Origin of the sequence: Psychrobacter sp. CLB018, from assembly GCF_041222815.1 — a bacterium.
Classification (GTDB): Bacteria; Pseudomonadota; Gammaproteobacteria; order Pseudomonadales; family Moraxellaceae; genus Psychrobacter; species Psychrobacter faecalis.
In genome coordinates this window covers 1038086-1153428 of record NZ_CP166085.1, presented here as the reverse complement: position 1 = coordinate 1153428, position 115343 = coordinate 1038086, and the positions used below count along the sequence as shown (strand labels likewise).

Sequence of the window (115343 nt, the reverse complement as noted above, 5' to 3'; positions counted from 1 at the left end):
ATATTAAAAAGTTTCTAAAAAGTCTCTAACCATGGGCGTAGATCAAGCTCATGCGTCCAGCTGTCTCTTGGTTGACAATGCAATTGCCAATACTGCTCAGCGATATGCTCAGGATTTAAAATGCCGTCTTGGTCTTTAAGTGCATAGCGCTCAGGAAAGTTGTCACGAATAAAGGCGGTATCAATGGCACCATCAATAATAGGATGAGCCACATGTATACCTTTTGGCCCTAACTCTCGAGCCATGCTTTGCGCCAAAGCCCGTAAAGCAAATTTAGCACCAGCAAAAGCAGAAAAACCTTTACTACCTCGCAAAGAAGCCGTCGCGCCAGTGAAAATAATCGTACCCTTTCCACGGGGAAGCATTGCTTTTGCTGCCTCTCTACCTGTGAGAAATCCAGATAGCGCTGCCATTTCCCATACTTTTCGGTAGACTCTTTCTGTGGTGTCTACAATGGAAAAATGGACGTTCGCACCAATGTTAAATACCACAACTTCAATCGGTCCAATGTCTTGTTCAATATGGGCGAAAAGCTCAACCATCTCTTGCTCTACACGCGCATCACAACCAAATGGCTTTGCTATGCCACCGGCGGCTTCAATATCACTGACTAGCGAGCTAAGTTTGTCGACACTCCTTCTGGTCACGCATACGGTAAAACCCTCTCTTGCAAAACGTCTCGCAACAGCGCTGCCGGTGGCATCGCCTGCGCCAATTACAACCGCTACGGGTGCTCTAGACATATCTATTTCCTTATAGGTTCCTTTTTAGAACTAACAAAAACATAGCTTTCTTTTCAGAGTCTGTCAAGCTAATCTATTACTCATACATGTAGGAGGTAACATATGCGCTGGGATGAACTTGATAAACAGCCTTGCTCAGTAGCTCGCACTTTGGCAGTCATTGGTGATCGTTGGACGCTAATGATTTTACGTGACTGTTTTTTAGGCGTCAGACGTTTTGATATATTTGAGCAACGCTTAGGTATAACACGTCATGTCTTGTCTGACCGGCTTCGTAAGCTCGTTGAATATGACGTTCTAAAAAAAGTAGCCTATCAACAGCAACCACTGCGTGAGGAATACCGGTTGACAGAGCGTGGTTTAGATTTGCACCCAATCGTTTTAGCATTGGTTAGCTGGGGAGACAAACACATGGCTGATGAACGTGGTGCGCCGTTGCTACATAGGCATAAAGAATGTGGCCAAATAATGCATCCCGTAACGGTATGTTCAGAATGCCATGAACCAATTAATGCACGGAATATTGAGGTTGAAGTAGGACCTGATTGGATAGGTGAAGATGAGCGTAGTATCTAGAGAGATTGCTATGCTAAAAACACTTATATCGAGAAAACGGCTATAAACAATAAAAGTAATTATATAGGATTCGGGATATTCTCGAAAAGATTGAATATTAATGTTACTCATACAAGAAAATCAACCACTGTTCGCCCTCGTTTCTCTGCTTTTTATGGCTGTCGGAATTTTATTAGTTTTACAATACGTGATGATTCGTTATGGACAGCGGTTTTTAAATCAAATAATTCGCTACTGGGTAATGATAAAGCGTTATCTTGGAAAACACACACGCATCATTCGATTTAAGAATAGGCATCCTAAGCTGTATGTAATACTGTCACAACGGTTCGATATACGGCATTTTTACGGTTTACCATTTACGCTTTTATTGGTAGTAATGAGTTATATACTGGCGTTATTCGTTGGACTGGTTGAAAACGTGGCAACATTGAAACCTATTGTTGCCACAGACTACTTTGTATCACAGCAGATGAGTTTACTGCGTGACTCTGACGTTATTAATTTTTTCATTCAAATAACCAGCTTTGCTTCTACTCCTATGACCGTTTTGGTGATGCTGCTTACTATCATAATATGCTGGGTGCTTCGGCAACGCCATGTCCTTATAGGACTACTGGTTGCTACTTCAGGTAGCGCCGCATTTACTTTCTTAACCAAGTTTTTATTTAAACGTGAGCGACCTGCTGATATTTTATTGTTTGAGCACACCCATTCGTTTCCAAGTGGTCATGCTACGATTACTATTGCTTTATACGGGTTCATCACCTACCTACTGATTCGATTTAACCAAAATTTTGCTCAAAGAATTCACATAATTATATTTTCTATCTTTTTTATGTTATTGGTTGGGTTAAGTAGAATTGTGCTGAATGAACACTATTTGAGTGATGTGTTAGGCGGTTATTTGGTGGGCGCATTGTGGTTGATGGTCGGCATCAGTGTGACAGAGTGGTTAAGCGCAAAAAAGCAAATCATATGGCAAGTCGAGTGGTCGATTTCTCATGTATACATGATCTGGCTGAGTGGGGCTGGAATATTTATCAGTACACTGATTTATGCTGAAATTTATCAATTTCCTCTATTATCATCGCTTTAACTGGAGTACCCAAATCGCCATACTTGATTACTTGTACCTTCTTTTACCCTCTGTGACAATACGTAGGCTTTATAGCTGTTAATATCATCGACTACGACAGCTATGCATAATTTTTTAATAAATTTAATCTTATAGGCGTTTATATGAAAAACATGACCAAAGTGATGATGGCAGGTGTTTTAGCAGTAGGTACATTAGCTGCTGGCTGCCAAACTACTCCTAGCGTGACAGCTCCAGTAGAACAGACAATTACATCAAATATCCTACAAGCCTATCATTGGCAGTTGGTTGATGCCAAAGATGCAAATAACAATAAAGTTCCTCAGCTATTCTTTGATGCAAAGAACCCATTGGTTCTAAATTTTATGAATGAAAACGGCAACAATTTTGTCGCTCTCATGAATACCTGTAATAACCTAGCTGCTGGATACAGTGTTGTGAATGGTAACGTACAACTAGGCGGTATAAGAAGCACTCGAAAAGGGTGTCCTGAGCCGTTAGCCAGTTTTGATACAGCAGCCGCAGCAACGGTACAAGGCAAATATAGCATCAGCAAGACCGGTAACAACTTGCCTGTTCTGACTATTACTAATGCGAAGCAAGTGGCTAAATTTAAAGCCATTTCTAAGCAGTAATAATAGAAAGTATACCTGTTAATAACTGTAGACTGACAACTAAAAATAACTGGTTTTTCTTTCTTAGAGGTATAATACTGCCCCGTCAAAGATCTATTGATGGGGCAAGCTAAAACATGGTAAAGATGAGATCATTCGTTCCTTTAAGACTCGCTCAATTACTGTTGTCCTACCACTATCATGCGGTCCGCATCGTGTTTTACAATACAGTTTAAGTCCGAGCCATAATTTAGAACTGACCGATGAACAAGGTCAGCGCCATCTTGTCAGCACTGGCTCAAGAATGACCGCCAATAATGGTAATTTTTTGCTGGATATGGCAGTTAGAGGCCATGGCATCGTCTTACTTCCTACCTTTATTGCTTACTAAAAGCTAAAAGACAGAGAATTGACCCCATTATTGCAGCAATTTCAATTACCCTTATTAAACGCTTATGCGGTCTATCCAAAAAACAAATTTCTATCAAAGCGGTGCCGAAAGCTTATTGAGCTGATTACCGAGCGCTTTGGTGAGTATCCTTATTGGGATGAAGACTGAACCGCCCCGAACATATCTGAGGTTGATTTACTTAAGTAAGGCAGCATTGCCTAACAGCGTAAGATTATAATAATAAAGCGATAATGCTAGAGCCAGTCATTTTATCGGTATATCTAACAAAATCATTGCATCGATTGAGATTAATCGTTAAGCGCTTTGCTAACCTTTTACTATTACTATTACTATTATCAACAGGATCTAGGGCGTATCCCTAATTCAGTTTACAATGAATCATAGTACAAGCTAGATACAGCATAGACTTATAATTACGAGCCAATTTTTCGTATCGAGTCGCAATACTACGGAAGTGCTTTAGCCTTGCAAACGTGTTTTCAACCAAGTGTCGTAGCTTATATAAATAATGATCAAAAGCTAGATCTGGTTGTTTAGCATTTTTTCTCTTAGGTATGATAGGGCTTATGTTGTCTTGCTTGAGCCTCGTTCTAATGGTTTCAGAATCATAAGCTTTATCAGCAATGAAGTAGGTCGCATCCGTTAACCTCTCTATGATGTCATCTACCGCTTGGCTGTCGTGGACGTCACCCTCAGTGATTTTAAAATCAATCGGGTTTCCATGCGAATCGACGGTGAGATGAATCTTGGTGGTGGTTCCACCTCAAGATTTCCCAGTGTCTCGAAGCTCTCCTCGTCTGACGCCGCTTGAATGTTGATGACAGCGGATGTAGCTTCCGTCTGCGAATACCCGTTCTTCATCAATACTTGCTCGTAGGTCAAAAAAAATAGTTCCCATAACCCCTTTTTTGACAACCTGTTAAAGCGGTTGTAGGCAGTTCTCCATGGACATAGCCCACTCGGTATATCACGCCATAGGGCACCTGTACGAAGTTTCCACAGTATGGGTTCCATGACTTGTCTGTCGTTTTTTCAAGTATGACAGCCATGAGTCTTCATGGTGCTTTGGAGTTGTTCCCATGTATTATCATTGAGTACTGTTCTTGCCATATCCTAGAGAGCCATGTTTGAAATAGTCTCTATATTTTAAGGCTTTTGAACCTACTTTTCTAGATTAGGGACACGCCCTAGTGACTTGGCATACCATAGAGATTTGCGATTAGCTCAACAGTGCGCAATTGGGCGCGTCGCGAATAGCCCTGTACCACCATCATGACCTCATCGACCTCTGTCTGCTCCTGAAGATCCTCCAAACCTTTTGCTACCTCGGCAGCAGTGCCATGAAGGGTTTGATCAGTATACTGTTCAATAATCTGGTGCTCTTGTAAATTGCCTTGAAAAGCCGCGACTTCATCAGGGGGCAGTAAAGCAAAAGGTTTACGCTGGAACATTCTCAACATTGCCATGGCAGACGACGTTGACTGGCGACGTGCTTCTACAGGATCTTCGTCCGCAATCGCACCTATACTAACCAAACTGTATGGCTTGGCTAGGAATTGTGATGGACGGAAATTCTCTCGGTAAATGCGCATGGCATTTAAAACATCAGCACTGCCAAACTGCAAGGCAAACGCATAAGGTCTGCCAAGCTGTGCTGCCAGTTGCGCTGAATAAGTCGATGACCCCAAGATCCAGACATCAGCTGTGGTCTGTGATGGTGGTACTCGATTTTGCTCAGCCTGCCATGGGCCTGGCACCGCATGAACCTCACTATAAGGATGGCCTTTTGGAAAACTATTCTCTAAAAAGCCCAACAACTCTGTGACTTGCTGAGGAAACTCATCGTTCGCCGCATGGTGACGACGCAAAGCTGACGCCGTTGCGCCGTCCGTACCGGGCGCCCGTCCCAAACCAAGATCAATCCGTCCTGGCGCCATCGCATCAAGCATGCCAAATTGCTCAGCGACCACCAGAGGCACATGATTCGGTAGCATGATACCGCCTGCACCAAGCCTAATGCGCTCGGTTTCACCAGTAAGCCGAGCCACCATCATCTGTGGAGAAGGAACTGCGGCGCCCGGCATAGCATGATGTTCAGACATCCAAAACCGCTGAAAGCCCCTTTTATCCGCCAGTTTTGCAAGCGCGATCATCTCTTTAAAGGTGTCCTCTACTGTGTGGCCAACGCCGGTGAAGGCATTGTCGAGAACCGAGAGAACGAAAGGTGCGTTGCCAGAATTATTTGGCATATTCATAAACTGTCTCAGCTATGCAGTGTTTATTATATGTGGCAACACACTTTGAGCATTGCCACACAGGGAAGCTTCTAAAAATTGACTTCTAAAGAACTAGAATTTATAGGTTTGACCATCATTAGGAACAAGCGCACGCTGTTTGTTTAAGTGTTTTTCTTCGATAAAACGGCACAGCTCTGCCTTCGTGAGCGTGGCATGATTAACCGTATCCATATGTACGCTCACGATCTGAGCATTAGGAGAGAATTTATACGCACGATATACATCGTCTTTACCCATGATGATAGAATCATCGACAAAGGTAGTCAGCTGTGCATAGCCTGTGTTGAGGATGACCGCATCAGGCTTGTAGCGAGTAAGTGCGTCTTCTACTTCCTTATGCCAAATGGTATCTCCTACTACATAGACCGTCTTATAGTTTGGCTTTTGGAACACAATTCCCATCGTTTTGCCAAGTAACTGAGCAAGCGCTGGAACTTTATACATCGCATCAGTGCCATGCTGTCCGATGGTTTTATTGATTTTAGTGCCTTTAAACACCACACCTTGCTCTGTCAATACTCTGACATCCGTAAAGCCATCTTTACGTACGATTGCTGCATCGGCTTCATCTTGGGTAAAAATTGGCATGTCACGAGGCACTAAGTTACGTGCAGCATCATCCCAATGATCAGCATGTAAATGGGTCAAAATAATAGCATCCGCCTTAAGCACCTCTTCAACGGATATAGGCAAATCGACCATTGGATAGCGTATTTGGCTATTTACTGTGCCTTCAAACCCTGGATAAGCGTTTTTAGCCGCGAGCATCGGATCGACTAAAAACGTGGTACCGTCATAATCAAGCTTGATCGTGGCATTACGGATTTGCTGAAATTCCACCGTATTAGTCGCCGTCTGTTTTACCGCGTTAGAATTGGTCGCTGGACTGGCAAAGGTGGTACATGCGGTTAACAAAATGAAACCACTTAATAGTGTGGTGCCGGTCAGCGATTTCGTTATATTCATAATGGTTACCTTATTGATGAGTCTATGTTATGAGTTAATAATGGTTTGCTTAAAAACTTATGACTAACGCGCAATCCAAGTTTGGGTGTCAATCACTTCGCCATATAGGAATTCAATCGCTGCCATAATGGTGGCATGAGCCTGAGCTGCGGGTACGGTCGTGCCATTAAATTCAAGATCAAGCGTGGCACAGGCATCATGGATGGTGGTCGTTGTATAGCCAAAGTCAACCGCAGCACGAACGGTTGCATCAATACACATATGGCTCATGGCGCCAATCACGGTAACGTCTTTGATGTTTTCTTTATCAAGCAGATCTTTAAGAGAGGTCTCACGAAACGAATTGGGGTAATGCTTAGTGATGACGGCTTCGCCCTCTATAGGCTTTACTTTCTCATTGATTTCTACACCATCAGTACCAGGCGTAAAGATTGGTGCTTCATTTGATGGCATCTCATGACGGATATGAATGACGGTATGGCCTTTTTCTCTAGCAGACGCAATAACCAACGCCGCATTGGCAGCGGCTTCGTTAATACCTACGAGTGATAAGTTACCTTGCGGAAAATACTCATTTTGAATATCTACAACGATCAGTGCTTTTGTGCTCATGATGATTCCTTTTTTTATCAAAGTGACTGTATAGGCGTACATTATATAAGCGCTGTGACACACTAACGAGTGGCTACATCGACACACAAGAGGTTAATAACGACATATGAATCAAAAAGACGCTATTGAAATTGGGTTAGTTGTTTATGAGAAGGCTCAAATGGCGGCCGTCCTTGGCTTGACTGATTTACTAGTCATTGCCAGTAAGATCGCCGCCAAACATCGAGATACAACCGATCTGCCTTTACAAGTGAGTCACTGGGAAATTAAAGATGCTGATCTGCGACCTACCTGCACTTTTTCGAGCAATTCTGATAGTGCAGGAAGGTTAACAGCTATCATCATTCCACCCACGTTAGAGACGCCAATTGCAAAGCAAGCAGCGGCACCATGGCTGGAATGGCTAAGAGATCAGCATTCCACAGGTGTGATACTGTCATCCGTCTGCGCCGGTGCTTTTTTACTGGGCGAGACGGGACTCCTATCCAAACGCAAAGCAACGACGCATTGGGGTTATGTAGAAGAGTTTGAACAGCGCTTCCCCGATGTCGATCTTGATGTGGATCGCATTATTATCGAAGACGGTGATATTGTGACCGCTGGTGGCGCGATGGCTTGGACGGACTTGGGGCTTAGGATGGTGGATCGCTTTCTTGGCTCACAAGTGATGAATGAGACCGCTCGTGCGTTGTTAATTGATCCCTCAAGGCGTGAACAATGTTATTACAGTGCATTTTCTCCAATACTCACCCATGGTGACGCAGCCATATTAAAAGTGCAGCATTGGCTACAAAGAACCAATGCACAAGATATTGACTTATCCACCCTCGCCAATTACGCGCAGCTAGAAGAGCGTACTTTTCTGCGGCGTTTTCATAAGGCAACGGGCATGACATCCACAGAATACTGTCAGCGATTACGCATCGGCAATGCCAAAGATTTTCTACAGTTCTCGTCGTCTCCTGTTGAGCAAATAGCGTGGAAAGTTGGTTATAGTGATGCCAGTGCATTTCGTAAAATATTTAAGCGCATTGTTGGTTTGACCCCTAGCGAATATCGGCGCAGATTTACTCTGGATGAAGAGTGATAGGTTTAGGCGATTTCTGGATTAAAGGTAGGTGCATTGACTGCTTGTAGGCAGGAGATAGGTTTAATAAAACGGTCCCAATGTAGTTGCGACCGCCTTATCCTTTAATGATAATTAATCGGAAGATCTTGTTTTAAAACGCAGTAAACGCAATGCATTCAGCGTCACCAGTACTGTAGCACCAGTATCCGCTAGCACAGCAATCCAAAGCCCTGTCACGCCGAGCACAGTGGTTATCAGAAATATGCCCTTTAACCCAAGTGCAAATATGACATTTTGATGGATATTTCTCATGGTGGCGCGGGATAAGGCAATAAGGTTAGCAACGTCTATCACGCGGCTTTTTAATAGGGCAATATCAGCCGTTTCGATAGCCACATCCGTGCCACTGCCCATCGCAATGCCAATGTCTGCCGCTGCCAAAGCGGGTGCATCATTGATACCATCACCAATCATCGCTATTTTACTATTGCTTTGCATCTCACTGAGTAGACGTAGCTTGTCTTCAGGTAACAGCTCAGCTTTCCACTCTATATCTAACTGACTGGCAAGCGCTTTTGCCGTACGACTGTTGTCACCTGTGAGCATGACGGAGCGCACGTTCATCTTGTTAAGCTGGGCAATGGCCTGCTTTGCATCCTCTCGTAACTCATCACGTAGAGCGACCAATCCGAGCGCCTCCCTCGTTTGCTCATCAAACAAAATAGAAACCGTTTTACCATCATTTTGTAGCATCTCAATTTGAATCTGCTGCTCAGCTGGCAACATCACTTTCTCAGCGACGTAGACTGGTGAGCCGATGGCCAAAGAGCGTCCAGCAACCGTTGCATGAACCGCTTTACCTGCGGTCGCAAAGGCGTTGGAGGATCCAGGTATGACTACCTTAGCGGCTTTGGCATGATCCACAATAGCGATAGCAAGCGGATGACTGGAGGTAGCATCGACACTTGCAAACAGTGACAGTAGTTTATCGCGACCCTCAGCATCGCCATGTACTGTTTTAAAATCAATGATATCGGTTACTCGAGGTTTGCCCTCGGTCAAAGTACCCGTTTTATCAAAAGCGACAGTGTTGACCTGACCCACCAACTCCATGACATTACCTCCTTTGATAAGCAGTCCATGGCGCGTGCCGACAGCCAAACCTGAGGCAATAGCGGCAGGTGTTGACAGCACAAGAGCACAAGGACAGGCGATCAGTAATAGCGCTAAACCACGGTATAGCCATACTCCCCATTCTGCTCCCATCAGTAGAGGTGGGATAATAATCACTAAAGCCGCAATCGCCATAACGATAGGCGTATAGTAGCGGCTAAAGGTTTCAATAAAGCGTGCAGTCGGTGCTTTGGACGCTTGTGCCCGCTCCACAAGCTCAATAATACGAGCAATTGTATTATCTGCCGCTGTTTTTTCTACGCGTATTTGTAGTACCACATCAACGTTGATAGATCCAGCAAAGACCTCATCGCCTATGGTTTTGGCAACAGGAACAGATTCTCCCGTCACAGGTGACTCATCAAGGCTAGACGTACCTTGAACAATCACGCCATCAGCAGAGACTCTATCACCAGGACGCACAAGCACCTTATCATTCACTTGTAGTGAAGTCGCTGCCACCTGACGTTGTTGTCCTTGCGCGTCCAGTAAAATAGCTGTCTTTGGTACAAGCGACGATAATGCTCTGATTCCTGCGCGCGCACGATTAGCTGCGACACTCTCTAATAGCTCCCCAACCGAGAATAAAAAGACCACGGCAGCCGCTTCTTCAGCTTCACCTATGATAAGCGCGCCAATAGCCGCAACAGACATGAGCATTTCAATTGAAAAAGGCGATCCTGCTAACGCCAGTGCAGAAGCTTTGCGAGCAAATGGTAGGACACCGATAGCCACAGCGGCAATAAAAGCCCATGCGCCATATTCAGGGAAAATTAAAGACAATACATATGCGGCACCCATCAAAAGCCCCGTACCAATGACCTGTTTGCCTTTTATGGTTTGCCACCAGCGCTGATTGTCCACCGCTGATTGATTACCATCATTGCCCCTCTCATTTTGTTGACCCGTTAACGCTGACACACCAAACCCTAGGCTTTTAATGGTTTTCTCGATATCTTTAACGCCAGTATTCGTATCAGGCGCCAAGGTTAGCTCTAGCTTTTGAGTCGCAAAGTTTAACTGAACCTCAGAGACACCAGGTATTCGCATTAACGCCCGCTCGATTTTACCAACACAACTGGCACAGTCCATACCTTCAATATGATATTGCATAATCACTTCTCCTCTTGTTAAAGGCAGTATGAACCCTATAGTAACTTTAGGGTCAAGACTTTTAACGATAAAGAGGTTTGATTTTTTATCAGCAAACCTTATAGTTACTTTATTGTTTAGATAATAGAAAATACTATTTAAGGAGATACACATGCTAATCAAAATTGGTGAGCTTGCCACGCGCACCGGTGCGACGGTCGAAACCATTCGCTATTATGAGAAAGAGAGGTTATTACCAAAACCTGCGCGTAGCCAAGGCAACTATCGTTTGTATAATGAAGCGCATTTTGAGCGTCTACAATTTATCCTGCACTGCCGTACGCTCGATATGACTTTGGATGAAGTACGAACCCTGCTTCAATATAGAGATAAACCTGATGAAAACTGCGGTGAGGTCAATGTGCTATTGGATGAGCATATCGATGCGGTAGAGACACGTATGGAAGAGCTGATACAATTAAAGCAACATCTACTAGCGTTGCGGCAAAAATGCGCAAGTGAAGCGCTAGCTGAATCCTGCGGAATATTGCATGCGCTTGCCGATAACTCGTGTCATAGATAAAGTATTCATTTTGATAACACTGTCCACTTTTTATCATTAAAAGTAGACCTATAACCAAAGGCGCGGGGCAAACGCATCACTAAGATGCAGTTGCCCATGTCAGATTTTTTTCAACTGGTCAATATTTTCAGATGTGATTCAGCCCATCGTCCTTTCTGTCAAACAGATAGGCTGCGCGTTTATAAGGCTGATTCATTGCGCTTGTGCAGGGAAACCGCCTTTTGCTAAAGCAGCTGTCATCTGCTCAATACTGGCGATGGTTTCGATACTGACCACTTTGGCTGCTAAATCAATCTTAACCTTGGCCTTTGAGTCGATATTCTGAATAGCTGCTGTCACACCACGGGCACAACCGCCACAGTTCATATTTGCAATCAATAGTTTCATACCCTTTCTCCAAATAAGTTTTATTTCATCACTAAGCTTAAGCCTTGTCATAATGGTAAGGTCAAACACATTTTTGAAAAAATATACTTGACCTTACCATGATGTCAACCTATATGCTGTTGATAATAGATTGAACATGATAGAGGCTGTTATGAATTCAGAAAATAGTAAGTCTTATCTTTATAGTGAGACATTGCCCATTGAGGGTATGACTTGTGCTTCATGTGTGGGACGAGTAGAAAAAGCATTAAAAAAAGTTGAAGGTGTTGAAAATGCTGAGGTGAATCTTGCGACTGAAAAAGCCATGATTTCCTCATCTCAACCTTTAGACCTTATCGCAGTAACCAAAGCCGTAGAACGAGCCGGTTATAAGATCTTGGCATCTCAGCCGATTGAGCTGTCGATAGAAGGTATGACTTGTGCTTCCTGTGTTGGACGGGTAGAAAAAGCATTAAAAAAAGTTGAGGGCGTACAACAAGCAAACGTCAACCTTGCTACTGAACGCGCATGGGTACAAGGCAACGCTCAAGTACAGAGCAGCGATTTGATTCAAGCCGTTAAAAAAGCGGGATACACAGCTAAGCAGATTGAGCAAAGTGTGAGTGTTCAACAGGATAAAAAAGCCACGGAACAGCAACAGCTGAAACGAGATTTAATGATCTCTTTAATTTTAGCCATGCCTGTTTTTATTCTAGAAATGGGATCACATATGATTCCAGCTTTTCATATGTGGGTCATGGACAATATCGGCACGCAACAAAGCTGGCTGATTCAATTTGTTTTGACTACACTGGTACTCATCTTTCCAGGCCGACGTTTTTATCAAAAAGGTATTCCGGCATTATGGCGTTTTGCCCCAGATATGAACTCATTGGTGGCGGTTGGAACACTGGCGGCTTATAGCTTTTCTCTCATTGCAACATTTATTCCACAAGTTCTACCCGAGGGCACCGTGAATGTGTATTATGAAGCGGCCGCTGTGATTGTGAGCTTAATTTTATTAGGGCGTTATTTTGAGGCAAAAGCCAAAGGACGTACCTCTCAAGCCATTCAACACTTAGTTGGTATGCAAGCAAAAACAGCGCGTGTTCACCATAACGGACAAGTGGTGGAAGTAACGATTGCAGAAGTGACCACAGAAACGATCGTTGAGATTCGTCCCGGTGAGCGTGTTCCTGTTGATGGTGAAGTTATTGAAGGTCAAAGCTATATTGATGAATCCATGATTACAGGTGAACCCATTCCTGTCAAAAAACAAGTGGGCGATCAAGTGGTAGGAGGGACGGTCAATCAAAATGGAACTTTGAATTTTCGGGCAACGGCTATCGGAGAATCTTCGGTATTGGCACAAATCATTCGCATGGTTGAACAGGCTCAAGGATCTAAATTACCGATTCAGGCATTGGTTGATAAAGTCACGATGTGGTTTGTCCCCATGGTCATGCTCTTAGCCGCTCTGACTTTTATAGTCTGGTTTATTTTTGGTCCTGAACCTGCTTTGACATTTAGTCTTGTCAACGCCGTTGCCGTCTTAATTATTGCTTGTCCCTGTGCAATGGGATTGGCAACCCCTACGTCTATTATGGTCGGTACAGGTCGCGGTGCAGAAATGGGCGTGTTATTTCGTAAAGGTGAAGCGTTGCAAGCTCTACAGGAAGTTAAGGTCATTGCAGTCGATAAAACCGGCACCTTGACCGAAGGTAAACCAACTTTAACGGATTTTCATGTCCAACAAGGGTTTCAACATGAGCAAGTCTTGCGTATTGTGGCATCGGTTGAGGCAAAATCTGAACATCCCATTGCCGTAGCCATTGTTCAGGCTGCAGAACAACAAAATATCAGCTTATTACCGATTACCAACTTTGAGTCTGTGACGGGATTTGGAATTAAAGCGGAAGTGGCAGGTCAAACCATTCATATTGGTGCTGATCGTTATATGAAGCAATTAGAGCTTGATGTTACACCTTTTGAAAACGAGGCTGCACGCTTAGGACAAGAAGGTAAAACCCCACTTTATGTCGCGATTGACCAAAAGCTAGCCGCCATTATTGCCGTTGCAGACCCTATTAAAGATACCACTTATGCCGCTATTGCAGGTTTACATCAATTGGGCTTAAAAGTGGCAATGATTACAGGCGACAATCGGCATACCGCCCAAGCAATTGCAGCAAAATTACATATTGATCAAGTGATCGCAGAAGTGTTGCCTGATGGAAAAGTAGATGCGATACGTCAACTGCAACAACAGTATGGTCGCGTGGCTTTTGTTGGCGATGGTATTAATGATGCGCCTGCGCTAGCCCAAGCTGATGTCGGTCTAGCGATTGGGACAGGGACAGATGTGGCGATTGAAGCCGCAGACGTTGTGTTGATGTCAGGTAGTCTACAAGGTGTCCCTAATGCGATTGCTTTAAGTAAAGCAACTATCAAAAATATTCGACAAAATCTATTTTGGGCATTTTTCTATAACATTGCTTTAATTCCAATTGCCGCAGGGGTTTTATATCCAGCGTTTGGAATTTTGTTGTCACCTATTTTTGCTGCAGGAGCAATGGCCCTATCCTCTGTTTTTGTGCTAGGTAATGCCTTTCGCTTAAAGTATTTTCAGGTGCCAATGATTAAAGCATAGATTGTATTAAGATAGGGTTAAAGTCGCGATTCAAAGTAGTCATTTGGCTTTAACTCTTTTTATATCAGGAGGAAAGTTATGAATATCGGTCAAGCGTCAGAGCAATCAGGAATCTCTCCCAAAATGATCCGCTATTATGAACAGATCGGGTTGCTTGATGCCGCAAAGCGCTCGAATTCAGGTTATCGAATGTACTCTAAACAAGATATAAAAGGCTTATGCTTTTTAAAACAGGCTCGCGATTTAGGTTTTTCGTCCAAACAGATGAAAGAGTTGCTTGATTTGCGGAAAAATACAGATCGGCAGAGTGCTGATGTTAAACAATTGACACTGCAACATATCGCAACTTTGAAACAAAAAATAGCTCAATTGCAAGATATGGTGAGCTTATTACAGATTTCTGCTGATCATTGCTCAGGTGATGAAAACGCAGAGTGCGCAATACTAGAAGATCTTGAACAGGGTGAATAAAATAAATTATATTTGATCCTGTCTGTGTTACTTATCAATGCGACTTACTGTATTTATCATGCCTCTTATGCGTCATTCTGGCAAAAGTTGCCGCGCCTTGACTTACCTGGAAAATTTAACGGTTTCACAGTGGTTTATAGTTGCTATAGCTGTTGGTCAAAAAAGAGTTATGGGAACCAATCTTTCTCGTCTATTTACTATCATTTTTCTATTTTAGTCTGCCTCTTTTTCTGCACGTCGATCACTCGCAGATTGGTCTTCAGCAAAGCCTGATTTCCAATATGAAAAGGCGTATAGCTCGTCTTTTAACCACCCCAGTTCACCTTTTAGATACTGACGAATGGCTTTAACTGATGAAAACTCACTAGCAATATAAGCAAAACGGCTGTTTTCTGAACTTGGTAGCGTAAGCGTCTTAACCACAGCAGCGAGTTGACTGCCCTGCATAGGATGCGGGTTATGTAACCACGTCATTGCAATATTAGCTGACGTTGGTAAAACTTGTTCGTCTTTTTCACCATGAACTTCGATGATACATTGCCCAGTCGCGCTACTCGGCAGACTGTCAAGTATCGCCCCAAGCACAGGGATAGCCGTGGCATCGCCAACCAATAAAAATTGATCTGCTACTGGAAATAACGCTTTATTCTTAGGCCTCATCATCACCCCAAGCTCGTCACCAACTTTGGCATGAGTTGCCCACCCCGAAGCGGGTGCTTCATCACCATGAGCGACAAAATCAATCCAGATTTGTTGTCTTTCAATATCTACGCCGCGGTGGGTATAGGTTCGAATCACAAAACTGGACTTATCCTCTAGATTGAGCGGTTGGGATTTATCAATTGGTATGGCGACTTTATTGTTTACCCCGATAGTCATGGTCGCAATATTAGCAATCGTGTCAGGATGACCAGTAAGATAAATACGAATATAGTGCGGGGTCAATCGCTCCTTAGCGGTGACGGTCATGACTTCTTTCACTGGTTTTTGACGGGTTATATTATTCATAGAATTCTGCCATTCTTTATGTTTTATAGGTTTTTACTATTATGATTTATGTCGTTACTACTGATTGTTCTAATTCTTTAGAGGAGTTTGTCCGGCAAATCAGCAGTATTTTTTACCCATCAAGAATGCAGCTATTCTTAACATTATCTATCATGGCGCGACTGACTCGAAAGAATAACGCAAGCTCAACGGCGGTTAAATCCTGCGTGAGCTGGTTTTTAGCCCACACTTCTGCAGCGTTGAGCTTTACCATAATGTCCTCGCCTTTAACCGTCAGTTCGAGCAGTCGACTGCGACCATCTTGCGGATTATCTGTCTTAATAATCAAATCGGCCGCTAAAAGGTCATTCAATGCCCGAGTAATTTGTGCTTTATCACGCTCGATGTAATCTGCAATTGATTTTGCAGTGCTGTGAGGGTTATAACATACGACTTTTAAAGTTCTGATTTGCGTTACTGTTAATTCAAGCCCTTGTCGTTTGATGCCTTCGTGCAATAAATTGATGTAGGTATGCATCAATTGATGTAGCGTTTCACTCATCAAATTTTTAGCCATATAGAAACCTTTATGTAGTTGACTAAGGCAACTATATAAATTAAAGTTGATGGTGTCAACTATATTATGGTTTCTATATACTGATATTCTATACTTACGTTTTATAAGATAACAAAATGGCAATTGAGGTAATTTTTCTGAGTTTGTCGTTTTATATTTGGCAATTTAACTATCTTAAGTGGATTTTTAATAAACTATTTGCAGAGATTTATTATGAATAAGGTTCAACCCCGTATCCAGAAGTGGCCCGCAACGAGTCGTTTATTGCATTGGCTGAGCGCATTACTCTTGCTAGTAACGTGGTGTTTAATTTTGCTTTACGGTAATAATGAGAATCCGCTATACATTAGCCTACACAAAGCATTTGGTATCAGTATTTTATTCTGGACGATTATTCGGTTAATGAATCGATTCTTAACTAACGCACCTCCTGCAGTTCCAATGCCCAGATGGCAAAGCATCATAGCTAGGCTTACGCATTTTGCTCTTTATGCGCTGTTAATAGCAATGCCCATAGCCGGGTTATTAATGTCAGTATATGGTGGTCGTCCTGTTGATATATTCGGATTGTTCGAGATTCCAGTTTTGGTAACACCCGACCGTAGTGCGGCTCGTTTCTATAATGATTTACACACCAATATTATTTGGCCAATGATTATTATATTTACCATAGCCCACGTTGGGGGAGCGTTGTATCATCAGTTTATAAAAAAGGACAATTTAATTAAGCGTATGAGTTAGATTTTAAGAACGCTAGAAAATATTTAAAAAATGGGTTTATAACAACGTTTTTGAGATATTGAACTAAACGAGGCTTTCAATAATTTTTGAGTATACCCTAGCAGAACGAGACTATAATGCCTTAGATATCAGTGAGTTTACCCATTATTGTATTAACCCCTCCAAAAACTTTGTCCATGATAAAAATCATATCAATGGAATAGAGAGTTTTTGAAATCAAGCTAAGCATCATCTGCGTAAGTTTAACGGGATGCCAAAAGAGTATTTCTACCTGTATTTAAAGGAATAAGAGTGGCGTTTTAACGGCAGTGTCCCAAAGTTGCAATTATTAGGGCTAAACTAGTCACCTAGGATAGCTCCTGATAGTAATTATTAAAATTTTGGTGGTGTTCTAAAAAGTATGCTGGCGATAGAAGTCAATAAGAAATCTATGCTAAGTTCTCTGTTTCTATAGGGCTTTCAAGGCTTCAAAAATTTTTCAAGTTTTAATCAGCATACTTTTTGACACACCACCAACCAATCGTGCTATGTAGACGCTTCTTGTTAAACCAGTCTACCCATTCTAGGGTTGCTAATTCAACATCATTAACGCCAGTCCAGCTCTCTTTTAAGTAATGAATCACCTCAGACTTATACAGCCCATTGACCGTCTCAGCTAAAGCATTATCGTATGAATCACCCGTCGTGCCCACAGAGGCTATAAGGCCTGAGTCAGCCATTTTATCAGTGTAGCGAATGGATAAGTACTGAACCCCGCGATCGCTATGATGAATCACATCCTTAGGGTTGTTTCTATCTGCTATTGCTTGATTGAGTGCTGCCATCACCATATCCGTGTTCATACGATTAGACACCTTCCAGCCCACAATAGCACGGGCAAACACATCAATGATAAAAGCGGTATAGACCCAGCCACTCATGGTCTTGATATAGGTAAAATCTGCAACCCAAAGCTGATTAGGACGATGAGCATTAAAGTTACGATTGACTAAATCATTCGCCCGCAGCTGCTCATCACGACTGTTAGTAGTAATCCTACCCTTACCACGCCAGACACCTTGTAAGCCATGCTGTCTCATTAAACGCTCTACGGTGCAACGAGCAACCTTTAACCCGTCAGATTTCATCTGCTGCCAAACCTTACGCGCACCATAACGGCATTTACTGTCCTGCCAGATGCGTTTAATCTCGCTGACATAATAGTCGTCATACTGACTGCGCAGTGAACGCTTGTGTGGGTTGTCGCTTAAGTCTTGAGCACGATAATAAGTTGACGGGGCAATCGGTAATACTCTACAGATTGGCTCGACCTCATACTCAGCTTTGTTATCATCAATAAAACTGATCATTACTTGTGTGGACGGTCGAGCTCCGCCTGGGCGAAAAAAGCAGCAGCCTTACGTATAATCTCATTGGCTTGCTTGAGTTCTCTATTCTCACGTTCAAGCGCTTTGATGCGCTCTTTGTCACTTTGAGCTTGCACTGAGGCAGGTATGGTTTGGTCTATGTACTTCTTGTGCCATGAGCGCAGGGTTTCAGGCGTACAACCAATCTTAGGGGCAATGGCTTGAATAGCTGACCAGGTGGAGGGATAATCACCCGACACTTCAATCAGCATGCGAACGGCGCGGTCTTTAATCTCGGGGGTGTAGTGTCGTGTTTTCATCGTTGTATTCTCTCAGAATGTTGAGTCTCCGACAATACCGGGGCGGTTCAGTAAGAAAAAACAACACACCTTGAAAGCGCAGGTTATCGTTCATTGGCAAACAGGGTTGATACTTGATGTGCAAACCTGCAAAGGGTCAATCCACGATTTTAAGCTCTATAAAGATACTTGTCCTGATTGGCTTCCTGACAATGCTAAATTACTAGCAGATAGTGGCTATCAGGGCATTGCAAAGTTACATGAACAGAGCTTCACCCCCTTTAAAAAGCCACGTGGGGGTCAGCTGTTAGAGATATGCAAACAAGCCAATCAGTATCTCGCTAAGTTTCGCATTATGGTTGAACACAAAATAGGCTTAATCAAATTGTTCAAAATTGTCGCTCATAAATATCGCAATCGTCGTCAGCGCTATGATCTTAGAATGAAGCTGTTTGCTGGTATCATTAATTTCGAGCTAAACCTATGACTTTTGCAAGAGGTCTATTACTTACTGTTTAAATCACCGTCTTAATATTGCAATTGCTACTCGGTTGGCTGCTCTATCCTGACCTGGCCTATAAATTTAAGCGATGTACACTTTTTCTCTATCGAACATAGCACTCTATTGAAGAATCTTGTCCATTTATATGTCTAAATCCAATAATTTAGAACTTAAACTTTTCCCGTGCATATCCTGTGCTAAGGATTTTGTAACACCACCACCTAAGGCTCCATACATAACAAAGTTGAATGCATTAAGGTTTGGCAGTTCATAGCGGACGACCTTTCCTTGCACAATACCCTTGAACCATTCTTTTACTACCCTCTCAGTAACTTTCTCTTTAATCAACTCATAGTCTTCGCTTTTGAATGCTATAAGCGAAATATTTGATATATCACCTTTATCACCGGTTCGAGAATGAGCTATTTCACGCAATTTCATTTATGTCACCTCACAATATGAAATTTTAATATTTGTATCTTCTTCTGGAATCAAAATTGAGCCTATTGAAACGATCTCTTTAATGTTTGAGCGAATCCCACCACCACCTGCGGGACCATTTGTATAAAGTGACTCTACTTCTCGAATAATAGCTTCAGCCATTACATCATTTTCGACTCTTGTAGCAATACGAAGTCTGACCTCATCCGCTTCCTGCGTACTCAGTATTTTATTTCCATATAATGAGTTAAGTCCGATAAAATCATAACGAATTTCATTGGGTTCTATGTTTTGAGCGGCCAGCCTTTTTTGAATAATTTCTTTTGCTAAATTGGCTCTTTGAACTGAGCCTGAACCCCCATAGCTGATTTCTGCCTCAGCAATATAGCCATCTTTATATCCTATACTGGTTTTTAGCAAACCTGTTTTTGGCTTACCAGACCCGCCAAATACCTTAATAACATTACTCTCTACTTCTTCGACTTGAATCTTGGAAAAGTCAGCAATAACATCGGGAGTCAGATAGTTGGCTGGATCATGGATTTCATACAGTAATTGTTCTTTTACAGTTGCTAGAGAAACCAAACCGCCAGCGTCATCCAGTTTAGTAATGTTATAATCACCTTTTTCATCCACTTCCATAATCGGGAACCCTACGTTCCAAAGTTCTGGCACTTCTTTATATCCAGGATCTGCAAAATAGCCACCCGTGATTTGAGCACCGCACTCCATAAGATGGCCACCTATGGTACCTTTCCCTAGCAGTTCAGTATCTTCAAAAGACCAGCCAAACTCATACATCATAGGTCCAAGAAATAGGGACGGATCAGCTGCTCTACCAGTAATCACAATGTCAGCCCCCGATTCAAGCGCTTGAACAATTCCTCTTGCGCCAATATACGCGTTAGCAGATACAATTGACGAGACAAGGTCTTTGATCTGTTTGTTGTTTTCTAGCAGCGTTTCATTCTGATAATAATTAATTCTTGAAAATACATCATCGCCTGTGACTGCTGCTATTTTCAGATTATGTAGCCCTTGCTTTTGTGCAATATTTTTGATCATTTCGGCAGCCGCTTCTGGATTAGCAGCACCCATATTGGTGACTATTTTTACTTTATTTTTTACACAAAGCGGTAAAACCTGTTCCATGCGATATTCAAGCAAGCTATCATAACCTTGTTTTGGGTTCTTCATTTTTCGTTGCTGTGCAATGGCAATCGTACGTTCTGCAAGACATTCAAAAACAATGTAATCGACTTCTCCGTACTGAATGATATCAAGTGCAGGTTGTAGCCTGTCATCTGAATAACCTGCGCCCGACCCTATTTTGATAGATTTCATAGCATACTCCATTTTATTCTATTTATATAATGACACCGGTAATAACGGCCACTACAGTCATAACTATTGTGGTACCAAACGCCCATTTGAATACGAATTTTTGGTGGTCAGCCAGTTCTACCCCTGCCAAACCAATTAATAAAAAGGTTGACGCTGTCAGCGGGCTCAATGGAAATCCCGTTGTCATTTGTCCCAGCATCGATGCTTGACCAATTTGTATTGGATCAAGTCCGTAGGCACTGGCTGTTTGCGCGAGAATTGGCATGACACCAAAATAATAAGCATCTGGCGTGAAAATTAAACTTAATGGCATACCTATTACGGCGACAATAACGCCCATAGAGCCACCCACAGCCTCTGGAATGATATTGACCAGTGAAGTGGCCATAGCCGTGATCATACCAGTACCTGAAAGAATACCTGTAAAAATACCTGCTGCAAAAATAATAGAAACAACGGTAATCATGCCTACGGATTGGGTTCTTATTTGATCCATCTGATCATTTGGTTTAGGGTAATTTATGAGGACAGCGACTGCGAACGCCACCATAAAGACGATCGGTAAAGGCAACCAAACTTGAACCAAGGCCACAATGGTTAGAATGGTTAAAACCAAGTTGAACCAAAACAGTTTCGGACGGCGCATACTGCGCTCTTCTTCCGTCATCTCATCATGTAAACTGTGCTCCATCTCTTGAACGCCTAAGCGCTTACGCTCTTTTTTTCCCACCAGATATGCTACAAAAATAATCCAAACGATACCCGCTATAAAGGCCGGGATGATAGGATTAAATAATTGTGCCGTACTGACATCTAGTGCGGCTGCGGCTCTTGCGGTCGGTCCGCCCCAAGGCGTTAAATTCATAGTACCTGCGCCAAGAGCCACCATACCCGCCAGTACAATTCTGCTCATCCCTAACTTATTGTATAGAGGTAGCAGCGCAGGAATGGTAATCAAAAAAGTGGAAGCTCCAGATCCATCTAAGTGAGCAACCATCGCAATAATAACCGTCCCTATGGTAATTTTTACTGGATCTCCTTTAACCAGTTTTAAGATCCTCGAAATCATCGGATCAAATAAACCTGCATTGTTCATCACGCCAAAAAACAAAATAGCAAATCCTAACATGATGCCTGTGGGTGCGACACTGACAATACCATCCAACATAAAGGTTCCCAGCTCACTGCCAAAACCGCCAATTAAGGCAAAAACAATCGGTACTAAAATTAGCGAAACAATTACGGATACTTTCTTAGTCAGTATCAATCCCAAAAATACAGCAATCGTCAAAAACCCCAATAAAGCTAACAAATTTACTCTCCTTTTAAAAGTTAACTTCTTCCCTGTAATATCCCTACCAGTCCGCCTTGGCATAAGATAATAACTTGCATCAGACTCTAATAGAAATACCACGGACGGAATACGCTTCCAAGGGTACAGAGATGATTTTTCACATAAAACTGTACCCATTTTTAGTTAAAACCTATGCTTCAAGACAGGCAGTTGATAGAAAAAACGGAGATGTGGAGAGGTAAAAGATTTCTGCAGCAATATCATCAAATATCGCTGTATTCTTAGAGGCTATTTACTGCCTTGGCTTTTTGAAATTACAGGCTAAATGATTTTTAAAGACATTAAAAATAGAGTTGGTGCTGGTAAATGCTGAGAATGAGAAGGCTTTAGTGATTATTAAATATGATTGTCTTAATGAATTTAACAGTGGCTTTATCTATATAGAATTTATTAACCCTTAAGGCAAAATAAGCGGGGTCGGATGGAAAAAACAGATTGCCTGGAGCAATAAAAATATTATTACTTTTTGCATCGTTCACTGCTCTTTTGTCATCCATCGGAATACGAAACCATAAAAAATTACCGCTGGGATTGTGAGGATAAAGCGTGAGTCCGTCAATTTTGTTCAGCGCAGTGATGGCAGCGGCTGACTTCTCATAAGATATGCTTTTAAGGGCTTGTAGATGATTGGCTAAAGCACCGCTGGTGATGAGATGATTGAGAATGTTTTCAGTGATTGAGGAGGTGTTAATGACGGTGATCATTTTTAACCGTGTGAGTGATTTGATCACAGGTTTAGAAGCAGCTATAAAACCGCACCTGAGTGAAGCCGACACTGTTTTTGAAAAACTACTCACATAAATAACTGGACAATCTTTATTAAAAAAGTAACTTGCAGCGTTATTTCTTGTCAATAAAAACGGATCATTTTCAACAATGAGCACATTATAATTCATGCATAGTGCCTGAATAGCTGTCATATTGGGGACAGTCAAGTCTGTCCCTGTCGGATTATGGGCAAAAGGCTGTAAAAATAAAATCTTAGGATGATTTTTTTGGATGACTGACTCTAAATTGTTTAAATCTAAACCAAATCTAGTTCGCTTGATAGCATTTATATGGACTTGATGTAAGTCAAGCTTACTAAATAATGGATAATATCCAGGAGACTCTACGATGACATGATCGTCTTTGGTTAAAAAGTGCCTAATGATCAAGTCCAAACTGTGATTCGTACCATAGGTCATCAATAAGTTCTGAGACTCAACAGTCAACGCGCGCCTACTCAGGATATCCACAATTAGTCCTCGAAGTAAGATATTACCAGATGGATCACCATTACCACGGTCGAAGTGTAATACTTCATCGCTGTCACTTACCTGCCCTAAGTAGCTTTCGAGGTTGAGCCTATCCATATACTCTTTAGGGTAGCGGCCCGCACCAGGTTTATGGTAAGACTCATTGATCATCTGTTGTTCTAATAAATCAATGCCAGTATAAAAAGAGGTTGAATTCAGCATCGGTGTATTGGACAAATCTTCACCGACATAAAATCCTGATTTCGGTAGCGCCTTGATCCAATGTTGCTCGAGTAAGATATTATAAGCATTTACTACTGTATTCTTGGACACCTTGTGTTTTTCTGCCATCGCTCTAATCGAAGGTATTTTATCCCCCACTTTTTTTCTACCAGACTTGATGTCATCAATAACTAATAGGCATATTTCTTCGAACTTCTTCACCTTTCAACTCCAATTTGAATAGAAGACTCATTAAATATCATATTAAACCTTGATAAGCATATCCCTTAAACTTCCTAGTAAGACTGAGCTATGCTGAAGAAACCGTAGAGATAAACTTGGGAGGTATCAATTAGCCAAACCATCAATAATCAGCAAAAAATGCAAAACATAACTCATTAAAGCCGAAGACAATTTTGATTTACCCTTCTGCTTAAGTGGACTAATAACCGTTAGTGCATAACCGTTGTATGTACCTAAGCTAGTAACCTCACCTTCAAAACTAGGGAGTTTTTTTCCGAATTCTTCTACGCTTTTAAGCTGAGCAGCTTTATTGACAACAGGACGATACGTTTTTTTATTCTTCTCATTAATATAGGACTCGGATTCAATACAGCTGATATTTACCCGCCAATACTTGCTTGGTAGAATCTGGCACATGGTATCTAAGTATTTATAAAAACCCTTTTTTTGTTTAAAGGTAAAACGAATCTCACTTTTTGAGGTATTGGTTTTTTCGTAGAATAATTTAAGAATGTGTTTAATCTCATGCCTACTCGCTTTGGATTTATAAAGCGTCTCAAGATTGTCAAAACATTGATACACAAGCGCTTGCTCTTCATGATAATGCAGCGGTGTTGGTGCGATTAAAATATGATTGGAGCGTTGTTTACGTCTTTTAGATATGAGCTTATGATTAAGTGTTCCATCTTCATTTTTCACCAAGCTCAACGCGCGTTCATAAATCATCAACGCATCATTGTACATAAAGTTTAAACTACTGGCCGCACCTAGCATTTGGCCATCCTCAATGTCCCATAGAAGCTTTTCTATCATTTCACGGCTATATCTACCAAACATTGCTGAATACTGCTTTTTATCAATACCAATAGGACCACTACTTAACAGAGATGTCTTCACCTTATCAGCAAACATTAACCTTTCACAATCAACCTTACGATTCACGTATTGCCTAATATTACTGAGATTGACAGCGTTATCTCTACTCTCTAAGGCATATTTATTGTGCTGCTTTAGGTCCATACGACTAGTACCAATCAACTTATTCACAACATCTAAAGGCAGGGTCAATTTAGCCTGCTGCAATTGATGACTTGCGATAATATCAGCGGTATGAATATATGAGCTAAAAGTCGTAATGAGGTTGGCATGACCTGCAAACTCCATTAGCGCATCCCAGTGATTTGTTGAAACGCTGCGCACTTTACCTAAAAAATGAGTTTTAATATCATGGATTTTTATCTCATCATAATCTGTGAATTGCATGACAAGCATTGGGTTACACCTGATTATAAGCGCCATATTCGATATCGCATTATGACGAAAGCTATGTAGGGTAAGATCGTGATAAGCCGTATTTTCTAATATGCGTTTTATTGGCTGCTCAATACTATAACGAGACAATGGAGTGGACTGATACGCTAAAGTAAATAAATAGCGAGAAGACTGACCCTCTTTTAGATGAAAGAACCTTTTAAAATCTTCTAGCTCTTCTGGCAAAAGCAATACTGATAAATAAATTCGCCGCGTACCATCATCTGATTTCAAATCACGATGAGCGTTAGGGCGAACAATGAGGTTGTACTCCATAAAACCTTGATTGTCATATTCGATATCTTTAACCTGCAACCCTAATATTTCACTGATACGCATGCCAGTACGGTATAGCAGTATTGTCACGATGCTAAGCGCTTGTTTATAGTATTCACTCAGCGTCTCTTGCTCAGCGATACAACTAAGAATAGCGTGATAAACCTGATTAGGTATGAGATAACTAGACACTATTTGCGGATCGCCGCCGCCTCTGATGTCGATATCAGGCGCTTGGTAATGCTTCTTTAAAGAATGATGCAGTGAGCAAATAACCGTCTTGGTAAACCCTAGTTTATTTGGATTCTTCTCGGCAATAATTTCGTTGTATATATAGTGATAGTCATGTTTTGAGGAGTGTGAAAAATCAGCTGTACGAGTCCCTGCGATAAAGCCATTACCGATCTCAGACAAATATCGCTTCAAGGTATTGATTTTATTACCACTGGTGAGCAGATCAAGCATCCATCTCACCAGTCGTTCTTGGTTGGGATATAGATTTTGAGTCAATAAGTTTATTAACTGTGGTTGCGCCTGCTTTTTATCGCCATTGAGTATGGTTCGTATTTCTTTAACTGCATCAGACCTAAAGCGTGCGACTTTGATAGTATCAAGTGAGTCCTCAGTGCTATTGCTAGATTCAATCACTAATTTACTGACGTGTTCATCTGATAGAACCGCACTGGGTGTTTTAATACCCTGAAAATATCTAAGCCATTGCGATGTTGATATTGAGGTTTGTTTTTGCTGACCTGTTAGCACCTGGACCAATTGAACGTCTAAATATACTTCTGGTAGCGTTTGCCAATAGATTGCAATATGTCGTAAGTAGCTAGATCTATTGATGGACTTAACCGTGAATTTCTCTCCAATAAACTCCCCTAGCCTTTTTATCACTTGATGGTATTTAGGAAATTCGTTTTGCGCTTGATGCTGGCGTTGTAGTTTGAGCAGCCATAAGCGACTGATATCATCTATGATAATCAGGCGTGTGTGATACACTTCATCTAAATCGTTTTCTATAGTAACAAGCTCATTGCCATAGTCGGATGATAGTAGCCTGATCGGCATGACCATCATGTCATCAGACATCTGATAAATAGGCTTTTTTTGTTCTAGATAGTTATAAATCTCTCTAAGCATCTTCTCATCGTTATATCCTGCAAAACTAATGAGCGAGAATAAAAACCAGCTGACGCTCTCAAGTAATGAAAAGGTATTCTTTTGCTGCCATCTATCAAACGCTTGTGCGACAATACTCTGAGCTTTTGATAAATATAAAAACGTATCAAAATCATTGATATTTTTTGGACGCTGTGGACGTACAGCAATGATGGGCTTTGGTAATAACGGCAGGTGTCTTTTTTTACGCGCTTCATTAATGTTATCGAAAAAACGCTTGCGCTCGAATAGTGCAAACGGGATAAGATGCGCTGAAACGCTCTTTTCGATGTCATCATAAAGTGCTTCATATAAACCGTTTATCTGCTCGTCTGTGATTAACTCTGGCGACTGATGCTCTTTAATAAAAGCATTCCAAGCGCGTTGGCACATCTCTTTTGTATGCTGTAATGCCTGCTTACGCTTATCCTGCGCTTTTGCTGAGCGCCTCAAATGACCATGTAAAGTCTCTAACTGTGTCATAAAGTCACCTGCTGTAATTCAAGTTCTTCTGCCAGCTGCTGATAAGGTTTTTTAGCAGCTACTATATGCCCTATAGCCAGTGCTGAGTTTTTTCTCCATGCTTCCTGACCCATCATTTCATGACCAAAAATCGCCAAAATAACTGCTTCATCTACTCCCTGCTCATGTAAAAACCTTTGTCCCACATGGCGTGTCCAATCTGGCTTAAAGCGAAAATGACTATCTAATTCTTTGATAATAATAGCCGGCCTGAGCGCATGAAACTCGCCCTTTTTATCTATAAAATTTAGTAGCGGCCGCTGGCAATCAAAGATTTTATTCACGTCAGTGCTGATATTAGAATCTAAGCGTCCATAGCGCTTAGCAAAGCTTTCTAGATAACGTAAGAAATTTTGCATGGCGTCGTGCAAAAATGAACAAATAGGCACTAAGCGCTGACTGTTAGCGGTCGCCCGCTCCTCCTTATCAGAAATCCAAATGATGCCTGCCTCAAGGTTGATCTGGTTGAGATAACCTGGTGCGCCTTCTACCGCTCTTATTGAAGTTAGTAAAAGAGAGATATGCCATAACCATAAATTATAAAAATTGAATTTCTCTCTATAGTCATGAGCAGTTACTACTTTTTGCTGTAAGTAGCTCATGAATAGACTTACTATCGGATAATCAGGGCTGTTTTGACTACCCATAGCATCATCACTGAGCACTACCTTGGACAAATAATCGACAATGCTGGATTTGTTTTTATGACAGCGAGCGGTAAGGATCTTAATCGCATCGTGGTAGACTTCTTTTATCACCTTAATCTCATGAGAGCTATACCAAGTATCTGCTCTCTTTCTACTATTGCGTGAGGTGATGATAGTGGCCAACTGCGTGCTGCTGACTTCATAGATAAGGATTGTGTATAGTGACTTTTCTATCCTGCCCAAGCTAATTAACGGTAGCTGTAGCGTTGCTCGTAGATCAGTAATGACTTCATTGATCAATACTGAATCTGGGTATCCTTTATAGGTTAAAAATACTCCCAATGGCTCAGGTAATGGGAGTTTGAACTGCGTCAATCGGTTAGCAATAACTGACTCTACCCCTTCTGTTCTAATACGTAGCGGTGTAATATCTAAGTTAATAATAAACTCATACTTTGCTTTACGAACACCAATATCAGTGATTTTTTTATAATTGTTATTGATATCTTCAGCCAACCTTGCAACTGAATGACCGGTGTATAAAGAAAGCAATAAATAGACGATCGCTCGTTTCTTGTCCCTATCGCCTTCACCGTCACTATAATCATCAAACCATTGCCACAGCTTAGAGGCTATATTTTGAATAGCAATGAGCGATAACTGACGAATATTGTTGCTTACAAACCGCTCATTTTTATTAGCATGAGAATATTTTGCCTGTGTTCTTCGATAAATCTGATCGTATGAGAACTTTTCAGTATCTTTTAACTTTGTTTGCTCGAGATGAAAGAAGTCAGGTACGGGATTATCTAACCGCTCACGATAAATATCGTTATCATTTTTTGATTGCTCAAAACTTGTGACTGATACCAGCTCATCAGTATCATCATCCACGTCTGTGTGCGTGACATACTGAATACTTGGCTCATCAATTTTGCCCTTTTTGGTTTGTTTTCTGCCGTAGGAAGTTCGCGTTATGCTATCTCTATTATTAAACGCAAAATCGATGGTTAGATACATCTTGATAAATGATATGAGATTAGGATCATTCTTACTTTCAAGTTCAACTCGATAACGCTCAAACCTCTCATAGGTAGTCTGTAAGCTATCAGCTTGTAGCGTCGAGTAACAATGCCGCCAAATACTGTGATTACGACTTACTGGATTCATCCATTTTCTAGCTTCAATATTAGTCTCACTAATACGTCTAGGTAGATTATTTTGTACAAAATAGAGGAGTAGATGGCATAATTTTGCGACCCACAGCCATTCTTTACTTGGATTGCTGGTATCAAGATTTGGTAGAAGATGGGTACTGGCGATAAATGCTCGAGTTAGATTTTCGGACTTAGTCAGCTTACCTCTATAGGAGTCGTATATTTTTTTGAGATGTTCTGAAGTTAAAGGTTTTGACTGTTCCGCCTCTACGCTAATGTCCATAAAATCATTTGAGACTAAACTGGCTATGGTTATAAAGAAATAACGAATATCAGCAGTATAGATGTCTTCAGTATCTGGTATCAGCGTTTGCACATTATTTGTTATTGACATAGAGAACCTTATCAATTAGTTCAGAGAAGGATGGTATCTTGGTGGGCTGCTGATTAGGGCATAGACTTAACTGGTAGTCATAGTGATGACGCTTGAGGTCTTTAATATCTAAAATATACTGTATGGTCAGAGGTTTATTAAATAGTGCTTGTTGCACTCGATCAGGCATACTAGTTTTTATAGCCGCAAAAAATTTTGGGTTAATAGGATCTAAATTTGTAAACTCATTCATAAGGCAAGACCAAGCGCGCCTTTCAATCTCAGATTTAGAAATATCGACTCTTCTAATAGAGATTTCAGCACCGTCACTCAGTGACCCCACTTCTTTAAAACCCTCAAAAAAGCAATACTGATCATCGATTTCAATAACTTCAAATAATAGTGTCCTACCCGAAGAGAAATCATTAATCTCATCATCGATCCATTCACAAAATATCTGATACGGTTTAATAGCACATTCATGCACTATCAGATTATCCTTTACGTTAATACTTTTGACATTTTTTCTTATTGCCTTCTTAGTGCGCTTCGACATAATCAATGACCTATATTTCAGAGGTGTATACGACCAAAACCACTTACCCTCGATGGGGTAGGCATGCTAAAATATATTTTGGTTGGTATCATATTACCACGATATACTGGTGTCCATAAATATATCTATATTATTATTATACCTGTTATTTATAAATATTCTTATACATAAAAAAACCTGAAGCCCTTTAAAATAATGGGTTTCAGGTTTATAGACATCAACGTTAATTTGGTCGGCGTCCTTGCCAAGGTTGGGGTTTCCCGCTCCAAATACTTAAAAAGCCTCACTTAACAGTGTAATGCCAGTCAGTTAAGGCAAAAACTCAATAAAAGTAATAAAATAGCCCATCTAATAAGTAGATGGGCTATTTTACTATGAGACTACAAAACGCTATTAATGAGACGCATAAAAGGATTCCAGACACCCTAGAACAATTTAGTGAATTAATAGACCCTGAGTGGATACAGCAAGCTTTAGAATATACCGGCAAAGCGAGCATTAGAAGGCGTAAGCTACCTGCTGAACATGTCGTTTGGCTAGTCATAGGTACCGCCTTATATAGAAACCGTTCCATCTGGTATATCACAGAGCAAATGCGTCTTAATCTAGACTCACAGGCCTGTGTACCCAGTGCAGTCGTACAAGCAAGACAACGCCTCGGGCATGAACCTCTAAAGCAGCTATTTCATCAACTAAGTGCTCACTACCAAACAGAATCACGAGCCCAGCAGCAAGACTTTATGGGACTTAGCGTCCAAGCTGTAGACGGTGTCGTATACTCACTACCCTATACTGATGAGAACCTTCAGCACTTTAGTTCAAGCAAAGGCAGAACCAAAGAGGCGCCCTATCCACAAATGCGTTCGGTATGCCTGATCAATACTGACACGCATGAGATCATTGACACAACCCTTGGAGATATGGGTCAAGGAGAGATCACCTTAGCCCGTCAGCTAAACGTTCAAGACAATAGCATTACGCTATTTGATAGAGCCTATTTCTCAGCAGACCTACTGATTAGTTGGCAACAAACCCATCCAAACAGTCATTGGCTTATGCGGGCTAAAGATAATCTGCGTTACACTGTGATTGAAACCTTTAGTGAAGGGGACTACTTGATACAAATGCCGGTTTCTCCCCAAGCTCAAAAGAAAAACCCAAACCTACCCGATACTTGGCAAGCTCGATTAATTGAGTGTCGTTATGAGGGTAAGACAAGACGATACATCACCTCTTTAATAGATGATAAACGCTTTACTAAGGATAAAGTGGCACAGCTGTACTTGCAGCGCTGGGAGATTGAGATGGCTTTTAGGGAAATTAAGTCTGATCTACAGGAGGGGCTGTTGTTAAGAAGTAAGCTGCCACAGCTTGTGTTACAAGAGTTCTGGGGGCTTATGATTGCTTATAATCTGATAAGACGTTTGATGCGCTATATGGCTCTTAGGGCTAAGGTTAGCCCTCTACGAATTAGCTTCCATATGGCGTCTATTACGATTGTTGATCTGTTACGGTTTGCGCCTTTACAGGCTGCAGGACTCTTCCCTAAGTTGTTAGATGCAGTTTTAGAGGAAGGAAAATTGTTTGTCATTCCTGAACGCAGAAAGCGATCTTGCCCGAGGGTGATTAAGGGTAAACCACAAAAATATCCCAAAAAAAATACCAGTCAGCGTTAACTGACTGGCATTACACTTAACAGTGAGGCTTTTTTTTGTCCAATTTTCGAGGGTTGTAGAGAAATTCTCGAGATATCTTTTTGAATATAGTTAAGTTTAGCTACTCAATCAAAAAGCTCATTTTCGGTGCGGTGCCCATTTGGTGCCCAAACCGTGCCCTGCCCTAAAACTGCGTATACGTATCTGACTACAACATAGCTATTTTTGGTTCAAAAATCATCATGACACCTAACCTAGTAAATTTGGCACTATGCTGATTTTTGAACCCCCTTCCTCACCCACCTGCACATCCAAAAACTCACATAACTGTTCGATAGTATTGAAGTCAATTCTTGATGACTCTTCATTATATAGTTTATGAAGTGTTGACATGCAATGGCTTAATAACTGATGAGTAGGATGAGGAATCCTTCTACTTTTTAGCATAAACTTTATCCATTACAAATAAAATCACAACTTCCTATTTATAAATACATTGACAGTCAGCCTTATTAACGTAATAATAATCTAGATGTTAATGGTTATCAATAACGCTTAGGTGCTTTTAATTCATATCATCGATTACTAATTCTATCGCCTTGCTTGACTCGCAATACTTATTGATTAAACCTTTGTTATTTTTATCTCTATTCTCCGCTACCTTATATTTTCAGATGCCATTTACTTGACGGTTATATGAATGAACCATTATGTGATTTTTTGGCTTGGATGACCCTTTATGGCTGAAACGCTTACTCGTTATTACACCGATAAAACTCCATTAGCCTTTGCTGATAAAGCCATGTTTATTCATCATCTTAATGAAGAGCATCAAGATGAACTTGCGATGTTTATCAATGCCTTTACCCCTGCTTCAGTCGGCGAGTACGATATAGTATCGATAAAAGAGCTGTATCCTGACGGCCTTTTGTTAGATGTTATGACGATGAATCGGTATCAAAATAACTCTAATGCGTTAAAAGATAGCAGTTCTACAGATAACAGCCTCGCTGAAAACCTTACTAGTGTTAATCATCAATACTTTATCAACTTTTTTGTGCCTATTAGTAACGCTGAGACACTACATGAGCAATATATAGCATTATTGCAGGCATCCGCTACTAAGCTTGGTAAGCGTACGATCAAGCTTCGAGAACAGTACTTTAGCGTGATTGATGGTTATTATGTCAGCCCTAATATGTATCGACTGGTGGTCACAGCACCCGATAATATCCCACTCAATCATCCAGGCTACGCGTATTTATTTGAGTTAAATGCTGAAGTTTTATCTACCATAAATGGTGAGTCAGAAAATAACGACAAACCTTTACAGCGCTACTACACCCTGCGAAAAGCATGGCGAGATCCAATCCGCTTGTCTGTTCAAGCTTGGATAGATGTTTATATCCATGGCGACACGCCAGGTGGCAATTGGGTACGTTCTCTCGTCTGCGGCATGCCAATAAAAACGGTGCGCGATTATCCAGAAAAAATAGAACACCTCAGTGAGGGACAATGCTTATTAATTTGCGATGAAACCTCTCTACCTACCGTCGCCAATCTATTAGAAAACTGGCAAAATCCGTTGCCGCCCCTTGTCATTACTATCACCGAAGATCCAGAAGACATCAGTTATTTATACACTCTCAATCTCTGTCAGCACTTAGGTCATGATGAGCGTTTTCTACAAGAGAATCTACTTCATATCATTAAGACACCAACAATCGATCTCTCTGAACAAATCATGAGCTTATTACATGCAAGATTAACGACATTGCCTCTTAAGATTGGCAAAGTATGGGGCGCGCTTGAAGCGACGGACATCAAGTCATTAAGACAACGATTAAAATCCACCCTTGGTTTATCTCGTCAAGATATGGTCATAAAAGTCTATTGGCGCGCTCAATAACTGCTTCAATTCCATAAATAAAATGAAAATCATTTGCATTAACCAGCTACTTTTCTTTAAAATGCCCCATTTACTTTCGACTGCTCACTATGATGCACATCAATAATTTAAGCCTAATTCGTCAAAAAAAAGTTTTGCTTCATCCTACTTCTTTTATTATCGAACCAAATAAACTGTATGCCCTCATTGGGCATAATGGTTCGGGAAAATCTAGCCTTATAAAAGCCATGGCAGGAGAAATGACGCCCACGCATGGTGGCATTGAAATAGAACGTCAAGATTTGCGTAGCTTTTCCGCTAAAAGACTGGCCACGCATCTTGCCTATTTACCGCAAAACCTACCTGATGCGGGCGCTTTTACGGTCTATGAACTTGTGATGTTGGGTAGATACCCTCATCAAAAGTGGCTGCAAAAGCCGACTGCTGATGATCATCAACAAGTAGAAAAAGCCATCGCCCTCACTCAAGTTGACGCTTTTAGAGACCGCCAAGTATCGACGTTGTCAGGTGGTGAGCGTGCGCGCGTCTGGTTGGCGATGTGCCTTGCCCAGCAGACAAAGTATCTGCTATTGGATGAGCCACTAGCGGCGCTGGATGTGGTCTATCAAATAGAAGTGTTAAAACTGATTCGTCAATTGGTCGACGAGCAAGGCTTAGGTGTTGTGATTATCCTGCACGACCTAAATTTAGCAGCAAGATTTTGTGATGAATTTATCGCTTTAAAACAAGGCAAGTTGTGCCATATGAGTGATGTCAAACGCACCATGGAAAAGGATGTACTGCGCTCCATATTTGGTGTCGACTTTACCCTACTAACCCATCCTACCACTACTCATAAAGTCGCGGTTATATGAAAGCGCTCACCTTTTTGTTCGGGCTATGTCTGGCATTATGCTCAGGTTTATTATTAAGCGGTTGCCAGTCGTCTGACGCTACCTCACAAGCGCCACAAGCAATGTCGCCTAAAGACAATCAAAAAACACCTAAAGTCATGACGCCTGATTGGGGTATTGCGGCGACGCTGACTGCCATGGGATACCCACCGGTTGCTATGGGCGATAAACCTTTCTATAGAGAATGGGTTGGTAAGCCTCTTATACCTGATACGACTCTCGACGTAGGAACACGCTACCAACCCAATCCTGAAATGCTCTCACAGCTAGATTTAGATGTGGTCATAGACAACGATTTTTATGCGCATCTGCGTCCTATGTACGGCGATTTGCCTATCCACTCTATTGAATTGACCAGTCCTAACAACATTGCAAAGTGGGAAGACTTTATAGAACCGACGTTAGAATTGGGCCGATCTATCAATAAACCGCAAGCCGCGCAAGATTATTTAGACAACAGTAAGAAACAAATCATTCAAGCAGGACAGACTTTTCATGCGCGTTATCCTCATATCAAAAAATTGGCTGTCGTGCAATTTGCCGATACCAATAATTTGCGTATGTTTTCGTATAATAGCTTGTTTCAACCTGCTTTAGACACGATGGGATTACAGCTAGTGGCGTTGGCAGATGGCAATCAATGGGGGTTTACGCCCATTATGCTAGGAGATTTAGCGCAGCTTGATGACGATACTTGCCTTGTGGTCGTTGAACCTCTTAGTGACCTTCTCAAACTTGAATTAGAAGACAGCTTAGTGTGGCAGCGCTTGGGTTATTCCTTTGATCAAGCGCATGCATCTAGCAAAAAAGGCCGCTGTATCACCTTACTGCCTGCGACATGGAACAACAGTGGCGTGGCTTCTATGAATGTCTTGGCCGAGCGCTTAACGAATGTCACTTTTGTAGGCCATACCGATTTATGATGAATAAAAATAATTTTTTGTCAGCTAACCGTATTTATATGATGGTCGTTTTCTTAATGCTGCTAGCAGTAGTCAGCAGTTATGCAGTCGTACATCAGCTATGGCCTCTCGCTTTTTTAGAATTGTTCACCCCCTCTTTTGACCTATCACTTTCGGATATGAGTACCCAGCTACAAATCCTACCGACCATGTTGGTAGCATTGACCGCTGGTGGCCTTTTAGGATTGGTCAGTGTGTTATTACAACAGCTGGTAAAAAATACACTGGCCTCAGACACGACATTGGCAGTCGGTAGCGGTGCAAATATGGCGCTGCTCATTGTCACGTTATTTCTGCCTAGTTTGGCATTAGGGGGAAGTTTTTGGGTCGCTTTTATGGGCGCACTTGGTAGTATGGCGATTGTTTTTCTTCTAGCTGCGCCTAGCCGTATGAATCCTTTGGTATTGGTGCTTGGCGGACTGGTAACCAATATTTTATTGGGCGCTATTACTGCTTTATTATTGATTTATTATGCTGAAGAAACCTTAAACGTTATGGTCTGGGCGGCGGGCAGTCTCACGCAGAATAACTGGCAAGTATCTGCCGTATTAAGCACCGCTAGTGTGGTCGCCTTTATTAGCTTAGTGCCTTTATTAAAGCCATTAGAAATAATGAGCTTAGATGATAGGCAAGCCAAAAGTTTGGGCGTTCCTATCAATCTCATTCGTGGATTGGTAGTGGGATTGGTGGCACTACTGACCGCCCTTGTCGTCAGTCGCGTGGGCCCTATTGGTTTTATTGGCTTAGGGGCTGCCACACTGGTGAATGTGTTTTCGGTACGGCGTATTGGTTACCGCCTGCTTTTGGGTTATGTGTTTGGGGCGCTGTTGTTATGGATCACCAGTAATGCCACGACGCTATTACAACATTATTTAAGCCTAAATATTCCTGTTGATGCAATGACGGCCATACTTGGTGCGCCATTGGTAATATGGTTAATTGTGAGCCAAAGTCGTCAACATACCGATGAGGTTATTCCAACCTTGATTTCAGAACGCCGTGACACTCATTTAATAGGTTGGGGAATCGCATTAATACTGTTGATCATAGGCGTACTTATCTTTACGGCGACTTCAAATGGCTGGCAGCTTAGTACGCTAAGACATTTAATTATTGACTTTAGATTGCCTCGCACGTTAAGCGCAGCTGCCACTGGCGTAATGCTAGCCACTGCTGGCGTGCTGCTACAAACCTTGACTCGCAATCCTATGGCTAGCCCTGAAGTACTCGGTATTAGCTCAGGCTCAGCAATAGGCGTGGTATTGGCCTTTGTTTTCCTACCCAGTTTTGGCTATACAGGTATTATATTATCAGGATTGTTGGGCGCTTTTATCGTCCTTAGTTTGATCTTATGGCTTGCCCGTCGAATCAATCCAGCTTATTTATTATTAGTTGGTGTGGCCATTGCCGCATTGATGGGCGGTTTATTAAGTCTGGTAAAAATATCTGGCGATCAACGGTTACAAGCGGTGTTAAGTTGGCTATCAGGTTCTACGTACCTTGCCAGTCCAGAAACGGCATGGATTTTAGTAGGGTTGGCTTTTATACTTTTCCTATTAAGCTTTATGGTGATCAAACCATTAGAAATATTGAGCCTAGGTAGCGGGATTGCCCGTGAGCTTGGGGTATCTTTGAGATTGTATCAAAGCTTGATACTCATTCTTGTAGCATTACTGAGTACGATATCAACGTTGGCAGTGGGTCCGCTCAGTTTTGTGGGTCTGATGATTCCTCACCTTGCCAGCACATTAGGCGCGGTGAAGCTCAAACGTCAAATTCAATTGTCTGCCATCTTAGGCGCAGGCTTAATGGTCATAGCGGACTGGATCGGGCGCTATCTTATATTTCCCTATGAGATACCTGCTGGCACCATCGCTGCTATCATTGGCGGCGCTTATTTTCTATATTTGATGCGGCGTATTAGAGCGTAACCTATATGGTTAATACTTCAATAACGACATGACAACATTATCGCTATTTAGGGCTTTGAAAATTTTTAAAATTAATAACGCGCCACTATTGTAATGAAAATGCTTATCATTATAATAGTGATTTAACTTACATATTGGTAACATTCATGCAATTGTCTCGCCTATATTCTGCTCTATTTTGCCTCAAAGCATCTAACAGAGCGCGTCACCCATTTTCAGTAAAATCACTGTCTATCTTTCATCTTTCTACTTCAGTCGTTTTACTTGCTGCAAGCCAAGCGGCGTGGGCACAAACCGATATAAATAACGACAGTCAATCAGATACTCCGAGCGTGGTACTTGATACGATTGTGGTGACCAGTAGTGCGGATGCGTCAGCGGATGGATTGCCAGATGCTTATGAAGGTGGTCAAGTGGCGACCGGAAGCCGTGTGGGAATTTTGGGCAATCAAGACATCATGGATACGCCATTTTCTACTACATCGTATACCAACGAATACATTGCCAACCAACAAGCACAAAGCGTGGGCGACCTGCTTAAAAAAGACCCAACTGTCCGCGTGGCCAGAGGTTTTGGTAACTTTCAAGAAGCTTACTTTATGCGCGGTTTCATCACCACATCAGATGATACGATGTTTAATGGCCTATATGGTATTTTGCCCCGACAGTATATCGCAACGGAGCTGTTCGAGCGTGTTGAAGTCCAACGCGGCGCTTCTGCCATGCTAAATGGTGCCGCACCTAGTGGCGGCAATGCTGGTGGTACAATTAACCTATTACCAAAACGTGCTAGTAATGACCCGCTACGCCAATTAACGCTTGGTTATGGTCAAGGTGACCAAGGTAAAATTGCCGTCGACGTGAGTGACCGTTTTGGCACTGAGGACGCTTTTGGCGTGCGCTTTAACGCCGCTTATCAAGATGGCGATAGTGCCATCGATGATGAATCTTCAACATTGGGATTGGCAGCCCTTGGTCTAGATTATAAAGGCGAGCAATACCGATTATCAGCAGATTTGGGCTGGCAAGACAACAAACTTAAAGAGACTCGTCCTAGCGTCAATCTTGGCGGTGTTTCTCGTGTACCAAAAGCGCCAGACGGCTCAAAAAATTGGGCGCAGCCTTGGACGTACTCAGATGAAAAAGATATCTTTGGTACCATTCGAGGTGAATATGATTTTAATGACAATCTCACCGCTTATGGTGCTTACGGCATACGACGTGGTGATGAAGACAATTCTTTATCAGACCTCACAGTAACTAATAATGATGGCAGTGGCACTACCTCTCGATTTGATAATATTCGAGAAGATAAAGTCCAAAGCGCTGAAATTGGTCTGCGTGGTAAATTACAAACGGGTAAAATTGGTCATGATTGGGTGTTAGCAGCTGAGATATACGATCAAGAAGAAAAAGGTGCTTATGCTTTTTATAGCGCACGCCCTACTAACTTATATAATCCCACTAAGTATCGGGATAATACCGGGTCGAATAAGGCAGGTTCTGGCGGCAACTTAGACAATCCAAAACTAACCAATGAAAAGCAACTCCAAAGCTTTGCGCTAGCAGACACCATATCGCTGTTCGATGACAAACTGAAAACCACCTTGGGTGTACGTCATCAGAATATAAAAACCACCAGCTATGATGCCAACACGCAGGCAGAAACGGCTCATTACGATAAGAGTGAGTGGACTCCAAGTATCGGTATTGTCTATCAACCAAACATGGATTGGTCGTTCTACGGTAACTATATTGAAAGCTTAGCACCAGGAAAAACAGCCCCGCAAACAAATAACAATGCTCCTGTTACCAATGCTGGTCAAGCTTTGGACCCTTACGTGAGCGAACAAACTGAGATTGGCGTGAAGTATGACAACGGGCTTATTGGTAGTAGTTTGGCAATATATCGCACTGATGCCGCACGTGACTATATCGATGCTTCAAACACCCTTATATCTGCTGGTAAAAACCGTCACCAAGGCGTAGAACTGACCGTATTTGGTAGCCCTAGTGAAAACATGCGCTTAAATGCAGGGGTCAGTTATTTAAGTGCCAAACAAAAAGACACCGGTGATGCGGCGTTAGATGGTAATAAAGTCATTGGTCTTCCTACCTTACAGAGCAATGTCAATCTAGAATATGATGTTGCGGCACTCAAAGGATTAACCTTAACAGGTGATATCATTCATACGGGCCCTCGTTATGCCGATAATGCCAATACCTTAAAGGTTGACGGTTATACCACGTTAGATCTTGGTGCTCGCTATAAAACCGTGCTAGCAGGACAAGATGTTACCTTAAAAGGCATGGTAACCAATGTCACGGGTGAAGATTATTGGCAGTCAGTCGGTGGCTATACAGATGCTGGTTATTTAAATGCCGGTGAACCCACGGCGTTAAAAGTTTCAGCGACGTTTGACTTTTAAATTTTAACGCTAAGCTTCGCCAATGAAACGACTATACTGAATAAACTGTCGTTATAGAATCATTATCGGGTTTGAATAAAAGGGATTAGGCACTACCTACTCCCTTTTGTGCTATCTAAAAATACGCAAAATTCATTTTATTATTGAGTCATTATGTCCCCTCGCGCTACAGCTTCTCTATATCATATGATCTGGTCGCATTATCGCCTGCCTTTTCTCAAAGTTATCTTACTGAATTTAGTCAATGCGGCGGTCAGTGTGGGTATTATTGCTTATATTAACCACACCTTTATCAGTCAGCCTGTTTTTAATACCTTGTCATGGCAGAGCTTAGGCTATTTTTCAGCGTTAGTGGTTCTGCTATTGGTCACGACTTTTTTATCGCAATATGCCCTAACCCGCTTGGGTCATAGATTTGTGTATGAGCTCAGAACCAAGCTGGTCAAACAAATCATCGATACCAACGTTCCGCAGATTGATAAGTTAGGGAACGCCCAACTACTCGCCAGCTTGTCTACCGATATCCAATCGATTACCGTCGCCTTTGTCCGTATGCCAGAGTTGGTTCAAGGGGTTATTTTATCTAGCGGAGTCGCCTTATATTTGGGTTGGTTGTCATTGCCACTATTGCTAATCATCATGGTTTGGATTGTAATGACGATTTGGATAAGCACCATTTTGGTGAAGCACGTTTATAAGCATTTAACGGAATTAAGGGAGATTAATGATCTTTTGTATCAAGATTATCAATCTATTATCGAAGGGCGAAAAGAGCTTGCACTTAATCAGCACCGCGCGCAAAAACTGTATACCAATGAGTTTTTGAGTCACGCCCAGTCTTATAAAGAGCGTGTTATTAAAGCAGATACCTTTCACCTATCAGCAGTGAATTGGTCGAACATTATGATGTTTGCAGCGATTGGCGTCGTCTTTGCGGTCTCAAACTATCTTAATATACCCATGAGCGTTGCCACCACTTTTTCTTTAACCATTCTATTTATGCAATCGCCCCTACTACAAGCCGTTGGCGCTTATCCCACTTTACAAACGGCGCAAGTCGCGTTAGATAAAATACAGACGTTGGCGCTTGCTGATTATCAGCCAGCGTTTTTAACCAATATAGCAGCAAATGACTGGCAGACCATCTCACTGAACAATGTGAGCTATCGCTATCAAGGTATAAACCATCACACACAAGAAGCTGTGACTAAAAATGAGGCGCTTACTGATGACATTTTAAAAGAAGTCAATTTAACCTTGAAGCGTGGCGAAGTGGTGTTTTTGATAGGCTCTAATGGCAGCGGTAAGTCTACCCTTGCAAAAATCATTACTGGTATTTTTACGCCTACGACAGGCGCTGTAAAAGTAGACCAGCAGACGATTGATTCGGAAAACAATACCAATTATCGGCAGCTATTTTCTGCTATTTTTAGCGATCAACATCTTTTTAAACAACTCATTGGCAGCCAAGACAATGACCCTGATATGTCTTTATTGACCGAGTGGCTGCATAAATTAAATTTGCAAGATAAAGTGACAGTAACTGACCATCGATTGTCTACCGACAAGCTGTCGCAAGGACAACGCAAACGCTTGGCCATGCTGCTCGCTGTCGCCGAACAAAAAGACTTTCTGCTGCTCGATGAATGGGCCGCTGACCAAGACCCTGCTTTTCGCCGAGTATTTTATCAAACGCTGATTCCTGAATTAAGAGCCATGGGCAAAACACTGTTTATTATCAGTCATGATGACGGTTATTTTGAGCATGCTGACCGCTTGCTGATGATGAAAGAAGGAAGACTTACGGAGTTAAATGCAGAAGAACGCCAACGTGCCAGTGCGGACGCCATTGCTATGTTAGAGTAATTGCTCAGCTAGAATAACTGCTGATAAGTCATACCATTAAACTACTTAATTCCAAAGATTAGCATAGCCTTTGGCGGATAAGACACATAGCAAGCAGGAGAACTTTATAGCAGCATTTTATTTTTAACATAGCTCTTTTATATAAACTGACTAGGCCAATTTTCCATAAACAACCATGCTCAAATATACAACTCCTGTTGCTACGATTAAGCTGGCAAACCAGACAACGATAAAATAACCAGTATGAGGTACAAAAAAAAGGGAAAATGAAACCTATCAATAGCAGTAGCAACCCCAGCCATCGTAACCATTGCTGTTTAGTGATATATCGTTTCTGCTCATCATGATGAAACTTATCCCTATGTCTTTTACTGGTCATCATTAATGCCATCATACCTAGCAGATTAAATGCCAATAGCAATCCAGATAACACTACGTTAGACATACTATACATTTTCCATTTGAAGCTTTGAACGACTAGGCGACTTTATTTTTTGCTGGTGAGATGCTTTCTTAAAACTGACCACATAAGTGATATAAGCAAACAGCAAGGCTAGAATAAAAAACATAACGTCAAAGCTGATGAATAGCACATCGACGCTCAAGATACTGTGAAGCAATCCGCGCTCGGTAGTTAGGCTGTTGAGTAGCGGTGTGAATAAAAGCAATAGAGTGACCAATGATAATAATAGACGCCACGCCTGACGACTAGACAGTAATAACGTAAGCAAGAAACCAAACGCCCAGATAATAAAAAACCCATCTACTTCCCACTTGCCACGCCCTGTTAACTCTAACGGCAATAGACGATTGAGCCATAAAAAACCTATCATCGCTAAAGGCAATCCCGCCAGTGTGGCAATATTGAGCTTTTCTACTAACCAAAACCCCCAATCAGGCTTATCTATAGTTAATAATTGGCGGCGACGTTTAACTGTCCAAAGCACTAAGCCTGTTGCAATCATACCGCAGCCCGCTGCGCCACATAAAAAGTACAACCAACGCAGCCAATTATCAGCAAAGCGTCCTGCATGCAAACCTATCATGACCGCTTGTGTTTGCACAGCGAGCGGCGGCGGTCGACTGTCTTTGAGTACTTTTCCTGTTCGTCCATCATAAATACGAAACACCCCTAGCGTCGATAATTGATGCTCAGCTTTACCGTCGATAATAATCATACTTTGGTCAGTATTGGGATGATTAATACTGACACTGGTCACGGTATAATTAGGGTTACGTTTTTGCCAATCAGATTGTGTCGTGGCAAGCAATGGAGCAATACTGACCATAGGGGCAGCCTGTAACTCGGTTGCATCCGCTGCCCGATAAGAGTAAATTTCCTTAAAAAACTGCTCATTATCTACCCCAGATACCATGCCTGCCCACGGCATATACAAGGTTATTAAGGTAATGATGCCGGTAAAGGTAATCATCAAATGGAACGGTATTGGCAGCACAGAAAAAGCATTGTGCGCATCAAGCCACGAGCGTTGCCCCTTACCCCAACGAAAGGTAAAAAAATCCGTAAATATCTTTTTGTGGACAATAACGCCTGTGATAATAGCAATCAACATCATCATAGAAGCTATACCGACGATAATTCTGGCCCATATCACACTCATATAATGCAAATCAAAATGCATACGATAAAAGAAGTGACCGCCTACGGTATCTCTTGGCGTATATGCCATTTGGGTTTGCGTATCAAACTGGTATTTTAGCCTTTTGTCATCTGTAGTCACATTAATATGTAGACGTTGAGCAATATTATCGCCATTAATATCTTTAGCAATAAACCAGTTTTTGGCATGGGCTTGGGTTTGCTGTAAGTGAGCGATTGCCATAGCAAAACCATCTGACTTATCTTCTAGATACGTCATATTTTGGTTGTGCGTAGATGCTGAAGACGTTAATAGCGTTTGTTGAGAGCGTGCTGGAAGTTCAGGTTGCATCCATGCCGTCAGCTCATTATTAAAATAACTGACCGTGCCCATCAGAAAAATGGTAAACAGCAACCAACCTAATAACAGGCCAAACCAAGTATGGACGTCAGACAAAATGACTCGATAGCCCTTCACTTTATTTTTACTTTTTGTCTGAATATTACTCATTGTGGCAGTTTGGATCTTAGTAGTGTCTGAGGGCATAATAACAGCCTGATGGTAAGAAAAAATCTAAATAGCGACATAATCAATCACCCCTAATAGCCCTGCAATACCGACGACCACCGCCCATGCCAGCCATAAACGACGCAAAGAAAATACTAAGACAAGGATGAGCGCGCATACAACAACGCTAGCAATTTGACCCCAATAGATGGCAGAAATCTCATCTATAGGTAAGGCCAAAAACATCAAACTCGTAAGCACCGCGATGCCATAGCTACCAATAATCGCTAAAAGAATACGACTGAGGACTTTAAACTCAGGTAGATAAAAACCATGACTGCTACGGCGCTTACTCATGTGACTGCCTGCGTATGAAAGTAAAAGGTCATGATTGGCATAAAAGTGAAAAGCGATCGATTAAAAGCGATAGGTTAATCTACCGACTACATTCAAAGGCTCACCGTAAGTCAATTCACTAAAAGTGCTGCCCGCAAGATACTTTTGATTGAACAAATTATTCACATTAACCTGCGCTTCAAGATTGTCGTTAAAGCTATATCTTGCCATGATATTGGCAAGCGTCACATCATCTTGTCCGTACTTTTCAGATTGTTTCGTCACAGGGTGTTTGACAATGCCATAGTATCCATTTGACCAGTCAACGCCGCCGCCAATGGTTAAATTAGGAATGATATGATCAAGATTATAAGTGGCAAACAGATTCAGCGTGGTATCAGCAAAGCCAGTATTGACGGTTTTGCCCTTGTTGTCTTCAGCATTGAAATGCGTATAACCAACACTCGCTTGCAGTTGGTCGCTGATTTGACCAGACACTTGTACTTCTACACCCTGACTGGTGGCACCTTTTGCTCCGTAGTAGGCTTTTTCCAGGTCGGTGCCGGGTATTATTTGACCGCCATCGAGTTGAGCAAGGTTGTCCTGCTCGATTCTAAAAATACTCACTTGGCTTTGTAATGCGCCATTATCTGACTCACTTTTTAGACCGATTTCATAGTTTTTACCTTCGATAGGATCGAGGAATTTACCGTTTATATCACGCTGAGTTTGAGGTTTGAAGATATCACTGTAGCTGGTATAAAGACTGTGATTGTCATTAATCGCATAGGTAATACCTGCGTACGGAGTCCAGATGTGTTTGGCTTCCGTGTTGACGTTACGGCCATACTGCACACCTGAGCGTTCAAAATCAGACACACGCGTGCCTAAAATAACGGCTAAAGGATCCGATAATTTGAGCTGAGTTGCTGCAAAAATAGCTTTTTCTTTGGTTGTGACATCAGAGCTGCGATTGCGCGCTCCCCATTCTGGTTCAGGATAACTGCCATCCCAGTCAGAAAAATCTGGGAGCGGCAATATACCATCAGGCGGTGACTTATAAGTAAAAGTATCAAGATCACTTTTGCTATAAGAGCCGCCTACGATGAGCTTATGCGTCTTTCCCAGCGCATCAAAATTACCGGTTAACTTGCTTTTGACATTGAACTGTTTGCGTTCGGTATCGGCATGAAATGGGTTTAGGTTAAAAATCAGTCCGGTATCAGGATTCACGACTTGGTCGCCATTGGCATACATATAAAGCAACTTTGGACTACTGTCACTCTCGTTATAGCTGGCATTGGTGGTTAAGTTCCAATCGGCATTAAAATCATGATCAATATCTGCAAAGTAATAGGTATTATCAGAATCCCAGTTTGTCCAATCTGCGCTGCCATTTTTACTGGTATCCCAATCTGCTTTTGAGCCATCACTTAGGTAGTTTGGCAAACCGCCCCACATGGTTGATTTTGATTTGTTGTGTTGACGGCTAGCACCCACACTGACCGTGGTGCTGTCGCCCACGTCCGCATCTACTGTGGCATACACCAGACTTTGACCCAATTCTTGACGGTCGATAAAGGTATCACCATCTTGGTAGCTAGCCACCACTCGGCCTCGTACCGCCCCACTTTCGCTTAATGACTGACTACGGTCAACACTGAGACCATACTGCCCGTAACGATCAATATTGGCGGATAGCTCTGTTTTTGGAACGCTACTATCAGCCCGTTTACGTATTAAGTTAACATTGGCAGAAGGGTCGCCTGAGCCACTCATCAAACCAGTCGCGCCGCGTACGATTTCAACATGGTCAAACATCGCGGTATTGGCAGAGTATTCGCCCATGGCAGCTTGCTGGACAAAATCGGTATTTAAGCCGTCAATTTGGAAGCTATTGATAGCAAAGCCTCTTGACGAAAGGCCATTACGCGCGCCATCAACGCTACTTACTTGGATAGCAGGCGTGCGTTTAAGCACATCTATTAGGGTGGTTGAGTTTTGATCTTTGATTTGCTGATTAGTGACCACACTGACCGCTTGCGGGGTTTCTTTGGCCGACAAGCCCATACCGGTGGCGCTACTAGTGACAGGGATTGTATAGCTGTCAGTATTTTCCGTGACTTGTTTATTGGTCTCTGCCATGACCACGATAGTCGGTAGCGTGGTACTTGGTTCTGACCTATTGTCGCCACGATTGATTTCAATGCCATTGTCATTGATTGGTTGCTGTGATACTTCAGCATGGATCATAGATGAGCTTACTGCCAACGAAGCAATGGCTGAAAGGTGCATGGTTTGCTTAACGCACCAACTTAAAGGGTTAGGTTTATGCTGTTTTCTACTTTGTGTAATCATAAACATCAATGGTATCTCAATGAAAGTGAGGAGAATTTAAGGGAAAGCAGTTATTCAAGACAATAGTGCTTACTAATACATGTCAGCTTTGTAGAGCATCATGAGAAATGAGCTATTTATTAATAGTCTTGGTGAATAAATATATGGTTTGTTACATTAGAGTTTGTACATGATAAAGATAATAATAATGATTATCAATACAGTATTGAAATATTTTTGATACAGTGAAGGTCTACGTCATGAGATAGCACTACTTTTTGACAGAAAACGTCAAAGATGAAAATAGCACAATAAAAGAGGCCACTTTTAAAAAGTGGCCTCTTTTAAAGATAAGCACAGTATTTGTTAAAAATTAAAGGGTTGTCCTAGATAATCAGTTCATTTCTTGTTTAACCTATTGTTTTAGCTGAATGAGCTGCGCTCGATAAACTGTAGAACCAAACTTAGGTAATTCCAATCGCAATTTCGGTTAGTCTCTACCCTAATGGCAATACCAAGTCTATGCTTCTTCTTAAAGTTCCTAACCTCTTTTATCCTACTTGAAGTCAGTTGCCAATGCTGCGGAGCAATAATTTCACCCCCTATCATCAAAAATTCAGCTAATAGCCCATGTTGTGACGTTTTAATACCAAACTTTCAGTAATATCTAGAGGTAATGTGCTTTTTTTTGAGCGATGGGCTTATCGTTATTATTTAAGCGACTCGCGTTTTTATATAACTTTCGTGCATTGAGTAAATAAATATCTAACGCTTACGTTCTATAAAGCACCTTAACCACATGCCAGCCAAATTTGGTTTTCACTAAATGTGGGGTAAAAAGTTCGCCGTTAAAGCAAACTTTATCAAATGCTGGTACCATTTGACCTTTTTTAAACTCACCTAAGTTGCCGCCTTTTTTACCTGATGGGCAAGTTGAGTGTTTCTTAGCCAGCACGTCAAACTGCGCACCTTTTTTAAGTTTGGCCATAATGTCATCAGCCAGTTCTTTGTCTTTTACTAAAATGTGTAAGGCGCTAGCGGTACGAGCCATAATGTAAACCCTTTATAAAATATCGATTATCGCGGCATTATATCACTACTTAGTTTGGTTACTAACCTAACTTAAATGCTCCACTGCATCAAAAGTCATTACCTATTAGGCTATCGTTTTGAGGACCGCGAAGAACCTCGACCTTTTGCAGGATGCTTACCATTAGCAGCAGGTTTGCCATTGCCCCCAGACTTCTTGCCATCCCCGAAAGGACGCTTACCTTTAGAACCCGCTGGTTTTCTAGCGCCATCTTTGGAGTGCTTAGCATTTCCCTTTGCTGCGCCCGCTGGTTTTGACGACTCTTTTGATTTTGATGAAGTATCAGTACGCGGTTTTTTTCGTGGCGACTTACGCGATTTCTTAGCAGCAGTATTGTCTTCTGAAGAAGAGTCTTCTATAGATTTCAGTAAAACAGACAACTCTTTTGGGGTTAAATCTCGCCAGTCTCCAACGGGAATACCCTTTAGGCTCACATTCATAATTCGTGTGCGTTCAAGCTTTACGACTTCATAGCCAAAATGCTCACACATACGGCGGATTTGACGGTTTAATCCCTGTACTAGCGTAATATTAAACACGGTAGGCGCTACCTTAGTCACCGGGCACTTTTTCGTCATCCTGCCCAAAATAGGTACGCCACCTGCTAGACCTTCAATAAAACTATCGGTTATCGGCTTATTGACTGTCACCACATAATCTTTCTCGTGGTTATTACCCGCACGTAACACCTTATTAACCAAATCGCCATTGCTCGTTAAAAAGATTAAACCTTGGGAATCTTTATCCAAACGTCCAATCGGGAAAATACGGTCGCTATGTCCAACAAAATCAACGATATTGTTTTTCTCAGAGCTTTCTGTGGTGCTCACAATCCCGACTGGTTTGTTCAACGCAATAAAAATGAAATCGTCTGCTTCTCGTGGCTCAATGAGTTGCCCGTTAACTTTTACCGTATCTCCAGCAACCACTTGCGCACCTACTTGAGCACGTTTGCCATTGACGTACACGTTACCTTGTTCAATAAAACGGTCAGCGTCGCGCCGAGAGCAAATACCGCTTTCGCTAATATATTTATTTAAACGAGTCGAGGAAGTGTTAAACATAAAGTGCCATTTTCACCTAATAAAAAGCTTTTTGTACTAAGAAAAAGACTGAATTGAATGAATAATCAATAACGAGATAGCTGACATTATATAGGAAATTCAGTACCTATTTTAAGAGAGATGAACCCAAACCTGTTTATCATTACTAAAAACAACTTAGCGACTCATTGAGGCAGTCATATTATATAAGGTACATACTTAAACACATCTGAAATTTAGTATGACCGCGCCCTATCACTTGTAAACATAATCCTCTAAAATAGATGCCATTTCTACCAATCAGTTATTCATTACAGGGCAGATTACTGCGCATACTTTACTTCACAGTAAGTAAGTATGAATTGCATAGCATTGTTACTTGTTACTTGTTACGTATCACTTTAGCAGTAATGGACTGTCCGCTCTATCAACGTAAGGCTAATCATAATGACATCAATAATTAGAGTCGCCATCGCCGGTTACGGCAACCTTGGGCGCGGCGCCCAAGCCGCCATTAAGCAAAGCCCAGACATGCAGCTGGTTTGTGTATTCAGCCGCCGCGATCCTGCCTCCGTCACTCTGATTGACGACAGCGTGCACGTTTACGCGATGGACGATATTGCCCAATATAAAGATGATATAGACGTGCTGATATTGTGTGGCGGCTCTAAGTCAGATCTGCCTGAGCAAGGCCCAGCGCTCGCTGGTTTGTTTAATATCGTCGACAGTTTTGATACTCACGCCAAAATCCCTGAGTACTTTGCCGCGCTTGATACGCCTGCCAAAAAAGCCAATAAAGTCGCCATGTTGTCTGTTGGTTGGGATCCCGGTTTATTCTCTATCAACCGCTTATACGGCGAAGCCATTTTACCGGTCGGCGAAACCTACACCTTTTGGGGCAAAGGCTTAAGCCAAGGACATTCAGATGCAGTACGCCGCGTCGACGGCGTCAAATCAGGCGTGCAATATACCATTCCCTCAGAATCTGCGATGGAAAAAGTACGCAATGGTGAGCAGCCAACGCTAAGCACCCGCGAGAAACATACCCGCGAATGCTATATCGTGCTCGCTGATGGCGCCGATAGCGATAGCGTACGCGATACCATCGTCACCATGCCGGATTACTTTGCCGATTACGATACCACAGTGCACTTTATTGACGAGCAGACGTTTGAGCGTGACCATCAAAAGATGCCGCACGGTGGATTCGTTATTCGCAGTGGCGTAAGCGGTATGGATAATGCGCAAAATAACCAAGTGTTAGAGTTTTCGTTAAAGCTTGGCAGCAATCCTGAATTTACCGCCAGCGTGCTCGTAGCTTATGCCCGCGCTGCTTATAAAATGAATCAAGCAGGAGAGAATGGCGCAAAAACCGTCCTCGATGTCGCGCCTAGCTTGTTATCGCCTAAAACGCCTGCCCAGCTGCGTAAAGAGTTGCTGTAAGTACTGGCTATGAATTAGAAATAAAAAAAATCTCCACGCTAAAAAAAAAGCACCATGCCATGCAAGCTCGGTGCTTTTTTTATACTTAACTTTCTTTATACTTAGTAACTTAATTAAAAACATCCATCAAAGCAAACCATTTTCCAAAAGTTTAGCCGTATTACTGACTTTAAAGTCATGATATAAATCATAAAAAACAATCGGGTCTTCGACGCCATCAAGCAACCCACGTTTATTGAGCGCGACAAACATCGCTAGCGAATAGGCCGCACAATGGATAGATTTTTTGGGATTAAACTCACGATCAGTAAAGGCCTGATACTGCATGACTTCCTCATTTAGCTGAGGATTTTGCTTGAGCGCATTGACATACAGCCAATCATAAAACGCAGTCAATGGTTCAAGACTCCACTCCATGCCAAAATAATCATAGCCAATCAGCTCACCAGAGGTTGTTAAACGCTCGTCTTTTTTGGCCTGTCTTGGTGCGACGGTCAGTAAGTCAAGATACGGCCCACCGTGTTCGAATACTTTACTGGCTTGCAAAGCATTTTCGACACTATAGGCTTGACCGTCATGCTCATTGGTAATTTTTAAGCTTAATGGACTGAGCGGGAAACTGAGTTTATTGCCAGATTTGCTAGACAGCTCTAAAACATGGCTAAAGCCATATTTTTTGCGAATGACTTGATGCATATCATTGATGGATTTTTTCTTTTGTCTACTGGCAAACCCCACGTGGCGCTCAAACCTCACCATGTCCGTTTTGACCAAATTGTCACTATTGACTCTAGGCATAAAGACCGGTTGATGCTCTACCGCGTTTGGCGTTTGTTCCATAGGATTCTGTTTTTGTTGCATGGCAATACGCCTTATATCAATGGTCTGGTATAAATATTTGGTTAAGAGAATTGATATGCTGCTTTATCAATGCTGCTTTAAGCGATTCATTTAATTTTAGGATAGCTATGATACCCCATTAGAGTGCGCATTTCATGGGGCGATATTGTTTTTTGTGTGAGGCGTTTTTGTTTTTCAAAAAAAAGCCTTACCTATAAACTAGGCAAGGCCATCACTTACAATCTTAGTTATAAAAACAACAACCCCAGCCCAATCACAACGCCGCTGACAATCAGCACAATGACACAAAAACCCATGATATCCTTGGCTTTGAGTCCAGCGATTGCCAAGGCAGGCAACGCCCAAAACGGTTGAATCATATTTGTCCAAGCGTCACCCCACGCTACCGCCATCGCAACTTTAGCTGGATCACTACCGAGCATCTCCGCCGCCTCTAACATAATTGGCGCTTGCACCGCCCATTGTCCGCCACCTGAGGGGACGAAAAAGTTAACCAGTCCTGCGCTTAAAAAAGCAAAAAGCGGAAGCGTATCCACTGTCGAGACGTTGACAAACGCTTCTGACATCACTCCGGCCAAACCAGAAGCCGTCATCATGCCCATAATCCCCGCATAAAACGGGAATTGGACGATAATCCCGCCCGCGCCTTTGACTGCTTCTTGAATAGCAATCAAATACTTACGCGGCGTTCCATGGAATATAATCCCAAGGAATAAAAACATGAAATTCACCAAGTCGAGCGTTAAAGCAAAGCCGTTTTGGACAAAATAATAAACGATAAAAGCAATGCCCAATAAGCCGATGATCATGGATAAAATCCAACTATTCTCTAAGCGCTCCGCTGGGGTCATCTCTGACTTTACTGGAAGCGCTTCAACGATAGGATCTACGAGAAGTTTTGGATCTACCGTAATCGTATCTTCTTTTTTCGGCATCATCAGACGATTTAATAACGGCACGATAATGACCAATGCCGCGACGATAATTAAGTTATAGCTCGCAAAAATGGTAGCACTCGTTGGAATCACCCCAATTTTATCGACGAAGGGATGGCCTTCTGTCGCAATGGATAATGGGATAGAGCCAGAGAATCCTGCATGCCAAATGATAAAGCCAGAATACGCACTGGCAATAAGCAAACGGTAATCCACATTTTCGACACGTTTTGCCAACTCTTTTGCGAATAACGCGCCAATCACCAAGCCAAAGCCCCAGTTAATCCAGCTAGCAGCAAGGGATACCAAGGTGACCAATATAATCGCGCTACTGGGCGACTTTGCAAAGCTGGCCAGTTTGCCGAGCCCTTTTTTAAATATCGGGCTACTGGCCAACACATAACCTGTGACCAACACCAACACCATTTGCATCGAAAACGCCAGTAGTGCCCAAAACCCTTCGCCCCAAAACGCCACCATCTGTATTGGTGAGGAATCGGTCAGACCTAAGCCCATGACAAAAATAACCAAGGTCAAGATAATGACAAACAAAAATGGATCGGGTAAATACTTCTCCATTAAGCTGTTTGAGAAGCGTGTGATTCCTTTCATGTTTAAACTCCCTTTTTTATTTACATTTGCACGTCTTTCCTAAGCCTAATGTTACCTCATTTCTATTTTTTTAGGGTGTTTGAATGACTATCAATAATATTAACGGCACGCCATAAGCGCTACGATAGAGCACCGTATCTTGCTTATTAATCAGTAAGAATGGAAATAAAATGCATGATACAAGAAGGAAAGATAGGAGAAGCAGAAGAGTCAGGAAGTTGCTGCGGAAAACGGTTAAAAACTAGCAGTAAAACGATGACTACTAAAGGGCTTGGAATCGATAAATAATGGCTTATTATGGATCATCTCTTCGATAAGACGCCCTGTGACTGGTCCTAATGTCAGCCCTTGATGAGCATGACCAAACGCAAACCACAAGTTAGTATGTTTTGATGCACGGCCAATAACTGGCTTCATATCAGGCATATAAGGCCTTGCTCCGCACCATGCTTCAGCCTCCACGGCATCTTCAAGTGGCGCAAGCTTTCTTGCATGAGTCAGCACGGCTTCTAGTTGGTCAAATTTTTTTGGCGCGTCTAAATTTGCCATTTCAGCACCCGTGGTAACTCTGATACCTTGCTCCATTGCACCCATCACAAACCCTTTATCGACATCAAATAAGCTGTGTGAAAGGGCGTTTTTGGGTGTGATCTTAAAATGCTGATGGTAGCCACGCATAGGAAACATCGGTATGTTATAACCCAGTGGCTTGATAAGCTCAGCTGACCAAGGCCCTGCCGCTATCACGACATGCTGACAGACGTAGGTATCATCGCCGCATACAACTTGCCAGCCTTCTGCCGTTTGCATAATATCTGTCACGCTTACTTGCTTAACCTCGCCCGCCATCGCTGCAAAACTTTTCGCATAGGCTTTTACCAGACTGCTGGGATTTTTTATTTGCCACGAGTTTTCCCAGTGGATACCGCCAATATAATCGGTAAAATTCAGATTTGGCTCTAGGGCTTGCAGCGCTACTAGCGATAGCACTTGATACTCTACGCCTTGCTCAGCAGCCTTTACGGCTTTGCTAATAGCTTTTTCAAAATCAATCGAATGACGATGAAGCTCAATCCAGCCTATTTTACTGACCAACGCTTCTGCGCCAGCCGCTTTAATCATCGGCTCGTGCTCATTGGTACAATGCTCAATCAGCGTCGCCCATTCCTTATCGATGACTTCGATATTTTTTGCATAAGAGTGCTGACAGTACTGAAATAAAGGGCGCTGAAAACCATATAACGCTGACCAGCGGTAGCGAATATCGGTACGGTTATTGGGTAATACACTAAAAATCTCTTTAACACTTCGCGGAAAAGGTTTGGTATTGACCGCTTCTCTGGTGATAATGCCCGCATTACCATAGGAGGTTCCTTCTCCTGGGGGCTTTTTATCAAGTAAGAGTACCCGCGCGTTGTTTTTTGCAGATGCCACGCGATAGAGGTTCCTACGATGCCTGCTCCAACTACAATCACGTCATAGCGCATATCAATACTCTTCGAGATCGTTAGACCAAAATAAAAACGTTGTCTTAAAAACTGTTACCTTAATAACAGCCAGATTTTATAACGCAACAAACTGGCCCAAATCTTCTTTTTTGACCTTTTGAGCAACCTTTAAAGCGACGGCGGCATCAAAGCTTGCCGCGCCAACCGACTTAAACAGCGTGATACCTTTATCGATATTTAGGTCAATTTGCACTTTTTCATTGACCAAATCACTTAGCGTTCCCGTCAGCTTATCCCACGTCCAAGTACTATCAGCGTCTTCATGAGCCTGTATCAAATCGCCCGCTTCATGCAAGCCGCCCTCGGCGTCATCGATAATGACAGACGTGCTGGCTTCTATCACCGAATTGCTCACTTCCTTCATCGATGCTTGATAGGCGCCAACGGCATTGATATGAGCGTCGGCTTTTATCTGCGCCGCTTCGAACAAGCCTGACGTCGCACGCGTTGCCAAATTGATAATATCGGCGTCTTGAATCGCCGCTTCGATATCGTCGCAAACCGTAAAATCAACATCCCATTGTGGGTAGTCTTTTTTAAATTTCTCCTGAAATTTATGCGCGGTCTGCTTGGTTCGGTTCCAAAGATTCACCTGCTTGATATTTGGACGTACGGTAAGAATAGCGTTAAGCTGCTCATACGCCATACCGCCCGTGCCGACCACTGCTGCCACCTGACTATCGGGATTGGCTAAATGTTTAGTCGCGATGCCAGACAGCGCCGCAGTACGTACTTGGGTGATGTATACCCCATCCAAAAAAGCCAACATCTCTCCTGTGTCATTGTCGGAGACCGTGACATTGGCCATGGTTGTTGGTTTATCACGCTTAGGATTGTCTGGACAGATAGTGACCAGTTTGACGACTGCGTATTCATTAGTACCATCAAATACCACTGCCGGCATGGATAAATGGCTGCCGGAGCTCTTTGTACTACTTTCCTCAAAAGTCGGAATGACAAGGCGTTCAGGCGTTTTAACCCAAGTCGGATGCTCGCCTTGCACGTTGAGTAATTCCTCAATCGCCTCAATTGCCATCGACATGGTCAGCTGTTTTTTTACCGTATGAATGTCTAAAATTCGCATAATGTTCCTTAAACTGCCCTGTAATTTTATTCTTAGATTAACAATCCCTAAATGTGACATTAAAAAAGCTAACAAGCAACCCGCCATTTATTAAAGCTTTTATCACGATTTATAATTTTAAAAATAATATTAACGATAAGCTTAAATGTATGACTTACAACGACGGCCATATTGGCTATAATATTTAGTCGAATTTTAACCAAGTAAATAACCACACTATGTAAATAACCATGCTATCTGATAATTTTAAGGCATTGACCAGCATGGTATAAAGTCAGTCCCAATTCCGTAAAGCCTGATTTAATACCTGCAAAAGGGATTTTCGCTTCTTCTAACGTCTTAAATGGAATAGGAATACTGTCTCTATTACCAGTCAATATATACTCAGCAAAGCATTTACCCATGAGCGTACCAGTAGTAATACCGCGACCATTATAAGCCGTCGCTGTCAGCAAACCTTCATCCGGCTCCATCACGCGAAAGATATGATCTTGGGTAAAGCCAAAGCTACCGCACCACTCATATTGCCAGTTAAAGACTGGCAGATCTGGATAATAGCTTTTTTGCACCGCATTGGCCCACGCTTGATAAAAGGATTTTGGTTTCATCTGCGTACCACCAACTGTGCCCAATAATAGGCGATTGTCATTATCACGGCGGAAACTCGATAACGCCAAGCGGGTATCCCACGCCCCTGTTTTATAAGGTAAAATGCGCTCTGCCGCCGCGCCGCTCAGCGGTTCTGAGGCGATTTGATAGTAATAAACCAAATAAAATGTCTTCTTAATTTCTGTCCATTCGCCTTCGCTATAGGCGTTGGTAGCTATGATGACACGCTCAGACTTGACGCGCGCTTTGGCGGTTCTTGCATACCAATGACCGTCCACCTTTTCTAGTGTTTCAACGCCAGAATGCTCGTAGATCGTTACGCCAAGATTGGTAGCGACTTTGGCAAGCCCCCTGACATACGCCAGCGGATTGATGGTACCAGCACGGTGGTCTAATAAAGCTTTATTAATACTGGTGGTACCGCAGTATTCATGGCATTTGCTGCCAGTCAATACCTCAACATTGGCACCGCGGCGGCGCAGCTGCTCGTATCTGATATCGACATCGATTTCACCTTTGGCATTATGCGCCATGTGAAGGTTGCCCGCTTGGGTGGCTTGGGCGTCGATATCATAGCGTTTGATTAGATCAAACACCAAACTTGGTGCTTGTCCAAGCGCTTGGGTCAAACGCTCACCGGCCACTTCACCCAGACTGATATTCAAGTCATCAGGGCGCGCCCAAGTTCCGGCGTTGACGAGCCCAACGCTTTTTCCCGAGCCGCCACTACCGATGGTTTGGCTTTCAAGTAACACAACCTTGACGCCTTTTTCAGCCAGATGAATAGCCGCCGACAATCCAGTATATCCGCCGCCAATGATACACACCGCCGCTTGGGTATCGCTACTCATTTGGCTATAAGCGTCAATATTCGGCGCGGTCATGTTCCATAAACACTGCTCTTGCAACATATCATATTCCTTTATTAGCGCGCTTCATTGACAGAAAAAGCAACGTCAACCTCTTCCACCTCAGGCTCTTCGCGCGGTATAAACTTATCAAGGAACGCCCATAACAGCCCAAATAAAGGCGACAACCAACACGCAAAAGCAAAAGGTGCATAAGTCAATGTTGCTATCCCAAGTGTCGCTGCCACAAAGCTACCGCCCATATTCCATGGGATAAGTGGTGACAAAAGCGTACCCGCGTCTTCGATAGAGCGCGTCAAGGTCGTGCGCTTATAGCCCATATCTTTATATTTGTCTTGCAATAAACGCCCTGGCAAAACACAGGTCGTGTAAACATCACCAATCAGCGTACCGACACTCAGCACACTGCCGTACGTCGTAAAAACCAACCCCAAACGCGATTTTACGAAATGGTTAATTTTCGCCATGATGGCTTTGAGCGTACCGTAGTGCTCAAGCGCCCCAACAAAACCCAAAGCAAATATCGTTAAGCTGATCACCCATGTCATCGACATGACGCCGCCCTTTGACAACAACTGATCTACCACTTCAAAACCCGTTTCACTGACAAAGCCATTTTGTAAAACATTAAAAACATCACTCACGCCCACGCCTTGCATAAAGACGGCAATCACTGAACCTACGAGCACACCGCTTAATACGGTCGGTATCGCTGGCATTTTCATCACAGCGGCGACAATAACCACTAACGCTGGCAATAAGGTGATGACACTTAAATTGTAATTGGCCGCTAAGTTATCCTGCAATGCACGAATAGAAGACAAATCGATACTATCGTCACCATAACCCATGCCAATCCAAGCATAGAGCGCCAACGCCGTAATCATGGCGGGCACGGTGGTCGGCAGCATACCTTTGATATGATCCCAAAGGTCTACACCCGCCGCGGCTGGGGTTAAGTTAGTGGTATCTGACAGCGGTGACATTTTGTCGCCAAAAAAAGCACCGGAGACGATAGCACCACCTGTCAAGTGCGCGGGAATACCCAATCCCATTCCAATTCCCATCATCGCAAGGCCCACGGTACCAACCGTGCCCCACGAGGTACCCGTAGCGACAGAAATAATGGCGCAAATAAGACAGACAGAAAATAAAAACGAGGAAGGCGAGAAGATACTAAAGCCGTAGTACAGAATGGTCGGCACGGTTCCGGCGATAATCCATGCGCCGATGAGCATACCGACGCCCATCAGGATAATCATCGCTGGCAAACCGATTTTAATAACCTTTAAAAACCGCTCTTCCATACCTTGCCAACTGCGGCCACGCAGCTTCATAAACAAACCGGTGATTAAAATACCGCAGGCTAAGGGTATGTGAGGGGTGAAATCTTTGAAGACGAAAAACTGTATCATCAGAATGATGGCAGTCAATACAAGCGGCGCGATATCAAGTAAAAAGCTAGACGACGGATCATAACCGTCTATATCGGGGTTATGCGTTTTATCATCGATCATAATAGTTCTACCTTCCTTAGTAGTCGTCGATGGGAGTGGCAACCAATCCTTGATTGCTTATTATTTTTGGTCTGCCAAGCTTCTATAAAGTACGCTTGGCAGTTTATTGATAAATACATCAAATTAGCAAAAGTTTGTACTCACCTTTTTATTAACCAAAGCTAATACCTTGGGCAAGTGGCAGCTCTTTTGAGTAGTTGATAGTATTGGTCTGACGGCGCATATAGACCTTCCATGCATCAGAGCCAGATTCACGGCCACCGCCAGTTTCTTTTTCACCGCCAAACGCGCCGCCAATCTCAGCGCCACTGGTACCGATATTGACGTTGGCAATACCGCAATCACTACCGCGGTCACTGAGGAAAGTCTCCGCCTCACGCAAATCATTGGTAAAGACGCATGATGATAGGCCTTGCGGCACATCGTTTTGCATCTCGATCGCTTCATCAAAGTCTTGGTAGGTCATGACATAAAGGATAGGCGCAAACGTCTCACTTCTGGCGACATCGTTTTGCTCGTTAAACTCGACAATGGCAGGCGTGACGTAATAGGCGTTAGGATATTTGTCTGCAAGGACGCGCTCGCCGCCCGTGACCGTGCCGCCTGTTTCTCGCGCCTTTTCCAACGCTGCTTGCATATTATTAAAGCTGTCTTCATCGATAAGCGGACCGACCAGATTGCCCTCTAGTGGATGACCGATGCTGACGGTTTCATAAGCGGACTTGATGCGCGGTAGGATGTCGTCTTTGATAGACTCATGGACAAATAGACGGCGCAATGTCGTACAGCGCTGCCCCGCCGTCCCAACCGCGGAAAATAAAATCCCACGTAACGCTAAGTCTAAATCGGCACTTGGTGCCAAAATCATGGCGTTGTTGCCGCCAAGCTCAAGCAAACATTTACCAAAACGATTGGCAACTTTTGGCCCGACTTCTCGGCCCATACGCGTACTGCCGGTGGCGCTCACTAAAGCAACATCTTTATGCTCAACCAAGGCGTTACCGACATCGGTTTTACCGAGTAAGACTTGCGATAGATGGTCTGGCGCATCGCCAAATTTGGCCAAGGCTTTTTCAAACAGTGCCTGACAGGCCAAAGCGACAAGCGGGGTTTTTTCTGATGGTTTCCAAATCACAGGGTTACCGCAGACGATAGCCAGTGCGGTATTCCAAGACCAAACCGCAACGGGAAAGTTAAAGGCTGAAATGACACCAATCACCCCGAGCGGATGCCATGTCTCACGCATGTGATGGCCTGGACGCTCTGACGCAATCGTCAAACCATAAAGTTGACGCGACACCCCGACGGCAAAGTCGCAAATATCAATCATTTCTTGCACTTCGCCTAGGCCTTCTTCTTTGATCTTGCCCGCTTCAAATGACACCAGCATGCCTAAGTCTTCTTTATGCTCGCGCAGCACTTCACCGAGCAGGCGCACCAGCTCGCCACGTCTTGGCGCAGGCACCACGCGCCACTCTTTAAAAGCTTTTTTAGCATTGGCAATCTTGGTGTTGACCTCATCAACGCTATCCAAGGTTATGCTGCCAATCACCGAGCCATCAATCGGGCTATTGACGTCAAAATCACCATTTTGATATTGCGCTTCTTTGACGCCCATTGCGGCCATATACTGCTTGATCATAGTCCATCCCTTTTATTAATTTATACTTCCTTGAAGACTTATTAACTTAACTTGCACCCAGCTAAGTTGCAAAATAATTAATTTCGTACTGCCATTCCTTTTTGGAATGCTCATTAATAGTTCCACTTATCTATCACTGTTTTAGATAACACCATTTAAGGCTTTACTATTTAGATTCGCCAAACAGGCTTTGAGACTTTGCGCTTGCAGCGTTTGATAAAGCTCAAGCTCATCGTAAACCTGAGCGCCCAAAGCATTCTCAAACGCTTCTTTATTAGTATGAACTTCACCCTTACTTTGTTTGCCGCTGTTTTCGCCGTTTTCATTGCCGTTTGCACTGTCGTTTGTGCTGTCGTCATGCAGATTGGACTGAAAAATCCCCGCCGCACTGACGGGTAAAAAATCCTCATAAACGATAGGTTCTAGGCGAATCATTCCTTGCTCAAGCAAATCAGTAACCACTTGCTTTGTTATAGAATCATTTATACTTTCTACTTCTAAAGAATCTAGTGTCTGTTCAATGTCAGCAACGACTATATCTGCATCGCTACCAACTGCTTGATAGTAAAAATACGCCAAACCTTCATCATGCAGCGCTTGATAATCATCAGGGAACGCTGCAAATGCACTTTCTAAAACCTGATAATACTCCGAGGCGTTATCGGCATTTGGCGTCACAGCTAACTGGTGGCGAGCTTGGCTAAGCAATTGGTCATACAGCGCTCGGCCTTTGGGCGTTAAAGCCACGCCGCGCTGCTCAATCTCACCAAAGCGCGCAGTATGATGCCCCGTTTCATAGCCGCCGTTAGGGTTTTTAAAGCTAACCGCTTCTTCTAACGCTTTAAAACTGGTCTGACGCAATAAAATAGGACATCTCCGTCTCGGTGGCCCTTCTATAATGGCTTTTGGTGGTATGCCTTTTGCTCGCATACCTGCTTGCACTGCATCGATATCTAAGGTTCGAGGCGTCAGATGGTTGATATGCGGGCCCTTAAAACCGACGACGTCAGCAATAAGTCCGTGTTGGCTTAATAGTTGCTGATAAAGCGCTTTTGAAACGGGTGTTTTGTCATGCCAGCGAAAGGTTTCTAACGCTTCTTTAACAAATTGCTTAGCGTCTTCAGCCACTAGCCCGCCCTGCGCCTCAAAGCGCTTAATTAAATTAATAACGTTATCTGTAAAGATAGTGCGCTTATCCAAAGCAGCTATCGCTTCTTGTTTTAATGCTTCATCATCAATCAAATCAAGGCGCAATAGAGAAGTAAAAACGCGAAAGGGACTTTTATTTAAAGACTGCGTGTCAATCGCTCGAAACGCCGTAGAATGCACAGGCACGCCAGCGGGCGCCAAATCATAGTAACCAACGGGGTACATGCCCATGACCGCAAACAGCCTGCGCATCATGTTTAGCTCAGCGGCGGTGCCTAATCTAATCGCACCGTGGCGCTCCATATTTAGCCTATCAATCTCTCCGGTGTGCTCAAGTTGCTGCCTAATTTCAGGCTGCTTATTTAATACTTCAGTATTTACGTCGCTTACCAAATCAATGAGGTCACCATATAACGGCACTTCTTTTTGGTACATCTCTGACATGGCGATAGAGAAATCGTGGCGAATATCATCGCTATTGATAAAGGTAGGGTTCACAGGTATGTATCCTTTTTAATTAAGGTATTTTTTAGATAAAAACAGTCGTCTCAGAAACTCTCAGACGCTCTCAGTAACTCACAAAAACTCTCAGCAGCTCACAGACACTATAGCTTTGGCATTTCATTAGGAATACCGCTTAGCACCGCCTTTAAAATATCAAGACCTGCTGTTAGGGTTTCAGGCTCAATCGTCAGCGGCGGCAATAAGCGAATAATATGTCGATGCTTACCACTTGGCATCAACAGCAAGCCCTGCTTACGCGCTTGTTTTAAGACATGCGCCATCACACTTGGATGCGTGCCATAAGTTGGGTGACGCAACTCGATACCGCGCATCGCCCCAACTCCTGTCAGTCCATATAGCCATGCAGAGAGGTTTTGCTGCTGCCATTCATTGACAGTACTTTCAATGGTGTTGGCATAATGCTTAGCTGATTGCCAGACCTCATCGTCCTGCATGATATCCAAAGTAGCATTTGCCGCCGCACACGCCACTGGATTACCTGAATAGGTTCCGCCCAAGCTCCCTTTTGGCAGACCATTCATCACGCCAGCTTTGCCGACTACCGCTCCAAGTGGCAAGCCGCCGGCGATACTTTTACCGAGCAATAGCAGGTCAGGCTCAATGCCCAAATGCGTAAAGGCAAAAGGCGTACCTGTGCGACCATACCCCGACTGAATCTCATCCATGATGAGTAAGATGCCATGCTCATCACAAAAGCTGCGTAGATATTGGGCAAACGTCGCTGACAGCAGCTGAAACCCACCCTCACCTTGGACGGGCTCGACGATAATGGCACCGATATTAGCCACATCAGTCTCTACCGCAAAAAGACGCTCTAAAGCCGCGATCGCCTGCTGATCGCTGATATCGTTATCAGGACTAGGAAAAGGAATATGGTAGACGCCGCCAGACAATGGCCCTAGCCCGCGCTTATAAGGCGCGACCTTACCATTTAAATTAACCGCCGCCAGTGTACGCCCATGAAAACCACCATCAAAGGCAATCACACCAGTGCGCCCTGTCTGCATACGGGCGATTTTTATGGCATTTTCGGTGGCTTCTGCGCCGCAGTTGGTGAGCATGCCTCCAAGCTCACCCTTAATAGGTATCCATTCACACAGTCTTGGCATAAAATTTTGATACGGCTGATGAGCGGCGGCGTTATAAGCATAATGAATCAGCGCCTGCGCTTGAGTGACAATCGCGCTGACGATATGAGGATGGCAATGACCAAGGTTTAAGACCCCAATACCGCCGACAAAATCAATATAGCAACGGTCTTTATCGTCCCAAACGTTGGCATTTTTACCTTTGACTAATGTCAGCGGATGCACCATCGTAAAGGCATCGGTGACGTTGTATAGCTGCTCCATGGCTGTCTCTTATCTTCCTTGATGAGAGATTCATTTGAGCAAACTGCTCCCCTATCAGCAAACGAATAATAGTTGTGATGTCATTCCTTTTTGTCATTGCCATGCTTATCATTGCCATGTTTAACATTGACAAAAAAAACCGGCTCAAGGCCGGTGCGTTGCTGTCTTTTCAAACTTTACTTTTGCAAACGTCACTTTTAACCTTGTTAATAGCCAAAGGATTAAAAGCTCACAGGGTTAATCGTTAAAAAGTTCCAATCTGCCCTATATTACAAAATAAAATCCAAGTCTGGCGTAGGCTCCTTTGACTTAGCAAGATAAGCTGAAATCCATTCTATAATGACCTTGATTTTATGCGAGTTGCCCATGGCTAAAGGGTAAGACATATAATAAGCTCCCCTGCCTTTTGAGGCATAGCGCCATGCTGTCACCAGAGCGCCTGATTGGAGCTCTGGCGCAACCAAACGCAGGGGCACCAGTGCAATACCATAGCCAAGTAGTGCCGCCGAAATAGTCGTATGAAAGGTGTCAAAGCGCGGGCCAACAAAGGTACCATCGATACGAATATCCTGCTGTCTAAAATATTCATACCAAGCGCTAGGACGTGAGCTAAGTTGTAATAACGTGCAATTATCTATATTGCCTATATCACCCATGCAGGCGGCTTTGTCTGTTAAATAATCCGGATGACAGACGGCAACATTATACTCATCAAACAACTTAATCGACTCCATGCCGCCCCAAATCCCATCGCCATATAAAAACGCCACATCAACGTTTTGATCTTCAGAAAAAAACGGCCCCGCCAGCTCTTTGATGGTTAAATTAATCAGCGGATTTGCTGCCCCAAAGCCGTTTAATGCAGGCATCAGCCAGCGCGAGCAAAAAGTTGGATGCGAGACGATTTTCAGTACTTCTGAATTATCACTGTTTGACATCAGACTAGTAGTCGCCGCCTCAATATGTTTGAGGATTTCGAGCACTTCTAAGTAGTAAGTCTTCCCAGCGGGCGTTAAAGAGATGCGATGCGGGGTGCGATAAAACAGCGACAAATTCAGCATTTCTTCAAGCTGCGCGACTTGCTTACTGATAGCGCTTTGCGTCATGTGCATCTCTTGCGCCGCATTGGTAAAGCTTAAATGCCGCGCCGCTGTCTCAAAGCATTGTAGCGCTGTGGTCGAAGGATACCTTCTAAAAGCAAGTGGGGTTTTATTATCGGGATTCATAATGTACTTTTTCTTTTAGTTACTTATAAATTATTTTAAAGAATATATGATACACAGATTGACAAACCTTTACCTTTATTCACCTGAATTTTTTAAGTTTCTTTATTATATTTAGGCATACTGTCAGTTTAATTATTAGGTTTTTCAATAATCAAGCATAGACGAATAAACCGCTAATCTGGCTAAATCTTATTATAAGCGTACAATCAAAAACAATAACAAGGATATAAAAATGAAAACATCAGTCACGCCTAAAAAGCTTCAAAACAAACTATGGATAGCCTTATTAGCCAGTGTGATTGGGCTTAGCGCTTGCAGCAACGAAAGAGAAGATGCAACGGATGTTAGTACAGAGCCTGACACTGCCGACATGACCACGACCAATGACAACGTCCAGTCTACCGATACGCAAGCTGACGAAATGGCGCCTGTAGCCACTACGACAGACAACGAAACCTCGACCACCACGGCGACCACTTCTACAGACACTACCGCCACCTCTACTGACGCGACCGAGAATGATGGAGATCAAACCTATTATTCTGGCGTAGATGGTACAGAAGATGAAGAAAAAGGCGTTGATGCTGTGGTTGTTAATGAAAACAATCCAAACCTCGATCAAACACCGGCAGAGGGCGTGCAATAACTTTGGGCTTGGCAAACCGCATCGCTATACGCAATAGATAAACCGCACAGCAACAGAGACATAAAATAAGCGAGACCATCATGGTTCTCGCTTATTTTATGTCTAATATCTTTTATCCAATCATATTAAATAGTTTAATTATCAATCTTTGCGCCTATGCTTTGGCTTAAAGGGTTTGGAGAATTGCAAAATGATAAATCCAACGACTGATAGGATAATGGCAATTTCATAGCGCCCATAGGCGACCGAGATACCAATTGCCGCTGTATTCCATAGCCCAGCGGCGGTTGCCGTGCCTTTTGCTCCATTCTCGTTTTTAAAAATAGCCCCACCACCAATAAAACCCATACCAGTTATGATGCCGTACATGATACGAGCTTCTGCGTCCGAGCCTTGATAAATATCCATACCTACCAACATAAAAGCGCACGAGGCAATCGTCACCAAAGGAAAGGTTCTGAGTCCCGCACCATTGTCTTCAAGCTCACGATTAAGGGCAATCGGTAGCGACAGTATAAAAGCAATGCCAAGCTGAAAAGCATGGTAGGTTAAAATCTTCATACTGATATCAAATGCAAACATAGCTATCGCCTAAAAGTCCGTTTAAAGGGTCATCAATCTTATTTAAAACCCAGTCTCTTCAGACTAAGCTAAAAACCGATTTCCTATCAAATATTTTATACTATATAAAGATATTACAAGAACTAATCCTAAAGCTAAATAACATTTAGTGAAGAAAGGTAAGTTTTAAATAATAGTTACGCAAATTCATCAATCCATAAATTGAATAATTACGAGCAAAGTACTGTAATAGTTTAAGTGAATAGTGGTTGTTTTTATTTTACGAGCTTTAATAAAGAAAAGGAGGCAGGCGTGACCGATAGTTGTGCAAAATTACTCGCTGATAAAGGATTGACGGTGGTCTTTATTGAAAGCGCGACCGCGGGCTACTTAGCGCATCGCTTTTCTGTCAGTCCATATTCTGGCGATGTATTAATGGGTGGCCTAGTATGTTATGACGTTTCGATAAAAAAGCAGGTATTAAAAGTACCTAGCCAATTAATTGAGGACTGTACGCCTGAGTCGTTAGAAGTGACGCGTGAGCTGGTCATCAAAGCCAAAAAAATGTTTGAGGCCGACTTACATGTTGCCTGTACGGGGCTATTAAAGCCCGGTGGCTCTGAAACCGAAGAAAAACCCGTCGGCACGTTTTTTTATTGTATCGGCTATCAAGGCGAGATTTATGATTTTCGCAGCCTGTGCCACGGCGCTCCTGAGCAAAAGCTACGCAGTATAAACAGCCTTATTTGTAAAAGTATTATTGAGGTGGTCACCAGTCATACTGCTTAATTTACAAACTTGGTCTTGAGCGCTTTCGCCCATCCTTTGGAGTGCTGACAACGCTTGCATCTATCATTTGCCACTTCGATATATTGTACATAACCGCAGTACATGCAAGCATAGGGATGACCGTTTTCTAATACGCTTGCTTTTTTAAATTCCTGCGGAAAAATAGGCAGTCCATACTGCGTTTTCTCAGGCTCAAATAACAACACGCTAAAATCGCCATCCGTCTCGAGCAACCCTACCTGAACTTGGCCTAGATGACGCACGCCTTTTTGGCGCATTTCTGAAAAGAACTCATCGTGCGACATTTTGCCCTTTTTGACATCCTCTAAGACCAATAAACCATCCTCGACAATACAAGTCGGCTTACCTTCTAAGATAAGCTCAAAAATTTTGTATCTTGTCGAGCACCAAGTAAAAAACCGATAAAGTAGCAAGACAATACTCATGATAAGCACTGCTTGAATCAGCGGCAAATCTTCTGTAAACATCGGGTCGCCTGCAATAGAACCCAGTGACAAGATAATGGTTAACTCAAAAATAGAGAGTTGGCGGATGCCGCGTTTGCCCGTAAAGCGTAATAATAAAATAATCAGGCAAAACATGATGATGGTACGTATGGCGATTTCTGCCGCAAAAGACCATGTGGTGTCATAAATAAAAATACTGAACCAATCCATGTTATTTTTCCATTATTCTTTTTTATCGTGTTATTTTTCTAAGTATGAGTATATTAAAAAAACGACTGCTCCGCTGTATAGCGCGTTTGTTATTGCTGTATAGGCTTGTAAAATTTTTGGTGGTGTGTCAGAAAGTATGCTGAGGAGATGAAAGGAGGGTGACAGCCAAAGCAAGATGATATATTTGAGGTTATGAAGACACAAATACAGATCAATTGCCCCGACTGTCACAGTCCCAGTTTTTCGATACACGGCAAAAAAAGCTATGGCAAGCAGAACTACCAGTGCAAGGACTGCAAACGTCAATTCATTGGCGACCATGCCTTAACTTATCATGGCTGTCACTCTAAAATAGAAGACATCATACGGCTAATGACGGTTAGAGGTTGCGGCGTCAGAGACATAGCCCTTATAGCCTCTATTAGTATTGGTAAAGTCCTTAGCACCATAGGCTCATCGGTCTATAAGATTACACCTAAAAAGCGCTATTATGAACGCTTAGAGATTGATGAGTTTTGGACTTACGTGTATCGCAAAAAGCGTAAAGTTTGGCTTATTTATGCTTATGACCGCGCTACCAATGAGATTGTTGCTTATGTTTGGGGCAAACGTGACCTGAAAACAGCTAAGAAGCTAAGAGCCCGTCTTAAACAACTGAAAGTCAGCTATGGTTCTATTAGCATGGATAACTGGGATAGCTTTACAACCGCATTCAAGCCTGACAAGAAACAAATCGGCAAGCAGCATACGGTAGGCATAGAAGGTAATAACTGTCGCCTTAGACACCGATTGCGACGAGCCGTTCGAAAGACCTGTTGCTTCTCAAAGAAGTTTGATAACCACTTTAAGGTGTTTGATTTGGTATTCTTCTATGTCAATTATGGCTATGTCTGATGTCAGCATACTTTTTAGAACACCACCAAATATTTAATTAAAAAAGGCTGCTAACGCTGTGATAAATATAGCGCTAACAACCTTTTGAATTGACAGTATGACTAATTTGATCTGATTAAGATTTCTTGTCTAACATCACTTAACATTGCTTAACTGGGCTTACGTGCCAACATGGTAGCAAACTGTAATTGCGCGCCGTTATGCATGGTGCCGACGTCTTCATTATATTTAATCAACTCCCAGCCCTGATACACGTCGCGTAATTGCCCTTCGTTTAGAGTAAACGGGAAATTAACGGGACATGGATAGGCTTGAGTGTTCATGGCACAAACAATCAAATTATAACCACCAGCCAGCGTATGCGCCTGTATATCGGCAATGACAGCGTCAACGCGCGCGGGATCAAGGAACATCAGGGTCACCGTACAGCTGATAAAACCATAATCGGTATCAAGGCTGGCACGATTGATATCGTACACTTCGGCTTTGAGGTTTGTAAGTCCCTCTTGTTTGACAATGTCTTGTAGCATATTGATAGCGCTAGGATTGGCATCTATCGCCGTCACATTAAACCCAAGTTGGCTAAGATACAAAGCATTGCGCCCATTTGAGCAGCCCATATCGAGCGCATCGCACGGCTCAATAATCTGGCACGCTTCTACGACTTCACTATGAGCAGGATTCAAGCCGTAGCGGCTATTGAGATCAATGGTCATGGCAACCTCTTATATGTAATTGAGAGATTTTATCATAGCACTAATGACGCTCGATGAAAGCGGCAGGAAAAACCACCACGTCATCTTTTTCTTGCCAGGGCGCAAACTTAGTCATCGCTTGCAAAAAAAGCGGGTGCTTGAGCCAGTCTTGTAGCCAGCGCTGCAAATTTGGATAAGGTAAATCGTAAAAAACCTTGCGATTCACATGCGCAAATTGACGGACAAACGGCATGATACCGATATCAGCGATGGTTATGCGCTCCCCTAGCAAATAAGGATTTTTGATTAATAACTCCTCTAGCATTTGTAAAAAAATCTCACCCCGTTGTCGATACTCTGCTTGGCTCATATCGAGATGACGGTCGGCGTATTTATAACGATCGAGCCAATATTTAAACTCATTGTCGTTTTTATCAATCAGCGCATTTGCTTGCGGCAAAGTCTGGGCAGCAAGCAACTCTTGCGCATCTTGCTGCGTAAGCGCCCAAATTATTATCTCTCTACTCTCCTCAATCACTGTGCCATTTAAAAGCTGCAGCACAGGCACCGTACCTTTGGGGCTAATCGCGAGCATTTGCGGCGGCTTATTTTTTAATGTTATCTCGCGCAGCTCGACCTGCAGCCCCGCAAACAACAACCCAAGACGGGCGCGCATGGCATAAGGACAGCGACGAAAAGAGTACAGACGAGGATAAGAGGAAATCGAAGGAGTCATAGAGAGGTTTCGCAGTTTGGTTAATCTTTATCGTTTTAAGCTTAAAAGTTATTAAGTATAGCTTGGCTTATCATAACAATGACCACACTTGCCTTCAATGGTAGCCTCGAACCTTAAGAGTTTACGCGCGACAAAAAAGCCTCGCTATCATAAAAGGATAGAGAGGCTTATGTTTAAGATAATGTTTAGTTTGACGTTTAACTTATAGGATTGTAAAGATGGTTCTTTGAAATTATAGAATAAATATCGCTTAGGCTATTACACACTTTTAGATTTTGGTAAGTCGTACTCGATTCTCTCGACTTCTTTATCTTGCAGTTCCATAATCAAGCAATAGCCTTTTATAGCGCCATCGTACGGCACGTTAGATCCACGCTCTTGATAATGCGTGCGGATACGCTCTTTAATAATACTTTTACGCGCCATTTCATCCAGTTTGGCAAATCCGCTTGGCAAATCTACCTGAGTCCAAAGTGCAGCGGCCCAACGAGACAGCCAATTGGCGTTGTCATCAAACTTAAAATCAACATTGGCTTGCAGGCGATATCGAGGTTGCGGCGCAGTACCCTGTGCTATTTCATCTTTAATCTGAGCAATATCTTCTGCAAATGGCTCATAAGGCAAATCGAGTACCGAAAATAACTTTGCTAAAAACTCATCGGCGCTAAAATATTTATCCATATAGCTGCCGTCAAGGCCAAGATGCTTATTGGACAGCACATGACGCAGGCGTTCGCAAGCAGGCATGGTATGCTTTAGTGGGTAACCCATGGTTTTGACAATATATTGCGCGCGATATTCTAACGTATCTATTTGCGCGATGACGTATTGTGTGAGAGGATGGCACGGCTGAAAACGGCGGGTAAATTTGGATGGCTGGGCAGATTGGCTCATGATGATGAAGACCTTATATTCCTATAACTCCGACGAAAAAGTATAAAATCAGGCACAAATGAGGATGTCGGAGTACAGGCTCATGCGCTTTACCAGGATTGTTTTATATCGTGCTGGAAGTTGCAAGGTTTGTACGCCGCTATCAATCGCAATCTTGATGATTTGCAATAAATGGCGAGGACAAAACTGTTAAACCCACGATAGTTTATTCAATGATGATAGCACATCAGCCCATAGAAAATAAATACGCGATCATGACTTCTTTTTAATCCGCAAATCCCCTAATCTTCACCATGATACGTCGCCTCATCCATCCAAACGATAGGATCTTCACACAGATGGACCAAGTGATACCAAATATCACTGCTACGAGCGATACGGTGATGACCGCCGTCAAAATAATCGATTTCCCAGCTATCCGGTAGATTAAACAAAGTTCGCCTAGCGACCGCCACATCCAGACTTTCATCGTCGACTTCCACCATGACTCGCATCATCTCAGTGTTTGAGGTCGGAAACGACAGTTTCATATCGGCTACGGCGGGAATACGGTCCGCTAAAACCTCACTTGGATAAATGCAAGGCGCAATCAAGAGAGCCCGCAGGTTATATTTATGGGCAAAATGATTGGCAAACCAAGCGCCAAGCGAATGCCCTGCCAGCACCACGCGTGGATACTCTTGCATTTTTTCTTGAATTAAAGCATCGTAAATCTCAAAAATTTCTGCAAAATTTTCGCGGTAATTGACCGTTTGACAATATTTCGGCTCGCGCTTGATACACGTGTATTTACTGGTCTCGCAACTTGAATCGAGACCATGGAAAAACAGTAAAAACGTGTTGTTATTTTCGATAGGAAACATCATAGCTCTCTCCTTTTTTCATTATTTTTTAGTATTATTTTTATTAATTTGGTCTTTTATCAGCGATTTTTGATTGGCAATTTGCGCTTGGTATAAACTCAAAATCTCCTCACAAGCCTGCATTGAAGTATTTTTCGCAAAGCCTTTACCAAACCAAAAATCATAAACCGCTTGGATAATGGATTTTACCGCCTCAGCATCTTTTGGTTTTTGCGCTGTTAATTTACACGCAATATCTTTTGCTTGAATATCGGACTCATTGTAGGGCGCACTCCAGCCTACATAATAGCGATAGAGCACATCATTAATAGCCAAGATAAATATAGCGTCAGCCACGCCATACTGTTCAATAAATTGCTCTAACATCGAACAGCGCTCGTCATAGAGTAAAGGCTCTATCGGCATCTCATTGCGCTCAGTCACATACTCACTGCTCACTACGTGCGAGGGCTTACTAAAGTCCTCCCACAGCAATGGATAAGATCCACCAATTCCGCCCTTCTCTACTACGTTAAAACGCCAAATACCGTAATGCGTATCAATGCCTTTGGTATCAATGCCCTTATAAGGCACATCGATAAACCACTGCATCAGCGCATCGCTATCATAAATGATATGCGTACTGCCAATACGCACCGCTTGCTTGGGTAAAACGTCTGTATATAAACAGTCGATATCATCGCTATAAAGCTTTGCCTTTTTTACGTTTTCAGCACTGATATCACCGAGCTTAGCCCTTGCGTCACCTATGTTTCGGCACAGCCGAAACGGCGCGACAAAACTCAAGGTATCATCGGTATTATTGACAAAATATACATCGTCTTCATAATTGTTTATCGAAACCGTCTCAAGATAAAATAATGGGCTTTTACGTACCCGCCCTTTCTCATCACTCGCCCGTGCCGTTATTCCAGACAGCTTTGCGCCATGCGACCACTGCATATTGTCTATCCGTTTTTGCTCAAATTGATAGGTTAACTTTGTCATCGTTTTATCCTTATTATTTTGGCTTCCAGTTTTGATTTTTGATTGCTTATCGCATTATTTTCTATATTTTTATTTCGTATTTTTCTTTGGATTCTTTTAAGCGCAATTTTAAGCCAGCCGAGTCTGTTCGCCATTTGCTTAAATGACGTTATTGGCTATAAAATTAGTGAAGTTAATTGGTTTTAGAATGTACGATTGGGTGTTTTTTATAATTGTTTAGCCGTAGTTTCTCATTATCGTCGCACTATTTTTTAGCGTTATAAATTTTAAAAAACTAGGGCGTGTTGAACATTGGATATAAATTTCTGGCAAAAAAAATAGCGAACGGTTAATCTTTAAGTTCTCACACAAAAAAGATATCGTTCGCTATGCCTCGCACTATGCTCAAAGATGAACACTGGACAAGACTGAAACCTATATTACTAGAACTTAATATCTATGACAAAGGAAATCTTAGACAAACGGTTGAAGGCGTGCTTTATCGCATGCGTGTTGGCTGTCCTTGGCGCGACTTACCCGAGTATTTTGGCAAGCCCAATACCATCTATAAAGCTTACCAGCGCTGGTTTCGTAGTAATAAGCTGATTACGCTGTTTGCTTTATTAATCAAAGACGCAGATCTTGAGTGGGTCTTCATTGATGGTACTCATATCAAGGCGCATCAACACAGCAGTGGTGGCAATGAGAACCTACAATCCATTAGTAAAAGTGTGGCAGGACGCGCGACCAAGATTCACTTGGCAGTAGATGCGCATGGCAATCCGATTACCTTTATCTTGTCAGATGGCACGACCCACGACGTTAAAGTCGCACCTGACTTAGTAGACAAAGTTAATTTGAGCAACACAGAGGTTTTATGTGCCGATAAAGGCTATGATTCTGATGCACTACGAGTGCATATTGAACAAGCAGGGACACGGGATAACATCCCTCGAAAACGAAACACTCAGTCTTCTAACGACCATATGGACTGGGACTTGTATAAAGCACGACATTTAGTAGAAAATGCTTTCGCCAAACTAAAACAGTATAGGGCCGTTGCCACCAGATTTGATAAGCTCAAGCAGAGTTATGAAAATACAGTCGCTCTTGCTTGTGCTTATATCTGGCTCAAATTATGAATGTTCAACACGCCCTAACATTAACAGGCGTTTTTCTGTTCAGTTATTTTGCTTATTAATCAATATTTTTTTGGGGGGGGGTTAGGTTTGGATTTGTGCAGGCGTGATTGTTTAGGATTAAACGAAAATAACATTATTCAAAATGTTTGCTAAAGACAACTCAGTTAAAAAGTGAAGCGTTGCGCCCCGAGGGTTAACTGTTTGTCCTGTTATTTTTGCCTGGCTCAATAACTATAATATAAAACCTTATGAAAATAAAGCGGCTAAAAAAACTGTGCGACAACTGCTGTCGCCCAATCACTCATTACTAAATTTATCACTAAATTCATTATTAAGCTTATTATTTATTGAGCTAATTTATATAAAAAATCCCATAAGCTGTATGCAACTTATAGGATTATGTTTTGCCAAATGATTAATCACATCTCTAACATCTAGCAAGTTATAGTAGAATTACTTTAAAATCGATACAGTGCGACTGGGATGAATTTTTCGTAGCCTCTGTGATAACAGCAAGCAAGGAAAATTTATACCAGTCGCACACAGCTATAATTTCTCGCTTTTATTTTGAACTAACTATATATACTAGCCTTTGATGAATGATTTTATAAATGAATTAACGCTCTAAATGCAGATACTGCATATGACATTCGTACTGATGCAAGATATCGACCAGCACTTGCTCTTTGGTATAGCCAACCAAATCATACTCTTGCGAGCCATCACTTAAAAACACCTCAGCACGGTAATAAAACTCGGCCTGCTTACTGGAAGTATTGAGGGTAAAGTTTGGTCGCTCAGCTTTGATGAGATTGACTTCATAAATAAAGTCATCTTCATCACCATGCCCGACGCGCAGTTTTACCCCATCTATCTGACCGTCATCTTCGTCGGTTGCGGCATCGATATTTTTACCAATGCTGGCCAAATTTCGGATATCCAATGAGGTTTTAAGACCGCCTGCTTTTAGCTCGTTTTCGACCTCAATCATGGCAGGTTTAACGACCGTCTGTAAAAAGCGTTCGACTTGCTTGTGACTGGGGAAGCTGACGATACGCTGCAAGCGCGCTTTCCAGCCTTTACCGCTATCGAGCACGTTTGCCGTGCCAACCGTACTGGCTTTGCGCTTATTACCCTCTTCTTTTAGTGATTTCCACATAGCCATCATGTAAAGCAGCAAAATAAGCGAGAACGGCAGACCAGCAATGACGGAAACCGATTGTAGCGAGGCAAAACCACCCGCAAACAATAAGCCTAAAGTAATCAAACCTGTGGCTGCCGCCCAAAACAGGCGTAACCAAACAGGCGCGTCAGTATCATTGGTCATGCCTTTTGAGCTTAGATTTGCAAGCACTAAAGCGCCTGAGTCCGCTGAGGTCACAAAAAATATCAGACCAATAAACACGCCTGCCAATGAAAAAATATCACTGTAAGGGAAGTATTCAAACAAGGCAAACATACCCATCGCGGCGTCATTGACGGCGATTTCACCGAGCTCAGTTGCACCATTGGCGACCAAATCTATCGCTGAATTACCAAAGATGGAAAACCACGCAAAAATAAAACCAAGCGGGATAAACATCACGCCAAAGACAAACTCTCGCAAAGTGCGACCGCGGCTAATACGCGCGATAAACAAACCGACAAAGGGTGCCCAAGCGACCCACCATGCCCAGAAAAATATCGTCCAACCTGACTTCCAATCAGCACCAGCCGTACCATCATAAGCATAGACATCAAAGGTTTTAAAAATAATCGTTTGGAAATATTGCCCAATATTTTGGGTAAAGGTATTGAGCAAATAAACCGTATTACCTAGCACCAATATGGCCAATAGTAGCAATATCGATGACAACATATTAAATTCGGATAAACGGCGTACGCCTTTTTCAACGCCCGTCATCGCAGAAATAGCGGCAGCAACAACCACGCCTAAGATAATCAGGCTCTGCACCATTTTGCTCGATTCGATACCGAAAACATGTGTCAAGCCGGCATTGGCCTGCAATACCCCAATACCTAAGCTGGTGGCGATACCCATCAAGGTACAGACGACGCCAAAGGTATCAATACCATCACCAAGCCAGCCTTTGATTAAGCGCTCACCAAATATCGGTGTCAGCGGTGAACGTAGCGCAAGTGGCATATTTTTACGATACGCAAAGTACGCCAATGCCATACCAATGAGCGCATAAATACCCCAACCATGAAGACCCCAGTGTAAAAAGGTTTGCGACAGCGCTTCACGCATCGCTTCAGCACTGGCAGGCTCTAAGCCCGTATGCGGTGTGAGATAATGCATCAACGGCTCAGAGGCACCAAAGAATAATAAATCAATCCCGATACCCGCGGAGAATAGCATCGCCGCCCACGCTAAAAAAGGAAACTGAGCTTTTTCGTGATCTTGTCCCAGCTTGATATCGCCGTATTTAGAAAAACCAACAAACAAAGCGAAAATACTATAAGCGGCAACCACCAGCATGTAATACCAGCCAAAACTCTCTGATACCCATGCCATACTGGCGCTTAATAATGCCTCACTATAATCTGGCAAGGAAATCGTCCAGATAATCAATAAAATAGAAATAATAGCTGAACCTAAAAAAACCGTCTTATTTAGAGTCAGGGGTTTCGTCGCATCTTCTGATGGCGAGCTGTACATAAAAGACCTCAATCGGTAAATGAAACAGGGTCTGATATTGCTTTGTCCGTCATAGTCTTATGAAACTTAAACTCATAAGGTATTTATCACCGCATGACGCACAAAGCAGTACCAATTAATAAAAACTGAAAGATAAACGATTAGAAAAACAGCGACGCAAATGCTAAGTAAATTTAACCTCAACGGTTTTCATCTCTATAAACATATGCGCTGATAAAAAAGACCTTTACTACGAAAGGCCTTTTGATAGAAATGGACTTATATTATTTATTGTTTATTAGTTCGCGCAGTTGCCTAAATACTCGTTTAGGCATTCATTTAAAAAGGCGTTTAAACGACAGAGTTATAAACGCGCATCGGCTCGGCTCTGAGCGGTGCACCATTGGCGACATAATAATCTGCTGTTGAACGTGGCAACTGCACACCGCGCATCTTATCGACGATTTTTTCAGCAAGCATAATGGTGGTTGCGTTCAAATTACCACTGATGATATTTGGCATAATCGACGCATCGACCACGCGCAAGCCATCGATACCGTGTACTAGCCCTTCACCATTGACTACCGAATCATTACCCTCACCCATCGCACAAGTACATGATGGGTGGTAAGCCGTCTCGCTATGGTTGCGGACATACTCATCCAACTGCGCATCGGTCACCAGATCATCAGTTGGCGCAATGGCGCGGCCGCGATACGGGTCAAGCGCTGGTTGATGCATAATCTCACGAGTGATACGCATCGCCGCGCGAAACTCTTGCCAGTCCTGCTCATGCGACATATAGTTAAATAAAATGCTTGGATGCGCGCTTGGATCTTTTGAAGTTAGCTTGACACGCCCACGACTTGGCGAGCGCAATGAACCCACATGCGCTTGGAAGCTATGCGATTTTACCGCGCTGCGGCCGTCATAACGCACCGCTAACGGTAAGAAATGATACTGAATATTAGGATGGGTGAATTTCTCATCGGTACGGATAAAACCGCCACCTTCAAACTGATTTGACGCGCCAAGGCCTGTACCCATAAATAACCATTCCGCTCCAATCGCCGGCTTATTCCACCATTTATTGGCAGGCGCAATTGAGACTGGTAGCTTACATTCGTACTGCATATACAGCTCTAGATGGTCTTGTAGGTTATTACCGACGCCCGGTAAATCTAGAATTTCAGTCACGCCCACATCTTTAAGCCATTGACCAGGACCAATCCCTGAACGTTGCAAAAACTGCGGCGAGGCAATCGCACCCGATGAGACGATCACTTCACGAGACGCATAGAATTTTTTGATTTGACCTTGATGGGCGACTTTGACACCGACCGCACGCTTACCATCAAAGAGAATCACATCAGTCAATGCACCCGTTAAAATAGTGATGTTACTGCGCGGTTTGGCGCGGTCAAGATAACCACGCGCGGTGGAAGCACGGCGACCATTTGGCGTGACAAAACGATCCATTGGCCCAAAGCCTTCTTGCTGATAGCCGTTTAGATCCTCTGTACGCGGATAGCCAGCTTGCACGCCCGCTTCAATCATCGCTTCAAACAGCGGATTGACGCCTGGTTTTGAAGTAGTCATTTCAACTGGACCACCGACGCCATGATAGTCATTTTCGCCTGCATCGCAGTTTTCTGACTTTTTAAAGTAGGGTAAGCAGTCGAGATACGTCCAGTCCTCTAAGCCATTGATTTTCGCCCAATGGTCAAAATCGAGCGCGTTACCACGGATATAGCACATCCCATTAATGAGTGACGAGCCGCCAAGCCCTTTACCGCGGCCACAGTCCATAACGCGGTTGTTCATATAGGGCTCAGGGTCGGTTTTGTAGCCCCAGTTATACGTGGTGCCTTGTAGCGGCATCGCGAGCGCCGCTGGCATCTGCGTGCGAAAGTCTAAGCGATGGTCCGGACGACCCGCCTCTAATAGCAACACCTTAATGTTGGCATCTTCGGTCAAGCGCGTGGCTAGCACGTTGCCTGCTGAGCCTGCGCCGACGATGATGTAGTCATATTCAGGTGTGGTTGATGTCATAAAACGCTCCATAAAATTAAAAATATCCATCATTTCATAGCAGTGAAGCGGCGCGAAAAGGACAAATGAGTCCTCACGCCTTAACCTTACTGTTTAAAAATTCTTACCGTACAATTGCTTAAAATACCGATTCAAACTTGCTAAGCTCTACTTGGATAGATTTGGTCTGCGTATAATGCTCAAGGGCTTCGATGCCATTTTCGCGGCCAATACCAGAATGCTTATAACCGCCTACTGGCATTTGCGCAGGCGACTCGCCCCAGGTATTTAACCAGCAAATACCAGCCTGTATCTGCGCAATTACGCGATGCGCGCGGGTCAAATCAGCGGTTACCACTCCTGCCGCCAAACCGTACTCGATATCATTGGCACGGCGAATCACTTCTTCCTCAAGCTCATAAGTCAATATCGACATGACTGGACCAAATATTTCCTCACGAACGATGGTCATATCATCGCTGCAATCGGTAAATACTGTCGGTGCAACGAATGCGCCATTGGCAAGCTCGCCTGCCGTGATACGTTCGCCGCCCGCCAATAAACGCGCACCGCCCGCTTTACCTTGCTCGATATAACCAAGCACACGCTCCATATGCGGAAAGCTAACCAATGGCCCCATATTGATGCTCTCGTCCAGCGGATTGCCGAGCTTGATACGCTTAACACGCGTCAAGATGGCCTGTTCAAACTTGGCTTGTAAGGTTTTGGGGATAAAGACGCGCGTGCCATTGGTACAGACCTGACCTGTACTATAAAAGTTCGCCATCATCGCAATGTCAGCAGCGGTATCGATATCGGCATCGTCGAAAATGATCAATGGTGATTTACCACCAAGCTCTAGGGTCACGTCTTTAAGCGACGATGATGCGGCGCTTGCCATGACTTTTTTACCCGTTGGTACGCCGCCTGTGAATGAGACTTTGGCGATATCAGGATGCTGGGTTAATGCTTCGCCGACTTTATAATCGCCTTGCACGACGTTAAAGACGCCATCTGGCAAGCCTGCTTCTGTCAAGATTTCTGCTAATTTTAGCGCGGTCAAAGGCGTAACTTCTGAGGGTTTAAAAATCATCGCATTACCAGCAGCCAATGCTGGCGCTGCCTTCCACATCGCAATCTGAATTGGATAGTTCCACGCACCGATACCAGCGACCACGCCGAGTGGCTCACGGCGGGTATAAACAAAACTGCTATCACGTAGCGGAATCTGACGACCCTCTAACATTGGCGCAAGCCCCGCATAATACTCAACGACATCAGCACCAGTGACGATATCGACATACTTGGTCTCAGAAAGCGCTTTACCCGTGTCTTTGGTTTCGAGCAATGCCAGCACATCATTACGCTCGCGCAATATCGCAACTGCGTTTAATAAAATCCGGCCGCGCTCAACCGCGGTCATTGCTGCCCACACTTTTTGACCTTGTTGCGCGGCTTTTACCGCCTCATCGACTTGCTCAGTCGTCGTTTGTTGAATGATAGCTAACACTTCACCTGTCGCTGGGTTGATATCTTCGAAAGTTGATAAAGAATCATCGACCGCCAAATAGCGACCATTGATATAAGCGGTCTGTGTTTGTGTTAAGTCGATAATATCTGTTAAGTTATTTATGTTTGTCTGAGTAGCTGTCATAAGTTTTCCTTAGGGCGACGAGTTCGCTTTATAAAAAAGCTTTTTTATAAAGTCTTAAAAACAATGTCGTCATGGATTAAAGGTGAAAAATAAAAGTGGTTTGTATGCATTTTTAAGCGTCAAAGTCACGCTGCGTCATAGTTATCAAGCGTGTACGTATTGAGGCTTTGTCCGAAATATCGATACCCGAAAAGTCAGAGAGCCAAATCCCATCGGCGACCAGACGCACCATACATAGCGTTTCGGCATTGTCCGTAGCAGCGTGTTTTTTTAGCTGCTCGTTTGACCATTCAGCCCAGCGTTCGCGCAGCATCCGATCCCCTAGCATCAAGACGTACAGCGTGGCTTGGCTATTGAACTCGGCTTGACCTTTTTCGCCCAGACTGATGGTGGCATCGATATAAGCGCGGGTAAACGAGCCGTAGCTGACCGGATCTTTTGCCATCGCTTGATTGACTTCCGCCTCAAACTTAGCCATCGCGTCATAAAACACCTCTAAGATGAGCGCGTCCTTGGTGGCAAAATGATGCATCACCCCGCCTTTGGTCACGCCGACGGCATCGGCTACCGATTGGAAGGTCACTTTAGACAAGCCCTGCTCCAAAGTGATGCGCGCTGCTTCATCAAGCAGCGCCCGCCGTATAAGCTCTGGCTGTTTTTTACGTTTGTGAGCGTTTTGAGTTTCCATTTTTATCTCGATATTAGCGCGTCAGTTTAACTAAAAATAATTTGGGCTTTAAAAGAACGTGTTCTATTATTCTTGAAAAGAAGAATATTCTCTTATAAAGAAACCGTACGGTTGGTATTTTATAGAAATAAAGCAGCAATGTGAAGGGCGAGTATGTACTGAGGAGTTACAGAACATTATTTTAATAACTTTCTATATTTTATAGCTAATTATATGTAAATGGCGTCAAATCTATTTTTCAGAAAAATAGTTCTGACGCCTTTTTTATAGTGAGGCAGTAGCCTATAAACCATTAGGTGGTGTTCTAAAAAGTATGCTGGCGATAGAAGTCAATAAGAAATCTATGCTAAGTTCTCTGATTCTATAGGGCTTTCAAGGCTTCAAAAATTGTTCAAGTTTTAATCAGCATACTTTTTGACACACCACCAACCATTAAAGTCACTATTAATAATTGCTAAAGCTACGTTTGCGTACTATTTTTCTTCTACTTTAGCGCCAATGACTTTAGACAGGTGACCAGTTTTGAGATAAACCGTAGCACCGTGCACGCCTGCTTTTATTTGCGGTAGTGCATCCACTGGCAAACGTAGCCAGCCACCGCGAGTATAGGTTTTAGCGTCATCTGCTAGTTCAGCATCTATCAGCTCGCCATCTAGCACCAGTATCTCAGCGCCGCCTTTGATTGTGTCGGTAAATATTGCGTTTATAAATACTGTGTCGGTAAATAGAGCTTCATTGGCCTTTAATCGCTGTAAGCTGACCTGTTCGCTGTCATCTGAGAATAACTGACAGACCTCACGATTGTCCTGTATTTGCCAGTTTGCTGCATCGTTCGTATCGATAGCGACATAACGTGTTTCGGCGACTGGCATTTGCCAAAGCTTGACGAAAATGACTGCGCCCTCTTTACTATAAGGCTGATGGCCAGAGTTTGGTGGATTGCGTAAGTACCAACCTGCTGGATAGTCGATATCATCTGCCGAAAAAGTCCCCGACAACACCAAAATCTCTTCGCCGCCCGGATGCATATGATGCGGAAAATAGGACTCAGGCGCATAGCGGACGATACTGGTGGCACGGGCTTTTTCTGCGCCAACGCGGTCGAGCATGACACGCTCGACGCCGTTTTGCGGTGATGGCACCCATTGATAGTGTTCGGACGCCAATGCTACACGGCGAGTAAAATCTGCATTAATCAGCATAAAATAGTTTCTCGAGATTAAATTTAATGCTGTAGATTATCCTCTGATTTACAGCGGCTGACAAACAAGACACTGTTCTTACTATTAAAAAATCGTATTTACGCGGTTCAAAGTAAGTTTGTAGCGGATAAATGCTTAACCTGAACAATCCTGCCAAGATTCTTGCTAATTATCAAAAAATTACTTTAACTGCTGCCTCTGACTTGGTATCTTGCTCTCCTTCTTTCTGTTACTACGACGTATCTTTGCCATCTTATTAAGCTAATGAGTGATTGTTAAGCCACTTTGCTGTATTAGTACCTTCTTTATTTGTGTTGAACTTTATGAAACCGACCCTTGAGGTGAGCGTAAATGCTCGCCGCACTCAGTATTTCCAAGTATTTTTAATGGGCGTTAGCGCCTTTATTATGAATACCACCGAATTTGTCCCCGTTGCCCTATTAAGCGACATCGCCCATGATTTTTCTATTACCACGGCTGAGACTGGCTGGATGTTGACGCTATATGCGTGGATTGTCGCGGCGATGTCATTGCCATTGATGCTGCTCACCAGCCGTTTTGAGCGTAAAAGCTTACTTTTGGGCTTGTTTGTGGTGTTTATTGCCAGCCACGTCTTATCCGTATTTGCGTGGAGCTTTGAGGTATTGCTGATTAGCCGCGTGGGTATTGCGCTATCACACGCGATATTTTGGTCCATCACCGCCGCGATTGCGATACGCGTAGCACCGGAAGGTAAAAAAGCACTGGCGCTTAGCGTGCTTGCAACCGGTACTTCATTGGCGATGGTGCTTGGCGTGCCTCTAGGACGCTTAGTCGGTCAATGGTTTGGCTGGCGAGCGACCTTTGGTGGTATTGGCGTGATTGCTTTTATTGTCTTTATCTTTCAAGCAAGGCTCTTACCAACGTTACCCAGTATGTTTGAAGGCTCGTTTAGAAAAATTCCAGAATTGCTTAAGAATCCGTTATTGGTCTGTTTGTATTTGCTGATTTTATTAGTCTTTACCGCTCACTATACCGCTTATTCTTATATCGAACCCTTTATGCGACAGGTTGGCGCTATAAGTGAAAACGCTGCGACTGTTGTCTTGCTATTATTTGGGGTAGCAGGGATTGCGGGCAGTGTGATTTTTAGCCGTTGGGGTGATCGTTTTAATACCAGATTGATGCTGATATCGATCATATTAATGCTGCTATCTATGCTGGTACTATTGTTTGCCGTGACTTCTATCTGGGCGCTGAGTTTCATTGCATTACTGTGGGGCGCGGCGCTGATGCTGCTGATTATCTCTATGCAAGCCAAAGTCATTGTGGTTGATGTCACTGCCCAAGACATGTTGATGTCGATGTTCTCAGGGATTATTAATTTAGGCATTGGCGCAGGTGCGCTGTTTGGTGGTTATGCGGTAACGCATATTTCCATATCAAGTGTCGGCTATGTCGGCGCGGCTATCGCTGGTGTGTCGCTGCTGTTGATGTTATTTATGATAAAGCGCTTTCCCGAATTAAGCAGAAGACTTGGTTAATTAGAAGGCTTAGATAGCTAAAAACTTGATAGTAAATAAGCATAAAAAATGCCAGCCACTTAAATGGGCTGGCATTTTGCTATTTGGTTTATTTAAAATACCGAGTAAGCCGTTTATTTAATAATCCACTTTACCGCGCAAGGCTTTTGTTTTGCCGCGCTGGGTTTTTTCATCAACGCGTTTACGTTTGGCATTTCTACTAGGTTTGGTCGGCCTGCGAGTTTTATTGACATGATTGGCTTGAATAATAAAGCTTTGCAGCCGCTCAAGCGCATCAATTCGATTACGTTCTTGGGTACGAAACTGCTGCGCTTTAATAATAAGTACGCCTTCTTTGGTGATTCGGCTGTCTTTACTGTCCAATAAGCGCTGCTTAATGACATCGCTCAAGCTTGAAGCATGAATATCAAAACGCAGATGAATCGCAGAGGACACTTTATTGACGTTTTGCCCGCCTGCCCCTTGCGCACGTATAGCGCTAATGTCTACTTCGCTGTCATTCAGGCTAATGGTATTGCTGATAAAAATCATAAAACACTTTTATAAATGATTGATAGATAAGGTTAATGATAAAGCATTCGCAGTTAACACGCTACTTGCCCGCTTAATAGCGGTCAAAACGTCATATTTCTTAACCTCTATAATCCGCAATTTGTCGGGTAAACCTTATAAATGTTATCGTTTGACGTTACTGTGTCTATCCTCTGTCTATAAAGCGTAAGCCTGCGCAGTGATTTGATTTTAAGGTGGTAGGATGACATTAAGCAGATACGATATTAAACGAACACCGTATTAAACAGACACGGTATTGTTGAACCAAAGCGTTAACAAGCCGTTTTTAGTCAAAGGAATAAGCGTTGTATGACAACCAATCATAAGAAATCTAATCATAAAAAATCTAATACCTCTTTCAAAAATCACAACCTTACCGCTGATGAAAGCATTCAAGTCAGGGGCGCGCGGGTGCATAATCTCAAAAATGTCGATGTAGATTTACCGCGTAATGCACTGGTGGTTTTTACCGGTATATCAGGCTCAGGCAAATCGTCACTGGCATTTGGTACCTTGTTTGCTGAGTCGCAACGCCGCTACCTTGATTCGGTATCGCCTTATGCGCGGCGCTTGATTGACCAAGTTGGCGAGCCTGATGTCGATTCAATAGAAGGCTTACCACCAGCCGTCGCCCTGCAACAACAACGCGGTACGCCGTCAGTACGTTCATCGGTTGGTAGCGTGACGACGATTTCAAATGGTCTACGTATGCTGTACTCGCGAGCGGGCGAATACCCTGCTGGGCAAGATATGCTGTACGCCGATGCCTTCTCGCCAAATACGCCAGAAGGTGCTTGCCCTACTTGCTCAGGTATTGGCCGCATATTTGAGGTCACAGAAGATCTGCTCGTACCTGACAAAACGAAAACCATTCGAGAACGCGCCATTGCTGCTTGGCCACCAGCGTGGCAAGGGCAAAATCTGAGCCGGATATTGACCACATTGGGCTACGATATCGATAAACCTTGGAACACCTTACCCAAAGAAACCCGCGATTGGATTTTATTTACCGATGAAACGCCAGAAGTGCCGGTTTACCCAGAATACAATCTCGAGCAAGTACGCGAGGCGATTAAAAAAGGTGAAAAACCCAATTATAAAGGCACCTATGCCAGTGCAAAAAATTTCGTTTTGCACTCTTTTGCCACCACTCAAAGTCTACGTACCAAAAAACGTGTGGCACAGTTTATGCAAATCTCAGAATGCCCAAGCTGCCATGGCAAAAAGTTAAAACAAGAATCGCTGTCGGTTAAATTTGCAGGGCTTGATATTGGCGAGTTGTCACAATTAACCTTGACTGAACTGGCGCTAAAACTTAACGACGCTGCCAATAAAAAACTCAGCGATGATATGCCCGACCGTGAAAAAGCCATCGTCGCCAAGCGTATTTCCAGCGATATTTTATCGCGTGTAGAAGCGTTAACCAGACTTGGGCTAGGTTACTTATCGCTTGAACGTACCACGCCTACCCTATCGCCCGGTGAGCTACAGCGCCTAAGACTTGGCACCCAAATTCGCTCTAAGCTATTTGGCGTGGTTTATGTACTCGATGAACCGTCCGCTGGCCTGCATCCTGCTGATACACAGGCGCTATTAGGCGCTCTAGATGAACTGGTAGCGGCGGGTAATTCATTATTCATTGTCGAGCATGATGTCAGCGTCATTCGCCACGCCGATTGGATAGTCGATGTCGGACCAAAAGCGGGCAGTCATGGCGGTGAAGTCATCTATAGCGGCCCTGTCGAAGGATTGCGAGATGTATCTATTTCTTACACAGGGCAATATCTCTTTAGTAAAAACACAGCAACTCAAAAGTTAAAAACCGAGCAACCAAGACAACCTACTCATTGGCTAAAACTTGCCAATATCGAGTGTAATAACTTACAAGGGTTAGATGTGGCATTTCCTTTAGGGGTATTAACCACAGTAACGGGGGTTTCAGGTTCGGGAAAATCGAGTTTGGTCAGTCAAGCGTTGGTTGAATTGGTCTACAATGCGCTTGGGCAAAAAACCGTGATTGAAGCGCCCACCGATGAAGCGGCTTTACTGGAGCAAGAACAAGAAACGCCAATAGGCGGAGAGATAGTCAGTGGTATGGAGCACATCAAGCGCTTAGTCACCGTTGACCAAAAAGCCATCGGGCGCACACCGCGCTCGAATCTGGCCACTTATACCGGACTGTTCGACCATGTGCGCAAATTATTTGCCGCCACCAAAGAAGCAAAAGCAAGGCACTATGATGCGGGACGTTTCTCGTTTAACGTTAAAAAAGGCCGTTGCCCAAATTGCGAAGGCGTCGGTTTTGTCAGCGTTGAGCTGCTATTTCTGCCAAGTGTTTACTCGCCTTGCCAAGTGTGCCATGGTCAGCGCTACAATGACGAAACCTTAGAAATTACTTATCAAGGTAAAAACATCGCTGAAGTACTCGATTTGACAGTCGAAGCCGCTGCTGAATTTTTTATTGATGATGCTCCAATCATGCGCGCCTTAGATGCCTTGCTAAAAGTTGGGCTTGGCTATCTACGACTTGGGCAACCAGCGACCGAGTTGTCTGGTGGCGAAGCACAGCGCATCAAGCTTGCTACCGAACTGCAGCGTACCCAGCGCGGCGATACGCTGTATGTGCTCGATGAACCAACGACTGGCCTCCATCCTTCTGATGTCGCGCTGCTGATGGCACAGTTAAACGGGCTGGTCGCAACTGGTAATACGGTGATTATGGTTGAGCACGATATGCAAGTTGCGAGCAACAGCGATTGGATTATCGATATGGGCCCGGGTGCTGGCGATGAAGGTGGGCTTATTGTCGCAGAAGGTACGCCTAAAGAGGTGGCAAAATCCAAAGAGAGTCGTACCGCACCTTTTTTATTGACTTAGTATTAATGTAGAATATAAAAATAGCTTAATAAAAACATCGGTATAAAAAAACCGCATCACTATGAAAGTCATGCGGTTTTCTATTTTTAAACATCGGTTTTTTAAACATGCATTGCTTGCTAACTAAGCCAACATACCACCATCGACGACCACGGTTGCGCCCGTCGTATAACTTGAAGCATCAGACACTAGATACAATACCGTGCCCGCCATTTCGTCTGGATCGGCGACGCGACCTAAAGGAATCGCATGTAGCGCCATTTTTAAGACTTTATCATTAGTCGTTAAAGCAGAGGCGAACTTAGTATCGGTCAACCCTGGCAGCAGCGCATTAACGCGAATATTTAATGGACCGCATTCTTTGGCAAAGGCTTTGGTCATGCTAATCACCGCCGCTTTAGTAATTGAATAGATACCTTGCTTGTCACCTGCGACCAAGCCATTGACCGAGGCCGTATTTAAAATCACCCCGCCGCCCTGCTCGCGCATCATTTTCCCCGCTGCCGTCGACATAAAGAAATAACCACGAATATTGACTTCCACAGTTTTATCAAAAGCGGCTAAATCGGTATCTAGAATATGGCCATAGTAAGGGTTTGCCGCGGCATTATTGACTAAGATATCAATTTGACCGAATTCGCTTTTGATATGCTCAAAAATCGCATCAATCTGCGCCATATCACCGACATGGCAAGCAAAGGCACTGGCTTTATGACCGTCAGCTTTGATGCTATCCGCGACCGCTTGGCATGCGTCAATTTTTCGGCTAGAGACAATCACATGCGCGCCTCTTGATGCCAAAAGACGGGCGATAGATTCGCCAATACCACGGCTAGCACCGGTAACCAAAGCAATCTTGCCTGTTAAATCAAATAAATCTTTCATCATTATTCCTTATATTTTTAAATATTTTAATAAATACTTTTGATGTTAAGCCAACATGCCGCCATCAAGGGTAAAGGCATGACCATTCATAAAGCTACTTTCATCACTCGCCAGCCATGCAATGGCGCCAGATACTTCATCGACATCTCCCAAACGGCGCATTGGACTGGCTTTTATGGTGGCTTGCTGGGCGCGCTCGTCCATTTTTGCCATGGTATTACGCACCATCGGCGTATCGATAAAGCTTGGACATACGGCGTTAAAGCGGATATTAACGCGGGCATATTCATGAGCAGCAGATTTAGTCAGCCCCATGACGCCATGTTTCGCAGCGCTATAAGCTGACAGTAGCGGCGCTGAACGTAAACCTGCGATAGACGCCACATTAATCACATGACCGCCGCCATTGGGCGCCATACAAGCAACAGCGGCGCGCATACAATGCCAGACGCCTTTTAGGTTAACGGCAATATTACGGTCAAAGTCCTCGTCACTTAGCTCATGCATCGGCGCCGGTTTATGGTCAATACCGGCATTATTTATCACCACATCAAGGCCGCTCAATGTTTCCATAGCAAAGGCAAAGAGCGCACGCACTTCATCGCCACTCGTCACATCGACTTTTTTAAAGACGATGCTATTGCCCGCGTTTTGCCCTTGCTGAGCAACGGCTGCGCCCATCTCTTCTGCCAAATCGCCAATGACGACTTTCGCACCGCGACTGGCGAGCAGTAGCGCACTGGCAGCGCCAATGCCAGACGCGCCGCCGGTGATTAAAATACGTTTACCAGTGACGTCTGATGCAATTCCATTTGTATTCAATGTCATGATTTATCCCTCTACCTTAAGTACCAGTTTGCCGAAATTTTCACCTTTAAAGAGCATCATCAAGGTATCTGGGAACGTCTCGATACCTTTGACGATATGGTCTTTTACTTTAATGTCGCCTGACCCAATCCAGCCAGCGATATCTTTCATCGCCGTCGGATACTCTTTGATATTATCAAAGACCACGATGCCTTCCATACGCGCACGGTTGACCAACAGTGACAGATAGTTCGATGGTCCTTTGACCTCTGTGGTGGCGTTATATTGGCTAATCGCACCGCAAATCACAATACGCGCATGCAAATTAATTTGCGTCAGCACGTCATTTAAAATATCGCCGCCGACGTTGTCAAAGAAGACATCGACGCCGTTTGGACAGGCCTGCTTTAAGCCTTTTTTCACATTTTCGTTTTTATAGTCGATTGCCGCATCAAAACCCAGCTCATCGACTAAAAATTTACATTTCTCAGGACCGCCTGCGATACCGACGACGCGGCATCCTTTGAGTTTGGCAATTTGTCCAACCAAGCTACCAACCGCGCCCGCCGCGCCAGAGATGACGACGGTTTCACCTGCTGTTGGTGCGCCGGTTTTTAATAAGCCAAAATAGCCCGTCATACCCGGCATACCGAGCACGCCTAAGTAATAAGACAATGGCGCAAGGTTTGGATCGATTTTATGTAGCCCTGTGCCATCGCTGACTGCATACGACTGCACGCCATTGTGACCTACGACATAGTCACCGACGGCGAACTTTTCATGTTTACTGTCGATGACTTTACCCACCGTTCCTGCACGCATTACCTCGCCAATCTGTACGGGCGGTATATAAGACTTGGCATCGTTCAGCCAACCACGCATCGCCGGATCTATCGAAATATACTCAATTTTTATTAGCAGCTCACCATCTGCGATAGTCGGTAGTTCTGTCTCGGTATATTCCCACGTATCGGCACTTGGTGCGCCAATTGGTCTTGCTTTTAAGCGCCACTGCTTATTAATCTGTTTGTTATCAGCTGTCATCATTTATTCCTTTAACGTTGTATTTATTATTCATACCAAACATGATGCAAAATCGATTAAAACCACTCTGCTTGCATATCGGTACATACTGCATTGTCATTATTTAACAGCTCGATATCGCGATTGATTAGTGGCAACTCCCAGTCGATAAAGTATTTGGCCGCCTGGATTTTGCCGTGATAAAAGTTTTGCTTTTCAGCGTCTGAGGTATCACTGTTGTTAATTGCGCTTAATAATTGTTCCGCTTTACTTGCTTGGCGAATCCAAATCCAGCTGACTACGATAGAGGCAAAGATATTCATCAAGGCTTGCGCGTTCCCCGTCAACGTGATGGCTTTTTCAGTCTGTAAAACCTTGCTTAAATGCACGAGCACTTCATGTAAATGACCCATATAAGGCATCAATTTACCGGCAAGTTTGGCGGTTTCGGGTGTGCGGATATTCTCTAAATCTTGGGTGATTTCACGTTTTAGAATTTGGATGCCAAGCCCTTTATTTTGCCATAACTTACGGAATGATAAATCTAACGCTTGCACACCATTTGTGCCTTCATGAATGGGATTGAGACGGTTATCACGCCAAAACTGCTCGGCTTGATATTCACGTGTATAGCCTGCGCCGCCCAATACTTGAATGCCTAGATCATTGGCTTTTGGCCCATACTCTGACGGCCATGCTTTGAGTACTGGCGTTAATAAATCCAATAATTCTGATAGCTCGTTTTTTAGCGTATCATCTTCACAGGTATTGATACGGTCAATGAGATTTGAGCCATATAGACAGAGTGAAATACCGCCCTCGCTATAGGCTTTTTGCGCAAGGAGCATACGTTTGACATCACCATGCTGAATGATTGCCGTTGCCGCATCTTCGGGCTTATTATTAGGCGCAATTCTACCTTGCGTTCTATCTTTGGCATAATCGAGCGAATATTGATAACCGCGATAGCCAATCATCGCTGCACCAAAACCAACCGCAATACGCGCTTCGTTCATCATTTTAAACATATAGCGCAGACCAAAATGCTCTTCACCGATCAAATAGCCGTGACATTCACCTGCATCACCAAAGCTTAGTGCCGTAGACGTAGCACCGCGATAGCCAAGCTTATGAATAAGACCTGTTAAATGCACGTCATTACGCTCGCCAACTGATAAGTCATCATTGAGTCGATACTTGGGTACCGCAAATAAAGAGATGCCTTTGACGCCAGCAGGACCGCCCGGTACTTTAGCTAGTACCAAATGCACAATATTGTCAGACAGTTCGTGATCGCCCGCTGAGATATAAATCTTGCTGCCTTTGATACGGTATGATCCGTCTTCTTGTTTCACGGCGGTAGTTTTGATATCGGCAAGCGATGAGCCAGCATGTGGCTCAGTCAATGCCATGGTGCCGGTAAATTCACCGGTTAACATACGCGGCATAAAGGCATTTTTAATCTCATCACTGGCGAAATGTGAGATAACATTAATCGCCGCCGTGGTTAAAAATGGATAAGCGGTGGTTGATGGATTGGCCGCCATAAAATAGCCTGCCACTGCGGTCATCACGGTTTCAGGTAACTGCATGCCGCCGTCATCAAAGCTATAACGACCCGCGATAAAGCCCGACTCGCGAAAGGCGTCAAAAGCGACTTTGACATCGTCTATCATGCTGACTTTTTTGCCATCAAACTGCGGCTCGTTCTTATCGGCCACATGGTTGTGCGGCAAAAACAAATCAGTGGCAACTTTATTAGCGGTGTCGAGTACGGCGTCGAAGGTTTCGCGGCTGTGCTCTGCAAATTTTGGATGCTCGGTTAAATTTTCTGCGTTCAGTACATCATATAATTGGAACGGTAATTCAAAGTCATTGATCAGTGTATCTGCGGCCATAGTCATTTCCCTATTATGATAATGATAAATAAGCGGTGATGAACAAGTGATGCATTGATATTAATCTAATTTAACGCCTTACCGTATTGTCATTTATGACATAATTATGGTCAAATACGACAAAACTCATGTGTTAAATTAGAAAAACCTCGTCAAGAAACGTCATTTTTAATAAGTATTTTGAAAGGAAATTACGTAGCCATGCCCTACTTCAAACCCTTTAACGTCATCATTGTCGGTTTCGATGGCGTGCTCGGCAGCGCTTTGACAGGCGCATTAGATTTATTTTCTTTTACCGGAGTGAGTTGGCAGCGGTTTTTGAATGAAGAGGTAGAACCAAGGTTTAACGTACAAATTGCCAGTCTTGGTGGCGTTGATATCAGATGTAGCAACCGCTTAATCATGCAAGCGCATAGCGATATTCAGGAAGTCACAGAGTGCGACTTACTATTAATTCCAACCATTGGCGATTCCATCGATAAAGTCTTGAGCCAAAATAACGCTCTAATTCCGCATTTGCAGCGACTGGCAAATACCAAAGCCGATATCGCTAGTAACTGTAGCGGCGCGTTCTTTTTAGCAAAAGCAGGCTTGCTCGATGGCAAAGTAGCTACCACCCATTGGGGTTATGCCAGTAAGTTTAAGGCAGATTTTCCACTGGTTGATTTGCAAGAAAACCAATTTGTCACTCAATCAAAAAGCCAGTCAAAAGAACAATCGGGCAATATATTTTGTGCGGCAGGCGGTAGCGCCTTTTATGACTTGGGATTATTGTTAATCGAGCGTTATTGCGGGCGTGAAATTTCTACCCAAGTGGCAAAAACTCAGATTATTGATAGTAAACGCGGTAATCAAAACAGCTATACTAATGTGACATTGCATAAACCGCATGCAGACCAGCTGGTTCAGCAAGTACAAGAGTTTATTGAGGAAAACTTCAAACAACCCATTCAAGTTAGCGGCTTGGCAGCGATGGTCAATATCACCCCGCGCACACTGAATAGACGCTTTCAATCCTGCGTGGCGATGCGCCCGATTGAGTATATTCAAGCAGTGCGCATTGAGCAGGCAAAGCGTTTATTAGAATTGGGCGATGTGACGATTAAATCACTCGCGGAGCAAGTTGGCTACGATGATATCTCCTCATTTACGCGGCTGTTTAAACGCGCGACTGAGCTGACCCCAAAAGAATATCAGGATAAGTTTTCGCGATTGGCGATTTAACTTGATAGTAGACTTTTTAGAAGTCATACGTGGCTGCAATAAATTTATCACAGCAACAATTTTTATATCATTCATTCGATATAAAAACGATACAGCGAGATGAAACGTTGTTTTTTGCAGCCTCTGTCGGCGTAGGCACAGCACGCAAGAAAAACAACGTTTCATTAAGCGACTTGATAGCTACGTATCTGATTTATTTGGATTCAACTATAGACCTAATTTTTATTGCCACAAGCCTTCGACAAGAATGGCATCTGCTTTAATCGTTGGATAGTCGCTAAACATCAATTGATAGCCGCCCGCAGTATTTGTGCTTATCTGACACGTCGCTCCCAGTGGAAAGCTGTGTTTTTGGGCAATATGACCAAAGCGCATGCCGCTATAAATCGGCAATCCTGTTAGCTGATGCAATTGACGAATCACGGTGGCGACATCATAACGCTTATCATAACTGTCCTCACCGCTACCCGATAACGCACCGAATACAATCGCTTGCTGACCTTTAAACACCCCTGCCAAATACAAATCATAGAGCATGCGCTCGATGCGGTAAGCTTGCTCGCCGACGTCTTCTAAAAATACGATACCATCTTTGATCCGTGGCAAATACTCACTACCTGCCAACGCCGATAACACGCTTAGATTCCCACCCCACATAGTACCGGTTAGAGTTTTTGGCTCAGAATTTGTCAAAATACTGGGTAAATTTACACTGGTTAAAGACGCATCTGCTATATTAATCGTCAAATTAGAATTGGTTAATGCTTCTACAAATTGGCGACAGCTGACTTGATCCGGTTTGGTTTTGCCAAACTCGCTATAAAGCATTGGCGCCGCAAGCGAGCTCATGCTACCTTTTGCCAGTAGCGCACACTGGATCGCCGTCACATCGCTAAAGCCCGCCAGTATCGTACCGCGCTCCTTCATAATACGCCCAAGCGTTGACCAATCCACCATTGGTAATACTCGCACTGCACCGTAGCCACCACGTACCCCAAGTAGCAGTTTAGGTGCTTTTATCGCACCCGTAGCGATGTTTTGCAAGTCACTGGCACGCTGCGAATCCGTACCCGCAAAGCGCAAATACTGCCGTTTGGTAATTGCCGGATTATCCACTTTAAAACCCGCGCAGGCTAAACGCTCTAACGCCAACTCATTACGTTCGTCACTACCACCGACATTAGAGCTAGCAAAAAGCCGCGTTTCAATCGTTGGGACGATACATCTTGCTGGCGCTGGTTGTGCCTCACCTTTAAAAGACAAATGCTCATCTGAAAACGCTGTTGGTAAATCATCCTTGGTAAGCTGCGTACCGCTATCTTGCTCAATAGCATTTGTAGCCAACGCCCGAGTGATATTTTGCGTCGCTAGAAGCCCTGCTCCGGCACCAATACCAACGTGACGTAAAAACTGGCGACGATTTAACTTGGATGATATCTTAGTCATGATGCTACCTTTTTTACCGTTTAATTGCTGCTTACCCTAGCAACCATTATTGAAACAAAGCGCGTATTATAACGCAGGTTGGGATACTATTTAGTACTCGAGCAGTATAGAACGCTTAAGTCAGGAGCATTTGGCATTTTAATAGACAACAAAACGATACAGAGTTACTTGCCGTCTTATTTGGCTACAGACCCGACTCTTGCTATAGTAAAACGCGTTGAACAACAAACAATAATGATAGATATAAAAGGATTATAAAGATGGCTGAGCAAGAAAGTGCAAAAGAGAAAGACAATAAAAGTCTGATCGATAGTATTAAAATCATCTTAGGTAAAGAAGATAAGCTGAAGGATCAACTCGAAAAAGAAAAAGGTCTTGAGAGTTATGCCAAGGACTTGCTCCTGCTGATGAGCTTAGTCAAGGACTACTATAAAGGCAACTATCGCAATATCCCTTATAAAACCATTTCAGCAGCCGTCGTTGGCCTGCTTTACGTGATCAACCCTATCGATATCATTCCTGACTTTATCCCCTTTATCGGTCATATCGATGACGTCTTGGTGCTCAGATTTTGTCTGAAACTTATAGAAAAAGATTTGGCAAAATACAAAAGCTGGAAAAATGAGCAAACAGCGTCGAAAGACGCAACTTCAAAGCATAGCGATAAAAAGTTAGAGGATAAAAGTAAACGCTTAAAGAAAACAGATAAATAATCTGGTAAGCAATCCCATAAAAAACACGGTCAATGACGCATGCAATGACCGTGTTTTTTATAGACCTAAAATAGAAAATTTTGGCGTAATGGACATTTTTCATGCTGGCGTAGGGTCTAACGCTATATACTGTCTATATTTGCAAGGAATCAACGCCATGAATCAAAAAACTGCCCTTTTTGTCGTGCTAAACACACTAAGAAGAACGGACGCAAGCTTGGTAAACAACAGTATCAATGTCTCACTTGCAGACGGCAGTTTTTAGGTGGCAAAAGACTCAATAACCAAACCCTTTGGACGGAATACACTCAGGGAAAACAGACCTACCAACAGCTGGCTGATAAATATCACTGTAGTCTCAAGACCATTCAAAGACGCTTAGATAAAGTCAGTACCCAGTATCAGATTAAGCGACCAAAGACTGCTAATATCATCATGGACACCACTTACTTTGGTCGCAAGTTTGGTTTAATGGTCTTTATGGACAATACCACTAGAACCGTACTTTATTACGCGATAGTGAGTCATGAAACCAACAGTGCCTACAAGCAAGGTGTTGATCATCTAGTATCGTTAGGCGTTGATGTACAAAGCATCACCTGTGATGGTAGACGAGGACTGCGGACGTTATTCACCCACACCCCTTGCCAGATGTGCCATTTTCATCAGGTGCAAATAGTGACCCGCTACCTCACTCGTCGCCCTAAGAACATAGCAAGTATTGAGCTTAGACGGCTCACTTTAGACTTAACACAGCTTAATAAAGCTGACTTCATAGAGCACTTAGATTATTGGTTGTTAACTCATGAAGCCTATCTCAATGAACGTAGTACCAATGACGATAACAGTAGAACGTGGTACACGCATAAGCGTCTTAGAAGTGCTTATCGTAGTCTCAGAACTAATAGTGATTGGTTATTCACTTACAAAGAGTATGGGCATTTAGATATACCAAATACCACCAATTCTCTTGAAGGATTATTCAGTGAGCTCAAGCGGAAATTACACAGTCATCATGGGCTAAATGAGCACCGTAAGTTACGGTTTATTAAAGACTTTTTAGGGTCAAAGTCTCTCAAATAGCATGAATTTTGTCCATTAGCGACTACCTTCTACTTTTTAGCATGAATTTTGTCCATTACACCAAAATTTTAAATGTATTTAAGCACTCAGCTTTTTAATTTTTTATTAATCAGGCACATCATAGCTTGGCTTTTCCGGGTTTAGACCAAACGAGTAGACAAAGGTGCCTATAAGGCTATTAATGATAATAAATGGCAAATCAATAGCGACATGGCCGAGTAAATAGCGGCCGATGAGCCACGACACAATCAGCATAATTATGAAAAATGCACCGAGATATCCTAAGATAGTTGGATGTTTGAGATGATAAGGCTGCTCAGGTTTTGGCTGTTTATCGAGAATATAGGTTCTTACTGCCCAACCGGCCGCGTAACAAAATCCACCCAACACCACATAACTAAAAAAATTCATATTGCCCGACTCTGATTAGAGGGTTGTTTATCATAAATACTGATTTATAAGGACTTTTTAAATACTGTCATTTCAAGCTTTGTCGTTTAAAGCATTGTCATTTCAAATACTGTCATTGACGTTATCAATCACAATATTGGCGTGAGGATTGGCTAAAATATCGGTATTAACGTCATCACATTCGACGCGATAAATGGTATTGGCACCGCGATAAATGTAAGACAAGTACTCACTATCTAGTAGCGGATCGATATTGGCATAAACAGGCTTCACATGCGCCAACACCAGCACTCTATCTGGACGACCAATCACCGCATCGACATTATCAGGGTCGATAGAAAAATACGTCGGGATATCACTTTTTGCAAGCACCTCTAACGGTTCAGCGTCATCCCAAACGCGCTTAGCGCTGGCCGGCTCTTTCATTTGCATGACCCAACCGCCGCCCTGTTGGCTAACTTTTATTTGCGCCGGCTCATCATGACTGACTGTGTAGCAGCCTGCAAATATGGATAAATCCGCTGGCGCCTCAACCTTCTTCGCATCAGCTGGCGTATTACTGTCATTACAGGCACTCAAAAACAGCGCGCTACTTGCCATTAGAGCGACCATTAAGGGCGTTAATTCTTTATTCAAAACATTCGAGCTTACGGACATCATCGATTTATCCTGCATTGGTACATAAAAGCTTATATTGTGCTTATTGTGCTAAGGCATGTCCGCACAATCACAGCTATTTTAACAGAAAACGGCAGCGTTACCGCTATGATATGTGCTTTTGCCCTTTTATGCTTTTTATTCCTAGCAGTCACTGATAGATAAGCGACAATAAACAAGCAAGATTTGCTATACTCAACCCTAAAATAGGCGGCGCTAGCTTGCGTAAAGATAACGCTAGAAACCCTCTTTGCTCGATGTTTATTACTTATTAGGCTCATACTTTTTTATGTCAGAAAATTCTATTTCAGCGCGTTCATTTAATACGAGCAATCCGCTTGCTGCCAAAGCAAATACGACGGTTGCCTATACCGACGGCGCTTGTAAAGGCAATCCAGGTGCTGGCGGCTGGGGCGCGCACTTAATATTTAGCGATGGGCAGACGCAGGATTTGTATGGCGGTGAACAAGTAACCACCAATAATCGCATGGAGCTGATGGGTGCGATACAAGCATTGACCCATAGTCCGCGTGAGCAAATCCTTGAGATTTGGACAGACTCAAGCTATGTGAAAAAGGGTATCACCGAATGGATTGAAGGCTGGAAAAAACGCGGCTGGAAAACGGCCAGCAAAAAACCGGTGGCCAATCAAGACCTTTGGCAGCAATTAGACGCGCTTTGCCAGCAGCGCGATGTTGCTTGGCACTGGGTGAAAGGTCACGCTGGACACGCGGGTAATGAAAAAGCGGATGAGCTAGCAAACTTGGGCGTGACATCTAGCAGTGAAGATTTGAAAACGACTAGCTTGCAAGATGCGGCTAAAAAAAAAGACCGACTGATGGCTGATAATAAACAGAGTCTGAGCGATGATTGGTTAAAGTTTGATCCATTAGGCTTTGATATGATGGATGACGAAATTGAGGCAGAATTTGAGAGCGATGCAACTGAAAGCAACCTATTAGAAGACGATAATAAGGACGATGAGATCATCAGCAATGATATTTTAGTCGAAGAAAATCGTTATCAATATGAAAACCAACCTCAGTATAATGCTAGTGAACCCATGAGAAATACTGTTATGTCAGATATAGATACGAATATGGATACGGAAGTAGACGCCAACTTAGAAAACCAGTCAGGAAACAACCTAGAAACTGACGTGCCAACATTCGATGGTGACACCAGCCGAGCCAATCCGCATTTTATACCCCTGCTACCCAAACCTATCCACCGTTATGAATCTGACCGCCAGCTCATTATGGATACGGAGACCACAGGTCTTGACCCTATGAAGGGCGACCGCATTATTGAGGTCGGTATTGTAGAGTTAGTCGGACGTAAATTTACCGGCGAGAAACTGCACGTCTATATCAACCCGCAGCGCGGTATGGATGAGGAAGTGATTCGTATTCACGGAATCTCTGAGGCGTTTTTAACCGATAAACCGACCTTTGATCAAGTGGCTCAGGCGCTGTATGACTTTATGGATGGTGCCGAAATCATCGCTCATAACGCCAGCTTTGATATGAACTTCTTAAATATGGAGTTTGCCAAAGTTGGCATGCACGACTTTGCTGAGCGCGTACGGGTGACTGACTCGCTGATGATGGCAAAACAGCAATATCCGGGGCAAAAAAACACCCTAGATGCCCTTGTTCGCCGCCTAGATGTCGGTAAGCAAGACCGTACTTTCCACGGCGCGTTACTTGACTCGGAGATTTTGGCGGAAGTTTATCTGGCGATGACTGGCGGGCAAGTCACGCTGGCGATTGAGGAAGATACCCAAGCCGATGGCGGACATACTGCCCATGCAAACTTTGCCGATTTGGCGGCTTTATTGCTCGAGTCAAGCAGTAACGAGAGCGCCAATCAAAGCTGGTATGCGTCGCTTGCGGACGATTATCCTGCGCTTAAAGATAAAGTGTAATCCGTGAAGCATAAGTCATTAAAACGGTTTTTTATATGGACATAACGCCTTATACTGACCGTTAAGTAAGTAAATCTTGATTATTATGCCGATAGGCGTTAAAACCTTATTTATAGACATTTTCAAATGCTCATCTAAACCTTTGCTATTTTCATCAGTACGTCATGGAAAAAAACAACTATGAATCCTTCTACACAAATGAAATTAACCGCCCCGACCTTGAGTGTGACTGATTTTAACCTACCATCGCTGCATTTATTGCACGATGAAATTAAGGTTATTTTAAAAGATACTGAAATTCATTTGGGCGAATTTAATGATGATGATAGCCAAGCGCCTTTATTATTAGACTCCATTATTGCCCTAAAACAGCTGTCTTGTATTTTTCAGCTGATATCTTCGGTCGGGGCAGAAGTGCTCAGTAACGCCATCGTCAATGGCTTGCAAAAACTTTATGACAGCCGTGATAATAATGATAATGCTTTGATTATGGATTTATCAGAAGCCATTATGACGCTTGATCGTTATATTGAATTTATTTTGCTGACCGAATCGGTAGAGCCGACTTTACTCCTGCCTATCATCAATAAACTCAATGCTCACGGTCAAGCAGCACCGATCGATGCCGATTATTTTGCCGCGTTTGGTCATAGTAGCGTCATTATTGCCAATCCTGAAAGCAACTTTCAGCCGCTTAACGAGCTCAATCTTGATAGCGAATTATTAACTTATGCTTATCGTAGTGGACTTGGCGTTGCTTTATTAAATCAAGACGGTAGGATAAGTGAGGATGAGCAGCAAAAACTCGATGCGATGTCGGCAGCGTGCGCCTTGATAGCAGCAAATACCAACAGCCTGTTTTGGCAAGCAGCCACCGCTGCCGTTACCGATATTGCCAGCATTTTGCCGCTAAGCTTAAGCCAAAAACACACGCTTATCTATTTAGAGCAGCAATTTCAAAGCTATCTGCCGGTTATGGACACGCGCTTTGCGTACTTGGTCAGCTTTGCTTGCCAGCGCGATACCAAAGAGGCACAAACGCTGCGTGAACTATATGCCGCCAATCAATTGGAAGACTCACAGCGCAAACAAATGGCGCAGTTCTTATTTGGACCCAATCGTGCTTTAACCGATACCTTAAACACCATTATTCAAGCGCAAATCAACACCATCAAAGAAAATGTCGATAGCTACGCACGCGGTGATTCTATCAACCCTGTCGATATGCAAACCTCGCAAATCACCGAGCAACTGACTGAGCTGCGTTCAGCTTTTCAGTTATTGGGTCTGGCAAATGCTGCAAACAGCCTCAATGCTGCCGCAGAAGCGGTGAAAAAATGGCGCGCGCCTAGCCCAGAAGATTTTGACCATTTATTACTTGCTTTGATGCACGCAGAAAACGCCACTATCGCCATGGCAGAGATGCATACCCCAGGGGCAATCTACTTACCTTTGAATAATCCGCATATCTCACTACATCAGCTTAATACGGCTTATGATACGCTGATACAAGAAAGTCGTACTGCGATTGCTAGCGCCGAACAAGCCATTATGGATTATTTGGCTGAGCCTGAGCGCGACGTATTAAATATTCAAAACATCCCGGAAATGCTGCGCCAAGTGTCAGGTGCAGTGCGCTTTTTACAGCTGCCAACGCCCGCCAGTATGCTTAGCCAATTGGCAAGTTATTTGCAGCAGCGTATTAATAGTGGTGCACGTCTAGATGATGGTACTTTGGCTTATATTGCCGATGTCATTATGGCCGTTGACCATCATTTAGATGGTTTTGAGCATAATCGTCCTGTCAGCAAACAAGCGTTAGATGTCGGGCAACAAAGCTTAAGCCAACTGCTTGCGGCGTAATTTTGGTGTACTAAATAAGTAGATTAAATAGCCTACTTATTTGAACATTATTTAACTGTTTATGTGAAACAGACTTGTATCCGTTTGGGTACGAGTCTGTCTTTGATTGTTTGGAAACTGAACCTATGAGCCACGCCTTTATACTTCGTGACGAGACGATTTTATGTCATCAAACGCCTCATGGCTGGTGGCCTATGCAGGTTGAGTTACCACAGTCTGATATCGACAACACAGTATCAAACACTCATGGCACTCATAACACGCAGCCAGCTTATCAAGTTGGACGCGTCACGCTATTTGAAAGCTTAGCGCCGACCCAGTGGTTAGTTAACGATGATAGCCGTCAAAATAAAGATAGTTTGGTCGAAGTTGATGCTAATGCTTTTACGGCTAAGGCTACCTTAGCGATGACTTATGATTATGCGATAGCACATCATGTTACGTTGCCTAAAATTTTAGAAAATGCTGAGTTAGAAAGTCGCGGTTTAACAAGCAATAATAAAGAAAAAAATACTTTAGTTACTGACGATTATGCTTTTATTGCTTATCGTCTGCTTATTACAGAGCTGCCGTTTGCCTTATCTGACCAACTTAGTCAAGCCATACAGCTGTTACGCTGGCAAGCAGACACGCAGTTTTGTAGCCGCTGCGCTACCCCAGTCGTCCCCGCTGCGCGCGGTGAGCGTGCGATGGTCTGTCCTATTTGCCGCTTACGCCAGTATCCACGTGTGCAACCATGTATCATTACCGCTATTACCCGACCCAATCCGCAAACGGGTGTCATGCAAATTTTACTGGCGCACCATCATCGTTATGGGCAACAAAAAACCCCTCAGCAAGCACTGCAATATGGTTTGATTGCCGGTTTTGTAGAAGTCGGTGAAAGTTTAGAGCATGCGGTGGTACGCGAAGTGGCAGAAGAGGTGAATATTAGCCTCAAAGATATTCGCTATGTCAGCAGTCAACCTTGGCCGTTTCCATCTAATTTGATGCTTGGCTTTCGCGCAGCGCATGCGGGTGGTGACATCGTGATACAAGAAGACGAGCTGTCACATGCCGATTTCTTTGACCTGACAAATTTGCCAAAAATACCTTTTAAAGGCAGTATTGCTTATGCGCTGATTGCGCAAATTGCTCATGAACAAGGCATCTCACTTTAACGGATATTTAATTTATAAGGGCAAGATGTCTTTTATTAAATATCAACGCCCTTGATAAATAACGCCATTACCCCATTTTTTCATATTAGCACTTAGTACTAATATAAAGGTTTTACATTAAATGCAAAGCACTACCAGTAACAACAGCACTCTTATCCGTCTCACCAATCTACCTATCTTGTTCGATAGCTTGGACCTAGAGCGCTTACCTGCCGCTACCCAAGCAAAGATTGCGCGTATTGACGCCTGCTTGCCGCAAACCCAATGCGGGCTTTGTGACCATGCCGATGGCTGCTTGCCGTATGCGGTGGCGATTGTTATTGATAATGAGCCTTATAATAAATGTGTGCCCGGCGGTCAGCCGGTGACTGATGCGATTGCGCAAATCATCAATCAAGATAGCAGCGATACACAACCACTTAACGCTGAGCCGTCAAAATGGCCGATAGATGTAAGCTCGCAGCGTCCAGTAGAAGTGCGCGCGGTGATTCGAGAAGATGATTGTATTGGCTGTACCAAGTGTATCCCCGCCTGCCCTGTTGACGCCATCGTCGGGACTGGTAAGCATATGCATACTATTTTTACGGACTTATGCACGGGCTGTGAGCTATGTATCGCGCCCTGCCCAGTTGATTGCATAGACTTAGTCACCGTTGAGCGTACCCAATCGACAGCTGAACGCACGCTTGAACAAGAGGATTTGCGCCAACGTTATCATACGCATTTAAGACGCGTTAGTAAGCAGCTAGCGGATAGCAGCAATAGCAAGCCGGTGGTCAGCATGGTAGAAGCCAAGCTAAATAATGCCGCCAGTCAATCGTTAAATATCAGCGAAGAAGAAGCAAAAAATACCATTGCCGCAGCTAAACTACGCAGTAAAATCAAGAAGTTAGAAAAGCAGCTGAGCGTACGGCCTAATGAGAGCAAACAGACGAAGCTTGAAGCATTACAAACTGAGCTTGCCCAACTTTAATAACCCATCTCTAATTTTGAATAACCAATGAATAAAATAATGAATAAAACAGTGCTAACAATGCCATGAGTAAAACCGTTAAACATAAAACTGCCGATACGCCGCCATCGAGGCGCATGCCCAATCGTGATGTGCGGCCGTTTTTTGAGAAACTGGCGGCGACGATTGATGAGCCAGTGACTGAGCTCAATTATAACAGCAACTTTGAGCTGCTTATCGCTGTTATCTTATCGGCGCAGGCGACCGATGTCAGCGTCAATATTGCCACCAATAAGCTTTATCCGGTAGCCAATACGCCTGAGTCCATTCTGGCATTAGGCGAAGAAGGACTAAAAACGTATATTAAGAATATCGGTTTATATAACGCCAAAGCCAAAAACGTCATCAAAACTTGCCGTGACTTGATTGAGAAGTTTGATAGCACCGTTCCTGATAACCGTAAAGATTTAGAGTCTCTAGCAGGCGTTGGGCGTAAGACGGCAAACGTGGTGTTAAATACCGCTTTTGGACAGCCGACGATGGCGGTCGATACCCATATCTTTCGCGTCGGCAATCGTACTGGCCTTGCTACGGGTAAAAACGTCTTAATCGTTGAGAAAAAACTGCTCGAACGTATTCCCGATGACTTTATCGTAGATGCGCATCATTATCTGATTTTGCATGGGCGCTATACCTGTCAGGCTCGCACGCCAAAATGCGGCGCGTGTCCTGTTTATGAAGAGTGTATGTTTAAAGACAAAGCCAAGTTTTTAGAGTTATAGTTTAGAGCTAAAAATTGGGTGGTGTTCTAAAAAGTATGCTGGCGATAAAAGTCAATAAGAAATCTATGCTAAGTTCTCTGATTCTATAGGGCTTTCAAGGCTTCAAGAATTGTTCAGATCTTAATCAGCATACTTTTTGATACACCACCAAAAATTGAAGTCACCGTTTAAAACCATCATTTTAAACATCATGGTCTATATGACGCTTTTCATATCCACTGAAAATCGCTCATAACAAAATGAACCTACAGATAGCAAGCTACTTAACGACTATAGGCGCATTGTTGAGGTTTACTTATCGTATAACAAGCGCAGCTCACTAGAGTTTTATTACGTTTCGAGTTAGAATAAGCGTATTTTTAGCCTGATGCGCCAGATTAATCATCTCTTATATCATCAGGCAATAAACCCATCATAGGTAAATGCTTAGTATTAATTATCATTTATGCTAACGCATGGAAACTGGCTAAGCTGAACCATATTTTTAAAACCTATTTAGTAAATACCTTTTTTACAAACGAATTTAGCAGCACCCATTTATCAAAGATTTAACGCCGAGCAATTGATTTGTTTGGTCAATATTAATTAAAGCAGCGCTCAGACGTTATGCTTTTTCCTATCTTTATTGATTCAATTAAGCGATCCCATTATGCGCGAATACAATTTATTTACCTCAGAATCTGTGAGCGAAGGTCACCCTGATAAAATGGCTGACCAAATATCAGATGCTATTCTTGATGCCATCTTACGTGAAGACCTTCATGCGCGCGTTGCCTGCGAAACCTTGGTTAAAACAGGTGCGGTGATCTTGGCAGGCGAAGTGACCACGACTGCCAATATCGACGTCGAGCGTATCGTCCGTGATACGGTAAATGGCATCGGCTATCATCACTCAGACTTGGGTTTTGATGGTGAGACTTGTGCCGTTATTAATATGCTCGGTAAGCAGTCGCCAGAAATCGCTCAAGGGGTCGATCGTAGCAGCCCTGAAGAACAAGGTGCAGGCGACCAAGGCTTAATGTTTGGTTATGCCAGCAATGAGACTGAAGTATTGATGCCTGCGCCTATCGAATATGCGCACCGCTTGATGGAGCGTCAATCTGAGCTGCGCCGCGCTGGTGAATTGCCTTGGTTACGTCCCGATGCCAAAGCACAAGTGACCCTCAAATACGACGGTAATAAACCGATTGCCATTGATGCCGTGGTGTTATCAACGCAGCACGATCCAAGCATCTCGCAAACCGATTTGCAAGAAGCAGTTATGGAATCGATTATCAAACAAGTACTGCCAGCAGACTTATTGCATGCTGGTACGCGCTATCATATCAACCCAACTGGCAAATTTGTCATTGGTGGTCCTGTCGGCGATGCTGGTTTGACTGGTCGTAAAATTATCGTCGATACTTACGGCGGTATGGCGCGTCATGGTGGCGGCGCCTTTAGTGGCAAAGATCCTTCAAAAGTCGATCGCAGCGCTGCCTATGCAGTACGTTATGTGGCCAAAAACATCGTCGCTGCCGGCATTGCCGATCGCTGTGAAGTTCAAGTCAGTTATGCTATTGGCGTTGCTGAACCAACGTCGATTTCAATTAATACTTTTGGTACCAATAAAATCAGTAACGATGAAATCATCAGCTTGATTCGTAAGCATTTTGACCTACGTCCTTATGGCATCACGCGTATGCTCAATCTATTGCAGCCGATGTATCAGCAAACCGCAACCTTTGGACATTTCGGTCGTCAAGGTTCTGAAACTGCCTTTACGTGGGAAAAAACGGACAAAGCAGAAATTTTAAAAGCCGATGCAGGTTTATAAGACTGTTTACTTGTTTGCATTTTTTAGATGTATTCGGTCTTTATATTTATCAAGTTTAAAGACCGCCATGATATATTCAAATTTACTTACCATTCTTAGGAGTCGCTTATGTCTCAAGACAATATGCCAGACAATGCTCAAAATGACGCGCTAAATGACGCTTTAAATAATAGCCAAAATGACGAAATTGATACCGCTCTTGAAATCACTCCTGAAATGCAAGCGTTCTATCAACGTGCCGACGAAATCATTGGCGTCGCCAACAGTCAACTGGGTCCTAACGCGCACTCAGGTCAAGTCGGCGCGTCCTTGCTGTATGCAGCAGCGCGTTATAGTGCGTCAGTTGCCTCGATTGGCTTTGTAAAAGGTGATGATTTTGCCAAAGAAAAAGACGATATCGTTGAGTTTTATACCAAACAATATCGCCAAATGTTAAGCGACAACTTGACTGATTACGCACAAAACTTTGATAAATATGTGCAGCTTAATAAAGAGGATAAACCTGCGCAGTAAGTTTATAAAAGCTCAGTCAAGAAACGTATAAGAATTAATATCAAAAGCCCAAGCCTTCGTAGCTTGGGTTTTTTGTTACTCTAATAATATGCTTATTAAATATCAGCGACGAATTAAAAAACGAATAGCACATTTGCTTTTTGTTTGAAACTGGCGTTTAATGCAAAAATAAATGATAAAAACGATATAAGGATATTTATTATGCGCGCGCTCTCTACTTTCAAACTTACAGTCACCATAAGCTTTATGCTAGCTTTAGCAGGTTGTAACAATATTAGTTCTAACTCAAACCCGATGCCTGATAGCACGCCCATTCAGCCGCCCGCCTCTAACACCAGTCAACCCCCAAAAGGCCTTGTAGCACAGTGTCCAACCTTTGACCCTGCAAAAACCATGTGTACAGCGCAATACGATCCGGTCTGCGTAAAAACGCAAGTCGGCTCAGTGATAAGCTATCGTACGGCGGGCAATGCTTGCTCAGCTTGTAGCACCCCTGAAGCCGTAAGCTATGTCAAAGGTGAATGTTTATAGTGACAGTGTAGCTGTGAAAGTGTCGTTGTGGAAATACCTCTGTGAACATGCTGCCGTTAAAATTACCAGTTTAAAACCTATAAATTATTAAATGCCCATAAAAAATCCCAGTTTTTAAGCTGGGATTTTTTATAGCTTTAACTACCGATACTTTTCAGAAAATTGATTTTTTAGTTATCTGAAAACCTACTCATCAATCTTCTCGATGCTCGGCGGTCCGGTTAATAATTCTTCATCGCGGAACTCATTGGCAGAGTTGTGCTCAGCCGATTCTTCAGTGATAAACCATTGCTGATTACGATAAAGTATCAATCTATCACGGCTCAAACCACGTAGCAATGAATACATCATAATCACGATGACCACGGCAAACGGGAAGCCCGAGACGATAGAAGCAGCTTGCAGCGCGCCTAGGCCACCTGCAGCTAAAAGCACCGCCGCTATCACGCCTTCTGTACCTGCCCAAAATAAGCGCTGAATTTTCGGTGGATTGGTATCACCGCCTGAAGTCAGCATATCAATGACAAAACTGGCAGAATCTGATGAGGTGACAAACCAAAGCACAATCATTACTACAATTAGGCCATTTAGTGCGGCGGTAAGCGGGTAGGACTCCATCAATTTAAAAATAGCACTACCGGTATCCGCGCGTACTGCTTCAACCAGTCCTGGACTTGCGATACTGGGGTCAACCGCTGCCATCAGCTCCATATGGACGGCCGAACCACCAAAAGCGGTGAACCATAAAAACAAAATAGTAATCGGGATTAATAACACCCCTAGAATAAACTCACGAATAGTACGGCCACGAGAAATACGGGCAACGAACACACCAACGAATGGCGACCAGCTAATCCACCACGCCCAGTAAAACACCGTCCATGAGGACTGCCAATTGGCCTCCCCCTCATAAGACTCTGTCCAAAGTCCCAGCGGAATCACTTGATGCAAATAATTACCGATATTCTCAAAGAAGCTGTTAAAAATAAACTGGGTAGGACCCAAGATAATCACAAAGCTTAACAGCACAATGGTAAAGAAAATATTGATATCGCTTAAGCGCTTAATGCCTTTATCAAGCCCCATCAATAGTGACAATCCTGCTAGCATGGTGATAATGACAATTAGGATAATCTGCACAGTAATATTATTTGGAATACCAAATAGACTATCAAGCCCTGAGTTAATCTGTAGCACCCCAAGACCTAGAGTAGTGACTACGCCAAACATGGTACCAAATACCGCCAAAATATCGACCGTATGACCCATAGGGCCGTAGATTTTTTTACCGATGAGGGGATATAGGGTCGAGCGAATCGCCAACGGCAAGCCACGGCGGTAATGAAAATACGCCAAAGATAACGCCACCATGCCATAAATCGCCCACACATGCAGGCCATAATGCAAAAACGAGATACTCATCGCTTGCTTGGCCGCGGCAATAGTTTCAGGCTCGCCCAACGGCGGTGCCATAAAGTGATAGAGCGGCTCAGCCGTACCCCAATATAGCAAACCAATACCGATACCCGCCGAAAACAGCATGCCAATCCAAGACACCAGATTGTACTCTGGATCCTCGTTTTGGTGACCAAGCCTGATATCACCATAGCGGCTAAATATCAAATAGATACTCATCACCAACGTTAAGTTGACCACCATGATAAAAAACCAACCAAAGCGCATCGATACAAATGCCTTCGCTTGGCCAAACACTTCGCTTGCCAATTCGTTAAAAAAGGCACCGAATATGATAAACGCGAGGATTAAAATCGCTGAGGTTAAAAAAACAGGTCTACTTACCCGCGGGAAAGGGCCCAATCGGCCAACTTTAACATGATCCATTCAGTCGTCTCAATTTTTTAGGACGCCAACCTTAACAAGATATCTACAAACTATCAAATCGCGCCAGTCATCCGTTCATGGTAAAAATGAAAAACCCTAAGACAACGATGCATCTTAGGATTTTAAATGACAATTATTATATTGTGTTTTTAAGTAAAACCAACGGCAGCTAACTACATGATTGGCTTGATAAAAATGATTTTAAAGCCAATATTTTTAGAACCGCCAATAGTAGGTTTGCTTTAAATCAATCAGTGCGACTGGGATGAATTTTGCGTAGCCTCTGTGATAGCGGCAAGCAAGAAAAATTTATACCAGTTGCACGTGCTAACTCGCGTATCTATTGATTTCAAACCGACTATACGCAGCTTAATTAATCACCTTTAACAATTTTAGGCGGACCTTTTAATAAGTCCTCATCGACAAACTCACTGGCCGAATTATGGTCAGCTGACTCATCGGTAATATAACGCTGCTGATTGCGATATAAGATAAGTCGGTCGCGGCTCATACCGCGCAGTAACGCATACATCATCACAAAGATGACCAACGCAAAAGGTAGACCTGCCACAATAGCCGCCGCTTGCAGGGCATCTAAACCGCCCGCTGCCAATAATATGGCGGCAATCAAACCTTGCATCAGCGCCCAAAACAAACGCTGGATTTTGGGTGGATTGGTATCACCGCCCGCCGTCAGCATATCGATGACAAAACTGGCCGAGTCTGATGAGGTGACAAACCAAAGGACAATCATTACCACGATTAATAAGGTAATCGGTTTGGTCAATGGATAATATTCAACCAGCTTAAAGATGGCACTACCGTAATCGGCTTGCACTGCCGCGACCAATCCTGGGCTAACCACCTCAGGATTCATGCCTGCGAGCAGCTCCATCTGTATCGCCACACCGCCAAAAGTCGTAAACCAAAAAAACAAAATCGTCATCGGTATCAGCAGCACGCCAAATACAAACTCACGAATGGTACGTCCACGGCTGATACGCGCAATAAAGACACCGACAAATGGCGACCAGCTGACCCACCATGCCCAATAAAATATCGTCCAAGCTTTTTGCCAATCGGTATTACTATAGGCTTCGCTCCACGTCGACAACGTGACAATATTTGCCAAATAATTGCCCACGTTTTCTATAAAACTGTCAAAGATAAATAGCGTAGGACCTAAAATCACCATAAACGCCAATAAAATACCGGTCAGCCCCATATTGATATCACTAAGACGTTTGATACCTTTATCAAGACCAAGCATCAGCGAGCCACAAGCCAATGACGTCACAAAAGCAATGATAATAAACTGTATCGTCAAAGTAGAGGGAATACCAAATAATCCCTCAAGGCCCGCGTTAATTTGCATAACGCCAAGACCTAAAGAGGTCACCACCCCAAACATCGTCCCGAATACGGCTAAGACATCGACCGTATGCCCCCATTTACCATAAATCCTTTGTCCAAGAATAGGATAAAGGGTTGAGCGTATCGATAACGGCAAACCACGCCGAAAATGAAAGTACGCAAGCGACAGCGCAACGATGGTATAAATCGCCCATGCATGCAGCCCCCAATGTAAAAACGACAGATTCATCGCTTGTTTTGCCGACTCTAAGGTTTCTGCCTCACCAAGCGGCGGCGCCATAAAGTGATATAAAGGCTCAGCCGTCCCCCAATACACCAGTCCAATCCCGATGCCCGCCGAAAAAAGCATCGCAATCCATGAAAATAAGCTGTATTGCGGTCGCTCCGTCTGTTTGCCTAGACGTATATCACCGTAGCGACTGGCAGTCAGATAAATACAGAATACCAACGCCATATTAAACAAGATGATAAACAACCAGCGGAATTTTTCGGCGATAAAAGCCTGTAAGAAGCTAAAAAGTGCTGCTGCCGTTTCAGAAAATAACGAACCAAAAATAATAAAACCGACGATTAAGACACTTGAGGTAATAAACACCGGTTTATTTACCTTTGGAAATGGCCCAAGTTTACTTACTTTTACTTCGTTCATTCGCTAAACCCTTAAATTTAAGAAAGGCTACCTTAACAAACTGCGCCCTAATTATCAATTTACTACAAGATAAGGGCGACTAGACTCTTTTATTAGTAATACGACTTGCAGTCTAACTAGTTATTTAAATGGCTATCGAGGTAGCAATTGCAGCAGCCTACCTTTATCGCCATCTTCTAATAACCACACTTGCCCATCGACAGTTAACACACTACGAATTCGTTCACCCATATCATAGCGGTAGCGTTCGGCAGCGTCGTTATTGTCATCAAGCGTAACGACGATAAGCGCTTTTGAGGATAAACCACTAATCAGCGCATTACCTTGCCACGCTGGAAAATCATTATATTTACCAGTCTGATAAATGCTCATCGACGACGGTGATATTACAGGCGTCCAAGATATTTTTGGCGCGGCAAAATCAGGGTGCGTATCATGACCAGGGATATCCGTCCCGGAATAATTGCGTCCGTTCGAGACCACGGGCCAGCCGTAATTATTGCCTTTTTCTATCAGATTAAATTCGTCACCACCGCGCGGCCCCATTTCATGCGCCCACAGCCTACCTTTATCATCGAATGCCATACCAAGTACGTTGCGATGACCAATCGTCCAAAATTGGGTAGCAATATCGCTGCCATTTTGCGCAAATGGATTATCGGCTGGCACTGAACCATCAGGATGTAATCTGACAATTTTACCCAAATTCACACTCATATCTTGTGCTGGTGTTTTTTCTTGACGCTCGCCTGAGCTGATATATAAATACTGCCCGTCAGGTGAAAAAAGCAAGCGATGGCTATAATGCCCTTGTCCTTTTGGTTTCGGGGTTTGCTCCCAGATGGGCGTTATGGCTTGCAAGCGTGGCGCGTCAGTATCTAAGCCCATTAACGTCGCTTTGATAACTTTTGCCCCAAATTTATTACTATCAGCGCCCATGCCTGCTTCGACATAGCTGATATAGATATTATTAGAAGTAGCAAAATCCGGCGCAAGAATGATATCGCCAAGGCCGCCCTGCCCGCCATACGCTACTTTTGGCACACCATTAACGCTTATCTTGACACCTGTTGCCATATCAACAATCAAAAGCTCGCCTGCTTTTTGGGTTACGAGGAGCCTGGGTGGCTGTTTATGAATGCGAGGTAATGCGGTCATTGCCCAAGGTTCATCAAAGGTAGCAACCGTCTTGGTTGTAAAGGTAGGTTTTTCAGTATTGGCTAGGGACTCTTCGACAGAGGCTTGCCCTTCTTTATACTCGGTCAAATCGTTATTGGTATTGACGGCGGCAGGATTGGAGCACGCAGAAGCACTAAACAGCAGTGATGTCATGACTAATGATAATAGTAATGGCGTATTTGTTGATTTTTCATAGGTTATCATCCTGATTTATCTCCTTAGTTTTGCCGTCTTTTTATGTGCCTTATCATTATTTATACCACAATCAAAGCGCGCAAACGGTAAATAATATTGGCACAAAAAAAACCCCTTACCTGCCTATATAAGATATAGAGAAGTAAAGGGTTTTTAGGTTTATACCATTCAGCAAATGATATTTAACCAATGTATGTTAAAACGAACGTTTATTTTAGCTCATTCTAAGCTTATCAAAGGTCAACTCATCATCAGCGCCGACATCGATTTTGATGATATCGCCTGGGACGAAATCACCGGCCAACAGTTTCAATGATAATGGGTTTTCGATCTCTTGCTGAATAGCACGTTTTAGTGGACGCGCACCATACACAGGATCATAACCCACTGCGACCAATTTATTCATCGCATCTGCCGATAGCTCGATATCCATCTCACGCTCTTGAATGCGTTGACGTAAACGATCCAATTGAATATCGGCAATACCTGCCATCTGCGACATACCAAGCGGATGGAAAACCACAATTTCATCAATACGGTTGACGAATTCTGGGCGGAAATGCTGCCCGACCGACTCCATGACTTCCGCTTTGATATCCTCGTAGCTCTCACCGACCATTTCTTGGATTTTATGCGAACCCAAGTTACTGGTCATAATAATAACGGTATTTTTAAAGTCGACCACGCGGCCTTGCGAATCAGTCAAGCGACCATCGTCTAGCACTTGTAGCAAGATATTAAACACATCAGGATGCGCTTTTTCGACCTCATCAAACAATATCACGCTATAAGGCTTACGGCGTACCGCTTCGGTCAACGTACCGCCCTCTTCATAGCCGACATAACCTGGAGGCGCGCCCACCAAACGGCTAACGCTGTGTTTCTCCATGTACTCACTCATGTCGATACGAACAATTGCATCCTCACTATCAAACAAGAAGTTCGCCAGTGATTTGGTTAATTCCGTTTTACCGACACCCGTTGGTCCAAGGAACAAGAACGACCCAGAAGGACGATTCGGATCCGACAAACCAGCTCGGCTACGGCGCACGGCATTGGCAACGGCTTCGACCGCTTCGTCTTGACCAATAACGCGCTCATGGAGCTTTTCTTCCATTGCTAGCATTTTGTCACGCTCACCTTGCATCATTTTGCTCACTGGAATACCAGTCGCCGCTGCTACGACTTCGGCGATTTCGTTATCCGTGACTTTATTACGTAGCAGTTTTACACCGCTATCTTCACCGCTCTGTTCTTTTTGCTCAGCCAAATCAGACTCGTGAATACGGCGCTCAAGCTGCGGAATGGTTTCATACTGCAGCTTACTCATGGTTTCATAGTCGCCTTCGCGGCTGGCTTTATCATAAGCAATACGCGCTTTATCCAGCTCGTCTTTTAGCTGCTGACTGCCTTTAACGAGCGCTTTTTCCGCTTGCCAAATCTCATTAAGATCCGCGTATTCTTTTTCTAGCTCTTCAATTTGGCTATCAAGTACTTTACGTTCTGCTTGCGCGCCCGCATCTTCTTCGTTTTTGAGTACTTCACGCTGCATTTTTAACTGAATTAAACGGCTATCAAGCTTACCGAGCGCTTCAGGTTTGCTGTCCATCTCCATACGCAGGCGACTGGCAGCTTCATCAATTAAATCAATCGCTTTATCAGGCAATTTGCGATCGGTAATATAACGATGGCTCATGCGCGCTGCCGCAATAATCGCGCTGTCTTGGATATCGACACCATGATGCAGCTCATAACGCTCTTTTAGACCACGCAAAATCGCAATGGTGTCTTCAACCGTTGGCTCATCGACCAATACTTTTTGGAAACGGCGCTCAAGGGCGGCATCTTTTTCGATAAATTGACGATACTCGTCCAAGGTCGTTGCACCGACGCAGTGCAGCTCACCGCGAGCAAGCGCAGGTTTTAGCATGTTGCCTGCATCCATCGCGCCTTCTGACTTACCAGCACCGACCATGGTGTGCAGCTCATCAATAAATAAGATGACATTACCTTCTTGCTTCGCCAAATCACTAAGAACCGCTTTGAGACGCTCTTCAAACTCACCGCGGAATTTTGCCCCCGCAATAAGCGCCCCTAAGTCTAACGACAGCACTTCTTTACGGCGCAGTCCTTCTGGCACATCACCATTGATAATTTTTTGCGCCAAGCCTTCAACGATGGCGGTTTTACCAACACCTGGTTCACCGATGAGCACAGGGTTGTTTTTGGTACGACGCGATAGCACCTGAATGGTACGGCGAATCTCTTCGTCACGACCAATCACCGGATCAAGCTTACCAAGCTCAGCTTGCTCAGTTAAATTAATGGTATATTTATTCAGCGCATCACGCTGATCTTCGGCATTTTGATTATTCACCGTTTCATCACCTCGCAGTTGCTCAATGACCGCTTTTAGCTTACTTGCCGTCACCCCAGCACTTTCAAATATCTTTTTGGTGTCGCCTTGCTCAGCAAGTGCCAACATCACCCATTCAGTGGCGATAAAATCATCGCCCTCTTTTTGCGCTTGGCGATCGGCCAAGTTCAAAATCTTCACCGAATTTGGGTTTAGATTAACGTCACCAGTTGGCTCGCTAATCGTCGCCTGATTGTCAAGCGCTTTTGCCACGCCATTTTTTAATGCTGGAATAGACGCGCCGGCTTGCTGACAAATAGATAAGTTAGACTCATCTTGTAGCAATACGGCCAGCAAATGCACAGGGTCAATCCCAGTATGGTCGCGACCTAGCGCCAAACTTTGGGCTTCTTGAATCGCTGATTGCAATTTTTGGGTAAATTTCTCGAATCTCATAGTGTGTCCTTTAATCATTAATAGTCGTTTGTATCTGCTACTCGCTGCGGCTTTTTATAAGTATTCAGATGCCGCAAGCTTTTCGTTGTTATTTATATAAGGTTTGTTGAGTAATATTTCAATGTCATTTTAACTATTGTCAATAGTATTTATTGACTTGTTGGTATCGACCTATGCAGCACATATATGAGCAAAGGTAAAATCTGCAAAAAAAAATTAAACCTTACTCATAACAATGATATAACGTTAAAGTATTAATAGGCACATTTATAAGAGATTTCAAGAGAGATTAGTAAAGAAAAATTAGGAAGTCTTGAGGCTGTACAGACAGAGAGAAATATATTTTAGCGGACGACTAAAACAGTCAAATGCGGGAGATTAACAAACTATTTATTCTACAATTTCGATCGGTGTACCAACATTTACCGCAGCCATGATTTCATCCATCTCATCATTGGTCACGGCTATACAGCCTTCCGTCCAATCGCGTTGCTGGTTCAGTAGACCCAATGCACCAAAACCGTTTTTTTGCCCATGAATCATGATATCACCGCCAGCACTGACACCTTGCGATTTGGCACGGGCTTTATCGGTAGTATTTGGATAACTTATGTGGATAGAGCGGTAATATCCAGATTTTTCATTTTTATAATCGAGTGTATAGCTGCCAACAGGGGTGCGCTGATCACCTTGTTGCTGCTTATGTCCAATAGGATTACCACCGAGCGCAATGTGATAAGACTTAATCACTTTATCATCACTTAGTAGCTGCAGGGTACGAGCAGATTTATCGACAAAAACTTTATCAACCACAATATTGTTAAGCATGGCTTGTTTGTTCTCTGAAACACCCTCAGCAGCAACGGCACTCGTGCTAGTAATGATAGCGAGGCTAATACCCATGACAATAAATAACCAAGGTGAATATTTACCCCACTCTCAACTTATTTTTCTAAGGTATTGGTTTACTTATTTTTTAAAATTTCAGTTAAAACAATTAGAATTTTAAATTCTATAAAAATCAAAAGCCTACGACAAGTTGAGATTGGCGTAATATTTACTATTTATATTGAAAAAAGACATAGCTTTTGGTTCTTAAAGGTAAGCGTTCATTGATAAAATCATCTTTGATAAGATAGCAAAAGACTATGCCAAGTTTATGAAATTATACAACTAAAGCTAAGTATTTAATAAGAACTACTGAATAATACGTCCTTAAAACCTACACCATACGAATCGCGCCATCGAGGCGAATCACTTCGCCATTTAAGTAGGCATTATCAATAATGTGCGTGACCAATTTAGCAAACTCACTAGGGTTGCCCAAACGCTTAGGATAAGGGACACCGGCCTCTAACTGCTCGCGCGCTTTTTCAGGGATAGTCTCCATCATCGGCGTGGCAAACACACCAGGAGCAATCGTCATGACGCGAATACCGTGACGTGCCAGCTCACGCGCTAGCGGTAAAGTCAGGCCAACGACGCCCGCTTTCGATGATGAATAGCTTGCTTGCCCTACTTGCCCATCAAAAGCAGCGATAGAGGCAGTATTGATAATGATGCCATTATCAGCATTCTTCTCTGCGTCGCTTTCTGTATTATTGCCGTTCGCAGCGCGCTTAGCAATACTGGCCGCGACCAAACGTGCCACGTTAAAAG

Annotated in this window: 93 protein-coding genes, 2 pseudogenes and 1 other annotated feature (1 of these 96 cut by a window edge); of the genes and pseudogenes, 36 read left to right on the top strand and 59 right to left on the bottom strand. The window is 43.3% G+C overall.

Going from position 1 to position 115343, the window contains the following annotated elements:
* Positions 1–14 precede the first annotated feature (14 nt).
* Positions 15–743 (bottom strand): SDR family oxidoreductase, encoded by a 729-nt coding sequence (locus tag AB8P72_RS05020; RefSeq protein WP_369958124.1) that lies wholly within the window; start codon positions 741–743, stop codon positions 15–17.
* 102 nt (positions 744–845) lie between these two features.
* On the opposite strand from AB8P72_RS05020, the gene AB8P72_RS05015 reads away from it, so the two are divergent.
* From AB8P72_RS05015 to AB8P72_RS05000, 4 genes are all read left to right on the top strand, one after another.
* Complete coding sequence (locus tag AB8P72_RS05015) at positions 846–1319, top strand: winged helix-turn-helix transcriptional regulator (protein ID WP_369958123.1); 474 nt, start codon at positions 846–848, stop codon at positions 1317–1319.
* Positions 1320–1419: 100 nt separating this feature from the next.
* On the top strand, positions 1420–2418 hold the full coding sequence (locus tag AB8P72_RS05010) for a phosphatase PAP2 family protein (protein WP_369958122.1): 999 nt from the start codon (positions 1420–1422) through the stop codon (positions 2416–2418).
* A 143-nt stretch (positions 2419–2561) separates the two neighbouring features.
* A complete protein-coding gene (locus tag AB8P72_RS05005; RefSeq protein ID WP_313205653.1) occupies positions 2562–3053 on the top strand; it encodes an META domain-containing protein in 492 nt (163 codons plus the stop codon).
* Positions 3054–3441: 388 nt separating this feature from the next.
* Positions 3442–3591, top strand: coding sequence for a hypothetical protein (locus AB8P72_RS05000; RefSeq protein ID WP_198328181.1), 150 nt, complete (start codon positions 3442–3444; stop codon positions 3589–3591).
* A 211-nt stretch (positions 3592–3802) separates the two neighbouring features.
* Here the strand turns inward: AB8P72_RS05000 and AB8P72_RS04995 are convergent.
* The 4 genes and pseudogenes from AB8P72_RS04995 to AB8P72_RS04980 form a co-directional block, all read right to left on the bottom strand.
* Positions 3803–4554 (bottom strand): annotated as a pseudogene (locus tag AB8P72_RS04995) (IS5 family transposase).
* A 77-nt stretch (positions 4555–4631) separates the two neighbouring features.
* Positions 4632–5693, bottom strand: a complete 1062-nt coding sequence (locus AB8P72_RS04990) for an LLM class flavin-dependent oxidoreductase (protein ID WP_369958121.1) — start codon at positions 5691–5693, stop codon at positions 4632–4634.
* A 99-nt stretch (positions 5694–5792) separates the two neighbouring features.
* Positions 5793–6707 (bottom strand): MBL fold metallo-hydrolase, encoded by a 915-nt coding sequence (locus tag AB8P72_RS04985; protein WP_369958120.1) that lies wholly within the window; start codon positions 6705–6707, stop codon positions 5793–5795.
* A gap of 63 nt (positions 6708–6770) precedes the next feature.
* Positions 6771–7319 (bottom strand): cysteine hydrolase family protein, encoded by a 549-nt coding sequence (locus AB8P72_RS04980; RefSeq protein ID WP_369958119.1) that lies wholly within the window; start codon positions 7317–7319, stop codon positions 6771–6773.
* Between the two features lie 160 nt (positions 7320–7479).
* Between AB8P72_RS04980 and AB8P72_RS04975 the strand changes: the two genes are divergently transcribed.
* Positions 7480–8406, top strand: coding sequence for a GlxA family transcriptional regulator (locus AB8P72_RS04975; protein ID WP_369958118.1), 927 nt, complete (start codon positions 7480–7482; stop codon positions 8404–8406).
* A 114-nt stretch (positions 8407–8520) separates the two neighbouring features.
* Here AB8P72_RS04975 and AB8P72_RS04970 read toward each other — a convergent pair whose 3' ends face one another.
* Positions 8521–10674: a heavy metal translocating P-type ATPase gene (locus AB8P72_RS04970; RefSeq protein WP_369958117.1), complete on the bottom strand. Its 2154-nt coding sequence runs from the start codon at positions 10672–10674 to the stop codon at positions 8521–8523.
* A 151-nt stretch (positions 10675–10825) separates the two neighbouring features.
* On the opposite strand from AB8P72_RS04970, the gene cadR reads away from it, so the two are divergent.
* Positions 10826–11236 carry a Cd(II)/Pb(II)-responsive transcriptional regulator gene (cadR, locus tag AB8P72_RS04965; protein ID WP_068406859.1) on the top strand — a complete coding sequence of 137 codons (411 nt, stop codon included), beginning with the start codon at positions 10826–10828 and terminating at the stop codon, positions 11234–11236.
* Positions 11237–11428: 192 nt separating this feature from the next.
* Here the strand turns inward: cadR and AB8P72_RS04960 are convergent, their stop codons facing one another.
* Positions 11429–11623: a heavy-metal-associated domain-containing protein gene (locus AB8P72_RS04960; protein ID WP_025646094.1), complete on the bottom strand. Its 195-nt coding sequence runs from the start codon at positions 11621–11623 to the stop codon at positions 11429–11431.
* A 151-nt stretch (positions 11624–11774) separates the two neighbouring features.
* Between AB8P72_RS04960 and AB8P72_RS04955 the strand changes: the two genes are divergently transcribed.
* Together AB8P72_RS04955 and cueR are read left to right on the top strand one after the other, a co-directional pair.
* Positions 11775–14252 carry a heavy metal translocating P-type ATPase gene (locus AB8P72_RS04955; protein WP_198328185.1) on the top strand — a complete coding sequence of 826 codons (2478 nt, stop codon included), beginning with the start codon at positions 11775–11777 and terminating at the stop codon, positions 14250–14252.
* Between the two features lie 78 nt (positions 14253–14330).
* Positions 14331–14723 carry a Cu(I)-responsive transcriptional regulator gene (cueR, locus tag AB8P72_RS04950; protein ID WP_191692463.1) on the top strand — a complete coding sequence of 131 codons (393 nt, stop codon included), beginning with the start codon at positions 14331–14333 and terminating at the stop codon, positions 14721–14723.
* Positions 14724–14936: 213 nt separating this feature from the next.
* Here the strand turns inward: cueR and AB8P72_RS04945 are convergent, their stop codons facing one another.
* Together AB8P72_RS04945 and AB8P72_RS04940 are read right to left on the bottom strand one after the other, a co-directional pair.
* Positions 14937–15731: a siderophore-interacting protein gene (locus AB8P72_RS04945; protein ID WP_198328188.1), complete on the bottom strand. Its 795-nt coding sequence runs from the start codon at positions 15729–15731 to the stop codon at positions 14937–14939.
* Between the two features lie 112 nt (positions 15732–15843).
* Complete coding sequence (locus AB8P72_RS04940) at positions 15844–16287, bottom strand: MarR family winged helix-turn-helix transcriptional regulator (RefSeq protein WP_198328000.1); 444 nt, start codon at positions 16285–16287, stop codon at positions 15844–15846.
* A 213-nt stretch (positions 16288–16500) separates the two neighbouring features.
* Here AB8P72_RS04940 and AB8P72_RS04935 point away from each other — a divergent pair, with 213 nt between their 5' ends.
* Together AB8P72_RS04935 and AB8P72_RS04930 are read left to right on the top strand one after the other, a co-directional pair.
* A complete protein-coding gene (locus AB8P72_RS04935; RefSeq protein WP_369958116.1) occupies positions 16501–17028 on the top strand; it encodes a cytochrome b in 528 nt (175 codons plus the stop codon).
* A gap of 91 nt (positions 17029–17119) precedes the next feature.
* A pseudogene (locus AB8P72_RS04930) lies at positions 17120–17314 on the top strand (IS1595 family transposase); the annotation flags it as partial.
* Positions 17315–17513: 199 nt separating this feature from the next.
* Here AB8P72_RS04930 and AB8P72_RS04925 read toward each other — a convergent pair.
* Positions 17514–18694 (bottom strand): IS3 family transposase gene (locus tag AB8P72_RS04925; RefSeq protein ID WP_198328001.1). Its coding sequence is split into 2 segments (ribosomal slippage): positions 17514–18409 and positions 18409–18694, totalling 1182 coding nucleotides; the frame shifts between segments, so codons are not numbered across the junction.
* Positions 18303–18419, bottom strand: a sequence feature (AL1L pseudoknot). Its footprint overlaps the gene before it by 117 nt.
* A gap of 70 nt (positions 18695–18764) precedes the next feature.
* Here AB8P72_RS04925 and AB8P72_RS04920 point away from each other — a divergent pair.
* The gene (locus AB8P72_RS04920) at positions 18765–19160 is read left to right on the top strand and encodes a transposase family protein (protein ID WP_198328002.1); all 396 of its coding nucleotides are present in this window, start codon (positions 18765–18767) and stop codon (positions 19158–19160) included.
* Positions 19161–19316: 156 nt separating this feature from the next.
* On the opposite strand, the gene AB8P72_RS04915 is transcribed toward AB8P72_RS04920, so the two are convergent.
* From AB8P72_RS04915 to AB8P72_RS04885, 7 genes are all read right to left on the bottom strand, one after another.
* Positions 19317–19616 carry a hypothetical protein gene (locus AB8P72_RS04915; RefSeq protein ID WP_238060452.1) on the bottom strand — a complete coding sequence of 100 codons (300 nt, stop codon included), beginning with the start codon at positions 19614–19616 and terminating at the stop codon, positions 19317–19319.
* Positions 19617–20960 (bottom strand): acyclic terpene utilization AtuA family protein, encoded by a 1344-nt coding sequence (locus AB8P72_RS04910; protein WP_198328004.1) that lies wholly within the window; start codon positions 20958–20960, stop codon positions 19617–19619.
* 22 nt (positions 20961–20982) lie between these two features.
* Entirely contained in the window at positions 20983–22272 is a 1290-nt protein-coding gene (locus AB8P72_RS04905) for a CitMHS family transporter (protein WP_198328005.1), read from the bottom strand.
* A 368-nt stretch (positions 22273–22640) separates the two neighbouring features.
* Positions 22641–23996, bottom strand: coding sequence for a PLP-dependent aminotransferase family protein (locus AB8P72_RS04900; protein ID WP_369958115.1), 1356 nt, complete (start codon positions 23994–23996; stop codon positions 22641–22643).
* Between the two features lie 126 nt (positions 23997–24122).
* Complete coding sequence (locus tag AB8P72_RS04895; protein WP_369958114.1) at positions 24123–27248, bottom strand: site-specific integrase; 3126 nt, start codon at positions 27246–27248, stop codon at positions 24123–24125.
* Positions 27245–29485 carry a hypothetical protein gene (locus AB8P72_RS04890; protein WP_369958113.1) on the bottom strand — a complete coding sequence of 747 codons (2241 nt, stop codon included), beginning with the start codon at positions 29483–29485 and terminating at the stop codon, positions 27245–27247. Before AB8P72_RS04890 ends, AB8P72_RS04895 begins: the two co-directional genes overlap by 4 nt.
* Positions 29469–30020 carry a hypothetical protein gene (locus AB8P72_RS04885; protein WP_198328009.1) on the bottom strand — a complete coding sequence of 184 codons (552 nt, stop codon included), beginning with the start codon at positions 30018–30020 and terminating at the stop codon, positions 29469–29471. Before AB8P72_RS04885 ends, AB8P72_RS04890 begins: the two co-directional genes overlap by 17 nt.
* A 374-nt stretch (positions 30021–30394) precedes the next feature.
* Between AB8P72_RS04885 and AB8P72_RS04880 the strand changes: the two genes are divergently transcribed.
* Positions 30395–31696: an IS4 family transposase gene (locus AB8P72_RS04880; protein ID WP_369958112.1), complete on the top strand. Its 1302-nt coding sequence runs from the start codon at positions 30395–30397 to the stop codon at positions 31694–31696.
* A gap of 228 nt (positions 31697–31924) precedes the next feature.
* On the opposite strand, the gene AB8P72_RS04875 is transcribed toward AB8P72_RS04880, so the two are convergent.
* Positions 31925–32068 (bottom strand): helix-turn-helix domain-containing protein, encoded by a 144-nt coding sequence (locus AB8P72_RS04875; protein ID WP_369958111.1) that lies wholly within the window; start codon positions 32066–32068, stop codon positions 31925–31927.
* 346 nt (positions 32069–32414) lie between these two features.
* Here AB8P72_RS04875 and AB8P72_RS04870 point away from each other — a divergent pair, with 346 nt between their 5' ends.
* From AB8P72_RS04870 to AB8P72_RS04845, 6 genes are all read left to right on the top strand, one after another.
* Positions 32415–33584, top strand: coding sequence for a siderophore-interacting protein (locus tag AB8P72_RS04870; protein WP_369958110.1), 1170 nt, complete (start codon positions 32415–32417; stop codon positions 33582–33584).
* 89 nt (positions 33585–33673) lie between these two features.
* On the top strand, positions 33674–34438 hold the full coding sequence (locus AB8P72_RS04865) for an ABC transporter ATP-binding protein (RefSeq protein WP_369958109.1): 765 nt from the start codon (positions 33674–33676) through the stop codon (positions 34436–34438).
* Positions 34435–35400 (top strand): ABC transporter substrate-binding protein, encoded by a 966-nt coding sequence (locus tag AB8P72_RS04860; protein WP_369958108.1) that lies wholly within the window; start codon positions 34435–34437, stop codon positions 35398–35400. The genes AB8P72_RS04865 and AB8P72_RS04860 overlap by 4 nt, the downstream gene beginning before the upstream one ends.
* Positions 35397–37370 (top strand): Fe(3+)-hydroxamate ABC transporter permease FhuB, encoded by a 1974-nt coding sequence (gene fhuB, locus AB8P72_RS04855; RefSeq protein WP_369958107.1) that lies wholly within the window; start codon positions 35397–35399, stop codon positions 37368–37370. The genes AB8P72_RS04860 and fhuB overlap by 4 nt, the downstream gene beginning before the upstream one ends.
* A 146-nt stretch (positions 37371–37516) precedes the next feature.
* Complete coding sequence (locus AB8P72_RS04850; RefSeq protein WP_369958106.1) at positions 37517–39799, top strand: TonB-dependent receptor; 2283 nt, start codon at positions 37517–37519, stop codon at positions 39797–39799.
* A gap of 153 nt (positions 39800–39952) precedes the next feature.
* On the top strand, positions 39953–41665 hold the full coding sequence (locus tag AB8P72_RS04845) for a multidrug ABC transporter permease/ATP-binding protein (protein WP_369958105.1): 1713 nt from the start codon (positions 39953–39955) through the stop codon (positions 41663–41665).
* Between the two features lie 446 nt (positions 41666–42111).
* On the opposite strand, the gene AB8P72_RS04840 is transcribed toward AB8P72_RS04845, so the two are convergent.
* From AB8P72_RS04840 to rluF, 5 genes are all read right to left on the bottom strand, one after another.
* Positions 42112–43812, bottom strand: a complete 1701-nt coding sequence (locus tag AB8P72_RS04840; protein ID WP_369958104.1) for a PepSY-associated TM helix domain-containing protein — start codon at positions 43810–43812, stop codon at positions 42112–42114.
* A gap of 27 nt (positions 43813–43839) precedes the next feature.
* Positions 43840–44130, bottom strand: a complete 291-nt coding sequence (locus AB8P72_RS04835; protein WP_305935388.1) for a hypothetical protein — start codon at positions 44128–44130, stop codon at positions 43840–43842.
* A gap of 60 nt (positions 44131–44190) precedes the next feature.
* Positions 44191–46362, bottom strand: a complete 2172-nt coding sequence (locus tag AB8P72_RS04830) for a TonB-dependent siderophore receptor (RefSeq protein WP_369958103.1) — start codon at positions 46360–46362, stop codon at positions 44191–44193.
* A gap of 856 nt (positions 46363–47218) precedes the next feature.
* On the bottom strand, positions 47219–47497 hold the full coding sequence (gene ppiC / locus AB8P72_RS04825; protein WP_193031961.1) for a peptidylprolyl isomerase PpiC: 279 nt from the start codon (positions 47495–47497) through the stop codon (positions 47219–47221).
* Between the two features lie 110 nt (positions 47498–47607).
* Positions 47608–48600, bottom strand: a complete 993-nt coding sequence (gene rluF, locus AB8P72_RS04820; RefSeq protein WP_201541747.1) for a 23S rRNA pseudouridine(2604) synthase RluF — start codon at positions 48598–48600, stop codon at positions 47608–47610.
* 426 nt (positions 48601–49026) lie between these two features.
* Here rluF and AB8P72_RS04815 point away from each other — a divergent pair, with 426 nt between their 5' ends.
* Positions 49027–50022, top strand: coding sequence for a diaminopimelate dehydrogenase (locus AB8P72_RS04815; RefSeq protein WP_068404770.1), 996 nt, complete (start codon positions 49027–49029; stop codon positions 50020–50022).
* A gap of 126 nt (positions 50023–50148) precedes the next feature.
* On the opposite strand, the gene AB8P72_RS04810 is transcribed toward AB8P72_RS04815, so the two are convergent.
* From AB8P72_RS04810 to AB8P72_RS04765, 10 genes are all read right to left on the bottom strand, one after another.
* Positions 50149–50862, bottom strand: a complete 714-nt coding sequence (locus AB8P72_RS04810) for a hypothetical protein (protein WP_068404819.1) — start codon at positions 50860–50862, stop codon at positions 50149–50151.
* Positions 50863–51110: 248 nt separating this feature from the next.
* Complete coding sequence (locus AB8P72_RS04805; protein WP_369958102.1) at positions 51111–52430, bottom strand: short-chain fatty acid transporter; 1320 nt, start codon at positions 52428–52430, stop codon at positions 51111–51113.
* Positions 52431–52664: 234 nt separating this feature from the next.
* Complete coding sequence (locus AB8P72_RS04800; protein ID WP_369958101.1) at positions 52665–53864, bottom strand: NAD(P)/FAD-dependent oxidoreductase; 1200 nt, start codon at positions 53862–53864, stop codon at positions 52665–52667.
* Positions 53865–53993: 129 nt separating this feature from the next.
* Entirely contained in the window at positions 53994–55022 is a 1029-nt protein-coding gene (locus AB8P72_RS04795) for an ornithine cyclodeaminase family protein (protein WP_369958100.1), read from the bottom strand.
* Positions 55023–55255: 233 nt separating this feature from the next.
* Complete coding sequence (locus tag AB8P72_RS04790; RefSeq protein WP_305935395.1) at positions 55256–56542, bottom strand: FAD-binding oxidoreductase; 1287 nt, start codon at positions 56540–56542, stop codon at positions 55256–55258.
* Positions 56543–56556: 14 nt separating this feature from the next.
* Positions 56557–58017 carry a Na+/H+ antiporter NhaC gene (gene nhaC, locus AB8P72_RS04785; protein ID WP_305935396.1) on the bottom strand — a complete coding sequence of 487 codons (1461 nt, stop codon included), beginning with the start codon at positions 58015–58017 and terminating at the stop codon, positions 56557–56559.
* A gap of 151 nt (positions 58018–58168) precedes the next feature.
* Entirely contained in the window at positions 58169–59659 is a 1491-nt protein-coding gene (locus AB8P72_RS04780) for an aldehyde dehydrogenase family protein (RefSeq protein ID WP_305935397.1), read from the bottom strand.
* A gap of 141 nt (positions 59660–59800) precedes the next feature.
* Positions 59801–61252 carry a VOC family protein gene (locus AB8P72_RS04775; protein ID WP_369958270.1) on the bottom strand — a complete coding sequence of 484 codons (1452 nt, stop codon included), beginning with the start codon at positions 61250–61252 and terminating at the stop codon, positions 59801–59803.
* 161 nt (positions 61253–61413) lie between these two features.
* A complete protein-coding gene (locus AB8P72_RS04770; RefSeq protein WP_201541737.1) occupies positions 61414–62685 on the bottom strand; it encodes an aspartate aminotransferase family protein in 1272 nt (423 codons plus the stop codon).
* 269 nt (positions 62686–62954) lie between these two features.
* On the bottom strand, positions 62955–63911 hold the full coding sequence (locus AB8P72_RS04765) for a LysR substrate-binding domain-containing protein (protein ID WP_201541735.1): 957 nt from the start codon (positions 63909–63911) through the stop codon (positions 62955–62957).
* Between the two features lie 232 nt (positions 63912–64143).
* On the opposite strand from AB8P72_RS04765, the gene AB8P72_RS04760 reads away from it, so the two are divergent.
* Positions 64144–64557 carry a hypothetical protein gene (locus AB8P72_RS04760; protein ID WP_102076691.1) on the top strand — a complete coding sequence of 138 codons (414 nt, stop codon included), beginning with the start codon at positions 64144–64146 and terminating at the stop codon, positions 64555–64557.
* Between the two features lie 141 nt (positions 64558–64698).
* Here the strand turns inward: AB8P72_RS04760 and AB8P72_RS04755 are convergent, their stop codons facing one another.
* The gene (locus AB8P72_RS04755) at positions 64699–65139 is read right to left on the bottom strand and encodes an MgtC/SapB family protein (protein WP_068408907.1); all 441 of its coding nucleotides are present in this window, start codon (positions 65137–65139) and stop codon (positions 64699–64701) included.
* A gap of 291 nt (positions 65140–65430) precedes the next feature.
* On the opposite strand from AB8P72_RS04755, the gene AB8P72_RS04750 reads away from it, so the two are divergent.
* On the top strand, positions 65431–65907 hold the full coding sequence (locus AB8P72_RS04750) for a CinA family protein (RefSeq protein ID WP_193031940.1): 477 nt from the start codon (positions 65431–65433) through the stop codon (positions 65905–65907).
* On the opposite strand, the gene AB8P72_RS04745 is transcribed toward AB8P72_RS04750, so the two are convergent.
* The gene (locus AB8P72_RS04745) at positions 65904–66584 is read right to left on the bottom strand and encodes a DUF421 domain-containing protein (RefSeq protein ID WP_369958099.1); all 681 of its coding nucleotides are present in this window, start codon (positions 66582–66584) and stop codon (positions 65904–65906) included. The genes AB8P72_RS04750 and AB8P72_RS04745 overlap by 4 nt on opposite strands.
* Positions 66585–66776: 192 nt before the next feature.
* Between AB8P72_RS04745 and AB8P72_RS04740 the strand changes: the two genes are divergently transcribed.
* The gene (locus tag AB8P72_RS04740; protein ID WP_369958098.1) at positions 66777–67478 is read left to right on the top strand and encodes an IS1 family transposase; all 702 of its coding nucleotides are present in this window, start codon (positions 66777–66779) and stop codon (positions 67476–67478) included.
* A gap of 149 nt (positions 67479–67627) precedes the next feature.
* Here AB8P72_RS04740 and tehB read toward each other — a convergent pair whose 3' ends face one another.
* The 5 genes from tehB to AB8P72_RS04715 all read right to left on the bottom strand — a co-directional run bounded on the left by tehB (position 67628) and on the right by AB8P72_RS04715 (position 71653).
* The gene (gene tehB / locus AB8P72_RS04735) at positions 67628–68194 is read right to left on the bottom strand and encodes a tellurite resistance methyltransferase TehB (RefSeq protein WP_305935402.1); all 567 of its coding nucleotides are present in this window, start codon (positions 68192–68194) and stop codon (positions 67628–67630) included.
* Between the two features lie 40 nt (positions 68195–68234).
* Positions 68235–68909 (bottom strand): glutathione S-transferase, encoded by a 675-nt coding sequence (locus AB8P72_RS04730; protein ID WP_201541729.1) that lies wholly within the window; start codon positions 68907–68909, stop codon positions 68235–68237.
* A 258-nt stretch (positions 68910–69167) separates the two neighbouring features.
* Complete coding sequence (locus AB8P72_RS04725) at positions 69168–69803, bottom strand: hypothetical protein (protein WP_369958097.1); 636 nt, start codon at positions 69801–69803, stop codon at positions 69168–69170.
* Between the two features lie 281 nt (positions 69804–70084).
* The gene (locus AB8P72_RS04720; protein ID WP_193031932.1) at positions 70085–70669 is read right to left on the bottom strand and encodes an alpha/beta hydrolase; all 585 of its coding nucleotides are present in this window, start codon (positions 70667–70669) and stop codon (positions 70085–70087) included.
* 18 nt (positions 70670–70687) lie between these two features.
* Positions 70688–71653, bottom strand: coding sequence for a hypothetical protein (locus AB8P72_RS04715; protein WP_193031930.1), 966 nt, complete (start codon positions 71651–71653; stop codon positions 70688–70690).
* A 368-nt stretch (positions 71654–72021) separates the two neighbouring features.
* On the opposite strand from AB8P72_RS04715, the gene AB8P72_RS04710 reads away from it, so the two are divergent.
* Positions 72022–72774, top strand: a complete 753-nt coding sequence (locus AB8P72_RS04710; RefSeq protein WP_369957936.1) for an IS5 family transposase — start codon at positions 72022–72024, stop codon at positions 72772–72774.
* Positions 72775–73390: 616 nt separating this feature from the next.
* Here the strand turns inward: AB8P72_RS04710 and betT are convergent.
* From betT to AB8P72_RS04685, 5 genes are all read right to left on the bottom strand, one after another.
* On the bottom strand, positions 73391–75436 hold the full coding sequence (betT, locus tag AB8P72_RS04705; protein ID WP_305935403.1) for a choline BCCT transporter BetT: 2046 nt from the start codon (positions 75434–75436) through the stop codon (positions 73391–73393).
* Positions 75437–75766: 330 nt separating this feature from the next.
* Entirely contained in the window at positions 75767–77467 is a 1701-nt protein-coding gene (betA, locus tag AB8P72_RS04700) for a choline dehydrogenase (protein ID WP_369958096.1), read from the bottom strand.
* 118 nt (positions 77468–77585) lie between these two features.
* Positions 77586–79058 (bottom strand): betaine-aldehyde dehydrogenase, encoded by a 1473-nt coding sequence (betB, locus tag AB8P72_RS04695; RefSeq protein WP_369811248.1) that lies wholly within the window; start codon positions 79056–79058, stop codon positions 77586–77588.
* Between the two features lie 154 nt (positions 79059–79212).
* A complete protein-coding gene (locus tag AB8P72_RS04690) occupies positions 79213–79788 on the bottom strand; it encodes a TetR/AcrR family transcriptional regulator (RefSeq protein WP_305935406.1) in 576 nt (191 codons plus the stop codon).
* A 473-nt stretch (positions 79789–80261) separates the two neighbouring features.
* A complete protein-coding gene (locus AB8P72_RS04685) occupies positions 80262–80990 on the bottom strand; it encodes a cupin domain-containing protein (protein ID WP_305935407.1) in 729 nt (242 codons plus the stop codon).
* Positions 80991–81313: 323 nt separating this feature from the next.
* Here AB8P72_RS04685 and AB8P72_RS04680 point away from each other — a divergent pair, with 323 nt between their 5' ends.
* Complete coding sequence (locus tag AB8P72_RS04680; protein WP_305935408.1) at positions 81314–82513, top strand: sugar transporter; 1200 nt, start codon at positions 81314–81316, stop codon at positions 82511–82513.
* Positions 82514–82630: 117 nt separating this feature from the next.
* On the opposite strand, the gene arfB is transcribed toward AB8P72_RS04680, so the two are convergent.
* Positions 82631–83044 (bottom strand): alternative ribosome rescue aminoacyl-tRNA hydrolase ArfB, encoded by a 414-nt coding sequence (gene arfB, locus AB8P72_RS04675; RefSeq protein ID WP_305935409.1) that lies wholly within the window; start codon positions 83042–83044, stop codon positions 82631–82633.
* A 330-nt stretch (positions 83045–83374) separates the two neighbouring features.
* Here arfB and uvrA point away from each other — a divergent pair, with 330 nt between their 5' ends.
* Positions 83375–85942: an excinuclease ABC subunit UvrA gene (uvrA, locus tag AB8P72_RS04670; protein ID WP_369958095.1), complete on the top strand. Its 2568-nt coding sequence runs from the start codon at positions 83375–83377 to the stop codon at positions 85940–85942.
* Between the two features lie 123 nt (positions 85943–86065).
* Here the strand turns inward: uvrA and AB8P72_RS04665 are convergent, their stop codons facing one another.
* Genes AB8P72_RS04665 through AB8P72_RS04650 form a run of 4 tightly spaced genes read right to left on the bottom strand, consistent with a single transcriptional unit; the run spans position 86066 to position 90555 of the window.
* Positions 86066–86830 (bottom strand): SDR family oxidoreductase, encoded by a 765-nt coding sequence (locus AB8P72_RS04665; RefSeq protein WP_305935411.1) that lies wholly within the window; start codon positions 86828–86830, stop codon positions 86066–86068.
* Positions 86831–86872: 42 nt separating this feature from the next.
* Positions 86873–87655 carry an SDR family NAD(P)-dependent oxidoreductase gene (locus tag AB8P72_RS04660; RefSeq protein WP_305935412.1) on the bottom strand — a complete coding sequence of 261 codons (783 nt, stop codon included), beginning with the start codon at positions 87653–87655 and terminating at the stop codon, positions 86873–86875.
* 3 nt (positions 87656–87658) lie between these two features.
* A complete protein-coding gene (locus tag AB8P72_RS04655) occupies positions 87659–88678 on the bottom strand; it encodes an NADP-dependent oxidoreductase (RefSeq protein WP_369958094.1) in 1020 nt (339 codons plus the stop codon).
* Between the two features lie 56 nt (positions 88679–88734).
* Entirely contained in the window at positions 88735–90555 is a 1821-nt protein-coding gene (locus AB8P72_RS04650; RefSeq protein WP_305935414.1) for an acyl-CoA dehydrogenase, read from the bottom strand.
* Positions 90556–90756: 201 nt separating this feature from the next.
* Here AB8P72_RS04650 and AB8P72_RS04645 point away from each other — a divergent pair, with 201 nt between their 5' ends.
* Complete coding sequence (locus tag AB8P72_RS04645) at positions 90757–91779, top strand: GlxA family transcriptional regulator (protein WP_305935415.1); 1023 nt, start codon at positions 90757–90759, stop codon at positions 91777–91779.
* Between the two features lie 222 nt (positions 91780–92001).
* Here AB8P72_RS04645 and AB8P72_RS04640 read toward each other — a convergent pair whose 3' ends face one another.
* Positions 92002–93225, bottom strand: coding sequence for an LD-carboxypeptidase (locus AB8P72_RS04640; RefSeq protein WP_369958093.1), 1224 nt, complete (start codon positions 93223–93225; stop codon positions 92002–92004).
* A 260-nt stretch (positions 93226–93485) separates the two neighbouring features.
* Here AB8P72_RS04640 and AB8P72_RS04635 point away from each other — a divergent pair, with 260 nt between their 5' ends.
* Both AB8P72_RS04635 and AB8P72_RS04630 read left to right on the top strand, forming a co-directional pair.
* Positions 93486–93938 carry a YkvA family protein gene (locus AB8P72_RS04635; RefSeq protein ID WP_305935417.1) on the top strand — a complete coding sequence of 151 codons (453 nt, stop codon included), beginning with the start codon at positions 93486–93488 and terminating at the stop codon, positions 93936–93938.
* Between the two features lie 435 nt (positions 93939–94373).
* Positions 94374–95021, top strand: coding sequence for a hypothetical protein (locus tag AB8P72_RS04630; protein WP_369958092.1), 648 nt, complete (start codon positions 94374–94376; stop codon positions 95019–95021).
* A gap of 105 nt (positions 95022–95126) precedes the next feature.
* Here AB8P72_RS04630 and AB8P72_RS04625 read toward each other — a convergent pair whose 3' ends face one another.
* Together AB8P72_RS04625 and AB8P72_RS04620 are read right to left on the bottom strand one after the other, a co-directional pair.
* Positions 95127–95432, bottom strand: coding sequence for a hypothetical protein (locus tag AB8P72_RS04625; RefSeq protein WP_144297070.1), 306 nt, complete (start codon positions 95430–95432; stop codon positions 95127–95129).
* 102 nt (positions 95433–95534) lie between these two features.
* The gene (locus tag AB8P72_RS04620) at positions 95535–96092 is read right to left on the bottom strand and encodes a hypothetical protein (protein WP_305935418.1); all 558 of its coding nucleotides are present in this window, start codon (positions 96090–96092) and stop codon (positions 95535–95537) included.
* Positions 96093–96378: 286 nt separating this feature from the next.
* Between AB8P72_RS04620 and dnaQ the strand changes: the two genes are divergently transcribed.
* The 8 genes from dnaQ (at position 96379) to AB8P72_RS04580 (ending at position 105633) form a co-directional block, all read left to right on the top strand.
* The gene (gene dnaQ, locus AB8P72_RS04615) at positions 96379–98016 is read left to right on the top strand and encodes a DNA polymerase III subunit epsilon (RefSeq protein WP_305935419.1); all 1638 of its coding nucleotides are present in this window, start codon (positions 96379–96381) and stop codon (positions 98014–98016) included.
* A gap of 180 nt (positions 98017–98196) precedes the next feature.
* Positions 98197–99879, top strand: a complete 1683-nt coding sequence (locus AB8P72_RS04610; RefSeq protein ID WP_305935420.1) for a hypothetical protein — start codon at positions 98197–98199, stop codon at positions 99877–99879.
* 125 nt (positions 99880–100004) lie between these two features.
* The gene (nudC, locus tag AB8P72_RS04605; protein ID WP_305935421.1) at positions 100005–101039 is read left to right on the top strand and encodes an NAD(+) diphosphatase; all 1035 of its coding nucleotides are present in this window, start codon (positions 100005–100007) and stop codon (positions 101037–101039) included.
* Between the two features lie 121 nt (positions 101040–101160).
* Complete coding sequence (locus AB8P72_RS04600) at positions 101161–102012, top strand: RnfABCDGE type electron transport complex subunit B (protein ID WP_305935422.1); 852 nt, start codon at positions 101161–101163, stop codon at positions 102010–102012.
* Between the two features lie 65 nt (positions 102013–102077).
* Positions 102078–102773: an endonuclease III gene (gene nth / locus AB8P72_RS04595; RefSeq protein ID WP_286797249.1), complete on the top strand. Its 696-nt coding sequence runs from the start codon at positions 102078–102080 to the stop codon at positions 102771–102773.
* 649 nt (positions 102774–103422) lie between these two features.
* Positions 103423–104589: a methionine adenosyltransferase gene (gene metK, locus AB8P72_RS04590; RefSeq protein WP_102077141.1), complete on the top strand. Its 1167-nt coding sequence runs from the start codon at positions 103423–103425 to the stop codon at positions 104587–104589.
* Between the two features lie 216 nt (positions 104590–104805).
* Complete coding sequence (locus AB8P72_RS04585; protein WP_102077162.1) at positions 104806–105102, top strand: DUF3144 domain-containing protein; 297 nt, start codon at positions 104806–104808, stop codon at positions 105100–105102.
* Positions 105103–105303: 201 nt separating this feature from the next.
* Positions 105304–105633, top strand: coding sequence for a hypothetical protein (locus AB8P72_RS04580; RefSeq protein ID WP_144297078.1), 330 nt, complete (start codon positions 105304–105306; stop codon positions 105631–105633).
* Between the two features lie 186 nt (positions 105634–105819).
* Here the strand turns inward: AB8P72_RS04580 and AB8P72_RS04575 are convergent, their stop codons facing one another.
* From AB8P72_RS04575 to AB8P72_RS04550, 6 genes are all read right to left on the bottom strand, one after another.
* Positions 105820–107475 carry a BCCT family transporter gene (locus AB8P72_RS04575; RefSeq protein ID WP_305935423.1) on the bottom strand — a complete coding sequence of 552 codons (1656 nt, stop codon included), beginning with the start codon at positions 107473–107475 and terminating at the stop codon, positions 105820–105822.
* A 373-nt stretch (positions 107476–107848) separates the two neighbouring features.
* On the bottom strand, positions 107849–109498 hold the full coding sequence (locus tag AB8P72_RS04570; protein ID WP_068408842.1) for a BCCT family transporter: 1650 nt from the start codon (positions 109496–109498) through the stop codon (positions 107849–107851).
* Positions 109499–109630: 132 nt separating this feature from the next.
* Entirely contained in the window at positions 109631–110881 is a 1251-nt protein-coding gene (locus AB8P72_RS04565; RefSeq protein WP_305935424.1) for a PQQ-dependent sugar dehydrogenase, read from the bottom strand.
* Positions 110882–111086: 205 nt separating this feature from the next.
* Positions 111087–113684, bottom strand: a complete 2598-nt coding sequence (gene clpB / locus AB8P72_RS04560; RefSeq protein ID WP_198328050.1) for an ATP-dependent chaperone ClpB — start codon at positions 113682–113684, stop codon at positions 111087–111089.
* 390 nt (positions 113685–114074) lie between these two features.
* Positions 114075–114587 carry a murein L,D-transpeptidase family protein gene (locus AB8P72_RS04555; RefSeq protein ID WP_369958091.1) on the bottom strand — a complete coding sequence of 171 codons (513 nt, stop codon included), beginning with the start codon at positions 114585–114587 and terminating at the stop codon, positions 114075–114077.
* Positions 114588–114906: 319 nt separating this feature from the next.
* Positions 114907–115343, bottom strand: the 3' portion of a protein-coding gene (locus AB8P72_RS04550) for an SDR family NAD(P)-dependent oxidoreductase (protein WP_305935426.1). Its footprint extends 355 nt past the window's final position; only the last 437 of its 792 coding nucleotides appear in the window; its start codon lies off the right edge, out of view — the gene reads right to left on this strand; the stop codon is at positions 114907–114909.

Bases quoted from the DNA above. Each gene is read 5' to 3' on its own strand.
- AB8P72_RS05020 (WP_369958124.1), bottom strand. From the start codon at position 743: ATGTCTAGAGCACCCGTAGCGGTTGTAATTGGCGCAGGCGATGCCACC.
- AB8P72_RS05015 (WP_369958123.1), top strand. From the start codon at position 846: ATGCGCTGGGATGAACTTGATAAACAGCCTTGCTCAGTAGCTCGCACT.
- AB8P72_RS05010 (WP_369958122.1), top strand. From the start codon at position 1,420: ATGTTACTCATACAAGAAAATCAACCACTGTTCGCCCTCGTTTCTCTG.
- AB8P72_RS05005 (WP_313205653.1), top strand. From the start codon at position 2,562: ATGAAAAACATGACCAAAGTGATGATGGCAGGTGTTTTAGCAGTAGGT.
- AB8P72_RS04990 (WP_369958121.1), bottom strand. From the start codon at position 5,693: ATGCCAAATAATTCTGGCAACGCACCTTTCGTTCTCTCGGTTCTCGAC.
- AB8P72_RS04985 (WP_369958120.1), bottom strand. From the start codon at position 6,707: ATGAATATAACGAAATCGCTGACCGGCACCACACTATTAAGTGGTTTC.
- AB8P72_RS04980 (WP_369958119.1), bottom strand. From the start codon at position 7,319: ATGAGCACAAAAGCACTGATCGTTGTAGATATTCAAAATGAGTATTTT.
- AB8P72_RS04975 (WP_369958118.1), top strand. From the start codon at position 7,480: ATGGCGGCCGTCCTTGGCTTGACTGATTTACTAGTCATTGCCAGTAAG.
- AB8P72_RS04970 (WP_369958117.1), bottom strand. From the start codon at position 10,674: ATGCAATATCATATTGAAGGTATGGACTGTGCCAGTTGTGTTGGTAAA.
- cadR (WP_068406859.1), top strand. From the start codon at position 10,826: ATGCTAATCAAAATTGGTGAGCTTGCCACGCGCACCGGTGCGACGGTC.
- AB8P72_RS04960 (WP_025646094.1), bottom strand. From the start codon at position 11,623: ATGAAACTATTGATTGCAAATATGAACTGTGGCGGTTGTGCCCGTGGT.
- AB8P72_RS04955 (WP_198328185.1), top strand. From the start codon at position 11,775: ATGAATTCAGAAAATAGTAAGTCTTATCTTTATAGTGAGACATTGCCC.
- cueR (WP_191692463.1), top strand. From the start codon at position 14,331: ATGAATATCGGTCAAGCGTCAGAGCAATCAGGAATCTCTCCCAAAATG.
- AB8P72_RS04945 (WP_198328188.1), bottom strand. From the start codon at position 15,731: ATGAATAATATAACCCGTCAAAAACCAGTGAAAGAAGTCATGACCGTC.
- AB8P72_RS04940 (WP_198328000.1), bottom strand. From the start codon at position 16,287: ATGGCTAAAAATTTGATGAGTGAAACGCTACATCAATTGATGCATACC.
- AB8P72_RS04935 (WP_369958116.1), top strand. From the start codon at position 16,501: ATGAATAAGGTTCAACCCCGTATCCAGAAGTGGCCCGCAACGAGTCGT.
- AB8P72_RS04915 (WP_238060452.1), bottom strand. From the start codon at position 19,616: ATGAAATTGCGTGAAATAGCTCATTCTCGAACCGGTGATAAAGGTGAT.
- AB8P72_RS04910 (WP_198328004.1), bottom strand. From the start codon at position 20,960: ATGAAATCTATCAAAATAGGGTCGGGCGCAGGTTATTCAGATGACAGG.
- AB8P72_RS04895 (WP_369958114.1), bottom strand. From the start codon at position 27,248: ATGACACAGTTAGAGACTTTACATGGTCATTTGAGGCGCTCAGCAAAA.
- AB8P72_RS04890 (WP_369958113.1), bottom strand. From the start codon at position 29,485: ATGTCAATAACAAATAATGTGCAAACGCTGATACCAGATACTGAAGAC.
- AB8P72_RS04885 (WP_198328009.1), bottom strand. From the start codon at position 30,020: ATGTCGAAGCGCACTAAGAAGGCAATAAGAAAAAATGTCAAAAGTATT.
- AB8P72_RS04880 (WP_369958112.1), top strand. From the start codon at position 30,395: ATGAGACTACAAAACGCTATTAATGAGACGCATAAAAGGATTCCAGAC.
- AB8P72_RS04875 (WP_369958111.1), bottom strand. From the start codon at position 32,068: ATGTCAACACTTCATAAACTATATAATGAAGAGTCATCAAGAATTGAC.
- AB8P72_RS04870 (WP_369958110.1), top strand. From the start codon at position 32,415: ATGGCTGAAACGCTTACTCGTTATTACACCGATAAAACTCCATTAGCC.
- AB8P72_RS04865 (WP_369958109.1), top strand. From the start codon at position 33,674: ATGATGCACATCAATAATTTAAGCCTAATTCGTCAAAAAAAAGTTTTG.
- AB8P72_RS04860 (WP_369958108.1), top strand. From the start codon at position 34,435: ATGAAAGCGCTCACCTTTTTGTTCGGGCTATGTCTGGCATTATGCTCA.
- fhuB (WP_369958107.1), top strand. From the start codon at position 35,397: ATGATGAATAAAAATAATTTTTTGTCAGCTAACCGTATTTATATGATG.
- AB8P72_RS04850 (WP_369958106.1), top strand. From the start codon at position 37,517: ATGCAATTGTCTCGCCTATATTCTGCTCTATTTTGCCTCAAAGCATCT.
- AB8P72_RS04845 (WP_369958105.1), top strand. From the start codon at position 39,953: ATGTCCCCTCGCGCTACAGCTTCTCTATATCATATGATCTGGTCGCAT.
- AB8P72_RS04840 (WP_369958104.1), bottom strand. From the start codon at position 43,812: ATGCCCTCAGACACTACTAAGATCCAAACTGCCACAATGAGTAATATT.
- AB8P72_RS04835 (WP_305935388.1), bottom strand. From the start codon at position 44,130: ATGAGTAAGCGCCGTAGCAGTCATGGTTTTTATCTACCTGAGTTTAAA.
- AB8P72_RS04830 (WP_369958103.1), bottom strand. From the start codon at position 46,362: ATGATCCATGCTGAAGTATCACAGCAACCAATCAATGACAATGGCATT.
- ppiC (WP_193031961.1), bottom strand. From the start codon at position 47,497: ATGGCTCGTACCGCTAGCGCCTTACACATTTTAGTAAAAGACAAAGAA.
- rluF (WP_201541747.1), bottom strand. From the start codon at position 48,600: ATGTTTAACACTTCCTCGACTCGTTTAAATAAATATATTAGCGAAAGC.
- AB8P72_RS04815 (WP_068404770.1), top strand. From the start codon at position 49,027: ATGACATCAATAATTAGAGTCGCCATCGCCGGTTACGGCAACCTTGGG.
- AB8P72_RS04810 (WP_068404819.1), bottom strand. From the start codon at position 50,862: ATGGAACAAACGCCAAACGCGGTAGAGCATCAACCGGTCTTTATGCCT.
- AB8P72_RS04805 (WP_369958102.1), bottom strand. From the start codon at position 52,430: ATGAAAGGAATCACACGCTTCTCAAACAGCTTAATGGAGAAGTATTTA.
- AB8P72_RS04795 (WP_369958100.1), bottom strand. From the start codon at position 55,022: ATGCGAATTTTAGACATTCATACGGTAAAAAAACAGCTGACCATGTCG.
- AB8P72_RS04790 (WP_305935395.1), bottom strand. From the start codon at position 56,542: ATGTTGCAAGAGCAGTGTTTATGGAACATGACCGCGCCGAATATTGAC.
- nhaC (WP_305935396.1), bottom strand. From the start codon at position 58,017: ATGATCGATGATAAAACGCATAACCCCGATATAGACGGTTATGATCCG.
- AB8P72_RS04780 (WP_305935397.1), bottom strand. From the start codon at position 59,659: ATGATCAAGCAGTATATGGCCGCAATGGGCGTCAAAGAAGCGCAATAT.
- AB8P72_RS04775 (WP_369958270.1), bottom strand. From the start codon at position 61,252: ATGTCAGAGATGTACCAAAAAGAAGTGCCGTTATATGGTGACCTCATT.
- AB8P72_RS04770 (WP_201541737.1), bottom strand. From the start codon at position 62,685: ATGGAGCAGCTATACAACGTCACCGATGCCTTTACGATGGTGCATCCG.
- AB8P72_RS04765 (WP_201541735.1), bottom strand. From the start codon at position 63,911: ATGAATCCCGATAATAAAACCCCACTTGCTTTTAGAAGGTATCCTTCG.
- AB8P72_RS04760 (WP_102076691.1), top strand. From the start codon at position 64,144: ATGAAAACATCAGTCACGCCTAAAAAGCTTCAAAACAAACTATGGATA.
- AB8P72_RS04755 (WP_068408907.1), bottom strand. From the start codon at position 65,139: ATGTTTGCATTTGATATCAGTATGAAGATTTTAACCTACCATGCTTTT.
- AB8P72_RS04745 (WP_369958099.1), bottom strand. From the start codon at position 66,584: ATGGATTGGTTCAGTATTTTTATTTATGACACCACATGGTCTTTTGCG.
- AB8P72_RS04740 (WP_369958098.1), top strand. From the start codon at position 66,777: ATGAAGACACAAATACAGATCAATTGCCCCGACTGTCACAGTCCCAGT.
- tehB (WP_305935402.1), bottom strand. From the start codon at position 68,194: ATGACCATTGATCTCAATAGCCGCTACGGCTTGAATCCTGCTCATAGT.
- AB8P72_RS04730 (WP_201541729.1), bottom strand. From the start codon at position 68,909: ATGACTCCTTCGATTTCCTCTTATCCTCGTCTGTACTCTTTTCGTCGC.
- AB8P72_RS04725 (WP_369958097.1), bottom strand. From the start codon at position 69,803: ATGAGCCAATCTGCCCAGCCATCCAAATTTACCCGCCGTTTTCAGCCG.
- AB8P72_RS04720 (WP_193031932.1), bottom strand. From the start codon at position 70,669: ATGATGTTTCCTATCGAAAATAACAACACGTTTTTACTGTTTTTCCAT.
- AB8P72_RS04715 (WP_193031930.1), bottom strand. From the start codon at position 71,653: ATGACAAAGTTAACCTATCAATTTGAGCAAAAACGGATAGACAATATG.
- AB8P72_RS04710 (WP_369957936.1), top strand. From the start codon at position 72,022: ATGCCTCGCACTATGCTCAAAGATGAACACTGGACAAGACTGAAACCT.
- betT (WP_305935403.1), bottom strand. From the start codon at position 75,436: ATGTACAGCTCGCCATCAGAAGATGCGACGAAACCCCTGACTCTAAAT.
- betA (WP_369958096.1), bottom strand. From the start codon at position 77,467: ATGACATCAACCACACCTGAATATGACTACATCATCGTCGGCGCAGGC.
- AB8P72_RS04690 (WP_305935406.1), bottom strand. From the start codon at position 79,788: ATGGAAACTCAAAACGCTCACAAACGTAAAAAACAGCCAGAGCTTATA.
- AB8P72_RS04685 (WP_305935407.1), bottom strand. From the start codon at position 80,990: ATGCTGATTAATGCAGATTTTACTCGCCGTGTAGCATTGGCGTCCGAA.
- AB8P72_RS04680 (WP_305935408.1), top strand. From the start codon at position 81,314: ATGAAACCGACCCTTGAGGTGAGCGTAAATGCTCGCCGCACTCAGTAT.
- arfB (WP_305935409.1), bottom strand. From the start codon at position 83,044: ATGATTTTTATCAGCAATACCATTAGCCTGAATGACAGCGAAGTAGAC.
- uvrA (WP_369958095.1), top strand. From the start codon at position 83,375: ATGACAACCAATCATAAGAAATCTAATCATAAAAAATCTAATACCTCT.
- AB8P72_RS04665 (WP_305935411.1), bottom strand. From the start codon at position 86,830: ATGATGAAAGATTTATTTGATTTAACAGGCAAGATTGCTTTGGTTACC.
- AB8P72_RS04660 (WP_305935412.1), bottom strand. From the start codon at position 87,655: ATGACATTGAATACAAATGGAATTGCATCAGACGTCACTGGTAAACGT.
- AB8P72_RS04655 (WP_369958094.1), bottom strand. From the start codon at position 88,678: ATGACAGCTGATAACAAACAGATTAATAAGCAGTGGCGCTTAAAAGCA.
- AB8P72_RS04650 (WP_305935414.1), bottom strand. From the start codon at position 90,555: ATGGCCGCAGATACACTGATCAATGACTTTGAATTACCGTTCCAATTA.
- AB8P72_RS04645 (WP_305935415.1), top strand. From the start codon at position 90,757: ATGCCCTACTTCAAACCCTTTAACGTCATCATTGTCGGTTTCGATGGC.
- AB8P72_RS04640 (WP_369958093.1), bottom strand. From the start codon at position 93,225: ATGACTAAGATATCATCCAAGTTAAATCGTCGCCAGTTTTTACGTCAC.
- AB8P72_RS04635 (WP_305935417.1), top strand. From the start codon at position 93,486: ATGGCTGAGCAAGAAAGTGCAAAAGAGAAAGACAATAAAAGTCTGATC.
- AB8P72_RS04630 (WP_369958092.1), top strand. From the start codon at position 94,374: ATGGACACCACTTACTTTGGTCGCAAGTTTGGTTTAATGGTCTTTATG.
- AB8P72_RS04625 (WP_144297070.1), bottom strand. From the start codon at position 95,432: ATGAATTTTTTTAGTTATGTGGTGTTGGGTGGATTTTGTTACGCGGCC.
- AB8P72_RS04620 (WP_305935418.1), bottom strand. From the start codon at position 96,092: ATGATGTCCGTAAGCTCGAATGTTTTGAATAAAGAATTAACGCCCTTA.
- dnaQ (WP_305935419.1), top strand. From the start codon at position 96,379: ATGTCAGAAAATTCTATTTCAGCGCGTTCATTTAATACGAGCAATCCG.
- AB8P72_RS04610 (WP_305935420.1), top strand. From the start codon at position 98,197: ATGAATCCTTCTACACAAATGAAATTAACCGCCCCGACCTTGAGTGTG.
- nudC (WP_305935421.1), top strand. From the start codon at position 100,005: ATGAGCCACGCCTTTATACTTCGTGACGAGACGATTTTATGTCATCAA.
- AB8P72_RS04600 (WP_305935422.1), top strand. From the start codon at position 101,161: ATGCAAAGCACTACCAGTAACAACAGCACTCTTATCCGTCTCACCAAT.
- nth (WP_286797249.1), top strand. From the start codon at position 102,078: ATGAGTAAAACCGTTAAACATAAAACTGCCGATACGCCGCCATCGAGG.
- metK (WP_102077141.1), top strand. From the start codon at position 103,423: ATGCGCGAATACAATTTATTTACCTCAGAATCTGTGAGCGAAGGTCAC.
- AB8P72_RS04585 (WP_102077162.1), top strand. From the start codon at position 104,806: ATGCAAGCGTTCTATCAACGTGCCGACGAAATCATTGGCGTCGCCAAC.
- AB8P72_RS04580 (WP_144297078.1), top strand. From the start codon at position 105,304: ATGCGCGCGCTCTCTACTTTCAAACTTACAGTCACCATAAGCTTTATG.
- AB8P72_RS04575 (WP_305935423.1), bottom strand. From the start codon at position 107,475: ATGGATCATGTTAAAGTTGGCCGATTGGGCCCTTTCCCGCGGGTAAGT.
- AB8P72_RS04570 (WP_068408842.1), bottom strand. From the start codon at position 109,498: ATGAACGAAGTAAAAGTAAGTAAACTTGGGCCATTTCCAAAGGTAAAT.
- AB8P72_RS04565 (WP_305935424.1), bottom strand. From the start codon at position 110,881: ATGATAACCTATGAAAAATCAACAAATACGCCATTACTATTATCATTA.
- clpB (WP_198328050.1), bottom strand. From the start codon at position 113,684: ATGAGATTCGAGAAATTTACCCAAAAATTGCAATCAGCGATTCAAGAA.
- AB8P72_RS04555 (WP_369958091.1), bottom strand. From the start codon at position 114,587: ATGGGTATTAGCCTCGCTATCATTACTAGCACGAGTGCCGTTGCTGCT.